The following is a 113,376-nucleotide window of genomic DNA, read 5'->3' on the forward strand; positions in this document are numbered from 1 at the left end:
TCAATCGAGCACAACTTCAGATCGGTTAGAGCTGGTTAGGCGACAGGCTTGGAACGAAGGCCTTAAGCAGCTCATCCAAGGCTGGGATGGGATCATTTTGATCCTGACAGAGCGCATGGCGTCACTTCAACTAGGACGCGATATTGAGTTAATCTCCGCCCTCGCGCCGGCAAGTATAATCGTGCTGCAGCATGGCTTGCTGTCAGGAGCGAGTGCAGACGGGCTAACTAATCTCGTGACTTGGCAGGGCCCTTTGCTCGATTTTGTCAGAGAGGCCCTAAGCGTATGCTCTGAGCAAGAGAAAGTAGACGTACTTGACCTGAAACACGCATCAGGTGTGCGAATCGAAGGAGCCGATTTTGACGTTATTGCGGGCTCATGGACCCTACTCCGTCGAGGGCACTTGGCCCCGGCCTCTCGTGTTTCCCAGAAAGACTTTGACCACTTCCTTTCAGGTACAATCGGGACCTGGGAGGTTGGTTATTGGCAATTGATGAGTGCAGGAATCTCACACGACCGAGGTGGAATTGCTAACGAGGGAACAACTGCAGGCGACGCGAACTCTGTTGACCCTGTCGCCCTTGCGGTTGATGCGATTAAGGCCCTCGATTTCGCTGATCGCGATCCGTCCCAACAGGTGGACGTTCTCACGTTGGCAGCGGAGTCGGGCAGCGGCTGCACAACACTGCTCCGGCAACTCGCACTAGCTGTTGCCCGCGCTGGCTATCCTACTTTCATATCCCAACCAAACGTTCGCGATCTTTCGACCGATTCGCTGGCTGATGCGGTTGTTGCGGTGCAGTCTGCATGGGCTGCTGCACGCGATCGCAGCGCCAAGGGTAGCGGGCACGGCACCCTACCAGTCTGTATCATTGTTGACGCTGACGCAGAGCTTCAATCGGACCGCTCCCGGTTGATGTCGAAGCTTCAGTCACTCGGGCGCAAGGTGTATGTTGTCCGCGCTTTAACTCGAAGTCGCTCCGAAATGGCGGAGTTGCCGACGGCGCTTCATCTAAAATCGGAAGCAACTGAAAATCAAATTTTAGCCCTAGGTCGACACCTTTCGGCATTTGGTTCTCGCTACGGTCTTGTTCCTCTTCCGTCCGACGACGAGTGGCATTCTTACTATCGGAGTTTCAAAGGTGTTCAGGCGGGGTTCCACGGAGAAATTGTCACGCCACCGCTGTTTTTGGTGGGGCTCCATATCTTCGTTAAGGATCGTGTGCGGGATGAACGGAGCTTGGAGCAATACCTATATCGAAAATGGCTGGAAATTGATGCTCCATCTGGGAAGGAGCTAGTCCGCGTCCTCGCTGCGGCTGGGAGTTATGGCTTGGCAGTGCCCTTCGAGACCGCCGCCAGAGTCGCCGAATTGAGACCAGCGCTGTTTGGGCAGCTTCAGGAGAATGAGGACCGAGCGCTAGACGTCTTTTGTCAATGGACGCGTCCACCAACGAATCAATCTGACTGGGCCGTTGCGATACGCCATCAAGCGCTGGGGGTATTGCTTGGTAGGGTACTATTCCCTGATCAAGCGACGGCTCCATACAGCGCGTTGCTGCCGGTCCTGAGCACATTGACTTCGAAGGAAGAGGATCGGTGGTTCGCTGACAACCTTGCATATCGGCTCGGTCAGCGTTTTGGTAGCTATTCGGCTCCATTCTCGCTTGATGTGGATACCGCAAATCAAAAGGCCGCGCGCGCGATTTTTGCGTCGTTTCCAAAAGAGCTTCGAAGTAGCAGTCGGACTATTCTGCATCACCATGCGCGTTACTACATCAAAGTCCTAAAAGCATGCATTGAGGCGATAGCTGAGCCAGAGCACACGATCGAGCCAAGATCCGCCACTATTCGCTTGGCCGAAGCTGCGGCCGACGAGGCTCAGGCGATTCTCGATGTGGCACTTGATTTGCCAGAGCAGAACGATCGACGGAGCAGTCTGCTAACAACGCTCTCCGCGGCGCTCGGGACGCTCTCACGAGCGTTGTTGTCTGTCGGGTCAAAGTCATACGCGAACCGATCCCTAAAATACTTTTGGGATTCGATAGATGCTGCGCAAGAAGCCGTCAATTTTGATGGGGGCAATGGGCATGCGAACTTCAATTTAATTGATACGATTCAAAAGGCCCTCCAGAATTCTTTGCCTTTGGCCGTGTCCCAGGAGTTGGAGCTCTTCGAGGTTGCCGATAATTGTCTTGTCACTCTCCAGCAGTTGCACAGCACAAAGCGATGGAGCAATGTCGATGATCTCGGCGGACAGGAGTCCGTCGGAGGGCTGATAGTTGAGCAATTGGCGCTGGCAAAACGCCTTTCGGCGCGTACGAAGTCGTCAATTGGCCCGGCGTTTTTCGATAGTCCGGCGGGATTGATGATCAGAATTCGGGAGGTGGTTGGCCCAGATGACCTATCTCAAGCGTTTCGAGACCCAAAGCGCGCGCTAACTTTGAGAAAGTTGCGGGGATCGTTTGAAGATCATGAACTAAGGGCCGGACGTGCTCTCCAATACCTCTACAAGCTCTATCTCCACGATCCAATTGGACGTCTAAATTTTGCCCATCGTCGCGAGTTGTTGCGATTACTCAAAGCATGTTCGGTCGAGGAATATGAACCATATCGACATGATGAGGCGACTTTGTCATGTCAGCTTGGGGAGTTCGAACCAGCTGAAACCTTGTTTAACCAATTGCGCGAGGCGCGACAGGCGGAGCCATCAAGGTGGTACTGGCACAATGAGAGAGTGCTCATTGAGGTCGTAGAGGGCGCGGCTCGGCCAAGGGAGTTCGCTATTGAGGTTGTTGATGCGGCTAACGGCTGGGGCCGTATCAAAGGGCTCGACAGAATACGCATCAAAATTCAGCCGAATCAGTTCTCTGGCCTCTCTAAGGGAAGTTTTCATAGAGCTTGCGTTCGCTTCCGAACGGGTGGCTTGCAAGCAGTGCGCGATCGCTTCGCGAGAGACGATCTTTTGGAAATGGGGCTTGCCTGATGGTCACAGTGGCCGAAGCAGCTCTCCATTTTTATCAACGGTTGAGCGAACAGCTTCTTCAGGAACCAGCACTTGCCACTCAAGGCGTTTTGATGCTGTGCGACAAGGATTGGGCTTTGCCGGACCAAGACATTCGCGGTGTGGCGAAGGCGTTGGTACGACGAATTCATCCAAGCGCAATCGAGCCAGGTTTCTTGTTGGGTTGGAAGGAGCTTGGCGGGCCGAGCCGCGATGGCCTGGTCTTGGATGTGCGTAGCGATACTCATGCTCCCCCGGAAAGGGATGCTCGCCGAGCGATTGAGGCTGCAGGTCCTGGGGTCGTTCTCATTTCCAACGATAGACTGACTGGCATCGGATTGCTGATCCTACCATTTCAGCGCAACGAAGCAGTATACGATGCGGTTCCGCTGGCTCTGAAGTCACTTGAGGAGTTCTGCGGAGGTCGACTTGATGTCGTTGCTTCCCGTCGGTTCATGAGAGGAGGGGTGTTGGCTGCCTTTGAGGTGGGGTTATTTCCGCCGGCGCAGCGACAAATAGCGGCGGCGTTTGATGAAGATCAGGTTTTGTCTCTTTGCAGGACGCTGTGTGGCACCTGGGTTTACCGAGGGCGTCAAGTTACGCCCGAGCACGCAGCGAAATGGGCTGAGCAGTTCAGGGGAGCGAGACTAATCGGTGAGGCAATGGATGTCCTGAAGTATTTGAACTCTGACGGCTTTCTCACCAGAAACTACATCGTCGATTGCATTAGAGAACAGTACCAGTCCGTCCTGCGAAAATACGAGACTGTGCAGGCGATATCTGTTCAGAGAATTCAGAAGAGTGAGCATCACCTAGTGTACGATCTTCGCTTCTTGCCAAGGGAAATTGTTAGCTTCGCCGAAGCGATTGAAATCCATAAACGGGATGTGACGCTTGTTTGCTTCGATGACGTTGTTGGCAGCGGAGGTACATTCATTGATGCGCTATTCGGTGGTCTTGCGGGCGTGCCGGTAGAAAGGGTCAGTGAGTGGCTGCTAGACGGAAATAATCAAATAGTCGTGGTGTGTGCGATTGCAGGCGAGGAGGGAAAGCGTCGAGTCGAGGAGCATGAGCATGCTCATGGTCGCGTAGAGATATTTGCTCATAGGACAATAAGGAATGGAGAGGCCACGTTTCACGAAAGGTCTCGAATATTCTCGAAGAACTCGAGTGGAGAGAAATTTATGGAATTCTGCCGAAAGGTAGGAGACGACTTATATCCGAAGGCACCTCTAGGGTATGGCGACTCTCGATGGTGCATAGCAACAGAATACAATGCGCCAAACAATTCATTACCGGTTATATTCGCAAGAGGCAATGCGACCAGGAAGTGGACGCCACTCTTTGAACGAATCGAGCCGACTTAAGCGGTCTTACTTCCGGAGCCGGAGAAGAGCACTTTGAAATTGAATCGTGCAGCCCTCACCCCCTCAAATACCCCCGGATCATCGGTAGCAGGAAGATCGCGATGTTGATCGCAAAACCGATGCTCCAGAGGATCGAGCGCAAGGTCGGGCGGTTGCCGATATAGGTGAAGACGTAGGCGATGCGCACGATCAGGAACAGCACGGCCAGCTCGTCGATCAGCCGCAGCGGGCCGATGCGGAATTCGGCGAGCAGCACCGCGAAGGCGAAGAACGGGAACGCCTCGATCCCGTTCTGATGGGCGCCGAGTGCCCGCGAGCGGATCGGGTCGTCGTAGAAATCGGGATCGCGCGGGCGGGAATTGTCGAAGCGGCGGAAGCCGATCCATTTCACCGATGCGATCGTCAGGAGCGACAGCATCAGCGTCCCGAAGACGCACCATTCGGCGACCGTCATGGTTCCTCCACAGAGCGTTTTCGAGCGAAGTGGTCCCGGTTCGCGTCAAGAAAACGCGTCAAGACAAAGCTTGATCGAGAACGTAGCCAACCGGCACTCGCCTTGACAAGCCAGCGGCAACGCGCGAAGCCCACCCCAGAGAACACCAGCATGAGCACGGTCATTCCCTTCGAGAGCGCGAAGCCGGCAGCAAGCGCCAAGCCGGAGCGCGTCGGCGTGCTGCTGGTCAATCTCGGCACGCCGGATACCGCGGATGCCAAGGGCGTGCGGGTCTACCTGAAGGAATTCCTGTCCGATCCGCGGGTGATCGAGAACCAGGGGCTGCTCTGGAAGCTGATCCTCACCGGCATTCTGTGCATCCGGCCCGCCCGCAAAGCACGCGACTACCAGAAGATCTGGAACGTCGAGAAGAACGAGTCGCCGCTGAAGACGATCACGCGCGCGCAGGCCGAGAAGCTGGCGGCCGCTATTGCCGATCACGACCACGTGGTGGTCGACTGGGCGATGCGCTATGGCAACCCGTCGATCGCCTCCCGGGTGGCGGCGCTTGCCGCGCAGGGCTGCGGCCGCCTGCTGGTGGTGCCGCTCTATCCGCAATATTCCGCAGCGACCTCGGCGACCGTCTGCGACGAGGTATTTCGCGCGCTGGCCGGCATGCGCGACCAGCCGATCCTGCGGGTGACGCCGCCTTATTATGATGACCCCGATTACATCGCGGCGCTGGCAGACTCGATCGACGCGCATCTTGCGACGCTGCCGTTCCAGCCCGAGATCATCCTCGCCTCGTTCCACGGCATGCCGAAGGCCTACGTCGACAAGGGCGATCCCTATCAGGCGCAGTGCATCGCGACCACGGACGCGCTGCGCAAGCGGCTCGGGCTCGAAGCGTCTAAGCTGGTCCTCACGTTCCAGTCGCGCTTCGGCAACGCCGAGTGGCTGCAGCCCTATACCGACAAGACCGTGGAGCGGCTGGCGAAAGAGGGCGTGAAACGGATCGCCGTGGTCACGCCGGGCTTCTCCGCCGATTGCCTGGAGACGCTGGAAGAGATCGCGCAGGAGAACGCCGAAATCTTCCGGCACAATGGCGGCGAAGCATTCGCCGCGATCCCCTGCCTCAACGACAGCGATGGCGGCATGGACGTGATCCGCCAGCTCGTGCTGCGCGAGCTGCAAGGCTGGATCTAAGAAGGTTGGATCTAAGAAGGCTGGATTTAAGAAGGCTGGATCTGATTGTTAACGATCCGTGACACCAGACACGGATGGCGCGTTCAGTCTTGGACCGTCTGGTATCCCGCAAGACGGCCTCCTACGTATCAGGTAGAACAACGGCCGGCTGAACCGGCGTCGCGGTCCTGCCGACCAACCCACGACCGCGCCCCTGCGACGGTCGGGCCCTGGAGGACTCCATGACTGGTTTCGATATTTTCGCGATCGCGCTTGTTCTTCTCGTCATCATTACGCTGTTCGCGGGCGTCAAGACCGTCCCGCAGGGCTATGACTGGACCATCGAGCGGTTCGGCAAATACACCCGCACGCTGTCGCCCGGCCTCAATATCATCGTGCCCTATTTCGATCGCATCGGGCGCAAGATCAACATGATGGAGCAGGTGATCAACATCCCCGAGCAGGAGGTGATCTCCAAGGACAACGCCACCGTGACGGTGGACGGCGTCGCCTTCTTCCAGGTGTTCGACGCCGCCAAGGCGAGCTACGAGGTCGCCAATCTGACGCAGGCGATCACCGTGCTGACCATGACCAACATCCGCTCGGTGATGGGTTCGATGGATCTCGACCAGGTGCTGTCGCATCGCGACGAGATCAACGAGCGGCTGTTGCGCGTGGTCGACGCCGCGGTGTCGCCGTGGGGCGTCAAGGTCAACCGCATCGAGATCAAGGACATCGTGCCGCCGGCCGACCTGGTCGAGGCGATGGGCCGGCAGATGAAGGCCGAGCGGGTCAAGCGCGCCGACATCCTGCAGGCGGAAGGCCAGCGGCAATCCGAGATCCTGCGCGCCGAGGGCGCCAAGCAGGGCCAGATCCTGCAGGCCGAGGGCCGCAAGGAAGCCGCCTTCCGCGATGCCGAGGCGCGCGAACGCTCCGCCGAGGCCGAGGCCAAGGCGACGCAGATGGTCTCCGAGGCCATTTCCAAGGGCGACGTCGCCGCGCTGAACTATTTTATCGCCGACAAATACATCAAGGCGTTCGGGCAACTGGCCGACTCGCCGAACCAGAAAGTCCTGATGCTGCCGATCGAGGCGACCAGCATCCTCGGTTCGCTCGCCGGCATCGGCGAGATCGCCAAGGCAACCTTTGGCGAGAGCGCCGCGTCTGCCCAGGCAGCCGCACGGCGCGGCTCGGTGCCATCAGCCGGTCCCGCGGCGCCGCCGCCTGTGCCGCCGAGGACCTGAGGCGTGGTAGCGTCACGCCCGCAATCATAGGGGTCCTGTCATGGCCGAGATGTTTTCGACGTTGGGCACCTGGAACTGGCTGATCTTCGGCTTCATCCTGATGGCGCTGGAGCTCGCCGCGCCCGGCGTGTTTTTGTTCTGGCTCGGGCTTGCGGCGCTGCTGGTCGGGCTGCTGTCGTTCGCCTTCACGCCGGCCTGGCAAACCCAGCTCCTGATGTTTGCGGTGTTCGCCGCAGCGGCAGTGCCGGCGTGGCGGCATTTCGCCCGAAGCGCGACCGAGGTGAGCAAGACCAACCCGTTCCTCAATCGCCGCAACCAGGCCCTGATCGGCCGCGAGTTCACGCTGGAGAAGCCGATCATCGATGGCGCCGGCACGGTGCGGATCGACGACACGGTCTGGCGGGTCGCCGGCCCCGACGCGCCTGCCGGCAGCCGCGTCAAGGTCGTCAGCGCCGACGGCGCCAACCTGACGGTGGCGGTGGCCTAACTTGCTCTATCCTTCAGCGCCTGCTCCAGCGTTCGGCGAAACGATTGAGCGGCATGAACGACTCGCTAAGCTCCCTGCCCAGCGCGGTCAGCCGATAGCCGTCCTCCGTCAATTCGACGAACCCTGCCTCGCGCAGCTCGGTCAGCCGCGTCTGCAGGATCGTCGGTGAGGCCTCGTCGCAGGCACTGCGCAGCGCGCGCGAGGTCAGCGCGCTCTCGCGCAATTCCCAGGTGATCCGCAGCGTCCAGCGGCGCCCGAGCAGGTCGAGCAGCGCCATGATCGGACGTCCCGTGCGCGAACCGCGGACGCTGTGCTTTGCGGTCGGAACCGGCTTCGGCATGCGGAATTCTCCTTGCGCAACGCTACAGATATTGTAGCGTGTTGCTACGGTAATTGTAGCAGTGAGGACAAGCCATGTCACGCATCGCGCCGCTGGCGCCGCCCTATGCGGCGGACGTTCAACAGCATTTCGACCGCATCATGCGCGGCAAGCCGCCGCTGCTGCTGTTTCGCGTGATGGCCGGCCATGCGCGCGCCTGGGAGAAGTTTCGCGGCGGCGGCCTGCTCGATCGCGGGCCGCTCTCCCTGCGCCAGCGCGAGATCGTGATCGACCGCACCTGTGCGCTCAATGCCTGCGAATATGAATGGGGCGTGCATGTCACAGCGTTCGGCGCGGCTGCGACTTTTTCAGAGGCGCAGGTCCATGCCACCGTGCACAGCAGCGCGGACGCAGCGTGCTGGTCGCCGGCCGAGCAGGCGATGTTGGCTGCGGTCGATGGGCTGCATGCGCGCGCGACGCTCGACGACGCCGAGTTCGCGGCGCTGTCGGCGCATTACGACGAGGATCAGATCCTGGAGATCATTTTGCTGTGCGGCTTCTACCGCACGGTGTCGTATCTCGCCAACGCGCTGGCGTTGCCGCTGGAGGCGGATGCGGCAAGGTTTCCGAAGTGAGATTGTAGGGTGGGCAAAGCGCAGCGTGCCCACCACTCTTGCACTGCTCGTGATGGTGGGCACGCTTCGCTTTGCCCACCCTACGGATCGTGATCGTTACGCCACGCCGGCGCGCAGCAGATCGTGCAGATGGATGATCCCGACTGGCTTCTTCGCGTCTGTTACGATCAGCGTCGTGATCTTCGATGCGTTGAGCAGTTCCAGTGCTTCGCCGGCGAGCATGTCGCGGCTGATCGTCTTCGGCGTCTTGGTCATGACCTCGTCGACCGAGAGCGTGAGCAGCTCGGGGCGCATCTGCCGGCGCAGATCGCCGTCGGTGACGATGCCCACGATATGGCCGCGGTCATCGACGATGCCGACACAGCCAAATCCCTTCGAAGTCATCTCGACCAGCGCATCCGACATTTTGGTGCCGAGCGGCTTCAAGGGCACCGCGTCACCGGAATGCATGAGGTCGCCGGTGGTTTTCAGCAGCGCGCCGAGCTTGCCGCCCGGATGCAGCACGCTGAAATCGGTCGAGGTGAAGCCGCGGCCCTCGAGCAGCGCGATCGCCAGCGCATCGCCGAGCGCCAGCATCATCAGCGTCGAGGTGGTCGGCGCGAGATTATGCGGGCAGGCCTCGCGCGCCTTCGGCAAGGTCAGCTGCACGTCGGCGGCCTTGCTCAGCGTCGAATCCTTGTCGGCGGTCATCGCGATCAGGGGAATGCTGAAGCGTGCCGCATAGGCGATCAGGTTGCGCATCTCCGCCTGCTCGCCGGACCACGACAGCGCGAAGATCGCATCATCTGACGTGATCATGCCGAGATCGCCATGGCTGGCTTCGGCGGAGTGCACGAAGAACGCCGGCGTCCCGGTCGAGGCGAAGGTCGCGGCGATCTTGCGGCCGATATGGCCCGACTTGCCGAGCCCGGTGACGATCACGCGCCCTTTCAGCTTGCGGATCAGCTCGGCGGCCGCCGCAAACGAGGTCGCAAGGTCGGATTTGAGCGCAGCGGACAGCGCGGCGATGCCGCTGGCTTCGGCATCGAGGGTGCGGAGCGCCGATTGAACAGCGCCGTCGTCGCGGCCGGATGATTTGGTCATCAGCGGTTTCGGTTTGGCCATACTGGATTCCAGGGGAGGGTTTTGCACCCGGGCGTCTCCCTTAGCACGGTCGCTTCAACGAAGCGACGCAGGGCGGCCAATCCTCAACGGCCCATTAACCATAATTGTTTTAACTCCATTAACGACGATTTCCGCCGCAGTGCGCGGCGGGTCGTCAAGCGTATGAATTCGTTGGGGTATTTTCCATCGTGGTGCGGAGGCCAACAAAGGGCCGGGATGGGCGCGGACGCCTCGTTCGCGTTGCCTTGCCATGCCTTTTGTTGATCGCGGCCTCGGATACCGCCGGCGCCCAGACCGTGACGCCGGATCTGTTCAGCCCGAACCGGCAGAGCCAGATCATCAATCCCGATTCGCCGCTGCGCCGGACCACTGCCGACGCGCTCGATCCGTTGACCGGAACGAGGCTGCCGGACCCGGATCGCGACCGGCGCGGCTCGTCATCCACTTCGACGTCCACGACGCAGATCGGGCAGATCCCGACCTATGGGCTGCCGGCCGCCAACGGCGCCTCCACCTCCGGCTACGACTCGCTCAACCGCAAGCGCCTGAAGCTGAAATATTATCCCGGCCAGGCCAAGCCGAAGCCGCCGCCGGGGCCCGGCTCGCCGGTGCCCGCACCGCCGCCGCTGAACGCGGCCGGCCAGCTGCGGCTGTCGATCCCGCCCTCGGAGACCGCGAGCAAGCCGCCGGTGCCGCCGGCGATGGCCGGCAACATCACGGGCCAGCCGCCGCGCAGGCGGTTGAAGATCGACGACGATCCGTTCGGCGCGGTCGGCGATTACGCGGGCTCGTTCATGGTCAAGACCGCTGTCGAGGTGATGGCCGGTTACGACACCAATCCGGGGCGGCTGAACCAGCCGCAGGGCCGGGCCTTCTACATGGTCGCGCCGGAATTCCTCGCCGTGTCGGACTGGGAACGTCACTCGGTCGTCGCCGATCTGCGCGGCTCCTTCACCGGCTACAATTCCCCCCTGACGCCGAACGCCGACGGCACGCCGCTGTCGGCGCCGCTCGACGTCGACCGGCCGAGCTTCAACGGCCATATCGACGGCCGGCTCGACGTCTCAAGGGACACCCACCTCACCGGCGAGGTGCGCCTGCTGGTCGCGACCGACAATCCCGGCAGCCCGAACATCCAGACCGGCCTCGACAAATATCCGATCTACACCACGGTCGGCGGCACCTTCGGCTTCGACCAGAATTTCAACCGCCTGCAAGTCTCCGGCGGCGCCACCATCGACCGCACCGACTATCAATGGTCGAAGCTCACCGACGGCACCATGTCGTCGAACGACGACCGCAACTTCACCCAGTATGGCGGCGTCGCCCGCGTCAGCTACGAGCTGACACCGGCGGTGAAGCCGTTCGTCGAGGTGCAGGGCGACAGCCGCGTCCACGATCTCACTCTCGACCGCAACGGCTATGCGCGCGATTCGGCCGGCGGCTACGCCAAGGCCGGCAGCTCCTTCGAGTTCACGCGGCTGTTGTTCGGCGAGGTCTCGGTCGGCTACGCCATGCGCGACTATGCCGACACGCGGCTCGGCCGCCTCGAGGGCCTGCTCACCACGGCCTCGCTGACCTGGACCGCGACGCCGCTGACGACGGCGAAATTCTATTCCGACACCCAGCTCGGCGAAACCACGCTGCCCGGCACCTCGGGCGTGCTGTCGCGCACCTATACCGTCGAGGTCGATCACGACTTCCGCCGCTGGCTGAGCGCGGTCGGCAAGTTCACCTACGGCACCCTCGAATACAAGGGCGACAGCCGCAACGACACCATCTACTCGGTGTCGACAGACATCATCTACAAGATGACCCGCAGCCTCTGGATCAAGGGCACCATCCGCCGCGACTGGCTGGACTCCAACCAGCCGCTGAACAACTCGGCGTCGACGGTGGTGATGCTGGGGGTGAGGGTGCAGAATTGATGTTCGGAGACGCGTAGGGCGCGCCACACCGAAGGTGTCATGCCCCGCGAAGGCGGGGCATCCAGTACGCCGCGGCTTCTCCGTATCTCACTGGCGTCTCTGGAATACTGGGGCGCCCGCTTTCGCGGGCGACGACAGTTGAGTTGGTAATTGCAAGTTGGGCGTACCCGCAGCCGCTTTACCGCGGCAAATCCGTCTTCCCCATCAAAAACGTATCGATCGCGCGGGCGCAGAGCCGGCCTTCGCGGATCGCCCACACCACCAGCGACTGGCCGCGGCGCATGTCGCCGGCGGCGAAGACCTTGGCCTTTGAGGTCTGGTAGTCCTGCAAATTGGCGCGGACGTTGCCGCGCTGGTCGAGATCGACGCCCAGGGTCTTGAGCAGGCCGTCGTGCACGGGGTGCACAAAGCCCATCGCCAGCAGCACGAGCTCGGCGTCGAGTGTGAACTCGGTGCCGGGCAGAGGCTTGAACTTGTCGTCGACCTTGATGCAATGCAGCTTGGTGACCTTGCCGTCGACGCCCTCGAATTTCTGGGTCAGCACGGCGAATTCGCGCGCCGCGCCTTCGGCCTGGCTCGACGAGGTCCGCATCTTCAGCGGCCAGTTCGGCCAGGTCAGGGCCTTGTTCTCGCGCTCGGGCGGCGCCGTCATGATCTCGAGCTGGGTCACGGACTTGGCGCCCTGGCGGAACGAGGTGCCGATGCAGTCCGAGCCGGTGTCGCCGCCACCGATCACGACGACATGTTTGCCGCCGGCGAGGATGTCGGTCACGCCGTTCAGCGGCTCGCCGGAGACGCGGCGGTTCTGCTGCGGCAGGAAGTCCATCGCGAAATGGATGCCCTGGAGATCGCGGCCGGGGATCGGCAGGTCGCGCGGGGCTTCCGCGCCGCCGGTCAGCGCCACGGCGTCGTACTGTTTTGCCAGTTCCTGCGGGTCGATCGCACCCGTCGTGTTGCCGCCGATCGCCTTGCCGTAGTGGAAGGTGACGCCCTCGGCTTCCATCTGCGTCACGCGGCGGTCGATGACGCCCTTCTCCATCTTGAAGTCGGGAATGCCGTAGCGCAGCAGGCCGCCGGCCTTGGCGTACTTCTCAAACAGATGCACGTCATGGCCGGCACGCGCGAGCTGCTGCGCGCATGCCATGCCGGCCGGGCCGGAGCCGACAACGGCGACCTTCTTGCCGGTTTTCTGGAGCGCGATCTCCGGCTTCAGCCAGCCTTCGTCCCAGGCGCGGTCGACGATCGCGCATTCGATGGTCTTGATGGTGACCGGGTTGTCGTCGATGTTGAGCGTACAGGACGCCTCGCACGGCGCCGGGCAGATCCGCCCGGTGAACTCCGGGAAGTTGTTGGTCGAGTGCAGGTTGCGCGCGGCCTCTTCCCAATTGTTCTGGTAGACGAGGTCGTTGAAGTCGGGGATCTGGTTGTTGACCGGGCAGCCCGGCGTGCCCGGCTCGGCCGAGCCGGTGCCGTGGCAATAGGGGATGCCGCAATTCATGCAGCGCGCTGCCTGGTCGCGGGTATCTTTCTCGCTCAGCGGAATCACGAACTCGTCGAAGTTCTTCAGCCGGTCGGCAACCGGCTCGTACTTGCGGTCGTGCCGCTCGATCTCGAGAAAACCTGTGATCTTGCCCATTAAACCCGATGCCCCTGCATCTCAGTTGTTCCGGTCATTCCGGGATGCGCGAAGCGCAGACCCGGAATCTCGAAGTTGTTTCGTCTCGTGATGCTACGCGCCGATCGCGATCTTCGGCTCGGCGTCGGCGTTGGCCTTCATTTCCTTCAGTGCGCGGCGGTACTCGACCGGCATCACCTTGCGGAATTTCGGCGCCCACGCTTTCCAGTCCGCCAGGATGTCGGCGGCCTTTTTGGAGCCGGTCAGCTTGGCGTGACGCGTGATCAGGACGTGCAGCCGCTCGACGTCCGAGTCGAGCAGGTTCTGGAACACGTCGACCCGGCCATGCGACTCGAGATCGCCGGAGTGATGATAGGTGCCTTCGTTGATCATCTCCTCCGACAGTACCGGCTCGAGCTCGACCATCGCGAGGTTGCAGAGCTTGGCGAAGTCGCCGGCCTCGTCGAGCACATAGGCGATGCCGCCGGACATGCCGGCCGCGAAGTTGCGCCCGGTCTTGCCCAGCACGACCACGATGCCGCCGGTCATGTATTCGCAACAATGGTCGCCGGCGCCCTCGACCACCGCGACGGCTCCGGAGTTGCGCACGGCGAAGCGCTCGCCGGCGATGCCGCGGAAGTAGCACTCGCCCTCGATCGCGCCGTACATCACGGTGTTGCCGACGATGATCGATTCCTCCGGCACGATGCCGGAGATTCTCGGTGGCTTGACGATGATGCGGCCGCCGGAGAGGCCCTTGCCGACATAATCGTTGCCTTCACCCTCGAGCTCGAAGGTGACGCCCTTGGCGAGCCAGGCGCCGAACGCCTGTCCCGCGGTACCCTTCAGGCTGACATGGATGGTGTCGAGCGGCAGGCCCTCATGGCCGTAGATCTTGGCCACCGTGCCCGACAGCATGGCGCCGGCGGAACGGTCGGTGTTGTTGATCTCCTCCTCGATCTTGACCGGCGCGCCGCGGTCGAGCGCGGACTGCGCCTTCTCGATCAGGCGGCGATCGAGCACGGCTTCGAGATAATGGTTCTGCCTCTGGGAGTGGAAGATGGTCTGGCCCTTCTCCTCCTTCTGCTTCACGAACAATTTCGAGAAGTCGAGCCCCTTGGCCTTCCAGTGCGAGACCAGCGCGGTCTGGTCCAGCATCTGGACCTGGCCGACCATCTCGTTGAACGTCTTGTAGCCGAGCTGCGCCATGATCTCGCGGACTTCCTCGGCGACGAAGAAGAAGTAGTTGATGACGTGCTCGGGCTGGCCGGTGAAGCGCTTGCGCAGCACCGGATCCTGGGTGGCGACGCCGACCGGGCAGGTGTTGAGGTGGCACTTGCGCATCATGATGCAGCCCGCCGCGATCAGCGGCGCGGTGGCGAAGCCGAACTCGTCGGCGCCGAGCAGCGCGCCGATCACGACGTCACGGCCGGTGCGGAAGCCGCCGTCGACCTGCACCGCGATGCGGCTGCGCAACTGCTGGCGCACCAGCGTCTGGTGGGTTTCGGCAAGCCCGATCTCCCATGGCGAGCCGGCATGCTTGATCGAGGTCAGCGGCGAGGCGCCGGTGCCGCCCTCGAAGCCCGCGATCGTCACATGGTCGGCACGCGCCTTGGCGACGCCGGCGGCAACCGTGCCGACGCCCACTTCGGACACCAGCTTGACCGAGACCTGGCCGTCCGGATTGACGTTCTTGAGGTCGTAGATCAGCTGCGCGAGGTCTTCGATCGAGTAGATGTCGTGATGCGGCGGCGGCGAGATCAGGCCGACGCCCGGGGTCGAGTGCCGGACCTTGGCAATGGTGGCGTCGACCTTGTGGCCGGGCAACTGGCCGCCTTCGCCGGGCTTGGCACCCTGCGCCATCTTGATCTGCATCATGTCGGAGTTGACGAGATACTCCGTGGTGACGCCGAAGCGGCCCGAGGCGACCTGCTTGATCGCCGAGCGCATGTTGTCGCCGTTCGGCAGCGGCTTGAAGCGGTCGGCTTCCTCGCCGCCTTCGCCGGTGTTGGACTTGCCGCCGATCCGGTTCATCGCGATCGCAAGCGTGGTGTGGGCCTCGCGCGAGATCGAGCCGAACGACATCGCGCCGGTCGCGAAGCGCTTGACGATGTCCTTGGCCGGCTCGACCTGCTCGAGCTTGACCGGCTTGCGCTTGTCGTCCTCGGCGCTCTTGATCCGGAACAGGCCGCGCAGCGTCAACAGCCGCTCCGACTGCTCGTTAAGGATCTTGGCGAAGGCCCGATAACGCTCCAGCGAATTGCCACGTGCGGCATGCTGCAGCATCGAGACCGATTCCGCGGTCCAGGCATGGTCCTCGCCGCGGGTACGGTAGGCATATTCGCCGCCGACATCGAGCGCGCTCTTGAAGATCTGCACGTCGCCGAAGGCGTCGTTGTGGCGCCGCACCGTCTCCTCGGCGATCTCGGCGAGGCCGACGCCTTCGATCCGGGTGTGGGTGCCGGCGAAATACTTGGCGACGAAGTCCGCCTTGAGGCCGACCGCGTCGAAGATCTGCGCGCCGCAATAGGACTGGTAGGTCGAGATGCCCATCTTGGACATCACCTTGAGCAGGCCCTTGCCGATCGACTTGATGTAGCGCTTGACGATCTCGTAGTCGCTGAGCCCGCCCGGCAGCCTGTCCTTCATCGACAGGATGGTCTCGAAGGCGAGATAGGGGTTGATCGCTTCGGCGCCGTAGCCGGCGAGGCAGGCGAAGTGATGCACTTCGCGCGGCTCGCCGGATTCGACGACCAGGCCGACCGAGGTGCGCAGGCCGGTACGGATCAAATGGTGATGCACGGCAGCGCAGGCGAGCAGCGACGGGATCGGGATCCGGTCGGTGCCGGTCATCCGGTCGGACAGGATGATGATGTTGATGCCCTCGCGCACCGCGCCCTCGGCGCGCGCGCAGAGCTCGTCGAGCACCTGCTCCATGCCCGCCGCGCCAAAGCCGGCGTGGAAGGTGGTGTCGAGCGTGCGCGACTTGAAATGGGTCTCGGCGACGTCGGAGATCGAGCGGATCTTCTCCAGATCCGCATCGGTCAGGATCGGCTGCCGCACCTCCAGGCGCTTGGTCGAGGCGACGCCTTGCAGATCGAACAGGTTCGGCCGCGGCCCGATGATCGAGACCAGGCTCATGACGATTTCTTCGCGGATCGGGTCGATCGGCGGGTTCGTCACCTGCGCAAAGTTCTGCTTGAAGTATGTGAAGAGCTGCTTCGGCTTGTCCGACAGCGCCGAGATCGGCGTGTCGTTGCCCATCGAGCCGGCAGCTTCCTCGCCGGTGGCCGCCATCGGCGTCATCAGGATGGTGACGTCTTCCTGGCTGTAGCCGAATGCCTGCTGGCGATCGAGCAGCGGGAGGTTGGAGCGCACGCCCTTGGCCGGCGCATCCGGCAGCTCCTCGAGCTGGATCTGGGTGCGATGCAGCCAGTCGCTGTAGGGATGGCTCTTGGCGAGGTCGGCCTTGATCTCGTCGTCGGGAATGAGGCGGCCCTGCTCGAGGTCGACCAGCAGCATCTTGCCGGGCTGCAGCCGCCACTTGGTGACGATCTGCTCTTCCGGAATCTTCAGCACCCCCATCTCGGACGCCATCACGATGCGGTCGTCGCTGGTGACGAGGTAGCGCGCCGGGCGCAGGCCGTTGCGGTCGAGCGTGGCGCCGATCTTGCGGCCGTCGGTGAAGGCGATCGCGGCCGGGCCGTCCCACGGCTCCATCAGCGCGGCGTGATATTCGTAGAAGGCGCGGCGCTGCTCATCCATCAGCGGATTGCCGGCCCACGCTTCCGGAATCATCATCATCACGGCATGAGGAAGGGAATATCCGCCCTGCACCAGGAATTCGAGCGCGTTGTCGAAGCAGGCGGTATCGCTCTGGCCTTCGTAGGAGATCGGCCAGAGACGGTTGATGTCCTTGCCGTAAGCTTCCGAATGCACCGACGCCTGCCGCGCCGCCATCCAGTTGACGTTGCCGCGCAGCGTGTTGATCTCGCCGTTGTGCGCGATCATCCGGTAGGGATGCGCCAGCGACCAGGTCGGGAAGGTGTTGGTCGAGAAGCGCTGATGCACCAACGCCAGTGCGCTGTCGAAATCCGCTTCGTGCAGGTCGGGATAGTACTTGCCGAGCTGGTCGGCGAGGAACATGCCCTTGTAGATCACGGTGCGGCACGACAGCGAGCACGGATAGTAGCCCGCCATGCCGCGGTCGCGGCGCTGGTAGATCGCCTGCGAGATCGACTTGCGCAGGATGTAGAGCCGGCGCTCGAAATCGTCCTCGGTCTTGGCGGCGCCGTTGCGGCCGATGAAGACCTGCATGTGGTAGGGCTCGGTCGGCTTCACCGTGACGCCGAGCGAAGAGTTGTCGGAAGGCACATCGCGCCAGCCGAGCAGCTTGAAGCCCTCGTTCTTGATCTCCTCGGCGATGATGCTCTTGATCACGTTCCGCCAGGCGGCATCGCGCGGCATGAACAGCGCGCCGATGGCGTATTCGCCGGGAGCCGGCAGCTTGAAGCCGAGCTCGGCGGTCTTGCGCGCGAAGAAGGCGTGCGGGATCTGCACCAGGATGCCGGCGCCGTCACCGGCGCGCGGGTCGGCGCCGACGGCGCCGCGATGCTCGAGGTTGCAGAGGATGTTCAGCGCGTCGGAGACGATCTGATGCGACTTCTTGCCCTTGATGTTGGCGATGAAGCCGACGCCGCAGGAGTCCTTCTCCAGGCTCGGATCGTACAGGCCTTCGGCTTTGGGACGCCAAGTGTGCAATTCAAGGGCGTGCGGCCCATAGGCGGAATCGGCGGCTTTCGAGTCCGCGGTCGCCGACAGCGTTTCTGTCACGATGGTTTCGCGCTCGAATTCCGACCCGCTCATGTGTCCTCTCCCTCTGTTAAGGGGCCTCACCGTCTTTGGCGCACCTTGGACGTTGCGGCACCCACCGGGCCACCGCTCGTCCGCCGCGAGCCGCATTTTCCTTAATTCAGACGACGGGCGTTCAACGTCCCTGTGGAACAGCCCTGCCTGCAGCATTCTCAGAGCCCGGGGCACCGAGTTTCGTTGCAATCCCTGTGCCGGGATGGCCCCGAAATTGAGACAGCCTTGCTGTCCTAACTCCGACCTTGCCAAATTTTTGTCTATCACACAAGCGCGTGCAAGTCCTCGTCCGCATGCTCGGATCGAGCGGCTCGCCCGGGCCGCGCCGCCCCTGATTTGAAGCAAGCGCGCCGCGATCTGGCCCAAGGAGCGACCAAGGACCGCCGGAATTAGAAATGAAATTTCGCGTCAAGGCAAAGCCGGAAAGAGAGCGGGAAGCTCCCCGGGGAGGGGCAGTCAGGAGTAACGGCGATGAAGTTGTTCACAGGAGGATGGGTTGCAGTGGCCGGTCTGGCGCTCGGCGCAGCCTCGGCGCAGGCCCAGCTCTTGGCGCCGGCGCGGATCGGCAGCCCGGCGGTCGTCAGGGTCTCCGACTTCGAGCAGCCCTATGCGGCGATGCCCGAGGTGCCGCCGCCACCGCGCTACGGCCGACTGCCGAGCCTGCTGCCGCCGGTGGAGGTCTACACCGTGCTGCGCGACAACGGCTATCTGCCGCTCGGCGCGCCACGGCAGCGCGGCTTCGTCTACACCATCTCGGTGATCGACCATGGCGGCGATGACGGCCGGCTGGTGATCGACGCCCGCGACGGCCACATCATCCGCTTCATCCCGGCCTACGCCATGGGCGACGATTTCGATGGCGAACTGACCGCGACCTACGGACCGGTTGGCGCGATGCCACAGCCGATCCAGGCCCGCGTGCCGCGTCCGCCGGCCTCCATTCCGCATGTCGCGCGGCGCTCCGTGCCGGTGCCGAAACGTAGCCCGCTCGCCGTGGCCAAGCCCGCGGAGCCGCCGGCTGCCGCCCAGGCCGCCGCGCCGGAGCCTGCTCCGACCCAGGCGGCCGCGCCCGTGCCCGAGCCGGCTCCGCAGGCGGTCGCCGCCGCGCCGAAGCCGGCCGAGGCCGCGACGCAGCCGCCGGCAGCTCAGGCCACCCCACAGGCCGACACGACGACCGTCGGCAAAGCCGCCACGCCAGCCGCGCCCGCGATCCTGCCGACCCAGGAAATGCCGAAGGTGCAGGGATTGCAGTGACAGCTGCGAAGCCAAAATAAAAACGCCCCGGTTTCCCGGGGCGTTTCGCGTCGAGCCAATATCTGCTGACGACGCTGGACTTGTTTAGGCCGCGACCTTGCTGGCGTCGACGACCTGCGGAGCCTTCTCGCCGCCGGAGATCGGAATGCTGCGAGGCTTCTTGGCCTCGGGAATCTCGCGGACGAGATCGACATGGAGCAGGCCGTTCTCGAGCGAGGCGTTCTTCACCTGCACGAAGTCGGCAAGCTGGAAGACGCGCTCGAAGGCGCGCGAGGCGATGCCGCGATAGAGCACCTCGGCCTTGTCGCCGGAGTTCTCGTTGGCACCCTTCTCGCCCTTGATCGTCAGCGTGTTCTCCTTCGCGACGATCGAAAGCTCGGCCTGCGAGAAGCCGGAGACCGCAACGCTGATCCGGTACGCGTTCTCGCCGGTGCGCTCGATGTTGTAGGGGGGATAGCCGGGGCTGCCGTCCGAGGTCACCTGGTCGAGCAGGTTGAAGAGGCGGTCGAAGCCGACGGTGGAACGATAGAACGGAGTGAGGTCGTAGCTACGCATAGGGTAGTCCTCCAATGAGCGACTGTTGCAGTTACCCGCCCGCCATCGGGCCGGGCTTAGATGTGTGCAGCCTGATGTTCCGGTTCCGAAACACACTGGTAGCGGCCTGCACTGAGGTGATATGGGAGGGGTAACGTTGCGTTCAAGAGGCGGAATCCGCGTCGCTTTTCGGCGCCCGTGCCCTTGATTTCCACCTCGTTCCACCAGCCGGTTCCCTGCATGACGCTCGTCTCGATTCCCGCCAATCCGGTTCCGGAGGACGTCGTCAGCGGCACGATCAAGACTCCCGACGGCGCCGAGCTGCGCTTCGCGCGCTGGGCGCCGCCGCCCGGCCGCAAGGGCACGGTCTGCGTGTTCGCCGGGCGCGGCGAGATGATCGAGAAGTATTTCGAGACGGTGCGCGATCTGCGCGACCGCGGCTTTGCGGTGGCGATGATCGACTGGCGCGGGCAGGGCCACTCGTCGCGGCGGCTGCGCGATCCGCGCAAGGGCTATGTGCGCAGCTTCGCCGACTACGAGATCGACGTCGAGACCTTCGTGCAGCAGGTGGTGCTGCCCGATTGTCCGCCGCCCTATTTCGCGCTGGCGCATTCGATGGGCGGCGCGGTGCTGTTGCGCGTCGCGCATGCCGGCAAGCGCTGGTTCGACCGCATGGTGCTGTCGGCGCCGATGATCGACCTGCCGCGCCGCCGCGTATCGTTCTTTCCGAGCGCGCTGCTGCGGATCATGCGGCTGACCGGGCAGGGCGGCAACTACGTCCCCGGCGGCAGTGACGAGCTGGTCGGCACGGCGCCCTTCATCGGCAATCCAGTCACCAGCGATCCGGTGCGCCACGCCCGCAATGCCGCGATCCTCGAGGAAGATTCCACGCTCGGCATCGCCGCGCCGACGATTGCCTGGGCCGACACTGCGTTCGCGGCGATGCGCACCTTCCGCGGCATGTCGTACCCGTCCGACATCCGCCAGCCGATCCTGATGCTGGCGGCGAGCAATGACGAGGTGGTGTCGACCGCGGCGATCGAAGAATTCGCCTATCATCTACGCGCCGGCTCGCATCTCGTGATCGCCGGCGCCAAGCACGAGATCCTGCAGGAGCAGGACCGCTATCGCGCGCAGTTTTGGGCGGCGTTCGACGCCTTCGTGCCGGGCACGCCGCTGTTCAAGTAGGCATAGCGTTTTCGAGCGAAGTGGATCCCGGTTCGCGTGAAGAAAACGCGTCGAACAAGAATCTACGTGTTCAGCAGCGCGACGATGCGTTCCGGAAAGCGCCGCTCGACGAACAGCGTCCTGACCTCGGCGACGGCAAGATAGCGGTCGCTGCCCTCGCCCTTGCCCATGATGTCGAGCAGCACCGGCCACTCGCCCAGCATCAGCATCGGATAATAGAAGTGCGTGATCGCCCAGGACGGTTCGTGCTCGTCCTTGGCGCGCTGGAAGTTGGCGGCCATGTAGGTCTTGACGTCGGATGCCGACAGTCCGCGCTCGGTGCCGCCATCCGGATTCGGATAGTCCTTGCCGAAGGTGGCGAGCCGCGCGATCTCGTCCTCATGCACCACGGCGTGTTCGTCGAGGATGCGCGAGCCGGCGCCGTGCTTGTCGAGCGGGCCGTTGCGTAGCTCGTCGAGGATCGCCCCTTGGGTCAGGCTGCGCAACTGGCTCAACGGGCCGATGCCGTTGGCCATCTCCGCCACCATGAAGATCTGGGCGCCGGCGACCGCCGCCGGCAGGCCGTGCTTGCCGGTGGCGCGCTCGATGGTCGCGGTCAGCTCCGGCAGCGGCACGATGTGGCCGCCGACATAGCTGCCGGCGACCAGCGCGCGCAGGAACGGGCAGGGATTGTTGGGCGAAACCTGCGGGGCGGGCGCCCCGCTTGCGACCGGATCGGGCATGAATTCACATCCTGAAAATCGCCAGTCTAAAAATCACGCGTGACCGAGCGATGACCTCGCCTCAGGAGTCCACGGCGAATTTCGACGTCGATGCAACCAGGGCGAGTTTGCCGAAGGGGACGCCGGCTTTCAAGAGGCCATCGCGGTAATGGGCGATGTCGGCCGGGTTCTTCCAGTGGAAATTGCGCAGATGACGCTCGACCGTCAGCCCCGGATGGTTGGCGAGCAGCGCCTCGGCGGCCTGCGCGGCCTCCTCGGCGCGTCCGAGCTGAGCCAGCGCCGCAGTGCGCGCCGCCAGGCACTGCAAATGGTTCGGGTTGAGATACAGCCCCTCGCGCGACCAGGACAGCGATGCGTCATACTGGCCGAGCAGATAATGGCTGAAGGCGTTCAGCGCCGCCCATTGATAGCGCGGATCGCTGTTGCCGCGCTGGACCGCGGCGGAGAACAGCTCGACCGCCTTGCGATGATCACCGATCACCATGTGGCAGATGCCGAGCACGCCGCGCGCGCCCATGTCGTAGGGGTTGAGCTCGATGGCGCGCTTGATGGCGTCCATCGCCGCTTCGTAGTGGCCCTGCATCGCGTGCAGATAGGCGAGCAGCGAGAACGCGAAGGAGGAGCGCGGGTCGAGCCGGACGCTGCTCTCGGCAAGCGCAACCGACGCCGCCCAGGTCTCGCGCGTGCCGGGAACCCAGCCGAACTGGATGGCCTGGATCTGGATCAGCGCGAGATAGGCGCGCGCGATCGAGAGCGCGGGGTCGAGCTCGATCGCCTCCTTGAACAGCGCGATCGCGGTTTCGAAGTCGTTCTTGGTCTGGTGATAGTAGTGCGACAGGCCCTTCAGGAAGCGGTCCCACGCCGTCAGCTCGGAATTCGGCGAGCGGGCCGGCGCGGACGCCTCGGCGCGATAGATCTCCTGGGCGACCGCGGCGGAGAGATTGGCGGTGATCTCGTCCTGCATCGCGAACAGGTCGCCCATGTCGCGGTCATAGCGGCCGGTCCACAGCTGCTCGCCTTTTTCCGGGGCGATCAACTCCGCCGTGACGCGGATCTTGTTGCCGGCGCGGCGCACCGAGCCCTGGATCAGATAGCTGGCGTCGATCTCGCGCGCGATCAGGCGGGTGCCGACGTTCTTGCCCTTGTAGGCGAAGGTCGAGTTGCGGCTCAGCACGCGGTAGAAGGATTGCAGCGACAGCGCGTGGATCAGGTCCTCGGTCAGGCCGTCGGAGAAATATTCGTCGTCGCGGCCCGAGTGATTGTCGAACGGCAGCACGCCGACGATCGCGGTGCGGTATTGCCCCGGCAGATGCGGGCCGTCCTGCGGGAGCTTCTCCTGGAGGTCGGATCCCTCCGGCGCCCAGGTCCAGACGTTGAGCGGCTCGGCGATGTTCTTGAAACGGTGCGGGCCGGCATCGACCAGGGTGATGGCAAGGCGCCGCCCCGCCTCGGTGCGCGCCTTCTCCGAGACCGCGATGCCGCCGGGGGCGGCGACCGTCTCGAGACGGACCGCGATGTTGACGTCGTCGCCGAACACCTCGTCCTCGTCGGCCATGACGTCGCCCATGTGGACGCCCATCCGGAAATGCATGGCGCGCTCGGCCGGCAGATGCTCGTTGCGCTCGGCCATCACGGTCTGCATCGCGACCGCAGCCTCGATCGCGCCGATGATGCTCGGAAACTCCAGCAGGAAGCCGTCGCCGGTGTTTTTGACGATCCGGCCGCCATGGTTGAGGATAATGGGGTAGATCGCGCTGCGATGTGCCTTGAACGAGGCATGCGTGCCCGCCTCGTCGGCACCCATCATGCGGGAATAGCCGGCGATGTCAGCGCAAAGAATGGCAGCGAGCCGTCTTTCCATGTCCCCTGCTTCTATGCCTCCTGTGCCTCGGACGGCCACTCAGCCGACGTGACCGAATCACATACTTACAGGACAGGCTGGGTCCGGCGGAAGCTCGGTTTGCGGGCAGCCATGGCATCTATAATGCATCGTAGCAGGAATTGGCATGCGACCAACCGACCTTACATTCCGTTTCTCTACAGAATTCATGTGTCGTAGGGATGGCGTGCTACCCTGGCGCATCGTCCTTTCCGCCTGGTTACTTACAATTCCTCACATGGGTTAGTTTCGCTGACATGCTCGGAATCCACGAACTCTGGCTCTTCGTCCTGTCGGGCCTCCTGCTCAATATCACCCCGGGGCCGGATACCGCTTATATCATTGGGCGCACGATTCAGCTCGGATGGCGCGGCGGAACGGCTGCGGCGCTCGGCATCAGCGCCGGCTGCGTCGTTCACGTGCTGGGCGCGGCCATCGGGCTGTCGGCGCTGTTGATGGCATCGTCCGCCGCGTTCCTCGTCGTCAAGCTGGTCGGCGCGGCCTATCTGGTGCTGACCGGCCTGCAGATGCTGCTGACGCGCGCCAAGCCGGTCGCGGAGATGGCGGCGCAGGGCGGCGAGACCGCAATTTGGCGGGTGTTCTGGCAGGGCGCGCTGACCAACGTCCTGAACCCGAAGGTGGCGCTGTTCTTCCTCGCCTTCCTGCCGCAATTCGTGGCGGCCGATGCCCCGCACAAGACGCTGGCCTTCCTGGTGCTCGGGCTGATCTTCATCACCACGGGGACGCTGTGGTGTCTCGCGATCGCGGCCTTTGCGGCGCGGGCCGCCGGCCGCATCCGCCAATCCGCCGGAATGATCGCCTGGATCAACCGCTCACTCGGCGCGCTCTTCATCTATCTCGGCGTCCGCGTCGCGCTGCTGGAGGCGCGTTAGGCGGCGGAGTTGGACGTCTGACACGACGAGGTCGCCGTATACTCAATTGTCGTCCCACCTTAGGCCGCGCTATATCCGCCGTCGACCACGTGCGAGGCGCCGGTCATGAAGGACGCCTTGTCCGAGCACATCCAGACCACGGCTTCCGCGATTTCCTCGGGCACGCCCAGGCGACGGACCGGCACCTTGGCGATGATCTCGTCGTAACGTTCGTCCATGGTCTCCTTGGTCATCGGCGTCTTGATGTATCCGGGGTTGACGCAATTCACGCGGATGCCGTCCTGGGCATATTCGATCGCGGCGGACTTGGTCAGTCCGACGACGCCGTGCTTGGTCGCGACATAGTGGCCCGACGTGGCGAGGCCGATCAGCCCGGCGATCGACGCCGTGTTGACGATCGCGCCGCCGCCGCCCTGCTTGAGCATCTCGGCGACCTCGTATTTCAGGCACAGGAACACGCCCATCAGATTCACCGAGAACATCTTCGCCACGCTGGCCTGCGTGAGCTCATGGATGCGCTGGCCAGGCGGGCCGACGGAGCGCCCGGCCACGCCGGCATTGTTGAATGCGCAATCGAGGCGCCCGAATGCGGAAACGGTGCGGGCCACCATGTTCGCGACGCTGGCCTCGTCGGTGACATCGCCCTGGATCGCGATCGACTGGCCGCCGGCGGCATTGATCAGCGCGACCGTCTGGTCGATCCCCTCCTTCGACAGATCGGACACCGCCACGCGCGCGCCTTCGCGCGCCATGGCGACCGCCGTTGCCCGGCCGATGCCGGAGCCGCCGCCCGTCACCAATGCAGCCTTGCCGTCCAGAATGCCCGCCATGACAAACTCCTCGCTAGCTTTTTTTTGAGCATGATCTCTTCGGAAAACCGCTTCACACTTTTCCAGATCACGCTTTAGCGCTTTCCTTCGATTGCGATCTCGACGAGATACGGCCGCTGCGCCGCGACCGCCTTTGCGACGGTGCCGGCGATGTCGTCGGCGGTCTCGACCCTGACGGCCTCGACGCCCATGCCGGCTGCCAGATGCACGAAGTCGAGCGTGGGGCCGGTGATGTCCATGTTCTGGTAGGGATGCTGGGTGCCGGCTTCGAAATTCTGGCGCCAGACGTCCACATTGTGCTTGAGGATGCGGTACTCGCGGTTGGCGAGCACCACGAACACGATCGCAAGCTTGTGGTGCGCGGCCGTCCACAGCGCCTGGATCGCATACATCGCCGAGCCGTCGCCGGAGATGGCGACCACCGGACGATCCGGCATCGCGACCTTGACGCCGATCGCGCCGGCGAGGCCCTGGCCGATGCCGCCGCCGCGACCGCCGAAATAATCGCCGAAGCCGCGGTAGTCGAAGGCGCGCGCGAGATCGAGGCTGGCCGTGATGCTTTCGTCGACGATGACGACATTATCAGGGAGACCGCGGCGAAGTTCCGCGGTGACGCGCGGCATCGCGCTCGGCTGCCGGTTCCAGCCTTTCTCGACGCGCGCGCGATAAGCCTCCTTCTCTTTCGCCTGCAACTCGGCGAGCGAAGCATTGCGGTTCTGCGCGGCCTGCTTGAAATCCGTGCTGGCCTTTGCGCGCAACGCGTCCGTCAATGTACTGATGCTGACGGCGATGTCGCCGACGACCCCGGCATCGAGCCGGTTGTTGAGCGCGAGGCGCTCGCTAGCGGCTTCGATCTGGAGCAAGGACGCGCCGTCGGGAATGTGGCCGCCGGGCGCAAACCAGATGTCCTCGAAGAAAGGGCCGCCGATCAGCAGCACGAGATCGGTCTTGCCGAGCGCCTTGCGCACCTGCCGGGCGTCGCCGGGGAGCGACTGGCGGTAGCTCGGATGTCCGGTAGGGAACGGCGCGTGATGCCGCAGTCCCTCGAACCACACGGTGGCGCCGATTGCTTCCGCCAGGGCCACCAGCGCCTGCTCGCCGCCCGATCTCGCCACGTCGTCGCCGGCGATGACGGCCGGATTTCTCGACCTCAGAAGCAGCGCGACCAGCGCGTCGATGCCTGCCGGATCGGGGCGCGTCGATCGCCACAGATGATCCGGTGTCGACGCCTCGACGGCCGTCTCCTGTTCCAGGACGTCGATCGGCAGCGACACGAACACGGGCCCCTGCGGCGCGTCGGTCGCCACCTTGAACGCCCGTCGCAAGATCGGCACGATCTCGTCGGCGCGCTCGATCTGCACGCTCCACTTGGTCACCGGGGCAGCCATTGCAACGAGGTCGTGGCCGAGCAGCGGATTGTTGAGCCGCATCCGGGTGTCCTGCTGGCCGGCAGTCACGACCACGGGCGAACTCGCCTTCAGCGCGCCGTAGAGCGATCCGATACCGTTGCCGAGGCCGGGCGCGACGTGCAAATTGGCGACGGTGACGCGTCCCGACGCCTGCGCGTAGAAGCTCGCGGCGCTGACGGCGACGCCTTCATGCAGCGCCATGATGTATGCGAGTTGCGGGAAGGCCGGCAGGCTGTCGAGCAGCGGCGTCTCCGTCGTGCCGGGGTTGCCGAAGATGTGACGCACACCGTGCGTGACGAACGATTCCATCAGCACACGCCGTCCACGCATTCGCTTCCTCTCGCTCGGCCTTGATCCGTTTCGCGCATCATCGGCTGGGGAGCGGCCCATGGCAACCGCGCGAGACGGCTCGCGCCCGCGCGGCCGGCTGCGTCTTCCGCATGGCTTGCCAAGTTTAGCCCGCGTTCTAGCCGTGAATCTTCAGCACCGCGCTGCCGGCGAGATAGATCCCGAGCAGGATCATCGCGATCAGGAACCAGCGGCGGAACACCTCCGGCTGCATCCGTGTTCGCACGGCCTGGCCAACGAACATGCCGGCGAATGACGCCACCATCGCGACCGCGCCCGGCAGCGCGGTGGCGGCCGTGAGCAGCCCGGATGCCGTGAGGTTGAAAGCCAGCGCCACGGTCGCGGTGGTGAAGAAGACGCCGAGCGCCTGGACCAATTCGTCACGCTCCATGCCGATCGCCTGCATGAACGGCATCGAGGGGATCACCTGGACGCCGGTCGCCGCCGAGATCATCCCGGTGATGATTCCGACGATGCCGCCGACCCATTTCTCGTGGCGCCGCGGAACCTTGAAGTTGAATTTGCTGAGGCCGACGATCGCGTAGATCACCAGCAGCAGGCCGAGCACGACGGTGCCGTAGGCCGCGTAGGGCCCGGTCAGCAGCCCCGCATTGATCCAGATTCCGACCACGGTGCCTGTCATGAGCGGCCACAGCCGCCGCAGGATGTCGCGCAGATAGGGGCCGACGAAGGTCTGCCAGATGTTGGTGACGATCGCCGGCACGATCACGATCGCGATCGCCTGGCCCGGCGACATCGTGGTCGCCAATAGTCCCATCGCCACGGTCGGCAGGCCGAGGCCGAGCGTGCCTTTGACGAAGCCGGCGAGCAGGAATGCAACAGCGATGAAAATCAGCAGATGGTCGACCATGATGTGAGCACATTGACCGATCGCGGCAATCGGCACAATCTGGAGGTTACGGAGATAGCCTTCGGATCACGCGAAGGTCGAGGGCCGAAACGTCATGCGGTTTGATCTGGTCGACTTGCAGCTGTTCATCGCGGTGGCCGATGCGCGCAGCATCACCCACGGCGCGGCGCGCGCCAATCTCGCGCTGGCCTCGGCCAGCGAGCGGATCAAGGGGCTCGAGGATTCGCTCGGCGTGGCGCTGCTCAAGCGCGGCCGCCGCGGCGTCGAGCTGACGGCGGCGGGCGAGAGCCTGCTCGGCCATGCTCGCATCGTGCTGCACAATGTCGAGGCGCTGCAGGGCGATCTCGCGGCCTATGCCTCCGGCGTCCGCGCCAATGTGCTGCTGCTCGCCAACACCTCGGGGCTGTCGGAGCATCTGCCGCGGGCGCTGGCCAATTTCCTGCACGAGCATCCCGATATCAGCGTCGACGTCGAGGAGCGCGAGAGCACCGATATCGCGGATGCGATTGCCGGCGGCTCGGCCGATCTCGGCTTCTGCGCGGAGCACGCACTGCCCGACAGCGTCGAGCGCTTCCTGTTCAGCGAGGACCGGCTGATGCTGGTGGCGGCGCGGCGCAGCGATCTCGGCGGCCGCCGCCAGATCGACTTCCAGGAGGTGGTCGGCCGCGACTTCGTCGGGCTGACGGCGACCTCCGCGCTGCAGGTGCATGTTTCCCGGCACGCCGCCAAGCTTGGTGCGCGCTTGCGCTTCCGCGCCCGGCTGCGCGGCTTCGACGCGATCTGCCAGATGGTCGCCGCCGACGTCGGCATCGCGGTGATCCCGGAAACCGCGGCGCGGCGCTGTGCGGCCTCGATGCCGATCACGACGATCCGGATCCGCGACGCCTGGGCCAACCGCCGCCTGACGATCTGCGCCCGCAGCTTCAAGGCGCTGCCGCGCGCGGCCAAGCAGCTCGTCGAACATCTGCGCGCCGAGGCACAGCGCTGATACGTCTTACGAGGGATTAGATTGGGCTGGAGCAGCGTCTGAGGTTCACCTCTCCCTTGGGAGAGGTCGGCGCGCAGCGACGGGTGAGGGGTTATTGTCCCTCGTTAGAGCTGCGGCCCCTCACCCGATTTGCTACGCAAATCGACCTCTCCCCGTCGGGAAGAGGTGACGAACCCGCGGCCATACCGATTTAACCTCACATCATCGCGCTCTAGGCTTCCTGCGCGATACGGCGCTCGTCGCGGTTCTGCCGCACCGTGTTGGCCTTCAGGATCACGCTGCTCGGATGCGGATCGCCATAATGGAGCAGCATCGTCGCCCGGACCGCGTCGCTCGCGACCGGGAAATTGGCGTGATAGGTGCGGTAGCCCCAGAACAGATAGAGATTGCCGGGCTTCAGATATTTGATGTTCGGCAGGTCGCCCGCCGCCAGCTTGCGGGTGACGCGGTTGCGGTACCAACTGCTCTGGACGATCGCCTTCTCGACGATGTTGAACAGCGTGAACCGGCGATAGTCGCGGCGGTTCGGGAAGACGACCAGCTCGCCGGCGCGCCGCTTCGGCCCTTCCGGGATCAGGATCGGCGCCAGCGCCGTGATGACATGCTTGTCGTAATGGTAGAGCAGCGATTTCTCGTCGCCGGTGCGGCCCGCGACGACGCGCAGGCCGGTATAGATTTCCTCGTCCAGCTTCGCCTTCGGGCAGCCGATTTGCGCGAGCCGCGTGAGGAGCCGGCGCATCTGCGGATCGTCGGTCAATTCCTGCGGCGGCGTGCCCTGGTTGCGCGACAGCCAGTTCAGCGCGAAATAGCGCTTGCCCTTCTGCTCGACCAGGCGATGGACGTAGGCCTGCGCGCGCGCGATCCAGGCCGGTTCGATCGCATTCTCGATGCAGACGAAGCCCGTTTCGTCCAGCTCCGCGGCGAGCGCGGCGGCATCCAGCCGATCGGTCAGCAGCGCCATCATGCTCTCCAATGGGAAATGCTGTTGGCGGCCACCCGGCCGCGCGCGCGACCGTAGGCGCCAATCCTGATACATCGGTTAAATCGATCTGCGGTATTCGCGGGAGAGTTGTGCCAAAGCGGTAGCTATTTCGCCGTCTCCACGCAGGCATCCTTGATCACCTTGGCCCACTTCTCGATGTCGGCGGCGATGAAGTCGCGGAATTGGTCCGGCGTGTCGGCCGCAAGGGTCAGCCCCTGCTCGGCGAGCTTGTCCTTCACCACTGGGTCGGCCATCGCCGCGGTCGCGAGCCTGTTGAGCTTGGCGACGATCTCGGGCGGCGTCCTGGCGGGGGCGACCATGCCGTACCAGTTCTCGATGATGAGGTCGGGCAGGCCGGCTTCCGCCGTGGTCGGCACGTCGGGCGCGGTCGGTGCGCGCGCGCGGGCGCCGAGCGCGATGGGTCGTAGCGTGCCGGCCTTGATCTGCGGCAGGATCACCGGCAGGTCGAGGAAGGTCATCTGCACCTGCTGGCCGATCAGATCGTTCACGGCCGGCGCCGCGCCGCGATAGGGAATGTGCACGATATCGATTTTCGCGGTCAGCTTGAACAATTCGCAGGCGAGATGCGGCAGGCTGCCGGGGCCTGAGGAGGCGAAGTTGAGCTTGCCCGGCTGCGCCTTGGCCAGCGCGACCAGCTCGCTCATGTTCTTGGCCGGCACGCTGGTGGCGACGACCAGCATCTCCGGCACGGTGGCGACCAGCGTCACCGGCGCGAGGTCGCTCAGCGTGTCGTAGGCGACCTTCTCCATGCTCGGGCTGATCGCAAGCGCCCCGGCGCTGGCGATCGCGACGGTGTAGCCGTCGGGCGCGGCCTTTGCGACCGCGTCGGTGCCGAGCACGCCGCCCTGGCCGGCGCGGTTGTCGACGATGACCGGCTGCTTTGCGAGTTCCGACATCTTCTGGCCGACCACGCGCGCGATGATGTCGTTCGGCCCGCCCGCCGGGAACGGCACGATCAGTCGGATCGGCTTGGCCGGGAAGTCCTGCGCGGAGGCGGCAATCGGTGCGAGGAGCAGGAGCAATCCTGCCAGCAGTCTGCCGCAAATCGTCATGTGCGTCCGTCCCGGCTTTTTCTGGTTGCGGTCAGGACGGACGCAGATCAATCGTGCGGCAACTCAAGAGATCAGGCGTTGAGCAGCCTCATCGCCGCTTCATGCACCCGCGGGTCGCCGGCGGCGATGATGCGGCCGCCGGTCTGCGCCGGCTTGCCGTCCCAGGTGGTGACGATGCCGCCGGCGCCGGTGACGATCGGGATCAGGCCTGCAATGTCGTACGGCTTCAGCTCGGTCTCGACCACGAGATCGAGATGGCCGGCGGCGAGCATGCAATAGGAATAGCAGTCGCCGCCGTAGCGCGAGAGTCGCACGGCGTGCTCGATGCGGCCAAAGCGGGCGCGGTCGGCCTCGTTCATCAAGAGTGGGCTTGTGGTGTAGGCTGTCGCCTCCTTCAGCGAGGCGCAGCGCCGCACCTGGAGCCGTCGCGTGGCGGAGGGGCCGGAGTAATGCGCCGAGCCGTTGTCGCCGGAGAAGCGCTCGCCGATATAGGGCTGGTGCATCATCCCGAACACCGGCGTGCCCTTGTGCAGCAGCGCGATCAGCGTGCCCCAGATCGGGAAGCCGGCGATGAAGGACTTGGTGCCGTCGATCGGATCGAGCACCCAGACGTACTCGGCGTCCTCGCGCTCATTGCCGAATTCCTCGCCGACGATGCCGTGCTGCGGGAAGCTCGCCTTGATCAGCCGTCGCATCACTGCTTCCGCGGCGCGGTCGGCCTCGGTGACCGGATCGAAATCACTCGCGCTCTTGTTGTCGATCGACAGCGAAGTGCGGAAGAACGGCAGGATGGTTTCGCCTGACACGGTGGCGAGGCGGCCGATGAAGGCGGTGAAGTCGATGACCGTCACGGCATGTCCCTGATACGCAACGAATGAAGGTGGACGTCTTGCCTAGCTCAATCCGGTGCGTTGCGCACGGTTAACGGAGTGTTATCCCATCCTGATGACGCGGTTCCGGACTTTCGCATTGGGTTCGATTTCGAAAGCCGGTCCGGTCCTGAAGTGGATCACGAACCCGCGAGTTCTGGTATACAAGCTATGCGCGGAGCGACTGCCGATCCGGACTTCGAAGCAAGCTTTTGATATACTTCAAGAAAATTTAAGGTGTCGGGCCTGTTGCAGTTTGGCCAGTCCGATCGAGATTGCGCGGGAAATGTTTCGAAAGTCCTTGCGTTTTGTGCAGCGCGGCCGCATATTGTTGCGGTGCGGTAGCGCCTCGCGCTATCGCTGCCCTCCTTGGGCGTTTCCTCCCTAGACTTGGGCCGCTTGTTCATTCAAGCGGCCCTTTTTTCTTTTGGGCATTCCGTCTGTTCGCTTGATCATGTGCGCGATGATCGAAGCAGATTCATTTTTGTCGGCGGCGCCATCGACAAATGGATTCAGGTTCACGGCTTGATGGCGCGCCGTCACGCACGCGCCGAACCACTACTCGGCTGCCGCCTGGAACGGGCCGAGATCGCCGAATGGAATCTTCGCCAAAGCGGTGGCCAGCGTCGCGAAGTCGGCGGCGACCTGGGCGAAGCGCGGGCCGCGCTCGCGCTTCCGCTCATCCATATAGACCGCGCGGTTGAGCTCGATCTGCACGGTGTGCAGGCCGCTCGCCGGATTGCCGTAATGCTCGGTGATGAAGCCGCCGGCATAGGGCTTGTTGCGGCCGATCGAATAGCCGAGCGAACCCATCACCTCCTCGACCAGATCAGGCAGCATCGCCGCACAACTCGTGCCGTAGCGGTCGCCGATCACGATGTCGGGCCGCCGCGGCTCGTCGCGCGACACGCCGATCGACGGCATCGAGTGGCAGTCGACCACGACCACGCTGCCGAACGCCTGATGCGCCTTGTTGATCAGCCGGCGCAACGCGCGGTGATAGGGCTTGTAGAGCACCTCGATCCGCCGCAGCGCCTCGTCGACCTCGAGCCGCTCGCGATAGATCTCCTGGCCGTCGCCGACCACGCGCGGGATGGTGCCGAGCCCGCCGGCGACCCGCATCGAGCGCGTGTTGGCGAAGCTCGGCAGCCGCCCGGTGAACATGCGCGGATCGAGCTCGTAGGGCTCGCGGTTCACGTCGACATAGGAGCGCGGGAAATTGACCCGCACGGTCGGAAAGCCGCGATCGCTCAGGTCGGCGATCAATTCGTCCATGAAGGAATCTTCGGAGCGGCGCAGCGCTGCGAGATCGATCCGCGACGCGTCGAGGAACTCGGCCGGATAGACCGATCCCGAATGCGGGGAATTGAAGATGACGGGCGCACGCCAAGCCTGCGGCTCGAATATCTCGAACGGAGGCGACAACTCGCCAGCAAACTCGGTCATTCCCTTGGCGCCGTCCCTTGCGTCCGCTGTCCGGAAGACAATCGATTCCTGCCGGAAAAGCGGAGATTTATGGGGACGCATTGTCGGTAATCGCAGCCGTTCTGCCAAGTGAAAAGAGTGTGGCAGCCATTGGAACGGGTCTTAAGAACAGGAAATCCCGTAGCCGGTTGATTCGATGCGTGGTTCGGTCCACAAAGAGCACTGGCTCCGCGCCGCCGGCCCGGCGCAAATTTCACCCGAAATTTACTGTCTACGGGCTTACTGCTTCTGACAGATCCTCCAGCCGGGTTCGAACTGCTCCAGCCATGCCGAAAATCCTTCTCGCCGAAGACGACAACGATATGCGCCGCTTCCTGGTCAAGGCGCTGGAAAATGCGGGCTTCAAGGTCTCGCCGCACGACAACGGCATGTCGGCCTATCAACGGCTGCGCGAAGAGCCGTTCGAGATGCTGCTGACCGACATCGTGATGCCCGAGATGGACGGCATCGAGCTTGCGCGGCGCGCCTCGGAACTCGACCCCGACATCAAGATCATGTTCATCACCGGCTTCGCCGCGGTGGCGCTGAATTCCGATTCGGAGGCGCCGAAGAACGCCAAGGTTTTGGCCAAGCCCGTGCACTTGCGGGAATTGGTCAGCGAAGTGAACAAGTTGCTGGCGGCCTGATTCGCCAAAAAAGCTTCACTTTGCGTCCTTGCCTGCCCCGCCCGGGTCCGTTATAGGGTCCCGATCCAAACATCGCTTTGGGTGCGTAGCTCAGCGGGAGAGCACTACCTTGACATGGTAGGGGTCACAGGTTCGATCCCTGTCGCACCCACCACGCTTTACCCTGACGGGCTTCGCGTGGCGCAGCCACGCCGGAGGCCGTCAGGGCGAAGCGTGTCCGGCGTAGCTTGAACGAAGTGAAAGCGAAGACGGACCGTCGCCGTGCTTCGTCACGTCAGCCGCTCGATAATCCCAAACAGTCGTTCGCACGCAGCCTCGATCCTCTTCTGCGGCGCTGTGGCGATGCCGAGCAGCAAGCCGGATCGCACTGAGCCCTTCGACGCAGACCAGAGCGACAGCGGCGTCGGCGCCAATCCGAATGCGGCGGTTTCCCTGGCGATCGACAGGTCGCAGGTCCCGTCCGGCAATCGCAGGATCGCCGCCAGGCCGCCGATCGCCACGTCCGTCGCCCGGGCACGCAGCGATTTCAGCAAAGCGTCGCCTTGCGCGGCATAGACCCGCTTGGTGCGGCGAAGGTGGCGGAGGTAGTGGCCGTCGCGCAGGAATTCGGCGGTCGCAAGCTGCACCGGGGGCGCCGGCGCCGGCGCGAGGCATGCAGCAACGTCGGCGAACCGGGGCATTAGCGATGGCGGTGCAACGACAAAGCCCAGCCGCAGGGCAGGGGTCAGTGTCTTGCTGAACGACCCGATGTGAATCACGCGCCCGGCACGATCGAGCGAGGCGAGCGCCGGCGTGGCGCGGCCCTTCAACTGAAGTTCGCTCAGATAATCATCTTCGATCACCCACGCGCGTTGCTGCGCGGCCCAGTCGAGCAGCCGCGCGCGTCTTGCCAGTGACAACGTGAATCCGAGCGGTGCCTGCTGTCCGGGCGTGACGACGGCGAGCGCGGCATCGGGCGCGTGGTCAAGGCCGTAACCGACGTCGATGCCGTCACTATCGACCGGGATCGCTGCGATCGACAAGCCTGCAAGCGCAAGACCGTGCCGGGTGAAGGGAAAGCCTGGATCCTCGACCCAGACCTTCTTCCCTTCGAGGTTGAGAACGCGAAGCGCCAGGCCGAGGCCGCTGCTGAAACCGCCGGTGATGACGATCTGCGCGGCCGTGCATGCGATCCCGCGCGCCAGCGCAAGATAGCCTGCAATTTCGCGCCGCAATTCCAGCTCGCCACGCGGATCCGGATACAAGGCCGGCGCGCTCATTTCGGCGCGAACGGCCTGGGTGTGCAGCCTCGAGAACAGTTTTGCGGGAAACGTCTCCTGCGCGGGCACGCCCATCTGGAAAATGGCGGGCCCCGCAGTGAGCTCCCGATACGTCTCCAGGAACGAGCCCGGGTCGGGAGCTGCTTCCTGCACGGCGGCCGCGAATGGCCGATTCGCGACATGCGTTCCGGTGGCGCGCGAAGCCACGATCAGTTGCGCGGAGGAAAGTCTTTCATACGCCGCGCGCACGGTGCCTCGCGCGACGCCGAGCTGCGCTGCCAAATCCTGCCAGGATGGCAGACGCGCTCCCGGGGCGAGCACGCCGCTTTCGATGGCGGCCCCGATTCCCTTCCGGATCTGCTCCGCCAGCGGCGTCTTCGCGGATCGGTCGAGCTCCAGTCGCAGCGGGTTGGTCATGTCTCGTGGTACACGGTTTTTATGCATTCTTGGTGCTTTTTTGTGAACCATGGCAAGCGCACTTAAGCGGGCAAAGGAGAGCCCTCGCCATGCAAACACCACCTTCCGTCCTTGCCGTCTGCGCCGCCCTCGTCATTGCCGCCGCCATGCCGGTCTCCGCGCGTGAAGCCGGCCAGACGGTCACACCGACTTTCCAGCAGCCGATCACCAACATTCCCGGCAAGTCGCTGATCGCCGTCGTGGTCGACTACGCGCCGGGCGGTGCGTCGCCGTCGCATGTCCACGCCAAGTCGGCTTTCATCTTCGGCTACGTCCTGTCCGGAGAAATCGAATCGCAGGTCAATGACGGACCCACCCGGGTCTATCGCACCGGCGAAAGCTTCTACGAGACGCCGGGTTCACGCCATACCGTCAGTCGCAACGCCAGCACGTCGAAGCCCGCGAAGTTGCTCGCCGTGTTCGTCGTCGATACCGACGACAAGGAGCTGACCACCCCCGTCAAAGCGGATAACCATTAGGAACGGCATATGAGCAAGCGCCTCGACTACACCCACATCGCACCGGCGGGCGTGAAAGCCCTCGGCGGCGTCTATGGCTACATCTTGCAGAGCAGGCTGCCGGCGTCGCTGATCAACCTCGTCTTCCTGCGCATCTCGCAGATCAACAACTGCGCCTATTGCCTCGACACGCATACGCGTGAGCTGCTCAAGGGCGGCGAGAGGATCGAAAAGCTCGCGCTGCTGCAGGCCTGGGAGGAAGCGGGCGATATGTTCGACACGCGTGAGCGCGCGGCCCTCGCATGGGCCGAAACGGTGACCCGCGTCGCCGAGACCGGCGTGCCGGATCAAGCCTACCAGGCCGCCCGCGCGGTGTTCGATGAACGCGACCTGGTCGACCTCACCATCGCGATCGGCCTGATGAACGCGTACAACCGCATGGCCATCAGCTTCCGCAACACGCCGCAAGCGGCCGTCGGGATGGCGGCTTGATGCGGTCGAAGATGTCGAGAGGAGCCCGCAAATGACCGACACGATTTCCGGTGTCAGGATTCCCGACAGCAGGCTGACGCGGGAGGCGACTGAACTGGTGCGCCAGTACGAAACCGAGATGCTGTTCAACCATTCGGTTCGCGTCTACCTGTTCGGTGCGATGAAGGGAATCCGCCAAAACCTGAAATTCGATGCCGAACTGCTCTATATCGCCGCGCTGTTCCACGATCTCGGCCTCGTCGATCACTACCACACCGAGACCAAGCGATTTGAAGTCGATGGCGCCGACGCCGCGCGCGAATTCCTTCGGGCCCACGGCATTGCCGAGCCGCAGGCCGATCTGGTCTGGGAAGCGATCGCGCTCCACACCACGCCCGGGATTCCGCAATACATGCGGCCGGAGATCGCTCTCACCAACGCAGGTGTCCTCGTCGACGTCGTGGGCGTCGGCTACGACGACTACACGCCGGAGCAGCGCGGCCGGGTGATCGCCGCATTTCCGCGCGGCGACTTCAAGAATGAATTTCTGGAGGTGCAGACCTGCTCGGCCCTGAAGAAGCCGCAGACCACGTTCGGCACGGTGAACTTCGATTACATTGAACATCGCGATCCGACATTCCGCAAACCGAACGCCTGCGTCCGGATTCGCAACACGCCGTGGCAGAGCTGAGCGATTGGGTCGTCCGGAGCACGGTGCGATTCCGCTAAAGGCTTACGCCGGCATCGTCCAAATTCCCGCGTGCTCGGGCTCATCCGGCTCTATTTTCCGAATCTGCCAATTGCAGCTCTTCGGTCGCGTTCCGGGCCGCAGCTTCGTCCAGCGGCACGAAATCGACGGGGCCAGGGTTGTCGCTTCCAGATGAGGCTTCGGCGGCTGAATCCGTCGGCTAAAATCTCCGCGATCAACGAACAAGGGGCTGGATTTCCGGGCCGGGATAGTCAATTCTGATTTGGAACTGACAATCCGTGCCAGACACGGAGGAGATCCCCATGGAGGAAGCGTGCGCGGGGCGGTATGTCCGCCAGGTCGGCGGTGAGCTTGTGTCCTCCGTCATCGCGCGCTCGAAACCGATCCGGGTCGAGCTGCTGCGGCGGACCTCGCGTCCCCGCATGAACTGGCATTTCCGCCAGCCGGAGCTGAGTCTGTTCTGGTTCGGCAGCGCCTGTTCGCGCTTGCGGGCCAGGGTCGACGGCCGCCCGGTCGACTATGAATTCTCCGAGGCCGCGAGCCTGGCGCTGTTTCCAGCCAATACCGAGATCGAAGGCGAGTGGTCGGTCGGGCCGGCGTTCGACTATATGGTCGTGTTCCTCGATCCGCGGTTCGTGCAGTCGCGCCTCAATGGCAATATCGAGCGGCCGACGATCGCGTTCGGACATGACCGGCTTGCCCGCGGCCTCGTCGAGCTGAGCCGGGAGGCGGCCTCGCCCGACAATTTGTTCGATCTGTTCGCCGAGGGCTGGGCCAGCCAGGCGCTGGCGCATATGGCGCGGCTGTCGCGGAGCGTGGAACCGTCGAAGCCGCTCAGCCACGGCGGCTTGCCGGCGCTCAAGCTGCGCAGGATCGAGGCGTTCGTTCGGGATAATCTCGGCGAGCAGATTTCGCTTGCGGCGCTGTCCGATCTCGCCGGCCTGAGCAAGCGGCATTTCCTGCGCGCCTTTCAGGAGAGCACGGGGACCAGCCCGCATCGCTACGTGCTCGGTCTGCGCATCGAGGCGGCCAAGCATCGGCTCAGCGCGACCGATGAGAGCGTGACGAGCATCGCGCTGGCGTCGGGCTTCAGTCACGCGCAGCATTTCTCGTCGGCGTTCCGCCAGGCGACCGGCATGAGCCCGTCGGTGTTCCGGCAGCACTGCCAAGCCTGAGTTCATGCCTGAGTTTCGGCGCCTTTTCGTAAGTCGAGGCGCTTTCTCGCAAGCGGCCCGCGCCCCTCCATCGTAAGCCGACGGTCGCGTCACTGATTTGAGGAGACACAGCATGGCAGGGCCATTGGCAGGAGTGCGCGTTCTCGATTTGACCGGCGTCGTCTCGGGCCCGTTCGCGACGATGTTCTTGGCGGACCAGGGCGCCGATGTCCTCAAGGTCGAGCCGATCGGCGGCGACATCACCCGCCGCAGCCGGGCGCCGCTCGACAAGACGGGCGAATTCTCGGCGCTCTTCATCTCCTCGAACCGCGGCAAGCGTTCGCTCTCGATCGACATGAAGACCGATGTCGGCAGGGAAGTGCTGGGCAAGCTGGTCCAGCAGGCCGACGTGCTGGTGCAGAATTTCCGGCCCGGGACGATGCAACGCCTCGGGCTCGGTCCAAACCAGGTGCGCAAACAAAATCCGCGGCTGATCTATGTCTCGATCAGCGGAGTCGGCGAAACCGGACCCTATGCGAAGAAGCGCGTCTACGATCCGATCGTGCAGGCGCTGTCCGGCTTCTGCGATATCCAGGCCCAGCCGGTGACAAACCGTCCGCAGATGATCCGGACCATCGTCGCCGACAAGACCACGGCCGTCTACACCGCGCAGGCGATCACGGCGGCGCTGTATGCCCGCGAGAAGTCCGGCCTTGGCCAGCACATCCAGGTCGCGATGCTGGATGCGATGATCTCCTATCTCTGGCCGGAAGGCATGATGCAATACACCGCCGTCGGCCGCGAGCAGACCGCGGCGGATCCGAACGATCGCCCCGATCTCGTGTTTCAGACCTCGGACGGCTACCTCACCTGCGGCACCATTTCCGATTCCGAGTGGCAGGGCTTTTGCCGGGCCACCGGCGATCCCGAGCTGGCCAATGATGCGCGGTTCGCGACGCCGGCCGCGCGCTCCGTCAATGCCACGGCGCGGATCAACAAGATGCAGGACTATATCCGCCAGCACACCACGGCCGAATGGCTGGCGCGGCTCGATGAAGCGGATGTGCCATGTGCCCCGATCCTGCGGCGCGGCGAGATCATCCACAACGAGCAGGTGGTGGCGCGGGAAATCATCACCGAGCTGGATCAGCCCGGGGTCGGCGCCGTCAGGCAGCCGAAGCCGGCGGCGCGCTTCGACGTCGATGCCGCCGTGATCGGCGGTCCGGCGCCGCGCGTCGGTCAGCACAGCCGCGAAGTGCTGCGCGACCTCGGCTATGGCGATGCCGCGATCGACGAGATGATCGAGCAGAAGGCCGTGCGGGCCGTCTGAGCGAATGCGCCGCGCGAAGTGGCCGCGTTGAACCAAATAATTCAGTCGGTGGGAGATGTCCGATGGTCGAGACCAACAAGGCCGCACTTCTGGTCGGCGCCGGTGATGCGATCGGAGCCGCGGTCGCGCGTCGCTTCGCCGCGGGCGGCTATTCGGTTTGCATCGCGCGCCGCGATCCGGCGAAGTCGAGCGAACTGGTCGCCGAGTTGACGCGCGCCGGCAACCGCGTGCAGGCATTCGCCGTCGATGCGCGACGCGAGACGGAAGTGCAGGAGCTTTGCGAGAAAGTCGAGCGGGAGGTCGGGCCGATCGAGGTCTGCCTGTTCAATGCCGGCTCGAACGTCAAGAAGGAGTTGCACGAGACCAGCGACAAGCTGTTCTTCAAGGCCTGGGAGCTCGCCTGCTTCGCCGGCTTCCTGGTCGGGCGCGAGGCGACGCGGCATATGTTGAAGCATGGACGCGGCACCATGCTGTTCACCGGCGCGACCGCGAGCGTGCGCGGCTCCAGCGGCTTTGCGGCGTTCTCCTCCGCCAAGTTCGGCCTGCGGGCGGTTGCGCAGGCGATGGCGCGCGAGCTCGGACCCAAGAATATCCATGTCGCGCATTTGCTGATCGATGCCGGCGTCGACAGCCCGGCGATCCACCAGCGGATGAAGGCCGCCAGCGGCATCGATGCGTCGGAGATCCCGCCGGATTCGCTGACGCGCACCGCCTCGATCGCGGACGCTTATTGGTTCGTGCACCAGCAGAGCCGCGACGGCTGGAGCTTTGAACTGGACCTGCGTCCGTCGGTCGAGAAATGGTGAGGCCATGCCGGATACGCTGACGTTATGGGGCGTCGGGACATCGCGGACGATCCGGGCGCATTGGGCATTGCGTGAACTCGGCCTCGAGTATCGCTGCAAGCCGATCCTGCCGCGCTCGGGCGAGACCAAGACGCCGGAATACACCTTGCTCAATCCTCGGCAGAAGATTCCGCTGCTGCAGGACGGCGACTTCACGATCGGTGAGAGCGCCGCCATCGTGGCCTATCTGGCGCGACACTATTCCAACCCGGATGTTTCGCTCGTCCCTTTCGAGGAGCGCGATTTCGCGCGCTGGCTGGAATGGTGCTTCTTCATCGTGGCCGAACTGGACTCGACCAGCCTCTATGTCATGCGCCGCCACGGGTTGAAGGGCCTTGCACATATCTATGGCCATGCGCCCGATGTGGTCGGACAGGCCGCGGAATATTTCCGCCAGCAGCTCCGGCATGTCGAAGTCGCGCTGTCGGATGGCCGCCAATATCTGATGGGCGACCAGTTCACCAGCGCGGATATCCTGCTGACGACCTGCCTCGTCTGGGCGATCGATTACGGTGTCGGGGTCTGCGATATCGCGAACCCCTATCTGGAGCGTCTCACGGCCCGGCCGGCCTACAAGGAAAGCGTCGCGATCAATTCGGCGCCGAGCCGCCCCGCGCAATGACGGAGCCGGCGTGCGTCGCATGTTCCAGCCATTCCTCGCGAATGGCGGGATGCGGCGATATCACGTGGTTGCAACTGCGTTTTCAGTTCTCGGTTGTTCCTTCCACACGATCAGGAGAACAACGAACAGAACTCCGGTGGCAAGCGTGCTCAGGGGCAAACCAAGCATGCCTCGAGCCGAAAGGTAGTCGCCGACGGCCGTGCCCGCGGCCCTGATGGCGACCACCGTCGTCCAGTAAACCGGCAGCAGGAGAAGCCACCCCTCTCGTCCGGCGATGAACAGGACGGCTACCACCGGGCACAGCAGGACTGCCGCGCCGCCGTCGTCCAATTTCAGGTTATGCGAGCAATAGTCGCCGATCTCGGTACCCAGCGTGCCCGCGAGGAACATGCAGATCCAGTAGCCGAGGTCGGCACACAACACCTCGTCCGACTTGTCGGCACGTTGCCGCCAGACGAATTGCCAACTGAGCCCGATGGCGCCGGCCAGCAGGATTGCCAAGGCGACCATGACCCAGAGGCGCGGCAGCTTCAGATCGCCCGCGGCGAAGTCCGCGAAATTCGTGGCCGCGGTGCGCACGATGATGATGGCGCACCAGTAATAGACCTGGTGCCGCATGCCGTCGAAGCGTTCGGCCGCCAGCACGAGGACGAGCGCAAGCGCCAGGAACGGCAGGCCGGCGACGTGGCCGAGGCCGAGATTATGGGCAAAGAAGTCGCCCATATTGGCGCCGAAGATGCTCGCGATGCAAAGCGCTGTCCAATAGCGTGGTCCCAGTGCGGGGAGATGGATCGTCTTCACGGGATCGTCCTTTCCGTCGGCTCGGTTCTGATCCCATCAGAACCGAACTCCAGATGCTTGCTTTGACGCGTTTTCTTGACGCGAACCGGTGTCCACTTCGCTCGAAAACGCTCTAGGTGCGGGTCGTTTCGGGCTTGCCAGAATGAGTGCCGGCCCGCTGCGGCAGCAGCGCCACGCACGCGATGATGAGCGCTGCCAGGATCGCCGATGCGTAATAGCGGCTGAAGGCGAGACCGCCATTGGCGTGGGGCTTGTCGAGCAGGTCGCCGAGGGTTGCGCCCAGCGGCCGGGTCAGAATGAAGGCGGCCCAGAATAGCAGGGTCCGCGACAGCGACGTGAAGAAATAGGCTGCGGCGATCACGACGAGCCCGCTCCCGAACACCAGCGCGCCGCCCTCATAGCCGAGGCCGTTGGTGTCGGCCATCCAGTCGCCGAGCGCGGTGCCAAGGGTCTGGGAAAACAGGATTGCGACCCAATAGAACGTCTCGACCCGCGGCGTCGACACCGTGTTGACGGAGACCGATCCCTCGGACCGGTACCAGAGCCCGAGCGAGACCATCAGCAACGCGAACAGCAGCGACGATCCGCCTGGATAGCCGATGCCAAGCGACCGGTCGGCGAAGTCGGCCATGGTGGTGCCGGCCGTGGTGGTGGCGACGACGACGAACCAGTACAGGGATGGATGGAACTTGCGGACCATGATCTGGGCGACGACAGCGGCGACGAAGATGCCGATGAAGATCGCGCTGCCGACCGCGTAGCCGAGATTCATGGACATCGACACGGCGTCGCCGCCGGTCTCGCCAAGTGTCGTGGCGAGGATCTTGATGATCCAAAAGATCAGCGTGACTTCCGGAACCTTGCTTGTTTCGATGTCCTGGTCCATGCGGGATTCCTTCGCTTTCGTCCAGCCTGCCCCTGAAAGGTCTTCTCGCTCTTGACCTGCGTCTCGGTCGCACGCCTCAGACGGTTGAGGTTATCGAGCGAAGCCAGCGCCGCATCCGGATTGGCGGCGGCGAGCGAGAGCACGAAAGCTTCGAGGCCGACGAGCGTTGCGCCGTGCAGTGCGATCCGGCCGGGACGGCCGCGGGGAATCGCCACGGAGATGTCCGCGAGCTTCGCCAGCGGCGTGTCGTCTGCCTCGGTAATCAGGACGCTCGGAAGGCCGAGCGCTTTCGCCTCCGCGAACACCGCCTTCACTTCGCGATAGAGGCGGCCATAGGCGAGGATCAACAGCGCGTCGCCCGCGCGCAGGTCGAGCAGTTGATCGGCCAGCATCGACCCGGTTGCGCTGATCGTGCGGCTGCGCCGGCCGCTGCGTGACAGCAGCATCGCGACATAGGCCGCGAGCGCCGACGAGGGGCCGATGCCGAACACCACGATGCGCGCGGCGCCGTCGAGCAGCCGCACCGCAGCGGTCATCTGCGCACGGCACTTTGCCGATTGCAGGACGGCGAGACCTTCGGCATGCGCCTGCAGGATGCCGTTGAGCGCCTTGCCGGTGCTCTTTTCGATATCGACCAGCGTCCGCCGCATGTCGTCGGCCGGCGTCGAACTCGCGCCGGATGTGAGGATGGCCGCCTTGAGATGGGCGAGGCTGGTGAAGCCGAGGCTCTGGACCGTCCGGAGCACCGTGGCGTCGGAGGTTCCGATCCGCGCGCCGAGCGCGGCGGCGGAACTCGCCAGCACGACCTGCCGGTTCTCGTCGATGAATTTGGCGACGCGCAACCCGGTCGCGGCAAGCTGCGGCTTCGCCTGCGCAAGCCTGCGGTCGAACTCGCCCGAGGCTGCGCCGGTTCCGGCTTTCACGACCATCATTCCGCCTTGTAGTAGAATAAACTCGGTGTCGATTGATGTAGTATATGCTACATCAATGCAAGTCAGAATGTTGCGAGTGGCATGCCCGGACGATGCGCAGTGCTGGTTGGTTCGGTATCGGCGGCGATCGTCTTGCTTGCGCTGCTCGTGCGGCCGGCGGCGGCGGGACCGCCCTTCGTCGCGGACGACCCCGAACCGACCGATACCGGCCATTTCGAGATCTATACGTTCGCGAACGGCACCAACACGCGCGCGGGTACGGCGGGTGAGGCCGGGATTGACTTCAATTATGGCGCAGCGCCTGACCTCCAGCTCACCGCGACGTTGCCGGCAGGCTATGCCGACGCAATGCAAGGCGGCACGCATGTCGGCCTCGGCAATGTCGAGCTCGCCGCGAAATACCGCTTCCTGCATCAGGACACGTTCGGACTGGATGTCAGTGTGTTCCCGCGCGTGTTCCTGCCGAGCGGATCGGAGATTGTCGGAGACAATCACGCGTCATTGTTGCTGCCGATCTGGGTCCAGAAGGATTTCGGCAAGGGCTGGTCCGCTTTCGGCGGCGGCGGCTGCACCTTCAACGAGATCCGCGCCGCGAATTTCTGTCAGGCCGGCGCGGTGGTGGCGTATCAGCTCCTGCCCAAGCTTCAGATCGGCGCCGAACTGTTCCATCAAACCGCCGACTCCCAGGGGACGCCCGCTTCGACCAGCCTCGGCGTCGGATGGCGTTACGACCTGACCGACAACTATCATCTGCTGGGCTATGTCAGGCGCGGGATTGAGAACGCCGACGAAACCGATCGATATTCCTGGTACGCGTCCGTGCTCTTTACCTTCTGACGCAAGGGCCGGAGCATTTCGAGCGAAGTGATAACCGGTCTACGCTGAGAAAACGCGCGGCTCACACCTCGAGCCATTCCTCGCGAACGGCCGCGTTGGACTTGAGCTGCTCGGGCGTGCCTTCGAACACGACGCGGCCGTGGCCCATGATGTAGAGGCGGTTCGAGATCTTCATCGCGATCGAGAGCTTCTGCTCGACCAGCAGGATGGCAACGCCGGCCTTGGCGATTGTCGCGATCAGTTCGCCGACCTGCTGCACGATCAGCGGCGCGAGGCCTTCGGTCGGCTCGTCGATCATCATCAATTCGGGGTCGCCGAGCAGGGTGCGGCAGGTCGTCAGCATCTGCTTCTCGCCGCCGGAGAGAACGCCGGCCGGCGTGTCGGCGCGCGCGGCGAGATTGGGAAACATGTCGAGCATGTCCTGCAGCCGCCACTTGCCGGGGCGGCGCGGATCCTTGATGCCGAGGATCAGGTTCTGGCGAACCGTCAGGCCCGGGAAGATGTCGCGATGCTCGGGCACATATCCGAGGCCGAGGCGGGCGATCTTGTGGCTCGGGAGACCGGCGATATCCTGGCCCTTGAAGCGGATCGTGCCCTGCGGCGGCACTTCGCCCATGATCGCCTTGACCGTGGTGGAGCGGCCGACGCCGTTGCGGCCGAGCAGGCTCACGACCTCGCCGGCCGCGATGTCGAGATCGACGCCCTGCAGGATGTGGCTCTTGCCGTAATAGGCGTGAAGATTCCTGACCTCGAGCATCAGTCGACCTCCTCGCCGAGATAGGCTTCCTTGACCTTCGGATTGCCGCGGATTTCCTCGGGGGTGCCTGATGCGATGATGTGGCCGTAGACCAGGACCGAGATCCGGTCGGCGAGGCCGAACACCACGCTCATGTCGTGCTCGACGATGACGAGCGTGCGGCCCTCGGTGAGGCGGCGGATCAGCGCGACGGCGCGGTCGGTCTCGGCATGGCTCATGCCCGCGGTCGGCTCGTCCAGCATGATGACATTGGCGCCGCCGGCGATGGTGATGCCGATCTCGAGCTCGCGCTGCTCGGCATAGGTCAGAAGCCCCGCCGGCACGTCGCGGCGGTGGGTCAGATGGATGTCGTCGAGGATCTGCGCGGTGCGTTGCTTCACCTCGGGCAGATTGTCGACGTTCTTCCAGAATGCGTAGCGGTGGCCGGTCGCCCACAGCACGGCGCAGCGGACGTTCTCCCACACCGTCATGCGGGCGAACACGTTGGTGACCTGGAACGAGCGCGACAGGCCACGGCGGTTGATCTCGAACGGGCGCAGGCCGGAGATGACGTCGCCGTTGAGCCGGATCTCACCCGAGGTCGGCTTGATGTGGCCGCTGATCAGATTGAACGTCGTCGACTTGCCGGCGCCGTTCGGGCCGATGATGGCGTGGCGTTCGCCCTTGGCGACGCTCAGATTGAGGTCGCGGATGATGCCGACATTGCCGAAGCGCTTTTCGACGGCTTTGACTTCGATCGCGGATGTCATGCGAGATACCCCCGATCACGGGCTACCGTCGCGGCACGATCCCAGGCCTCCGCGACGCGTCGCCAGGTGATACGTGCGATCAGGAAGCCGCCGACGAGGAGAATCGCAGCGGCTGCCCAGGTGGTCGGCGCAGTTGCTGCGAAGGGGATGCCGACGAGATTGACGACGTTGCCGCCGCCTTCGCCGCCCGAAAAGCGCGCGACGGTTTCGATGGTCAGGATGATGCCGAGCACCAGCGCCAGCGTCGGGATCGCCGCGACCAGGTAGGACGGGATCACCGTGCCGAGTGTGCCGGCGCGGATCAGCGGTCGGTGCTTCATCAAGAGCCCCGCGATGCCGCCCGGTGCGAACATCACGATGCCGATGAAGATGATGCCGAAATAGAGCTGCCACACCGAGGTGACGTTGGTCAGCCCGAGTTGCAGATAGGTCACCAGGATGGCGCCTAAAATCGGCCCGAAGAAATAGGCGGTGCCGCCGATGAAGGCGGCGAACAGCACGAGGCCCGACTGCGTCGCGCCGAGATAGGCGGAGTTGGCGATCTCGAAATTGATCGCGGTGAGTCCGCCGGCGATGCCGGCGAAGAAGCCGGCGAACATGTAGGCGAGATAGCGCACCACGTGCGGATCGTAACCGATGAACTCGACGCGTTCCGGATTGTCGCGCACTGCGTTGCAGATGCGCCCGAGCGGCGTGCGGGTCAGCGCATACATCGCGATCGCCGACACCATCACCCAGAACGCGATCAGATAGTAGACCTGAAGCTGCGGCCCAAACGTCCAGCCGAACAGCGGTAACAGCGAGGTGCGGTCGGTGGTGATGCCGGATTCGCCGCCGAACACGCTGCGCAGGATCAGCGACGAGGAGGCGACCAGCTCGCCGATGCCGAGCGAGATCATCGCGAACACGGTGCCGGCGCGCTTGGTCATGACCCAGCCGACCAGCAACGCGAACGCCATGCCGCCGACGCCGCCGGCCAGCGGGATCAGCGGCAGCGGGATCGGCCAGTTGTGATTGGCGGCCGCATTCATCATGTGGACGGCGAGGAAGCCGCCGAGACCGTATTGCACGGCGTGCCCGAACGACAAAAGCCCGGTCTGGCCGAGCAGGATGTTGTAGGACAGCGCGAAGATGATCGAGATGCCGATCAGGCTGAACGAGGTCAGCGAGCCGCCGGAGGAGAACACCAGCGGCAGCACGACGAGCAAGGCCGCTGCAATCAGCCAGACGCCGTAGAAGCTCAGCGCGCCGCCGGATTGATCCTTCGTCACGGCGGGAGTGGCGGCGTTGCTCATGACTCGCGCGTCCCCAATAGGCCCATGGGGCGGAAGATCAGGACCAGCACCAGCAGCAGATAGGGCAGGATCGGCGCGATCTGCGCGATCGTGACGTTCCAGATGTCGGTGAGCGGCGAGGGGCCGAGGCTCGGATCGAGCGGACCGAACACGCTGGCCAGCGAACCATTGAGCGCGACCGCAAAGGTCTGGATCAGCCCGATCAGGAGCGAGGCGATGAAGGCGCCGGGCAGCGAGCCGAGGCCGCCGAACACGATGACGACGAACAGGATCGGCCCGAGCAGCGCCGCCATGTCGGACTGCGTCACCAGCGAGGGGCCGGCGATCACGCCGGCAAGGCCCGCGAGCGCGCTGCCGACGCCGAATACCAGCATGAAGACGCGTCCGACATTGTGGCCGAGATGGCCGACCATGCTCGGATGGGTCAGCGCGGCCTGCACGATGAGGCCGACGCGCGTCTTCTTCAGGGTGACCAGCAGCGTCACGAAGATCACGACCGAGATCACCAGCATGAAGATCTTGTAGGCCGGGTAATTGGTGGAGAACACCGTGAAGGCCGGAAAGTCGAGTGCCGCCGGAACCCGATAGTCGACCGGGCTCTTGCCCCAGATCATCGAGACGATCTCTTCGATCGCGAACGCGAGGCCGAAGGTCAGCAGCAATTCGGCGACGTGGCCGTGCTTGTGGGTGTTGCGCAGGCCGTAGCGCTCGACCGCCATGCCGACCGCGCCGACCAGCAGCGGCGCGATCACCAGCGCCGGCCAGAAGCCGATCCAGCGGGTCAGCTGAAAGCCGAAGAAGGCGCCGAGCATGTAGAAGCTGGCATGCGCGAAGTTGAGCACGCCCATCATGCTGAAGATGACGGTGAGGCCGCTCGACAGCAGGAACAGCAGCATGCCGAACAAGACGCCGTTGAGCGTCGAGATGACGATCAATTCAGCCACGGTGCACCCGTTTGAGACCCGAACGATTCACGCGCAAAGACCCGTTGAACGATATGATGCCGGCATCGCACGCGTTGCCGGCTGAACAGCGCCTCCGCAACCCCTGGGGTTGCGGAGGCGTGACGCAAGCGACCGATCAGGGCCGCTTCATGTTGCAGGTGGTCGGAAGCATCGTCTGCGCAGTGTCGATCTTGGAGACGATATGCCAGCCCCAGCCGGTGTTCTCCTCGTCGTAGGGCTCCTTGGTCTTGTCGGCCAGCGAGCCGAACGAGGAGATGACGATCGGCTGGAAGAACTGGTGGTCGTCCTTGCGCATCAACCCGTCACCGCCGTCGAACACGTCGAACTTCATGCCTTCGAGCGCGGCCGCGACCTTCAGCGGATCGATCGAGTTGGCCTTCTCGGCGGCCGCCTTGAACATCCGCATCTCGTTGACCGCGCGCGGATACCACACGGAGATGCCGGTCTTGGCGCGGAAGTCCTTCTCGAAATCCATCGCCGCCTTGTTGCCGGAGTTCGGAACGCCTTCGCTGATCTGGAACACCTGGCCATCGAGACCGGTCTGCTTGATCGCGGTCGGCCCACCGGCGCCGCCGGCATAATAGGTGTACCAGTTGACCTTGAGGCCGGCGTCGGCCGCCGCCTTCAACAGCAGCGCGAAGTCCTGGCCCCAATTGCCGGTCACGACGGTATCGGCGCCGGACGCCTTGATCTTGGCGATGTAGGGCGAGAAGTCGGTGACCTTGAGCATCGGGTGCAATTCGTCGCCGACGATCTGGATATCCGGCCGCTTTTCGCCCAGCATCTTGCGCGCCGTGGTACGCACCGACTGGCCGAAAGAATAGTCCATGTTGATCAGATAGATCTTCTTGATGGACGACTGGCCCTTCATGTAGTTGGTCAGCGCTTCCATCTTGATGTCCGAGTTCGCGTCCCAGCGGAAATGCCAGTAGCTGCACTTCTCGTTGGTCATGCTCGGATCGACCGCGGCGTAGTTGAAGTAGAGCAGTTCCTTGCCGGGGTTGCGCGAATTGTTCTTGGTGACGAAATCCTCGAGCGCAGCGCCGACCGACGAGCCGTTGCCCTGCGTGATGTAGCGGATGCCGGCGTCGACCGCCTTTTGGGCCTGGACGAGGCTTTCCTGCGGATTGGTCTTGTTGTCGAGCGGGACGATCTCGACCTTGTGGCCGAGGATGCCGCCCTTGGCATTCAATTCGTCGGCCAGATACTGGAAGGTCTTCAGGCCGCCTTCACCGACGCTGGCGCCGCCGCCGGAAAGCGGATCGATGTAACCGATCTTGAGCGAGTCCTGAGCGTATGCTGTTCCTCCCAGCATCGTCAGCGCGGCCGCGGCAGCGACGATCAGTTTATGCATCCTGTTTCCTCCTTTTGTTCATTTCCAATTGCGCTTCAATATTGAAGACGTCTCGTAAGCTCAACTGCCAAAGCGCCGCAACGCCGTCAGCGCCGCGCATTGCTCCGTTGCTTCCGCCTCGTGCCTGCGCTCGAGATGCGCGTCGGCATTTTCCGCGGTACGGTTCGGTCCGGCCTGGCAAAGCATATGCATGCGTATTCGCGGGCGCCGAGGTCCGGGAAAAATGCCCTCGGTCGAGATGATCTGAGTTTCAAAGGATCCACGCCGGCACGGGTTGATCGTCCGGTTCGCGTTCGCGCCGGCCACGGCCGCGATCGTCGAGGCTCGACATCCAGGATGTCTGGATGCGCTTCAGCCATAGCTGCCGGCTCAAATTCCTTCGCGGTCCTCCGTTTCGGCGGCGCCTTGCAGCGCTTCGTGTCAACGGGCAAATCGCCCGCGGCAGATCGTTGCTGCCTTTTCCACGGAATCAACAGAAATCGAATATGATGTCAAGTTTCAACGGAGGACTTGCGCCCGAAGGTCTCGCCCAACATCAGGCTACCAGCTCCGTTGTTGAATTTGACGTCAATGTTTGCGAGGTATCGGCGCGGGCGACGGCCTTAGACGGGACGATGGCGCGGCTTGATGCCGAGGAGAAACAGCCGCGCGTAATGATCGGCGATCTGCAGCGGCGTCCAATTGCGCTTGCCCTTGAACCAGATCGGATACCAGTGGCCCATTCCGGTGAGGATACGTTCGGCGAAATAGGTGTCGATGCGGCGGAAGCGACGCTGGTCGATCCAGCGCTGATAGCTGTTCTGGTCGAGCCGGATCGTCGCCAGCACCTGCGCAACATAGGCCTTCTGGTCGGCATCCCTGAGATAGTTGATGTTGTGATAGGTGGTCTTCGGGCCGCATGGCGTGTCGTGCAGCATCAGCAGCAGACGGATTCGCTGCACCATGTGATCGAAGGCTTCCAGGTTTTGCTGCTGCAGATGTTCGCGGATGCCGACCTCGTTGTTGAGCCCGCGCTGCAGGCAGGCGAGCAGCAGGCTCTCCTTTTCGCTGAAATGATAGTAGATGCCGGCCCGCGTCATGTCCGCGTCCGCCGCGATGCTCTCCAGCGACGTGCCCATCGCGCCGCGCCGGTTGAAGCTGTCGGAGGCGATTGAAAGCATCCTGTCGAACTTCGCCGCGCGCTTGCTCAGGGCGGCGCGGGCTTCGAGGAAGGGCGCAAGACTGGGCGGCTGCGGCATGTCGGGCACGGCGATGTCGCGCCGGTACACGCCGTGGGCGATGATGTCGTCGATGCCGTCGATCGCCTGCTGGCGCGTGTAATAGTCGCGCTCGGAGAACCAGAACGGCACCCAGTCGAGGATCGAGATCAGGGCCACCGCCGTGAGCTGCGGTTCGTCGCATGCGATCGAGCCGTCGGCCACGCCGCGCGCCAGGATATCGGCGAGCAGCGTGACATTCTGCCAGCGCTGTTCGTGCACCTCGTTGCGGTATGGCGCGGCAAGGGCGTCGATATCGGTGAACAGGATCATGCGCCGGCCCTCGGGCCTGAGCCGGCCGCGCACGAAGCGCCTGACGATCTCGAGCCCGTCGATGCCGGGCTCCGCCGCGGCTTCGATCTCGCGCCGGTAGGTCGCAAGGCCGCGCAGATAGCAATGGAAGATCAGGTCGTCCTTGTCGCGAAAGTGGTGATACAGCGCGCCCGGTACCGCCTGCACCGCCGCCGCGACCTGCTCCATCGTCACATTGGCGTAGGAGTGGCGAGCGAACAGCCGGGACGCAGCGACGAGGATCTCTTCAGCCCGATCTGTCAGCTCAGCGACTTGCAAGCCCCGGTGCCCTTCCCGAACCGCGGAACGAAATTCCCATCCGCGAGATAATCCAAGAGACGATCGACGAGATAATCCGGGAGATAATCCTCTTGGCACGCGCTTGTCGATCTGCGATAGACGCTGGTATACCATACACCACGGCAGGCTGCCATCCGGGCGGATGGCATTTCCAAGAGAGAGAGCATGGCGCGCAACATTCTGATCTTGGGGGCCTCCTACGGCTCCCTGCTGGGGACCAAGCTTTTGATGGCCGGTCACAACGTGACCCTGGTTTGCCGGAAGAACACCGCGGAGCTGATCAATCGCGACGGCACCGAGGTGCGGATCAAGCTGCGCGACGAGAAGACGCATCGTTCGATTGTCTCGCGCGAGCTGCCGGGCAAGCTCGACGCCGTGACGCCCGGCGATGTCGACGTGTCGCGCTACGACATGGTCGCGCTCGCGATGCAGGAGCCGCAATACACCAACCACACGGTTCGCGTGCTGATGATCAAGATCGCGGCGGCGAAGCTGCCCTGCCTGTCGATCATGAACATGCCGCCCTTGCCCTATCTGAAGCGGATTCCAGCGCTCGCCGGCATGGACCTCGAAGAGGCCTATACCAACGCCCAGGTGTGGGAGCGCTTCGAGCCGGGACTGGTGACGCTGTGCTCGCCCGATCCGCAGGCGTTCCGCCCGCCGGAGGAGAAGGCCAACGTGCTGCATGTCGGCCTGCCGACCAATTTCAAGGCCTCCGTCTTCGCCGACGACAGGCACAACAAGGTGCTGCGCGAGCTCGAGGCCGACATCGACGCGGTGACGCTGGACGGCCAGGACGTTCCGGTGAAGCTGAAAGTATTCGACTCACTGTTCGTGCCGCTGGCGAAATGGTCGATGCTGCTCACCGGCAACTACCGCTGCATCACGCCGACGGAGCCGCTGTCGATCCGCGACGCCGTGCATGGCGATCTCACCCGCTCGCAAGCGATCTACGACCACGTCGATGGCATTGCGCGGCAGCTCGGCGCCGACCCCGCCGACCAGGTGCCGTTCGCCAAATACGCCAAGGCGGCGGAGAGCCTGCTGAAGCCGTCATCGGCGGCCCGCGCGGTGGCGGCCGGCGCACCCTTCATCGAGCGCGTCGACCTGCTGGTAAAGCTGATCTCGCATCAGCTCGGCGCGCCCAGCGCCGAGATCGACCGCACGGTCGAGACCGTCGATCAGAAGCTCAACGAGAAGATCGTGCAAGGCGGCTCGGGCGCGGAGTGAGGAACGAGCATGTCTTGCGTGTGAGGTGAGCACGCGCGTCCGGGGGAAGGAATCTACCCGCCGGTGGGTTCCTCACATCAAGGCCGCCGCACGCCCTCACAGCCAAAGCACCTTCTTGCGGTAGTCGAGGTCGACCAGCAGCTGGCTGGCCGGCCCCTCGTGGAACACCGCGCCGCGCTCCAGCGCGAACACGCGGTCGGCGAGCGCCAGCACGAGATCGAGATTGTGCTCGACGATCACGATCGAGATTTTCTCGCGCAAGCGATCGAACACCTTGAACAGGTCGAGGATCACGGCCGGCGCCAGGCCCTCGAACGGCTCGTCGAGCAGCAGCAGCCGGACATTGCCCGACAGCGCGCGCGCGACCGCGACCATCTGCTGCTCGCCGCCGGAGAGATAATCGGCCGCGACGTCCATGCGCGCCTTCAGCCGCGGGAAATGCGCGAGGATCTCGGCCTCGCTCCAGACCACGCCGGTTCTGCCGTCGGTGGCGCGGGCGAGGCGCCCGAGCGCCAGATTCTCGCGCACCGTCATGCCGGCGAACAGGCCGCGCCCCTGCGGCACGTAGCCGATGCCGAGGCGGGCGATATCGGGCGCAGCAAGCCGCGAGATGTCGCGGCCGTCGAACACGACGCTGCCGGATGCCAGCGGCACCAGGCCGGAAAGCGTCTTGAGCAGCGTCGACTTGCCGGCGCCGTTGCGGCCGAGCAAGGCGACGATCTCATGCTCGCGCACGTCGAAGCTCGCATCATGCAGGATGTGGCTCTTGCCATAGAAGCTGTTGACGCGTTCGACGCGCAGCAACGGCGCAGCGTCGACGGCCACATCCGTGCTGCGGACATGCGCGACCGGCGGAATGCCCGAGCCGGTGTAGATCTCCTGCACCCGGCGGTCGGCGCGCACCGCGGCCGGCGACCCCGTCATCAGCACCTCGCCCTGGTTCATCACCGTGACATTGTGCGAGAAGCCGAGCACGCGGTCGATGTCGTGCTCGACGATCAGGACCGGGACCTTGGTTGCCACCGACCGGATCAGGTTCGAGACCCGCTCGCGCTCGGCGGCGGCAAGGCCCGCGAGCGGCTCGTCGAGCAAAAGCACTTTCGGCCTCGAGCCGAGCGCGATGCCGAGATCGACCAGCCGCTGCCCGCCATAGGAGAGCTCGCCGCCCTCGATGCTCTCGATGCCTTCGAGGCCTAAGAATTTCACCAGCGCTGCGGTCTCGGCGTGGATGTCCGCATAGCTGTCGATATCGCGCCAGAGATCGAGCCGCCTCGGATGCTGCGCCTGGCGCGACAACCGCAGATTCTCGTAGATCGACAGTCCCTTGAACAGATTGGTGATCTGGAACGAGCGCGCCAGGCCCCGGTGGCAGATCAGCTCCGAGGGCGTGCCCTGGATCTCGTGGCCGTTGAGGCTGATCGTGCCGCTGTCGGTCGGATAGAGGCCGGACACCAGGTTGAACAGCGTGGTCTTGCCGGCGCCGTTCGGGCCGATCAATGCGTGGATCTCGCCGGCGGCGATCTTCAGGCTCGCGTTCGAGACCGCGCGGATGCCGCCGAAGGATTTGGCGACGCCTGCGACCTCCAGTACGGTGCCGACGCGGGCGTCCGGGATCAGGAAACCGGGCAACGGCAGGCCGTCATAGGTCTTGCGCCGGCTCATCGCGGCAGCCTCCTCGGGCGCGGGCCACAGCCGGCGCGCAAGCTGCGACCAGACGCCGACCAGGCCGCCGGGCGAATACATCACGAAGCCGACGAAGATCAGCCCGAACCACAACAGCCAGTTCGGCGTCCAGATCGAGAACAGCTCGCGGAACAGGATGAAGAACAGCGCGCCGAGCGCCGGTCCCAGCAAATTGCGCATGCCGCCGATCACGACGATGGCAAGCAGCTCGCCGGAGAACGGCACCGAGACCGCCTCCGCCGACACCAGATAGTTCTGGAAGCCGACCAGGGCGCCCGCGAGCCCGGTGACCACCGCCGAGATCACGAACACCGCGAGCTTGTAGCGCTCGACCGGAAAGCCCTGGAAGCGCGCCCGCATCGCGTTCTCGCGGATCGCGACCAGCACATGGCCGAACGGCGAGCGCACCAGGCGGATCAGGAGATAGAGCACGCCGAGCGCGATCAGCGCGACGACGACGTAGTAGGTCAGCGCGTCGTCGAGATTGAGCGGGCCGAGCCGGCCGCGCTTCAATCCGCCGAGCCCGTCCTCGCCGCCGGTCAGGGCGCTCCAGCGGAATGCGGTGGTGTAGGTCAGTGCCGCCAGTGCCAGGGTCAGCAGCGAGAAATAGACGCCGCGCCGGCGCAGGATGATGACGCCGATCAGGCTCGCCGCCACCGCGACCACGGCCGTCGCCAGCAGCAGCGGCAGCCAGATCTCGCCGGGGAAGTAATGCAGCTGGATCAGCGCGGCGGCGTAGGCGCCGATGCCGAACCAGGTGCCGTGGCCGAACGAGACCAGGCCGGTGTAGCCGATACAGAGGTTGAGGCCCATCGCCGCGACCGCGAGCGCCACCACCATGGTGCCGCTGTTCAGCGACAGCCCGAGCGCACGCAGCACGAACGGCAGCGCGATCACCCCCAGCACGGCCAGCAGGAGCGGGCGATATTTCTCGGCTGCGGTGACCGTCATTCGAACTTCTCGATGCGCTCGCCGAGCAGGCCGCGCGGCCGCAGCATCAGCACCAGAAACATCAGGATGTAGATCGAGGCCTCGCCCGCGGCCGGCGCGAAATGGATGGTGATGCCCCTGGTGACGCCGACCAGCAATGCCGCGAGCACGACGCCCCAGAAGCTGCCGAGGCCGCCGATGACGACGACGACGAAGGCGACCGTGATGATCTCGGCGCCCATCGCCGGATGCACGATGCTGATCGGCGCGAAGAACGCGCCGCCGAGCGCGGCCATGCCGACACCGAGCATCACGATCCCCGTCATGTAGGGCTGCAGGCGGATGCCGAGCGCCGCCACCATGTCCGGCCGCTGGATGCCGGCGCGCACCACGCGGCCGAACGAGGTCTTGTGCAGCAGCAGCCAGACGCCGAGCAGCACGGCCGCGACGACGCCGAGGATCAGCAGGCGATAGCGCGAGAACAGGAAGTCGCCGACGATGATCGAGCCGCGGAACGCGGGCGGGATCGACGCCGACAACGGTGCCGCGCCCCAGATCATGCGGATCGCCTGCTCGGCAACCATGGCGAGGCCGAAGGTGACGAGCAGGCTCAGGATCGGGTCCTGAGCGTAGAAGCGGCGCAGGATGAAGCGCTCGAACAGGATGCCGAGCAGCGCGACCGCGACCGGCGACAGCACGATCGCCGCACCGAAGCCGAGCGCGCGGGTGATCTCGACCGAGACATAGGCGCCGAGCGCATAAAACGCACCATGCGCGAGATTGACGATGCCGCCGACGCTGAAGATCAGCGACAGCCCAAGCGCGATCAAGAGGTAGTAACCTCCGAGCACGAGGCCGTTGACCACCTGTTCCAGCAAGAACTCGAATTGCATCATCGATCCCAAGCCGCAGGTTCAGGTCAAGGTCGCGCGGCTGCTCACATCGCGCAGGGATTCTGTTCCTTGGTCAGCGCGATCGATTCCAGCGACTCGTTCGGTTCGGGGATCGCCGCGCCGAGTTCGAGCGTGTCCCATTGATCCTTTGCCTTGCCCTTCGGCTTGACCGTGAACGGATAGGCTTCCTGCATCAGTTGGTGATCCCAGGAGCGGAAGTAGGCCTTGCGGGCCTTCAGGATGTCGAACTCGGTCTGCTTCTCGAAATAGCCGATCAGCTTCTCGGTCTCGGTCGATTTGGCCTCGGTCATCGCCTGCGCCATCATCTTCAGCGAGACATATTCGATCCAGGCGTGGTTCTCCGGCGGCTTGCCGTACTTCTTGATGAAGTTGGCGACGAACGTCTTCGACGCCGGCACGTCCGAGGTGTGATACCAGACCGTCGGCCAGGTGCCGCTGAGATTGCCGTCGCCGGCGGCCCAGGCATCGGCGGTGTTGAGGTTGAAGCCGACGATCGGATAGGGCAGGCCGAATTCGGCGTACTGCTTAATCAGATTGGTGACCTGGTTGCCGGCGAGGTTGGAGCAGACGATGTCCGGCTTCGATTGGCGGATCTTGAGGAGATACGGGCTGAAGTCGGTGACGTCGGTGGCGACCAGTTCGTCGCCGATCAGTCTGCCGCCATTGCCGTCGAAGAACGCCTTGGCCGCGCGCGCCAGATCATGACCGAAGATGTAGTCGGCGGTCAGGGTGTAGAATTTCTTGTCCTTCATCATGTTGTCGCGCACCAGCGCCTTGCCGACCGCGTTCACCATCACGGTCGAGGGGATGTCGACGTGGAAGGTGTAGCGGTTGCAGTTCTTGCCGCGCAGCGCGTCGGAGCGCGCCCCGATCTGCATGAACAGCCGCTTGTTGCGGTCGGCGACCTGCATGATGGTCAGCGCCGAGGCCGAGTTGATCTCGCCCATCAGCACCGCGACGTTGTCCTGGTCCAGCATGCGCTGCGCCTTGGTCGCGGCGGTGGCGGGATTGACCGAGTCCTCCGAGAGCACGTCGAGCGGCCGGCCCATCACGCCGCCGGCGGCGTTGATCTCCTCGGCCGCCATGCGGATGCCGAGCTGCGCATAGGCGCCGAGCGCGCCGAGGAATCCGGTCAGCGGCGTCAGATGGCCGATCCTGATCTTGTCGGCCTCGGCGCGAACGATCGACGGAAAGCCGAGCGCCGATGCGCCGGCGAGCGCGGTGCCGTGTTGCAGGAATTTGCGTCGGCTGAAGCGGATCATGGTCTCCTCCCGGGCGCGCCTGTCTCTCGTCGCTTATGCGACATTGTGAGAGATGCTTTTTTATTATTGGAGGATATTTCCGGACGCGATGAGCACTGTCAACGCTTAAAGCGCCGTCGCGTCTTTGGTCTTATGCCGGCCTGACGACGCCCTTGGCGCCGAACTCGAGCGACAGGCGGTTGGCGGTGGCGCGCACCGCCTTGGCGTGGGTTTGCAGCGCCTGGTTGGTGAGCCGCCAGATCGGGCCGGAAATGCCGAGCGCACCGATGGTCTGCCCGGTGAAATCCATCACCGGCACGGCGATGCAGCGCACCTCCGCATTGTACTCGCCGTCGTCGAAGGCAATTCCCGAGCGCCTGACCTCGGCGATCTCGCGCAGCAGGACAGTACCTTCGGTGATCGACTTCTCGGTCGAGGGTTTCAATTCGACGCGATCGAGATAACGCGTCAGCTGGTCAGGGCGGAGCGAGGCCAGGATGATCTTGCCGAGCGCCGTGGAATGCGCCGGCCGTACCACGCCGACGCGGTCGGTGAGCTGGAATGCGCCGGGGGCTGCGGTGCGGGCGATCACCACCACGGTATCGCCCATGCGCACCGCGAAATGGCCGGTCTCGCCGGTCTCGCGCGACAGATCTTCGAGAATGGGCGTCGCCACGTTGACCATCTCGATCTCGTCGAGCGCGCTGGCGGCGAGCGCGAACAGCGGCCGGCCGATCCGGTAGCGCTTGGAATCCTTCTCCTGACGGAGGTAGCCGAGCGAGACCAGCGTCTTGGCGAGGTGGAAGGTGGTGGAATTATGCAAGCCGACCAGCTTGCTGAGGTCGGCAAGCCCGATGCCGTCGCGATGCCGGGCAACCTCTTCCATGATCGAGAAGGCGCGGCCGAGCGACTGCACGCCGCCGCGCGCGCGGTCCTCCGCCTCTTCGTCGATATCGCGATGCGGCGACTGCACGAGTTTTGCGATCGCGGCCTTGCGCAGGCTGGCGGGCTTCGCGGCTGTGTTGTCCTTGCTGCGTGCTTTCACGGGGCCCCTTGGGTCTGAACGGCGCGCGGCCGGGTTTCGCAGCGTATATCACAATAGCAATTGACGTACAGTATTATGAGACATACGGTCGGCCCCCGCCAAGCCGGATCAACCGGCAGCGCGATCGTGGGCCGCGGAAAAAAGGCGCCCATGAGCCGCGGAGACATAAAGCTTCGTTGAGCCTTCGAGGGAGAGTGCAGTCGATGTCGCGCAACATGCTCAACGGGGCCCAGGTGATCGTCGACTACCTGATCCAGGAGAAGGTGCCGCAGGTGTTCGGCCTCTGCGGCCACGGCAACATCCAGTTCATCGACGCGCTCTACGAGCGCTCGGCCGACATCAAGACCATCTCGGTGCATCACGAGAGCGTCGCCGGCTTCATGGCCGACGTGTACTACCGCGTCTCGGGGCGGCCGACCGCGACCTTCACCTCCTGTGGGCCGGGCTCGGCCAATCTGCCGATTTCGCTCGCCAATGCGTTCCTCGATTCCGTGCCGTTCATGGCGGTGACCGGCAACGTGCCGACCAGCCAGTTCAACCGCGGCGCGTTCCAGGAGATGTATCGGCACTACCAGGCCGACTTCCCTTCCACCGTACGCACGATGTGCAAGAAGGTGTTCCAGCCGACCCGCGGCGAAATGGTGCCGCTCGCGGTGCGGCAGGCGTGGAAGACGATGACGTCGGGCCGGCCGGGGCCCGTGGTGCTCGACGTGCCCTTCGATGTGTTCATGGAGTCGGCGGCCGAGGAGGCGCCGAACGCGCAAAGCTGGAACGCCAACATCTCGAGCCGCTGCGGCGCCGATCCGGAAGGCGTGGTGAAGGCCGTCGACATGCTGCTCGGCGCCGAGCGGCCGGTGATCCTGATCGGGCAGGGCGTCCGCTATGGCGGCGCGGCCGAGGCGTTGAAGCGGCTCGCCGAGCGGCTGCAGATTCCGGTGGCGGCCTCGGCCAGCGGTCTCGGCGGGCTGGACTGCCACCATCCGCTGGCACTCGGCCTCGTCGCCCGCGCCGGGCACTACCAGGCCAATCACGCCACGCGCCAGGCCGACGTGCTGCTGGCGCTCGGCGTCCGCTTCGACGACCGCACCTCGAGCTCGTGGATTCCCGGCTATTCCTTCACCATCCCGCCGACGCGGCTGATCCATGTCGACATCGATCCCGAGGAGATCGGCCGCAACTATCCGGTCGCGCTCGGCCTGATGGCCGATGTGCGGGTGTTCCTGCAACAGGTCCATGCCGAGCTCGACCGCCGCGCCAGCGTCACGGCGAAGGCCGATGCGCGCGCGAAATGGCTGGCGCAGATCGATACCTATCGCAAGGAATGGGATCGCTTCGTCGCGCCGGGCTTTTCCGACGACACCACGCCGATCAATCCGCAGCGCGCCGCCGCCGAGATCGACAAGGCGCTGCCTGAGGATGCGATCCTGGTGAGCGATATCGGCGTACATCACAACTGGCTGCTCGGTTTCTGCAAGCCGCGGCGGCCGGATTCGCTGATCGGCTCGATGGGATTCGGTCCGATGGGCTTCGGCGTTGCCGGCGTGATGGGCGCGAAATTCGCGGCACCCGACCGTCCCTGCGTCTCGGTGTGCGGCGACGGCGCCTTCTTCATGCACGCCAACGTGCTGGGCACCGCAGTCGAATATAATCTGCCGGTGGTCTGGGTGGTCTGGAACAACTACGCCTATGCCTCGATTCGCGGGTTGCAGCGCGGCTATCTCGGCGGCCGCGAGCTCGCGACCGATTTTCACGATCCGGCGTCGGGCGAGCGCTACAATCCGGATTTCGCCGCGATGGCGCGCGCCTGCGGTGTCGAAGGCGTTCGCGTCGACCGCGCCGCCGACCTCGGCGAGGCCGTGCGCAAGGGCATCGCCGCCAACAAGCCGTATCTGATCGACGTCGACATCGCCGCCGACGTCAATCCGTCCGGTGCCGGCGTGTGGGAATTGCCGGGCCTCGGCCAGAGCAAGCCCGGCATCGGCACGCGTTACCAGCCGGCATGATCGTAACGCGCTGACGCCAGGCTCACTCGGGAGGACACGGATGGCTCCGGACAGCATGATCGGCCGTATTGCAGCAGCGGCGGGTGTGCGGGGCGAACCCGGCACCGGCGACAAGGTCCGGATTGGCCTTCTCGGCGGCCTGATCGGCGGCGTGATCATCTGGATCTACGAGGCCGTCGTCTGGGTCGGCATCCAGCATTTGATGCCGCTCGGCGGCATCCCGCGCAACGCGACCGGGCTGGTGTTCGGCAAGGCGGTGCAGGATTCCCTCGGCGCGATCGCCTATCTGGTCGGCACCGGCATCCACTTCGTGTTCGCGCTGGGCTGGGGCATCGTCTTCGCGCTGGCGTGGCCCTGGTTCCAGCGCCGCGGCTACGAGGCGACGCTGGTCGCGCTGTTGTTCGCAATCCTGCTCTGGATCGTGATGCATGTCGCGATCGCGGTGGTTTCCGACAACCATCCGAACTATCTCGATCCCGCCGTGGTGATCGGCGGCTTCATGTCGCATTTCTTCTATGCGGTGCCGCTCGCGCTCTATGTCAAGCACCGCTTCGCACAGGGTTGAACCGGAACAGGGACGAAAGCCGATGCACAAGGATACCAACGGCGCCTTCATCCGCAACATCGCCGAAGTGCCGTGGCGCGAGTTTCCCAACCATTTCGGCGGCGCGCTGTCGAAGCCGCTGGTGATGCCGGAGACCGCAGGTGCGCGCCATCTCGACTACCGCATCTCGCTCTACCAGCCGATGGCCTATGTCGCGCGGCACAAGCATCAGGTCCAGGAGCAGATCTATCACGTGCTCGAGGGCGAAGGGCTGATGGAGATCGCAGGCGTTGCCCGCGTCGTGCGCAAGCATGACGTGATCTTCCTGCCGCCCGGCATCGAGCATGCGATCTCCAATTCCGGACTGGTCGACCTCGTGTTCCTGGTCATCACCTCGCCGGTGAGCGACGAAGCGCCGCCGGGGTGAACGAGGCCATGGCTGGACGGGGATGGCGTGGAATGTGGGGCCTTTGGCGAGGCCGTGGCGCGCGCCGCAGCTAGATAGCGTGCAGCGAAACACGGCCCAACCCGCGAAAGGCCCTTCCGATGGCACGTTTTCCCGTCCATACGTTCGACACCGCCCCCGACGCCTCAAGGCCGTCCCTGAACGACGTACAGGCGCGGTTCGGCATGATCCCCAATCTCGCCGCCGCGATGGCGACGTCGCCGGTGCTGATCCAGAGCTTCATCGGCATCTTCGACAAGGTTCACGGCGGCAACTTCACCGAGCCGCAGATCCAGACCGTGCTGCTCACCGACGCCGTGGCCAATCGTTGCACCTGGGCGGTCGCGCTGCACACCGCGCTCGGCCTGCAGGCCGGCCTCGATCCGGCGGACGTCGAGGCGATGCGTGCCGGCCGCTCGCCGGCACACAAGCAACTCGGCGCGCTCTCGACATTGGCGCGGACGCTGATCGAGACGCGCGGTCGCCTCGACGACGACGATATCGAGCGTTTTCTGGCCGCCGGCTTCAGCAAGGAGCTGCTGCTCGAGACGATCAACATCGTCGCCGCCTCGACCATCACCAACTTCACCGGCAACGTGACCCATCCGCCGCTCGAGGACATGTTGCAGGCGCATGCCTGGAACGGCTGACGTGCGTCCGGCACGGTTCCAAGCGCTACGCGGCGGTCGCAAGGCCGCCGCGCTTGCTGATCCTCGTCAGGTGAACCTGGCCCGGTAGTCCTGCGGCGTGGTGGCGAGCAGCCGCAGGAAGCTGCGGCGCATGGTCTCCTCCGAGCCGAAGCCGCAACGTTGCGAGATGCGTTTGATGGGCAGCCGCGTCTCCGACAGCAGATGCCGCGCGCCTTCGACCCTCAGGCGTTCGATCGCACGCGCAGGTGTCAGTCCGGTCGATTCCGCATAGTGCCGGCTGAAGCTGCGCTCGCTCATGCCGGCCTGCTTCGCCAGCGTCGGCAGCGAGAGATCGCCGGCCAGATGGGCACTGATCCAGTCATGCAAGGCGCTGAACCTGTCGTCGGTCGCCTGCAAGGAGAGGATCTCGCTGAACTGGGCCTGTCCACCCGGCCGCTTGAGAAACACGACCAGGTAGCGCGCGACGGCGAGCGCCATGGCGCGGCCGAGGTCTTCCTCCACCAGGGCCAGCGCGAGGTCGATGCCGGAGGTGACACCGGCCGAGGTCCAGATCGAACCGTCGCGGACGAAGATCGGATCGCTTTCGACCTTGACGAGCGGAAACCGCCGGGCGAGCTCGGCGCAGAAGCTCCAATGCGTTACCGCGCGCCGCCCGTCGAGCGCGCCTGATGCCGCGAGCAGGAAAGCCCCGGTGCAGACCGACGCGGTGCGCCGCGCCTGCCTGCTGCGCCGACGCACCCAGTCGACCAGTTCGGTGTCTTCGGTTGCGGCGTCGACGCCGTCGCCGCCGGCGATCACCAGCGTATCGAGCTCTGCATCGATGGACGAAAGCGGATGCACCGCAATCCCGACGCCGGCCGACGCCTCGACCGTCGGGCCGTGTCTCGCGACGATGCGAACGACATAGGGCTCGGCGTTGCCGGCCTTCGACATCATCGCGTTGGCGGAGGCGAACACCTGCAGCGGGCCGGTGACATCGAGCAACTGCACGGACGGAAAGGCGACGACTTCGACCAGCCGGCTGTCGCTTGGCCGAGAACGAGGGGGTTTTGGCGTCATGGTGCGAACGTCGCGCGATAGCCTGGTGTTGTCCAGAGTGGAACAGGAGACGGCGGATGATCCCCCATGACGTTCACTTGCAGATCGGCTCGCTGCTGTTCGAGGCGGTCGACCAGATCGATCTGACCGGCCCCTTCGAGGTGCTGTCGCGGATTCCCAACGCGACCTATCGCATCTACGGCAAGACGGCCGGCGCGGTTCGCGACGTCAAGGGATTGCGGCTGACGCCCGATGGCACGCTGGCCGAGGCGCCGCCGCTCGATGTCCTGCATGTGCCGGGTGGATTCGGCCAGGAAGCCCTGATGGACGACGAGGAGGTGCTCGGCTGGATCCGCCAGCAGGCGGCGGGGGCATGCAGCATCTTCTCGGTGTGCACCGGTGCTCTGCTGTGCGGCGCTGCCGGGCTGTTGAAGGGACGCAGGGCGACCACCCATTGGGCGTCGTTTCATCTGCTGCCGCTGTTCGGCGCGATCCCGGTCAACGAGCGCGTGGTGGTCGACGGCAGCTACATCTTTGCCGCCGGCGTCACCGCGGGCATCGACGGTGCGTTGCGGCTTGCGGCCGAATTGCGCGGCGACGATGCCGCGCGCGCGATCCAGCTCTACATGGCCTATGCGCCGGAGCCGCCGTTCGACAGCGGTACGCCGGAGACCGCGCCGCCCGCGATCCTCGCGCAATCGCGAGAGTCTGTGCGCGCCATTACCGCGCAGCGGGAAGGGACGGCACGGCGCGTCGGCGCACGGCTTGGTGTTGTTGTTCAGGAATAGCGCGCTGCGGCGCCGATTTTTGAACCAGTCGTCCTGGCGAAAGCCAGGACCCATAACCACCGAACATGGACTGTGGTGGGATGGCGGCCCCAGCGTCGCGCAACAAAACCCGAACAGGGTAATGGGTCCTGGCTTTCGCCAGGACGACGTTGAGTGCTTAGATGCTCGGTGTTCTAATTCCCGGGCTCGAACGTGCAGTCGGCGCCGCCGCCGGCCTTGTCCTTGATCGCGGCCGGATCGAGCGTGCAGGACAGTTTTGACAGCGCCTCGTAGATGGTGCCGGCGGCGCCGTCGCCGGGCACGCCGGCCAGTGCTACGGTGGCATAGATCGCGTTGGCCTCGGCGCCCTTCACGGTGCGGGTGTGGTGGCCGAAGGTCAATTCGCAGGAGCGCGAAGTGATGTCGACATTGCTGGCGCGGCAGACGACCTTGTCCGCCGTGACCACGATCTTCTTGGTGCAGGGGAAATTGCTGTTGCCGTTGAAAAACGCGGCGACCGCCTTCTTCGCCTTGGCAGGCATCGGCGAATAGGGCGCGACGACGCCGGCCAGCGCCAATCCGACCGAGCCGGAGGCGGTCGCGGGGGCGGCTGACGCACTGGAAGTCGCGGCCAGCGCGAGCGCGCCTGTGACAATCATCAATCCGGTGAATTTCATCCTGGCCTCCCGCATACTGCGCATTTTCGCGACGCGGAATCGCTACCACGGGCTGTGTCGGATCATGGTGAGGCGGTTCACAGCGCTCCCACAACTTCGCGTGAGGAATCCGCTCCGCGGATAGGGCAGGGCGGCCCCGCGCGGATCGGCTTGCACGATCGCGCCATCGGCGTCACAGTCCGGTTCGCGGCAGCGATGCCGCCAACAATGACGGCAAAGAACGCTTAAGTCCGAGGAACGCCGAGGAAAACGTCATGGCGGCCATGCGCATCGACTGCGACATCCATCCCGCGGTGGGGGGAACGCGCACCACGCTGCTGCCCTATCTCAGCGATCACTGGAAGGAGCAGGTGGTCAGCCGCGCCATCGATGGGCTCGATCTCAACTCCTATCCGCCATCGATGCCGCTCTCCGGCCGGGCCGACTGGCGGCCGGCCGACGGCAGCAAGCCGGGCGGCGATCTTGCGATGGTGCAGCGCGGCGCGTTCGACCAGCTCGGTGCCAGCCACGCCATCTGCAATGTCGTCTATGGCGCGCAGGCGGTGTTCGATTCCTACATGGCGGCGGACTTCTGCAAGGCGATCAACGACTGGATCGCGGCGGAATGGCTCGCCAAGGACAACCGGCTGCGCGCTTCGATCGTGGTGCCGATCCAGGCACCGGACCTTGCGGTCGAGGAGATCGAGCGTCGGGCCAAGGACAATCGCTTCGTCTCCATCTTGGTGCCGTCGCAGGGCGAGACGCTGCTCGGGCGGCGGCACTATTGGCCGATCTATCAGGCCGCTGAGAAATACAGACTGCCGCTCGCGATCCACGCCGGCAGCGCCTATCGGACGGCGCCGAGCTCGGTCGGCTGGCCGTCCTATCGCTACGAATATTATCTCGCCGAGGCGCAGGCTTTCCAGGCGCAGGCGTTGAGCCTGATCTATGAGGGCGTGTTCGGCAAATTCCCGGGCCTGACCGTCGTGCTGATGGAATCGGGCGTGAGCTGGCTGCCGACTTTCATGTGGCGGGCGAACAAGACCTGGCGCGGCGTCCGCGTCGAGGTGCCCTGGGTCGAGCGCGAGCCCGCCGCGATCATCCGCGACCATTTCCGCGTCACCATGCAGCCGTTCGACGCCCCGCCGGATGCGACCGGCGTGGCCGACGTGATCGATCAGATCGGCTCGGACAAGATGTTCCTGTTCGCCTCCGACTATCCGCACTGGCAGTTCAACGGCGACGACCCGATCCCGCCGCATCTGCCGAAGGCCCTCGTCAAGCGGATGTGCGAAGACAATCCGCTCGAAACCTTTCCGCGATTGAAGCTCGACTCTTAAGGGAGCAGCGCATGAGTGACGTCATCGACCGCCCGATGCTGGAAACAGAAAAGACCGCGGCGACGCGGCTGCGGATCATCGACTGCGACGTCCATCCGAGCATCCACTCGCATGACGACCTCAACGAGTTCCTGCCGAAGCGCTGGCAGCAGCATCTCAAGGAATACGGCAGTCATCTGCGCACGCCCTATATCGGCACCACGCCGTATCCGCGTTCCTCGCCGCTGATTGCGCGGCGCGACGCCTGGCCGCCGACCGGGGGGGTGCCCGGCTCCGATCTCGACTTCATGCGCAAGCAGCACCTCGATCCGTTCGACGTCGAGTTCGGCATCTTGCAGGTGCTCGACCTCTTCATCTTCTCGCAGCAGAACCTCGAATTCGGCGCCGCGATCCAGCGCGCTATCAATGACTGGCAGCTCGCGTTCTGGGCGCACCGCGATCCGCGCCTGAAGGCCTCGATCCTGGTCGGGCAGGACGGCAGCGATCTCGGCCTCGCCGAGATCGAGCGCTGCGCCAGGACCGGTGAATACATCCAGATCAACGTCTCGCCGCGCGCCAACGAGCCGCTCGGCCGTCGCCGCTACTGGCCGATCTACGAGCGCGCGCAGGCGCTCGATCTGCCGCTCGGCATCCATGTCGGCGGCTATGGCGGGCACGCGCCGACCGGCGGCGGCTGGCCGTCCTACTACTGCGAGGAGCATCAGTCGAATGCGCACACGATGGCCTCGATGCTCACCAGCCTGGTGCTCGAAGGCGTGCCGGAGCGCTTCCCGAAACTAAAGATCGTGTTCATCGAGGGCGGCTTCGGCTGGATCCCGTCGACGATATGGCGGATGGACCAGCATTTCGAGCGCTTCCGCAGCGAGGTGCCGCATCTCAAGCGCAAGCCGAGCGAATATGTGAAGAATCAGTTCTGGTTCACGACCCAGCCGATCGACGAGCCGGACGAGGCGAAACATCTGCGCCAGCTGATCGAATGGGTCGGCATCGATCGCCTGCTGTTCTCGTCGGACTATCCGCACTGGGACTATGACGACGCGCGCTACGCCTTCAAGACGCCGCTGACGGAGGCCGAGCGGCGCAAGATCTTCAACACCAATGCGCGCGCGGTTTACAAGTTCTAGGACTGAGGATGGCCCGTCACATCGTCGCGCGCACCAGCGAGATTCCTGCCGGCGGCAACAAGGTGTTCGGCATCGAGGGCCGCGACATCGTCGTGTTCCATGTCAACGGCGAGTTCTTTGCGCTGCTCAACCGCTGCCCGCATGAGGGGGCGCCGCTGGAGAAGGCGGCCTGCGTCGCGCGGCTGACCTCGCCGGAGCCCGGCATCTACCAGCGCGACCGCGTCGGCGAGATGCTGCGCTGTCCGTGGCATGGCTGGGAGTTCGACATGCGCAACGGCCAGTCCTGGTTCGATCCGAGCCGCCTCAAAATCCGCTCCTACCCGGTCGCGGTCGAGAGCGGCGCGGAATTGCAGAAGGGCCCTTACGTGGCCGAGACCTTTCCGGTGCACATCGAGGACAATTACGTGATCGTGGAGATGTAGGCGCAGCTCGAACCCGGCCGTTCCCAGTATTTATTGCAATTCATGCAATAATGAAGTGCCGGTGGCGCCAATTCTCTTGGTCGGCGCAATGAGCCATCTTGAAGTCGTGAACGGGACAGCCCCACCACGATTTCAGGAACCGGACCATGAAGCTCTACCATTTTCCACTGTCGGGCCACGCGCACCGCGCCCGCCTTTTCATCTCGCTGCTCGGCATTCCGCATGAACTGATCGAAGTCGATCTTCGATCGGGCGCGCAGAAGACGACGGAATACCTCGCCCTCAATCCGTTCGGCCAGGTGCCGGTGCTGGATGATGACGGCACCGTCGTTCCGGATTCCAACGCGATCCTGGTGTATCTCGCGACCAAGCTCGGCCGCACCGACTGGCTCCCCACCGACGCCAAGGGCGCTGCTGCCGTGCAGCGCTGGCTGTCGGTCGCCGCCGGCGATCTCGCGTTCGGCCCCGCGGCGGCGCGGCTCGTCACCGTGTTCGGCGCAAAATTCAATCCGGAAGACGTGATCGGCCGTGCGCATGTGCTGCTGAAGCGGCTCGAAGCCCATCTCGCCGGCCGCGACTGGCTGGTCGGCACGCAGCCGACGATCGCCGATATCGCGCTCTACAGCTATCTGTCGAGCGCGCCCGAAGGCAATGTCGATCTCTCGCCGTATCTGCGCGTCAACGCCTTCCTGCGCCGGATCGAGGCGCTGCCGGGCTTCGTGCCGTTTGCGAAGACGTCCGCCGGCCTGACGGCCGCCGCATAAGACGTTGACCGGGCGCGCCTTCGGGTGCGCCTCGTCCGGTCCCGACAAGGGGAGGGCAACGACATGAGCGACAGACGAACCAAGACCAAGCTCGCCACCTGGCACGCCGGCGAAAAGGCGATTCAGCAGAAGGTCGGCGTCGCCGAACGGATGGAAGCCGTCGGCCAGCGCGCGGTGCGCGACTTCATGCCAGACCAGCACCGCGAGTTCTACGGCCAGATTCCGTTCATTGTCGCGGGCAGCGTCGATCGGAACGGCGACGCATGGGTGACGCTGCTCGCCGGCAGGCCCGGCTTCATCTCCTCGCCGACATCGCGGAGCCTCGAGATCGATGCGCGGCCTGACCCGACCGATCCCGCAAGCGAGGGCATGCAGGCGGGCGACGCGATCGGCCTGTTGGGAATCGAACTGCACACACGGCGCCGCAACCGCGCCAACGGGGTGCTGCGTGCAGCGTCGGGCAAGGCACTCAGCTTCGAGCTCGATCAGAGTTTCGGCAACTGCCCGCAATATATCCAGCTGCGCGATTTCAGGCTCGTCCGCGAGCCGAGCGCGCCGTTCACCGGGGCGGTCGAACAGAGCACTGCGCTCGATGCGGCCGCGCGCGACATGATCAAGGCGGCGGACACGTTCTTCGTGGCATCCTATGCCGAGCGCGAGGATCGTCGCCAGGTCGATGTGTCGCATCGCGGCGGCAAGTCGGGTTTCGTTCGCGTCGGCGACGATGGCCGGCTCACGATTCCCGATTTCGCCGGCAATCTGTTCTTCAACACGCTCGGCAACATCCTGCTCAACGGCAAGGCCGGGCTGGTGTTCGTCGATTTCGAGACCGGCGACATGCTGCAGCTCACCGGCGATGCCGAGGTGATGCTGGATTCGCCGGAGATCGCGGCGTTCCAGGGCGCGGAGCGGCTCTGGCGCTTTCGAGCGCGACGGGTGGTGCGCAGGCGCGGCGCGCTGCCGCTGCGCTGGGCCTTCCGCAGCGACGGCTGGTCGCCCAACGCGCTGATGACCGGCGACTGGGCGCAGGCGGCTGACCGCATTCGGGCGGCCGAGCTGGCGACGCGCTGGCGTCCGTTCAGGGTCACTGACATTGTCGACGAGAGCGCGTCGATCCGCTCGTTTCATCTGCAGCCGGATGACGGGGCCGGGCTGCTGCCGCACCGCGCCGGACAGCATCTGCCGATCCGCCTGTCGTTGCCCGGCTCCGATAAGCCGGTCTTCCGGACTTACACACTGTCGGTCGCGCCGTCTGATGGGATGTACCGCATCAGCGTGAAGCGCGACGGCGTGGTGTCTCGGCATCTGCACGACAACATCCATGTCGGCGACATCATCGAGGCGCGGGCGCCTGATGGCGCATTCACGATCGATGCGCGCGAGAAGCGGCCTGCGGTGCTGCTTGCCGGCGGTGTCGGCATCACGCCGATGCTGGCGATGCTGCGCCACGTGGTCTACGAGGGGCTCCGCACCCGCGGCATCCGGCCGACGGTCTTGGTCCAGGCCGCGCACACGAAGCAGGACCGTGCGTTCGGTCGTGAGTTGCAGCAATTGGCCGAAGCTGCCGGTGGCGCCGTCAGGATCGTGCGTGTGCTGGGCAACGTCGAGGAAGCCGAGCAGGGTGCCGATTACGACGCCGCGGGTCGGATCGACATGGCGCTGCTGTCGCGCGTGCTGCCGTTCAACGATTACGACTTCTATCTGTGCGGGCCGCCGCAGTTCACGCAGTCGCTCTACGACGGCCTGCGAAGCCACAATATCGCGGACGACCGGATCCACGCCGAGGCATTCGGTCCGTCGTCGCTGCTGCGAAAGCCTGACCTTACCAAGGCCGTGCCGCAACGCCGCCCGCCCGCGACCACGGCGGTCGCAGTCGCCTTCACCGAGTCGTCGAAGGAGGCGCGCTGGACGCCGGAAGCGGGAACGCTGCTCGAGTTGGCCGAAGCGCGCGGCCTCAATCCGCCCTTCAGTTGCCGCGCCGGGAATTGCGGATCATGCCGCACCAGATTGCTGACCGGCGCGGTGACCTATCTGAAGGAGCCGACCGCAGAGGTGGCCGACGACGAGGTGCTGATCTGCTGCGCGGTGCCGGCGAAACCGGAGGCCGACGCTGACGGCCGGATCCAACTCGCGCTTTAGGTGCGCGGCGCGGCCTCGCCGGGCCGTGTAGCCCTGGGTTTGATGGCCAGCACCGTGCTGTAGGGGTTGCCGAACACGAATGTCTTCGACGTGCGCCAGATGATCCGCTCCAGCTCGACGAATGTGCGCATTTTCAGCCGGTACTTCCACAGCAGCAGGTGTTGAATGAAATTCCAGGTGAGGCCCCAGGCCCAGAAGGGCAGGCGCCGATACCGGATCGGGCCGAAGCCGAGCTGGCGCAGCTTGTAGACCAGCAGGTTGGCGCCGACGAAATTGTAGCGCCAGTTGTCGAAGAAGGCCGTGACGCTGCGAAAATCCTGCTCGCGGCGACAATGATCCAGCGCCCCCGGCGTGTGGATCAACAGCCGACCGCCCGGCTTCAGCATTCGCCAGCACCGGGCCAGCCAGGCATCGAGGTCCTTGGTGTAACCGATCGACTCGAACGAATAGATCGCATCGAAGCTTTCGCTGGGCAGGTCGAGGCTGTCGAAATCCGTGACGATCACCTCCCCGCGTCCGCCGAGCTTCGCGAATTTGCGCCGGCAGATCTCGGCCTGCACGGGTGAATTGGTCACGCAGACCATCTCGATGTTGCTCCGGCCGGCGAGGTATGCCGCCGCGGCGCCCGATCCGCAGCCGAGATCCAGGAACCGCATCCCGTCCTTCGGCCTCAGAAGAATGTATTCCGCCGCGTAGGGGGGCGAGAACGGCGTTCGGGGGAATACACAGGTGCTGTAGTTCGCCTGCTCGTCGCGATAGGTGCCGAACACGTCGTCATAGGTTCGCGTCTCGTCATCGTGCTTGAGGAAATCGTTCGGCTGCGGCGCCCACTCGACCAGTTGGCGCTGCTCGAACTGATTGAGCCCGTGGCCGATCTCGCTCGCATCTCTCGGACGGGTGACCAGAAGGAAAAGCACGTAGTGAAGCAGGACGTAGGCCGCGATCAGCGCGACGATGATCGCCGCGGCCAACTGAAGCACCAGAATGAGGTCCAAGGCCGCTCCTGACTGACGAAACGTTCTTAACGCAACGGGCCCGCGCCACGGCAATGTGCAGCCGTGTTCGGGAATATTACGCGTCGCAATTGTACGATTTTATGTCTGTTCCGGAGACGCGAACAGGGCCGCGCATGGCGCGTAGCCCTGCGTGCCGCGCGTGGGTGATCGTCTAGCTCATGCTTCCCGGCATGAAGCAGCGCGGCCTGGGATGGCCGTCCAGGTAATATGGCCACACCATGGTGCGGCCGGCGCGGTTGGGGCCGGACACCACGGCTTCATCGGGGACCTCGACCCACTCGCCCTCGAGGCGCACGCGATAATGGCCGTTCTTGGTGTCCCAATCGGCGTCGTCGACCCGTTGCGCGTCGCTGCCGTCGCAGCAGGGCCCCTTGCCGCTATGCAGGCTTTCGTACCAGGCGTTCAACTCGGGGTGCTGATGATCGTGGGCCCGAGCCGGACCGATGGCCGGCATCGCAAGCAGGGCCACGAGTGCAGTGAGTGTCGCACATGAAAGCCGGTCGTTCATCTCGTCCCCAATCGCCAAAACCATTTAACCCCGTCCGAAATGGTTATCGCGCGCGGGGCGTCAATTGAATGACGATCAACATGTAATCACGTTCGCGAGAGATCGGCGGATGGCTCTTGGACGAGGCGCCGTTCAGGCGACGAGGTGCATTACCTGGTCGATGACGGCCTTGACCCGCTTCGAGTCCGGTGTCTGATGCGCCAGCGCCAGCAGTCCCGCATGCACCACCATGATCGTGTGCGCGGTGGTGTCGGGATCGAAGCCCTTGCCGAACTGGGCGCGGTCGGCGCGCAGCCGCGTGCGCAACAGCTCTTCCAGGCGGCGATTGTAGCGCTCGATGCTCCGGCGCACCTCGACCCGGTCGAGCGAGCCGTCGGTCGCCGAGTTGATCGACAGGCAGCCGCGCTGTCCCTTTTCGCCCGAGCAGTAGGGAATGAAGCCGGTCAGCCACTGCCTGATCGCGTCGCGCGCCGAACCGGGCAGCGCCAGCACGCGCTCCGCCCAGCCCAATATGCCGTCGTGGTAGCGGTCCAGCACTTTCAGGAACAGCGCGTTCTTGTCGCCGAATGCCGCGTAAAGGCTGGGCTTCGCGATGCCGCTCGCCGCCGTGATCTCGTCGAGCGACGTCGCCTGAAAACCCCTCTGCCAGAATATCTGGCGGGCGATTTCCAGCACGTCGTTCGGGTCGAAGCTGCGTGGCCTGGCCATATCAGCCTTTTATGTACTTCCGCGTCGGCTGTGAAGCTTCAAGTCTGCGAGAGCGCCATTTCGGGCGTTGACGTTCGGCCAATTCTGTACTTATAAGTACATAACAAGCAGGAGCGATGCCATGAAAGCGGTTCAGGTCGTTACGTTCGGACGTCCGGCGGAGGTGGTGAAGCTGAACGAGGTGCCGGACGTCGGTCCTCCCGGCCCCGACGAGGTCGTCGTCGCGGTCGAAGCGGCGCCGATCAACAGCTCGGACTTCCTGATCGCCACCGGACGCTATGGCTATCTGCCGCCGCTGCCGGCGACGCTGGGCATCGAGGGCGTCGGGCGCGTCGTCGCCAGGGGATCGCAGGTGAAGAACCTGAAAGAGGGCGACCGGACGCTCGTTCCCGTCATGACGGCGACCTGGACCGAGCGCGTCAAGTTCACCGCGTCGTGGCAGCGCCCGCTGCCCGAAAATGCCGACGTCCGCCAGCTTTCCATGGTCGGCGTCAATCCGGCGACGGCCTATCTGCTGCTGACCGACTTCGTCAAAATCCCGCGCGATGGCTGGGTGATCCAGAACGGCGCCAATTCGGCGACGGCGCGCGCGTTGATCGCGATCGCCAAGTCGCTTGGGATCAAGACGGTCAATGTGGTGCGGCGCGAGGACGTCGTGGCCGAGGTCAGATCGCTCGGCGGCGACGTGGTGCTGGTCGATAGCCCGGATCTCGCCAAGCAGGTCGCGAGAGAAACCGGCGGGGCGCCCATTCTGTTGGGGCTCGACGTCGTCGGCGGCGCGTCCACGCTGAACCTGATGAACTGCCTGGCGCCGAAGGGCGTGATCGTGATCTACAGCGCGGTGAGCGGACAGCCGTTCTCCGGCTCGTCTCCGCGCGTGATCTTCGCCGAGCTGTCGGTTCGCGGCTTCTGGCTCGGCCATTGGAACAAGACCGCGACTGCCGAGACGACGGGTGCGATGTACGACCATCTGGTGCCGATGGTCGCATCCGGCGCGATCAGCGCGCCGGTGGTCGCGACCCATGGCCTGGAGGGATTTTCCGAGGCGATCGCGCAGGCGGCGGCGTTCAAGGGCAAGGTTATCTTTACGCCGAACTGATCGTAACGTTGGTCTTCGAAGCAGCGGTTATGGTCCAGCAAGTCAGTGACCGTGGAGGTCGGCGAACATTCTCAGGCGTTGGGGTCGTTTGCGTTGGGATAGAAAAGCTGCTGACCGTTGACCTTGTAGGCGGCGATGGCACTCTGTCCCTCCGGTGAGATCAGCCAATCGATGAAGCGCTGACCGGCGACCTTCTTCACCGTGGGGTGCTTGGCAGGGTTCACCAGCATCACCCCGTACTGGTTGAACAGCTGCTTGTCGCCTTCGACAAGGATGGCAAGGTCGCCGCGGTTTTGGAAAGCCAGCCAGGTGCCACGATCGGACAGCACGTAGGCGTTCGATGCCGAGGCCATGTTCAAGGCGGCGCCCATGCCTTGCCCGATTTCCTTGTACCAGGAACCATGGTCTTCAGCGATATCGATGCCCGCGGCCTTCCAGAGCTTGAGCTCCGCGATGTGGGTGCCGGACCGGTCGCCGCGGGAAATGAACGACGCGGCCTTGGACTTTATGGCTTGCAGCGCCGTCATGACGTTCTTGCCCTTGAGGCCGGCCGGATCGTCTTTCGGACCGACGATCACAAAATCGTTGTACATGACGGGATAGCGTTTCACGCCGTATCCTTCAGCGAGAAATTTTTCCTCGGCGGATCTGGCGTGCACGAACACCACATCGGCATCACCGCGACGTGCGGTGTCGAGCGCCTGGCCGGTGCCTTGGGCCAACACCTTCACCTCGATGCCCGTCTTCTGTTTCACGACCGGCAGCAGGTAGTCGAACAGGCCGGAGTCTTGTGTCGACGTGGTCGATGCAACAACGATTGATTGATCCTGTGCCCAGCACGGAAGGCCAGGCGACGCCAGTATGACGGCCGCCAGTACCCAACGTGAGACGAACCGGCGGTTCATGCGCTTTCTCCCTTGCCGTCCTCTCTGTTCAACGACCCGTCAGGACACGCCCAAGCAGAAAGCTCAGCGCGCTCACGGTCATCGACAGGAGCACAAGGATGATGCCGAGAGCAAGCGCGAAGCTCAATTCTCCTTTGCTGGTCTCCAGCGCGATCGCCGTCGTCATCGTGCGCGTGTAGCCTCTCACGTTGCCGCCGACGATGATGATCGCTCCCACCTCGGCAATCGCCCTGCCGAACGCTGCGAGGAACGCGGTAAGCAGCCCCTCACGTGCGATGCACATCAGCGGCCTCATGGCGCGCAGGCGCGAGGCGCCGTCGACGAGGAGCGCGTCGCCATAGCTGGCCCATACGTCGACCATTATTCGGTGAACGAGTGCAACGACGATGGGGATACCCAGGATTGCCTGCGCGATGACCATGGCCGTCGGCGTGAACAAAATCCCGAGCGATCCCAGCGGCCCCGACCGGGAAAGCAGGAGGTAAACGGCAAGCCCAACGACGACCGGAGGCAACCCAAGCAGTGCGTTGGCGATGACGACCAGGGCACCTTTGCCGCGGACGCGATAAATCGCCAGTGTTGCGCCGAGCGGAGCCCCGATCGCGAAGGCAAGAAGGCTTGCAGTCAGGCTCACGCCAAGCGATAAAGCCACAATCTTGCGCAGTTCGCCGTCGAAACTCCCGATGAGGCTGACGGCCGTATCAAGGGCCTCGGCAAAGTTGTTCATTCCGCCTTACTAAGCCATGTGGGGCGACGTGCAAGATCACCGGGGCCGCCTGTCCGGTCCGGCTCACGGGTCTGGCTCGATGCATTAGAGAAGGACGTTTCTCATGGCGAACACGACGGCGGAGCTCGAAGCGCTCCTGATGCAGCGGTCGCTGACCGATCCACAGCTGCTCGAGGCGACGGAAGCGGCTGCGGACTTCCGCATCCTCCCCGACGCCACCGTGGTCAAGATCGGCGGGCAGAGCGTGATCGATCGCGGCCGCGCCGCGGTGTATCCGCTGGTCGACGAGATCGTCGCCGCCCGCAAGGCGCACAAGATGCTGATCGGGACCGGAGCCGGTACCCGCGCCCGGCATCTATACTCGATCGCGGCCGGGCTGCGTTTGCCGGCCGGCGTGCTGTCGCAGCTCGGCGCCTCGGTGGCCGATCAGAACGCCGCGATGCTCGGCCAGCTGCTCGCCAAGCACGGCATCTCCGCGGTGAGCAGCGCCGGGCTCTCGGCCGTGCCGCTCTATCTCGCCGAGGTGAATGCCGTGATCTTCAGCGGCATGCCGCCCTATGGCTTGTGGATTCGTCCCGCGGCCGAGGGCGTGATCCCGCCCTATCGCACCGATGCCGGCTGCTTCCTGGTCGCCGAGCAGTTCGGCTGCAAGGCGATGATCTATGTCAAGGACGAGAACGGCCTCTATACTGCGAACCCGAAGACCGCCAAGGATGCCACCTTCATCCCGAAGATCTCGGTCGCCGAGATGAAGGCGAAGGGGTTGCAGGACTCGATCCTCGAATTCCCGGTGCTCGACCTGCTCGCCTCGGCGCGTCATGTGCGCGAGGTGCAAATCGTCAACGGCCTCGTCCCCGGCAATCTGACCCGCGCGCTCGCCGGCGAGCACGTCGGCACCATCATCACCGCGAGCTAGGATTTTTGTTTTGATGCGTCTTCGTCACGCGAACCGGTATCCACTTCGCTCGAAAACGCTTTAGAAGGGAGCGATCGTCATGAACGTCGTCAACCAGATCAAGCACGTCGCCTCGCCGCTCGCGCGCCAGACCCTGCTCGACAGCGATCTCACCCGCCCTGTCGCGGGTGAACGTCCGATCAAGCTTTTGCCCTGGGTGCAGGTGGTCAAGATCGGCGGCCGCGCTATCATGGATCGCGGCCATGAGGCGATCCTGCCGCTGGTGGCCGAGCTGCGCGCGCTGCTGCCCGAGCACCGCCTGTTGATCCTGACCGGCGCCGGCATCCGCGCCCGCCATCTCTACAGCGTCGGCCTCGATCTCGGGCTGCCGTCCGGCTCGCTGGCGCCGCTTGCCGCCACCGAGGCCGGGCAGAACGGCCACATCCTCGCCAGCCTGCTGGCACCGGAGGGCGTCTCCTATATCGAGCACGCCACGATCGCGAGCCAGCTCGCCATCCATCTCTCGGCCGCCCGCGCGGTGGTCGGCAGCGCCTTCCCGCCCTATCACCATCACGAGTTTCCGGTGTCGCGCATCCCGTATCACCGCGCCGACACCGGCGCGTTCCTGCTCGCCGATGCGCTGGGCGCCGCCGGCCTCACGATCGTGGAGGATGTCGACGGCGTCTACACCACGGATCCCAACGGCGCCGATGGCAAGCAGGCGCAGCTGCTGCGCGAAACCAGCGTCGCCGATCTCGCCAAGCTGAAAGGTACGCTGCCGTTCGATCCCGCGCTGCTCGAGGTGATGGCGAACGCGCGCCATATCGCGCGCGTGCAGGTGGTGAACGGGCTGGTTCCCGGCCGGCTCACCGCGGCGCTGCGCGGCCAGCACGTCGGCTCGATCATCCATACCGGCGCACGGCCGGCCTGAAGCGTCTGCAAATCGGCGCGCGATCGATTACTTGATCGTCGCGTGCACGGTGATGACCGATGTGCCTGAGGCGGTCGGCCCCTGGCCGGTCGCCTTGATGGCAAAGCTGTCGCTGCCCTTGTACTTGGCCTTTGCCCGGTATTCGAAGGTCAATGCATTGATCTTCTTCAGCTTGCCATAGGCCGGTTTCTGCGCGATGGCCGAGTCGGTCACCGTGCCGCGGATCCCGATCGGGATCTGGCAGCTTTCGCCTGACGCGACGTCGATGTCGGCCGTCGAATTCTCACCCCAATTCGCCAGAGATGCCGATATCGAGCATTCCGAAGCCGCCGGCGCAGAAACCGCCGGCCCGGCGCCTTGAGCCGTGGCGGCAAGGAGCAGCCCAACGATCATGCGCAACCGCGAGGCAAGAGTCTTCTCAATCATGGATCACGCACCGAGCTTGCTGGAAATTTCGTTTGCCATTGTCAGGATCACGTCGCCATCCAGAATCGGCTTCGCAACCTCGAAAAAACGCGCAACGGCGCGCGAGTCGTTGTGTCGGTCCATGGCGGCCTGATCCTGATATCGCTCGTACGTCGCGAATATGCGCGGGTCCGACACGTCCTGGGAAACGAAATAGCTCACTGTGGTCGGTTCGTGAGCGCGGACATGCTCGGCGACCTCCAGCAATGCCTGGCGCATGGTGCTCTCTTGGCCCTTCTTGGCTCTGATGATCGCGGTTATCGTCAACATGGAGCTTCTCCGGCTCGTTCGCCGTTGCCGGCGTTACATCGCATCTGAATCGGATTTCGCCAACTGTCGCGACGGCCGATGCCCGCGGAACTTGATGCCGCCTTGCGGCTCGTTGCTCATCACGATGACGAAGTCCGTTCCCTTGCTGGTTTCCGGGCTCAACTCCTCGTCGGTGACGATCACGGATGACCGCAGCGTCATCCCGGCGATGCGATCCAGTGCTTCCTGTGGAATGACGATCCGGTCGAGCGCGGCCTTTGCCGCGTCGGCTTCGGGTTGCAGTTCAGCATCGCGGGCGTTGCCCCGCGCGGCGGAGCTGCGGCGCTCAGTCTCGCCGCGCGGCGACCGGTTCGACAGCGAGACCACGTTCCACCGCGGGGGCGCCGCACGATCGGCTTGCTCGACCGCCGTGAAGACATGCGTGCCGATCGGCCGATCGGCGTCGGTGATCGTCACGGCGGCTTCATAGATCGGCTCGAACGCCTGCCGAATATAGAGCCGCTGGGTCTTGCGGCTGATCAAGACCGAGATCGGCGCCAGTTCGCGCTGGGCCTGGCGTGCGTCCTCGTCTGCGATGACGCGCGCGGCCAGCGCGTCCTTGGCCGCATCGCGCGCAACAGCGACGGCGTCGAGCTTCGGCTGCAGCGCGACCTTGCCATCGCTCAACTTCACCTCCCACTCGGCGAGCCTGGCGGCGGCCTTCGCCCTCGCGTCCTCGGCCTGTTGCGTTGCCTCCGGCGAGGTTGCCGCGCCAACCGCCGCTTCCAGCGAAGCCAATTGGGCCTGAACTCTTGCTTTTTGCGCTTCCGCAACCCGCACCGGCGTCATCGCCTGGATGGACTCGCGATAGGCCATGACGGCTGCGTGTCTGGTTGCCTCCTCTTTGCGGGCCGCTTGCTCGGCCGCCGCGATGCGTGCGGCCGCAGCGGCCCCATTATCCGGCTTGGTGCGAAGCAGCAGCGGGTGAACGACATCGACCGGCGCCGCGTCGCCTGGCGCCACGATCACCCGCAAACCCAGCTGGGTGAGGTCGAACAGCTGTTCGGCGAAATCGAAGGGCATGCGGACGCAGCCATGCGATGCCGGATATCCCGGCAGGCGGCCACCATGCAGCGCGATGCCGGACCATGTGAGCCGCTGCATGTGCGGCATGAAGGCGTCGTCATAGAGGTTCGAATAATGCTCGGCATCCTTCTGAATCACGCTGAAGATTCCGGCCGGTGTCTCACGTCCCGATTGGCCGCTCGACACCGGCGCGCGCAGGATCCAGCCATTGGCGTCGTAGATGGTGATCCGCTGTCGCTGCAGCGACACAATGGCCAGCAGCGGCTCGCCGGCCTGGCGCGGAGCGACGGTCTCGCTCTGGCGCTCGCCGGCGTCTCGGGCGTCGGCGTCTCCCGCCGCCATCAGTGCTGCCACGCATGCGAAGCCAAGACAGGCAGATCTCAGTCGCGTCAGCTTCCGGCCCGAAAACCCATAGGTCATGTGCGCCCCCATGATCCGACTGATGCCAGTCTACGCCATGGCGATGCGGGCGGCCAGTCCGCGGCGAGCCTTGCAGGAGGCTCCCGCAGACGCCTCACGACGAAGTCACAGAGATACCCGAATGTGGTACTACCGATCGAGCCGACTGGACGTTGAATGTGAGGGAGCCCCTTTGCTGCACGCCCATTCCCGAACCTTGGCCGTCGTCGCGCTCCTCGGCTTTTGCGCTTCCGCAGGCGCGCAGGAATCGTGTCCGGAGTTGGCGCGGTTGAATGCCGACGCCGAGGCAGCGCTGAAGAAAGCCTCTCGACTTGCCGCGCAAGATCGTTGCGACGCGTATGTGCACTATTCCGTCGCCTGGGCCGACTTGGCAAGGTACGCGCGCGATCACCGCGAACCTTGCGGCATTTCGGCCGCTTCGCTAAGCGACATTGATAAGGGCCATCGTAGGGCGGTCACGGAGCGCGAAGATGCCTGCGGAGGCCTGCGCCGCAATCCGGCGCTGCTTCAAGGCCGCACATTCCCTCCTGAAATTATTCGGCGCTGATAGGTTGGATATAGCGTCGACCCCAGTCGCCGCTTCGGGGCGGAAGCAGATCGGCGAGACGTCGGGCAATTACCGGTCCGCGCCTACGCCTTCTTCGCCGTCAGCCCGTCGATCATCGCGCGCGTCAACGTCGCGATCTCGATGCGCAACGCGCCGAGCGGCACTGCGATCAGCTTCTGCTCCAGCCCGAGCGCGACCATGCCGTGCACGGCGGAGAACAGGCTGCGCGCGGTGACGCCGAGCTGTGTCGCGGTACGCTGCGGGAACAGCGCGGCGAGCGGCTTGTAGATGTGACGGAACAATTCCATCTGCTCGGTGATGGCCCATTCCGGCACCGGCTTGCCGGGCTGCATGCGGTGCTCGAACAGCGCGCGCCACAGTTCGAGATTGTCGGCAGCGAAGTCGCAATAGGCGACCGCGACCCGCACCAGCATCTCGCGCGGCGCCGCCGCGCCGCCGATCTCGGCGAGCGACAGTGAGGCGTCGAGCCGCGCCAGCGTGCGCGAGCCGACGCGCAGGATCAGCTCGTCGACGTCCTCGACCAGATTGTAGACGCCGCCATTGGCGACGCCGATTTCCTGCGCCAGTTCGCGCGTTTTCAGGCCGCCGAGACCCTTTGTCGCAATGGCGCGTTCCGCCGCCTCGATCAGCGCTTCGCGCAGTTTCGCACGTCTCTCCAATGCTTTGGACATGATTTTCCCGTTGTTAACCAGCATCGTGAGCGATGCTCAAATAATTCTTGAGCGATGCTCATAATGTGGTACAAGTAATTCATGAGCGATGCTCATAGCAGGGAGAGACCAAATGTTCAAAACCGTTTTCACACTTTTCCGCGGCAGCATGGCGGCAGCGGGGGAGGAACTGGAAGACCGGACCGCGCTGGTCATCCTCGACCAGCAGATGCGCGACGCGGCCGCCGCCGTCGACCGCTCGAAGCGGACCCTGGCGCTGGCGATTGCCGGCGACCAGCAGGAAGGCCGCCGGCTTGAGGCGACCAATACCCGCATCGCCGATCTCGAGGTCCGTGCCACCGCGGCCATCGAGGGCGGCCGCGAGGATCTCGCCCGCGAGGCGGCGCAGGCGATCGCCAATCTCGAAGCCGAGCGCGATGCCGCGATGACCGCGCGCGCGCTGTTCGCCTCGGAGATCACGAGGCTGAAGCGCCAGGTCGCCAATGCCGAGGCGCGCATCGCCGAGCTCGATCGCGGCCGCCGGCTGGCCCGCGCCTCGGAAGCGGTGCGCTCGCTGCGCCGCAGCGGCATCGAGGCGGCGCGGCCCTATGAATCGACGCTGCCGGAAGCCGAAGCCACGCTGAAGCGGCTGCGCGAGCGGCAGATGGAGGCGCAGGCCGCCGACGAGGCGCTGATCGAGATCGACGCCGCGTCGGGTCCGCTCGCCACCGCCGAAAAACTCGCTGAGCAGGGCTTCGGTCCGCGCATGAAATCCACCGCCGACGACGTGCTGGCGCGGCTCAAAGCCAAGCGCCCGCCCGCTGCCTGAACCGCAAGCCTGAAACCGAAGCCTTGTCATCAAACCCCGTCTCATCAAGGAGAGTACCATGAACCAGACCATCCAACCCCACAGCGGCGCCTGGGTTACCTTCACCTACGCGTCCTTCGCAGGCTCCGCCTTCCTGGTCGGCATCGGCCTGTTCTTCCTGCCGATCGACCTCTGGATGAAGGGCTATCTCACCATGGGCATCGTGATGCTGATCCAGACCTGCGTCACCATGACCAAGACCGTCCGCGACAACCACGAAAGCAGCAAGTTCGTGAACCGCATCGAGGACGCCAAGGCCGAGCGCCTTCTGATGGAAGTCTCCAAGGCCGCGTGAGCGGGGTCAATGCGAAGCGGCGAGTGCCTGCACCCGCCGCTTTCGATCGGCGTCGTCCCGGCGAAGGCCGGGACCCATAACCACGAATGTTGATTGTTGCGAACCGCGCGGACGACGAGTCCCGTCCACCATGCTCGTCGCGGCGTATGGGTCCCGGCCTTCGCCGGGACGACGCTGGGCTGGAGCGCTGCCGCTTGGGGCCAAACTCGCTTGGTTTCCTGAAGGGCTCGTTTACCCTGCGGCAAACAGCGTCAGGTTGCGCTCACTGCTCCTTAACAGGGGGAGTGCAGAGATCGCGCGCAAGGGGCTTGAGACATGGCGTCCACGGATAACGGCAATCCCGCTTCGCGCGGCAGCAGGGGCCTTGCGAAGGCGCGTGCGGTCGTTGACGGGGTGCGCAGCCACACCGGCTTCTGGCTGAAGGCGCTGTCGCAGCCGACCATCGATCTCACCCTGCGTACCCAGGCCGGCCAGCGCACGCGCATCGTCGAATCGCCGGGCCTGTCGCTGCCGAGAGCCGAACTCGACGCGCTGGTGGCGCAACTGCGCATCGTTGCCGCCAAGACGCTGCCGGAGGAGAGCCTGACCTACGGTATTTTTTCCGGCGAGCCGGAGCGGCTGGCGCGCGCGGTCGTCACTTTGATCTCCGAGGAGGAGACCGGGCGGCCGATCGCGTTCAACGCATTGTCGGTGATGGACCTGCCGCTCGACGGCGAGCCGATCGCGGTCACTCATCTGGGCCTCGTGATGGTCGATCCCGAGGTGCGCGGGCAGGGGCTGTCCTGGGTGCTGTACGGCCTGACCGCGCTGGTGCTGTTCGCCCGCGACGGGTTGCGGCCGAAATGGATTTCCAACGTGACGCAGGTGCCGGCGGTGGTCGGCATGGTCGGCGACACGTTTTCCGACGTGTTCCCGTCGCCGCAGCCGGGCGCGCGGCAGAGCTTTGCGCATCTGCAGCTCGCCCGCGGCATCATGGCGAGGCACCGCGCGGTGTTCGGCGTCGGCGACGAGGCCGGCTTCGACGAGGCGCGCTCGGTGATCACCAATGCCTATACCGGCGGCTCGGACGCGCTGAAGAAGACCTTCGAGATCGCGCCAAAACATCGCGATGCGATCTACAACGAGTTTTGCGAACGCGAGTTGGATTACGCCCGCGGCGACGACGTGTTGCAGCTCGGCCGCATCGATCTCGCCGGTGCGCGCCGCTACATCATGAGCGAGGTGCCGCACGGATCGCTGCCGGCGCTGCTCGCGGCGTCCGCCATGCTGGCGCTGCAGCGGCTGGTGCTGCCGGTGGTCTACTGGCTCGACGACAGCCGCGCCTTCGGCTCGCTGCGGCCGCGCAGGCAGGACACCGAGGCTGCACGATGACCTTCGACTATTATTCCTTCACCGGCCGCAATATCGGCTTCATCGACGAGCGCGAGCAGCAATTGCTGCGGCAGGCGCGGGTGTTCGTCTGCGGCGTCGGCGGCATGGGCGGCGCGGCCTTCATGGCGCTGGCGCGCGCCGGCGTCGGCAAGTTCGTGATCGCCGACATCGACCGCTTCGAGGTCTCCAACCTCAACCGCCAGGTGTTCGCCTTCGCCGACGAGGTCGGCCGCGAGAAGGCGGAGGTCGCGGCCGAAGCGGCCAGGCGGATCAACCCGACCATCGAGATCGAGGTGTTGGCTGCGAACTGGACCGGCGAGCTCCCTGATATCGCGCAGCGCTGTCCGGTCATCGTCAACGGCATGGACGATATCGCCGCCGGCGTGCATTTGTACCGGACCGCGAAAGCCGCCGAAGCCACCGTGATCGACGCCTATATGTCGCCGCTGCCTTCGGTGATCGTGGTGCGGCCCGGCGATCCCAGGCCCGAGGAGCGGCTTGGTTTCCCGACCACAAACAAGGACTGGACCGCCATCACCGCGGACGATCGCCGCGCCGCGATGCGCGCCGAGATCGAGCACGTGATGCTGCATTCCTCCTCGCGCCACCATGTCGACCTCGCGATCGCCGGTGAAGTCGCTGCCGGCCGCCGCAGCCGGATGTCGTTCGCGCCGATGGTGATCTCGACCGGCATGCTGATGGCCTATGAGGCGGTCGCGCTGATCCTCGGCCGCAGCACCGGCACCGACTGCCGCGGCTGGTTCCTCAATCCGCACCGGCCCGCGGTCGAGCGGCCGCGCAACCCGCTGGTCGCCGCCCTGATGCGCCCGCTGGTACGCCGCGCCATCGACCAATTGACGGGCGGCCAATGACGGCAGGCGTGATCGCCGATTCCATCGTCAATCTCTGCGGCGCCATCGGGCTTGCCGTGGCGATGGCGACGTTCTACCGGCGCGACCCCAGGAGTCCGTTGACCCGCCGCCTGCTGTTCGCGCTCGGCGTGATCGCGCTGCTGTTTCTCGACCGCGGGCTGGCGTGGTGGAGCGGCAGCGGGCTGCTCGATCGCCTCTCGGTGATTCCGGCCTCGCTGATCCCGCTCGGCGCCCTTGTCGTCACCGAAGGCATCCTGCGGCGGCACGCGCCGCGCGCGGTGAAGCTCGCAGCGCTTGGCGGCGGCATCGTGCTCGGCCTCGGCGGCATGCTGGGGCTGCAAGGCTTTGCCAAGCCTTACGTGGTCGCACTGGCGCTGTTTCAGCTGCTGGGCTTTGCGACCTGCGCGCTGCTGCTGGCTGCACGCGACCGCACGGCGCTGATGGCCTCGGAAAACCGCAGCATCGCCCGCATGGCGGTCGGTGCGCTGGTGGTGATCCCGTTCATTCTCACCGATTTCCGCACCCTGTTCCCGGACATTCCGGTCCGGCTCGGCGCGCTGGGCGCGCTGCTCACCGTCACCGTGATGCTGATCGCCGGCGGCGGCGCCGAGACGCGCCGGCATGGCCTGGCGCTGATGGCGCTGCGGCTGATCTCATCGGGCCTGCTTGGGCTGGCCGCCGCGTTCATGGCGGCCGATGTCGATACGGCGCAGATCGTCCGCTTCGTCGCGGTTGCGATCGCGGGTGTGCTCACCATCGGCCTGATGACGGATGCGCTGCGGGCGCTGTTCGAATCCCAGGAGCCGGGCGTGCTCAATTCCATCGCCGCGTCGCCGGCGCAGACCCGTGAGCAACTGATCGCCGAGCTGGCGCGGCATCCGATCTTCGAAAGCGCGCGCCGCTTCCGCGAAAGCGAGCTTGCGCTCTACGATCCGCCGCTGCTGCGCGATTTCCTGTCCGAGCGGCGCGTGCTGCGCCGGCCCGACGCGCCGTGGGGCCTGTCAGCGGTCGCGCCTGCGGCCGAGCGCATGGTCTCGCTGATGACGGCCAACAGCGCCACCCATGTCATCGTGCTGGCGCATGATCCGCTCGACCTGATCGTGCTCGCGGTGCCCGTGACCGCGGCCGATCCCGCCACCGAGACCGCGCTGGCGCTGGTGCGGCGGCTGTTGGCACTGACCCCGGAGGCGACATGACGCTGGAGATCCGAGAAGGTGACCGCAGGGCCGCATTCGACGCAGCCCTCAACGCCTATGGCCCCGACAGTCCCTACGTGCCGCCGCTGTGGAGCGATTTCGACCGGATGTTCGACCCGGCGAAGAATCCCTTCATCACCGAAAGCCACGGCCGTTACGCGCTGTTCTCCGCGCATCGCGACGGCCGGCCGGTCGGCCGCATCGCCGCCTCGATCCACGATGCCTCCAACACCAAGCACGGCACCCGCCACGGCGCGTTCGGCTTCTTCGATTGCATCGACGACACAGAGGTGGCCGACGCGCTGCTACGTGCGGCCGAGCAATGGCTTGCCGCGCGCGGCATGAGCCGGATCACCGGCAATTTCAATCTCACGGCGATGCAGCAGGTCGGCGTCGTGACCGACGGTTTCGACAATGCGCCGTTCACCGACATGATGTGGTCGCCGCCGCACATTGCGCGGCATCTCGAACGCGCCGGCTATGCCGCGACGTTTCCGATGACGACCTTCGAGATCGCACTCGACGGCGGCAAGCCGGACCAGCTGCTCGGCGACAAGCAGCGCGCGGTGCTGAAGGATCCCGACTTCACCTGGCAGCCGATCAAGCGCTCCGCCTTCAAGGTGAGGCTGGAGGATGCGCGTCTGATCCTCAACGACGGCTTCGCCGACAACCCGATGTTCGTGCCGCCGACCGCGGCCGAATATCTGTTCCAGGCCGGCGACATGATGTGGATCATCGACAAGCGGATTTCCACCGTGGTCTATCATCGCGGCCGTCCCGCCGGCGCGATCATCGCGATCCCCGACCTCAATCCGTTGATCAAGGCGATCGGCGGCCGGATTGGCGTCACCGCGCCGTTCAGATTCATCCAGCACCGCATGATGAACACCCGCGCCGTGCTGATCTACCAGTCGGTCTGCCGCGATCTGCACAATCGCGGCCTCAACGGCGCGATGCTCTACCGCACCGCGGTCGCGCTGCAGCAAGCCGGCTACCGCACCCTCGGCGGCACCTGGATCGCGGACATCAACGGCCCGTCGCTGCGCCAGGCCGAGAAGGTCGGCGCGCAACCGCTGCACCGGCTGCATCTGTTCAGCAAGCGGCTCGCCGGCGCATGAGCGAGCTGACGGAGGATCTGCTGCGTGAGCTGGTCGCCGAGGCGCGGCTGGCGCCGAGCATCCACAACATCCAGCCGACGCGCTGGCGGCTGCTCGACGACGGCAGGCTGGCGCTGGTCGACGACACCGGCGTGCGCGCGCCGGTCGCCGATCCCGCAGGCCACGACGTCCGCGTCTCCCATGGCGCGGCGCTGGAAGGCATGAGCCTCGCGCTCAACCGCCGCGGCCTGTCGATCACGGCCATGACCACGATCGAGGAGCCGCTGTCGCCACGATTTGCGGCGCTTTGCAGCTTTGCGGTCAAGCAGGAGGCTACGCCCGATCCGCTGACGAGCCATGTGGCGCGCCGCATGTCGTGGCGCGGCAAGTTCATGTCGGCACCGGACGATGCGGCGGCGCTGGCGCAGCTTGCGACCGCGCGTGACGATGTGATCGTCATCGACGATCGAGAGGTGATCGCCGCCATCGCCGGCTGGGCCGACCAGGCCGAGTTCTGCTTTGTCCGCGACGACGATTACCGGCATGAGCTGCTCGACTGGATGCGGCTGTCGCCAAGCCATCCGCTCTATCGCTTGAACGGCCTGAACCGCGACGCGCTCGCCATGAACGCGATCGAGGCCACCGCCGCCCGCTTCGTGCTGGGCGGCCTGTTCAGGCCGCTGGATCGTCTCGGTCTCGCCGCATCGCTGCTCGCCGACCGCGCCAAGACAGAGTCCGCTTCCGCCGTCGTCCTGTTCTGCCGCCCGGTCGGTGAGGACCCGCTTGCGACGGGACGGTATTTCTACCGGACCTGGCTGGAGATCGATCGCGCCGGCTTTGCGGCCTGTCCGATCTCGGCGCTGGCCGATCACCCCGATTTCAACGAACGGCTGCGAAAGCTCGGCAAGATCGCCAGCGATCAGCGCCTCGTCAACGTGTTCCGCATCGGCCGCCCCGCAAAACTGCGGGAGCCGCAGCATTCCCGGTTGCCGGTCGATCGCCTCATCGTCTGATCGCGGCCGGTGTGCATACGCGCAAGACTCCTCTGTTAAAGCGTCACGCGGCCGTGCTATGAGCCCCCGCGAAGCAAAGACCGGTGGGGATCATGTCGAAGCAATCGCTGCGCGAGGAGGCCGAACGCCTGATCCGCGAAACCATGGAAAAGCGGAATCTGGTGGTCAAGCAGGGCATGACCCGGATCGAGGCGATCTGCGGCAAGTGCGGCGCGCCGAACCGGGTGCAGGCCGAAAAGGGCCAGCCCCGCGTCAAGTTCGCCTGCAAGCAATGCGGCCAAAAGCAGGAAACGTTGTAGGCGTTGCTGCTGTAGTTCCGTAGGGTGGGCAAAGGCGCCCTTGCGCCGTGCCCACCATTCTTGCTCCGTGCGTGTGATGGTGGGGACGCTTCGCTTTGTCCACCCTACGAAGTTGCGGCGTGGGTTAGCGCCGATCCGTAGGATGGGTGGAGCGCAGCGATACCCATCGTCTCACCTGGAGCATGATCCGGAAAAGTGTGAAGCGGTTTTCCGAAAAGATCATGCTCAAACAAAAGAGCTAAAGCGCGATAACGATTCAACCCAATCTCATCGCTCTTTAGTGGATGAAAAGTGATGGGTTTCGTTGCGCTCTACCCATCCTACGAATTCACTTCAACACCTCGCACACCGTGGTGTGATCCGGCGTGACGGACGCTGCGGCCCGCAGCGAGACGTTGCGCCACCAGCCTTCCAGCGCGTGGCGGTCGCAGGCGAGCTTCACGCTCATGCCGCCGGCGAATGTGATCCAGTCCGCAAAGCTCTGGCGTGAGACCGCGATGACGACGGGGATGTCGGCGTCGAGCGCGCGCTCGATCAGGAAACCGAGGCCCTTGCCGTTGCGCTCGCGCTTGCCGAAACGGTTGATGATGACGAGGTCGGCGCCGGCCGCGAGTGCGTCGGCGACGCGGGCGCCGGCGTGTTCGAGCCGCGACAGATCGAGCTTGCAGCCGGTCGCGCCCGGGCTCGGCGGCTGCGCCAGCAGCAGCGTCTCGCCGCTATGCACCAGCACTGCCGACAGGCTGGAATCCGCGCATGCGCCGGCCTGCACCAGGCCGACCGCGCGGAAGCCATGCGCGTTCAGATCGTCGGCGAATGCGCGCAGGATCGTGTCGGGATCGTCGTGATCGTCATAGACCAGGGCGGCGAGGTCGCATTGGGCGTCGAACATGAAGCGGCTCTGCTGGTAGGAGAAAGAGCGGCCGCGGCACGATTGCGCCGCGGCCGTAATCGTTGATCAGGCGGCCGGGGGGCCGTTGATGATCTGCAGCTGGGTGAACTCGGCGAGGCCTTCCTCGGCGAACTCGGTGCCGATGCCGGACTGCTTGGCGCCGCCGAACGGGATGTTCGGGGCCATGTCGAGGTGCTTGTTGATCCACACCGTGCCGGCCTCGATCTTGGTCGCGATCTCGTGCGCGCGGGCGATGTCGGACGACCACACCGATGCGCCGAGGCCGTAGTTCGTGGCGTTGGCGCGGCGGATCACGTCATCCTTGTCGGAGTACTTGATCAGCGGCAGCACCGGACCGAACTGCTCCTCGTCGACCAGCTTGGAACCTTCCTTGATATCGCGCACGATGGTCGGCTCGATGAAGTAGCCGGGACGGTCCATCGCGGAACCGCCCGCCACCACCTTGCCGTTCTTGTGCGCGTCGTCGAGGAACGCCTTCACCTTCTCATACTGCATCTTGTTCTGCAGCGGTCCGAGCTTGGTGCCCTGCTTGGAGCCGTCGTCGACCACGGTGTTCTTGGCGATCGCCACCAGCTCGTTGCAGAGCTCGTCATAGACGGACTCGTGCACATAGAGCCGCTTGATGGCGAGGCAGACCTGGCCGGAGTTCTGGAACGCGCCTTCGAAGATGCCGGGGGCGACCTTCTTCGGATCAACGTCGTCGAGCACGATGCCGGCGTCGTTGCCGCCGAGCTCCAGCGTGATCCGCTTCAACGTCTGTGACGCGCTCGCCATCACCTTCTGGCCTGTGGCGGTGGAACCGGTGAAGGAGATCTTGCGGATATCCGGATGCTTGGTCATGTGATCGCCGAGGTCGTTGGCGTCGGCGATGAAGTTCAACACGCCCTTCGGCAGGATGTCCTTGACCAGCTCGGCGAAGCGCAGCGAGGCCAGCGGCGTGGTCGGCGCGGGCTTCACCACCAGCGTGTTGCCGGCGAGCAGCGCCGACGGCAGCTTGAATGCCAGGATCAGCAGCGGATAGTTCCAGGGGATGATCGCGCCGACCACGCCGAGCGGGCGGCGATAGGCCTCGACCTTGCGATCGCCGGAATTCTCGATCACGCGCATCGGCAGTTCCAGCGAGCCGAGATAGCGGAAGAAGCCCGCCATGCCCATCACCTCGCCGGTGGCATCCGCCAGCGGCTTGCCCTGCTCGCTGGTCAGGATGTGGGCGAGGTCGCTGGCATTGGCCTCGATCACCTCGGCCATCCTGATCACGAGCTTGCGGCGCTCTTCCATTGGCGTGGCGGCCCAGGCCGGGTAGGCGGCCTTCGCGGCGGCGACGGCCTTGTCGAGCTGCTCCTTGGAGGCGCGCGGACACTGCGCCACGACCTCTTCGGTCGCCGGATTGAGCACCGGCATCGTCGAGTCGCCGGGTACCATCTTGCCGTCGATGAGAAGACTGTAATCATTCATAGGCTGTGCTCTCCCTGGGTCAAACGGGCCCTTCGCGGGCCTCGCTATATCCTGTCATATATCACGATTGCGGCGGGTGGGCCACGGCCAAAGAAGGGACCCCGCAATCGCGGCTGGACTGCGGCAGCCTGAGCGATATATTCTATCGGATATAACGATGAAATGATCCGGAGTCCAGGTATGCAGATCGAAACCCAGGAGCTCACCACCTGCGAGGTCGCGCCCGACGGCTGCGCCATTTCGCTCGGCTTCGTGGACGGCAAGGGCGAGCCGGCGACGATCCGGCTCTCGATCAACCAGGTCGGCGCGCTGGTGATGACCTTGCCCGGGCTGATCAGCAAGGCGCTGCAGACCCGGTTCGGCGACCAGTCGCTGCGCTACGCCTATCCGCTGGATTCATGGGTGATCGAGCAGTCGACCGATCCGAGCCAGGGCATGATGACCTTGAAGACCTCCGACGGCTTCAGCGTCTGCTTCTCGATCCCGCGCGCCCAGCAGAGCGAGCTCGGCGAGGCGCTGGTCTCGCAACCGGCGACGCCGGTACAGGTGCGGGCGAATTAGAAAATTCGTAGCTTCGTAGGGTGGGCAAAGCGCAGCGTGCCCACCATTTCCGGCGTGCTCGTGAAGGTGGGCACGCTGCGCTTTGCCCACCCTACGACCTCACTTCCCCTTCACGAATGCCGCGAACGCATCGCCGTAAGCCTTGTGCCAGCGCGACAGCGGCGGGCGGTTCTCGACGATGTCGCCTGCGGCCCACAGGATGCGGCGCTCGTCGAGCGTGCGCGGCACGTCGTTGTCGGGGCAGAGGATGTAGAAATCGCCGTCGTCCAACCGCTCGATCATGAAGTCGACGGTCTGCTCGGCGGTCCAGGCGGCAGCTGGCTTCTCGGTACGGCCGCGCGAGGTCAGCCCGGTGAAGACGAAGCCGGGGATCAAGAGATGCGCCGTGATCTTGCAGCCGTCGGTGTTGCGCAATTCGTGCTGCAGCGCCTCGGTGAACGCCTTCACGCCGGCCTTGGAGACATTGTAGGCGGGATCGCCCGGCGGCGTGGTGATGCCCTGCTTGGAGCCGGTGTTGATGATCAGCCCCGGCCGGCCACGCTTGATCATGTTGGGCGCAAAGGTCTGCGTGCCATTGATGACGCCCCACAGATTGACGCCGAGGATGCGCTGCCAATTGTCTGACGGCCCGAACATCGTGCTGCCGGGCTGGATGCCGGCATTGTTCATCAGGATGTCGGTGCCGCCGAATTGTTTCGTCACCGCGGCCTCGAACGCCGCCACCGCATCCGCACGGCTGACGTCGACCGCTGATGTCATGATATCGGCCGCACCGCCCGGCGCCGCAGATGATAATTTTGTCGCAGCCGCCTTTAGCCGGTCATCGCCGAGATCGGCGATGCAGACCTTCATGCCGGCCTGCGCGAACCGCAGCGCGGCGGCAAGTCCGATGCCGGAGGCGCCTCCGGTGATCACGGCAACATGATTGGGCGACATCGCGGGATGGGGCATCGCAGGTCTCCGGACACATATGTGGCTGAGGCATCGATCGTGTTTTCAAGCGAACTGGTTCCCGGTTCGCGTGAGGAAAACGCGTCACGGCAACGAGCCTATCATATCGCGCGTAGCATGCACGCGGGACGCATGGGAGGTCTTCATGTGTGCTGCCCATCTCAACGCCCGCGTGACTTTACGGTTTCGCGCCGGCGCTGTAGAATCCGCAATATAACGCTTCCAAAAGACCTCAGCCGACATTCAGGGAGTGCAAACATGGCTGTTTCACAGGCTATTCCGATCACGCGCCATCCGTATGCCGATGGCTCCTACAAGCAGATGCTGATCGACGGCAAATGGGTCGACGCCGCCTCCGGCAAGAAATTCGAGACGCATAACCCCGCGACCGGCGAGCTGCTCGCCACCGTCGCCGAGGGCGATGCCGAAGACATCAACCGCGCCGTGGTGGCCGCGCGCCGCGCCTTCGAGGGGCCGTGGAGCAAGGTCAGGCCGTTCGAGCGGCAGAACCTGCTGCTCAAGCTCGCCGAGCTGGTCGAAGCCAATTTCGAGGAGCTGTCCCAGCTCGACACGCTCGACATGGGCGCGCCGATCAGCCGCACCCGCGGCAACAGACTGCGTGCGCTCGGCATGCTGCGCTACTACGCCGGCCAGGCCACCGCGATCCATGGCGAGACCATCGAGAACTCGCTGCCCGGCGAGATCTTCTCCTACACGCTGAAGGAGCCGATCGGCGTGGTCGGCGCCATCATTCCCTGGAACGGGCCGCTGACCGCCTCGATCTGGAAGATCGGGCCGGCGATCGCGACCGGCTGCACCGTGGTGCTGAAGCCGGCGGAAGAATCGCCGCTGACGTCGCTGCGGCTCGCCGAGCTCTGCATGGAAGCCGGCGTTCCGGCGGGCGTGGTCAACGTCGTGCCCGGCTATGGCGAGACCGCGGGCGCCGCGCTCGCCTCGCATCCCGACGTCGACAAGGTCGCCTTCACCGGTTCGCACATCACGGGCCAGTCGATCATCCGCGCCTCGGCCGGCAACCTCAAGCGCGTCTCGCTCGAGCTCGGCGGCAAATCGCCGGACATCGTGTTCGCCGACGCCGATCTCGACGCGGCGGTGCCGGGCGCGGCAATGGCGGTGTTCGCCAACTCCGGCCAGATCTGCAGCGCCGGCACGCGACTGTTCGTCGAGCAGAAGGTCTATGACGAGTTCGTCGGCCGTGTCGCCGAGTTCGGCAAGAAGCTGCAGGTTGGCAACGGCCTCGATCCCAACACCCAGATCGGGCCGCTGGTGTCGAAGGATCAGATGGATCGCGTCTCCGGCTATCTCGACATCGGCGCGAAGGAAGGCGCCAAGGCCGTTACCGGCGGCGGCCGTCTCACCGAGGGCGCGCTGTCGAAGGGCTACTTCGTGCAGCCGACCGTGTTCGCCAATGTGCAGGACAACATGCGCATCGCGCAGGAGGAGATCTTCGGCCCGGTGATCTCGGCGATCTCCTTCAAGGATCCGGACGAACTTATCAAGCGCGCCAACGCCACCACCTTCGGCCTCGGCTCCGGCGTCTGGACCACCAATGTCAGCAAGGCGCACCAGGTCGCGAAAGCGTTGCGCGCCGGCTCGGTCTGGGTCAATTGCTACCAGGCGATGGACCCCGCGGTGCCGTTCGGCGGCTACAAGATGAGCGGCTACGGCCGCGAGTCCGGCAAGCAGCACGTCGAGGAGTACCTCAACGTCAAGGCGGTCTGGATCAAGACCGGCTAGCTGCCGCCTCGATCTCTCGGCTCCTGCGACAGCCGTCTCCACGTCGTCATGGCCGGGCTTGTCCCGGCCATCCACGTCCTTGCTTGCGAGAAGCTAGACGTGGACGCTCGGGACAAGCCCGGGCATGACGAGCTATGGGACGGAGCGGGATTTCGGAATATTGGAAGAATACCCCCGAGTTGCCCGATGTGTCAAGCTACCGTTGCCTGGTCGAACGCCGACCGCCGGCCCCTTTGCATGGGGTTGTTTTCGATGTTTTAGCGACGGGCCCCTGCGACCGGCGGGTGGGACTACCGTGCCGCCGCCTTCTTCGGCTTGCCGATATCGCTGCGCAGCGCCTCCAGATCCTTGCGCACGGCGCTGGCCGCGTCGCGCTCGATCTTGCGGTAGCGCGCCACGAGCGACAGGCCGAACGGGGTCAGCACCGCGCCGCCGCCGTTCTTGCCGCCGGTCTGGCGCTCCACCGCGGCCTGCCGGCAGATCCGGTTGATCTCGTCGACCAGGTCCCAGGCGCGCTTGTAGCTCATGTCCATGGCGCGGCCGGCGGCGGAGATCGAGCCGCATTCCTTGATGTGTTCGAGCAGCAGGATCTTGCCCGGCCCGATCCGGTCCTGGGCATCGAGGTCGATGCGGACGCTCAGGGAGGGGAGCAATGTGGCGCTCGGTTTCGACATGGCAAGCCTGCTAGAGCGTTTTCGAGCGAAGTGGAGACCGGTTCGCGTGAAGAAAACGCGTCAAAACTAGAATCCCTGTTCCATAGATTGCCACTACAGGCTTTTGCGAACAAGATGAACCCATTACATAGGCGCAAGTCACATAAGAATATTTGGGGCAGGCATGAATCCTCCGTCGCTGTTCTCTCCGCTCAAGATCGGTCCGTACCAGCTCCAGCACCGCGTCGTCATGGCGCCGCTGACCCGGCTCCGGGCGGCGCGGCCGAGCCTCGCGCCGCGGCCGCTCAACGCCGCATATTACGCGCAGCGCGCCACACAAGGCGGCCTGATCATCGCGGAGGCCTCGCCGGTGGTCGCGACCGGCTTCGGCAATCCCGGCGTCCCCGGCATCTACAGCGAGGCGCAGATCGCGGGCTGGCGCGAGGTGACGAGCGCCGTGCACGCCAAGGGCGGCTTGATCTTCCTGCAGCTCTGGCACGTCGGCCGCGTTTCGCATTCCTCGTTCCAGCCCGGTGGCGCGCTGCCGGTGGCACCTTCGGCGGTGGCGATCGCGCCCGAGTTCAGGGCGATGACGGCTGACGGCAAGGTGGTCGATTACGAGACGCCGCGCGCGCTCGAGACCCACGAAGTGCCGCTGATGGTCGAGGCCTACCGGCAGGGCGCCAGGAATGCGCTCGCCGCCGGCTTCGACGGCGTCGAGATCCACGGCGCCAATGGCTATCTGGTCGAGCAGTTCCTGCAATCGAAGAGCAACCTGCGCACCGACCAGTATGGCGGATCGATCGAGAATCGCACCCGCTTCCTGATCGAGGTGACGCAGGCCGCGATCGACGTCTGGGGCGCCAACCGCGTCGGCGTCCGGCTGTCGCCCTACGGCATCGCCAATGGCAGCGGCGAGGCCGACCCGATGCCGCTCTACGGGCACGCCATCAAACAGCTCGACAGGCTCGGGCTCGCCTATTTGCACTTCATCGAGCCGCGTGCCTCCGGCACCGGCCGTGCCGAGGTCGACTGGAAGAACGTGCCGTCGGCGATGGTGCTGTACCGCCCGATGTGGAGCGGCGTGCTGATCTCGGCCGGCAATTTCGGCGGCGACGGCGCGCAGCGTGCGATCGCCGAAGGCCACGCCGACGCGATCGCCTTCGGCCGCTTCTTCATCTCCAACCCGGACCTGCCGCGCCGCTTGCAGCGCGGCTATCCGTTGACGCCCTACAACCGCGCCACCTTCTACACCGGCGAGGAGAAGGGCTACACGGATTATCCCATGCACGACGAGCTGGCGCAGGCGTAGGCGGCGACGCCGGCTCGATCCGCGTCATTGCGAGGAGCGAAGCGACGAAGCAATCCATCGCTCCGCAGATGCGGATGGATTGCTTCGCTTCGCTTCGCTCGCAATGACGGTGGCACGATGTTTCCGGATGACGACGAACTCTCACCCGCCAAAAAGCCAAAACCCGTTGCGCTCGCTAAGCCCGCCGCGGGCCAATGCCTGTGCGGCAAAATCCGCTTCGAGATCGACGTGCCGGCACGCTGGGCCTGGCACGATCACACCGCCGCCAGCCGCCGCGCGCATGGCGCGGCCTATGCGACCTATGTCGGCAGCTGGCGCAAGCGCTTCCGCATCACGCAAGGCGCGAGCGCACTCTCGCGGTATGAAGACAAGGCGACCAGGACCGCGCGCAGCTTCTGCGCCAGTTGCGGCACGCCCATCATCTACGAACGCCCTCGCTCACCGCATATGGTCAACATCCCGCGCGCGCTGTTCTCGGGCCGCACCGGGCGGCAGCCGCTCTATCACATCGCGATCGAGGAGCTGCAGGAATGGGCCTACACCGGCGAGCCGCTGGTGCCGCTGAAGGGCTATCCCGGCGTGGTCTGGCAGCGCTCGAAAAAGAAGAAGCGCGCCGAGCGCGAGGGGATGTTCTGAGGCGCGCGCCTGCGGAATGCAGCCATGACCGGTCGCTCGATTGCTCCCGTCGCGCAAGTTTGGTCATCTCCGCCGGAGCTGGCCAATGTGCCGGCAGGCGTGGAGGAAACATGAAGAACCGCATTACCGGCCGCTCGGCATTTCTGGCGCTGCTGAAGGACGAGGGTGTCACCCATCTGTTCGGCAATCCCGGCACCACCGAATTGCCGATCATGCATGCGCTGAAGGACCATCCCGATCTCACCTATGTGATGGCGATGCAGGAGAGCCTCGTCGTGGCGATGGCCGACGGTTTCAGCCGCGCCTCCGGCAAGCTCGTTGCCTGCAACGTCCACGTCGCGCCCGGTCTCGGCAACGCGATGGGCTCGCTCTACAATGCAAGCTTCACCGGCACGCCGTTGATCCTCACCGCAGGTCAGCAGGAGCAGGGGCACGGCCTGACCGAGCCGGTGCTCTACGGCCCGCTGGTGCAGATGGCTACTCCCTTGGTGAAATGGGCCGTCGAGGTCACGCGGCTGGAGGACCTGCCGCGCATCGTGCGCCGCGCCGCCAAGATCGCGACCACGCCGCCGACCGGGCCGGTGTTCATTTCGCTGCCCGGCGACATCCTCAATGCCGAGGCCGGCATCGAGCTCGGCCGCTCTACCCGCATCGACACGCGGGTCCGGCCGTCGGAGGATTCGCTGAAGGCGCTCGCCGCACGTATCCTGAAGGCGGAGCGGCCGGTGATCATTGTCGGCGACGAGATCGTCAAGAGCGACGCGCTGCGCGAGGCGGCGGATCTCGCGGAGGCGCTGGGCTGCCCGGCCTGGCAGTCGTCGACGCCCTATGGCGCGCACTTCCTCTCCGAAAGCCCATGTTTCATGGGCGCGGTCGCGCGGCTGCAGAAGGTCGCGCGCGACGTGCTGGCGCCGCACGATCTGCTGATCGCGCTCGGCGGTGATCCATTGCGGATGTCTGTTTACAGCGAGATCGATCCGCTGCCCGAAGGCGTGTCGATCGTGCAGGTCGGCCTGGTCGACAATGACCTCGCCCGGAACTACGGCGCCGAGATTGCGGTGAAGGCGGACGTGAAGGAAACGTTGCGCACGCTGGTGCCGGCACTGAAGCAGGCCGGCGGCGCTGCACTGGAGTCGCGCGCGAAGCAGGGGCTCGCCGCACTCGCGCCGAAGAACTGGGCGGCGAAGCGCAAGGCGCTGGTCGAGCAGATTTCGAAGGCAAGCCGCACCTCGCCGATCGACCCGGACTGGCTCGCGCTGCAAGTCGTCGAGGCGATGCCCGAGAACGCGATCCTGGTCGATGAGGGCCTGACCTCGTCGCGCAATCTGATCGGCTTGCGGCCGCATCGCGACCGCTACGGCTATCACGCGCTCGCTTCCGGGGGCATCGGCTGGGGCCTGCCGGCGTCGGTCGGCGTCAGCCTCGCCAATCCGACCCGCCCGGTGGTGTGCTATTCCGGCGACGGCTCCTCGATGTATTCGATCCAGTCGCTGTGGACGGCGGCCAACCACAAGCTGCCGCTCAACTTTGTCATCGTCAACAATGGTGGCTACCGCATCATCAAGCAGCGCCTGCTCGCCTTCCATGGCGACGACAATTATGTCGGCATGGACTTCATCGATCCGCCGGTCGATTTCACCGGCGTGGCAAGGTCGCTCGGTCTCGAGGCGATCAAGGTGTCAGATCCGCAAGCATTGAAGAGCGTGATGAAGGATGCGTTCGGCAGGCCGGGAGCCAAGCTGATCGAGGTCGTGGTGAGCAATTCGGTGAACTAGTTTCTCCATCACCGTCATCTTGAGGCCCTCGCAAGCGTCGCCAAACATTCAGGGTCGTCCCGGCGAAGGCCGGGACCCATAACCACCGATAGTTATCATTTCGCGTCGGTGGAATGACGAGTCTCACTACCAACATCCGCTGCGGAGTATGGGTCCCGGCCTTCGCCGGGACGACAGCGGAGTATGTGGTGCGTCAGCATCCAGCTCACTTCATCCGATACCGGCTCCCCGGATGGGTGCCGTCGAGCCGCGCCCGTCCGGCGCCGAACAGCTTCTCCCGCAGCGTGCCCTTCGCATACTCGCTCTTGTACCGGCCGCGCCTGGTCAGCTCCGGCACCAGCATGTCGGCGATATCCTCGAAATCGCCGGGCGAGATCGCGAATGCGACGTTGAGGCCGTCGACGCCGGTCTCCTCGAACCATTGCTCGATCTTGTCGGCGACCTGCGTGGGCGAACCGACCACGACGGGGCCGGCGCCGCCGATGCCGACATGCTCGGCGACCTCGCGCACGGTCCAGACGCGGTCGGGATCGGCGCGGGTGACGTTGTCCATCGCGGAGCGGCCGGCGTCGTTCTGCACGTGACGCACTTCCTGGTCGAGCGAGTAGGTCGAGAAGTCGACGCCGGTCCAGCCGGACATCAGCGCCAGCGCACCCTCATGGCTGATATGGCTGCGATACTCCGCATATTTCGCTTGCGCCTCCGTCTCGGTCGGCGCCACCACGATGCACATCATGGAGAACATCAAAATCTCGGCCGGGTTGCGGCCCTTCGCGGCGGCGAGCTCGCGGATCGCCGAGACGCGTGGGCCGATCACCTTCGCCGACGGCCCCGACATGAAGACGCATTCGGCGTGCTCGGCGGCGAACTGCCGGCCGCGCGGTGAAGTGCCGGCCTGGTACAGCACCGGCGTCCGTTGCGGCGACGGCTCGGAGAGATGGATCGCGTTGAGCCGGTAGTTCGTGCCCTCGTGGCGCACGGGATGCACCTTCGATGGATCGGTGAAGATGCTGCGTGCGACGTCGCGGATCGCGGCGTCGTCTTCCCAGCTGCCTTCCCAGAGCTTGTAGACCAGCTCCATATATTCGTCGGCGAGCTCGTAGCGGTCGTCATGCGCGGTCTGCTTGTCCTTGCCGGCGCCGCGCGCGGCCGAGTCGAGATAGCCGGTGACCACGTTCCAGCCGACCCGGCCAGAGGTCAGATGGTCGAGCGTCGACATCCGTCGCGCGAACGGGTAGGGCGGTTCGAACGAGAGGTTGCTGGTGACGCCGAAGCCGAGGTTTTCGGTCACGGCGGCCATCGCCGGGATCAGCATCAGCGGCTCGTTGGCCGGGGTCTGCGCCGCATTGCGCAGCGCGGCATCCGGGGTGCCCGCATAGACGTCGTAGACGCCGAGCACGTCGGCGAGGAACAGGCCGTCGAACCGGCCGCGCTCCAGCGTCTTCGCCAGATCGGTCCAGTACGACAGCTTGTTATAATCCTTGGTGCGGTCGCGCGGATGGGTCCACAATCCCGGCGACTGATGCGCCACGCAGTTCATGGCAAAGGCGTTGAGCCGGATCTGTTTTGTCATTGTCGAAACCTGAGCGCCGCTTCATTGATGCCCGGTCGGATGCCGGGCTTCCCCGCACCAACTTGTTGCGACTTCCCACGTTTTGGCAAGGCCCATTCGCATTTCGTGCCCTTCCGGTCGCGCGATGATCCCGATAGGTTGGCCGACGGAACGACATCTTCAAAGGGACAATCATGGCGACACGGGCCGACGCGATCGCGATCGCGCGAGAGCATTTTCAATCGGGACAGTTTCTGAAGGAGCTGAACGCCAGGGTTGGCTACCAGACCGAGAGCCTGAACGCCGACAAGGCGGATGCCTTGCGCGCCTATCTGGTCGAGAATCTGCAGCCGGCCTTCGCCGAGCTCGATTTCAAGACCAGGCTGATCGAATCGCCGACCGGCCGCGGTCCCTATCTGATCGCCGATTATCGGGAAGACGCCGCACGGCCGACCGTGCTCACCTATGGTCATGGCGACGTCGTCGACGGCATGGTCGGCGAGTGGCGCGACGGACTCAATCCCTGGCAGACCACGGTCAAGGGCGAGCGCGTCTACGGCCGCGGCACCGCCGACAACAAGGGCCAGCACTCGATCAACATGGCCGCGCTCCGCGCGGTGAAGCAGGCGCGCGGCGGCAAGCTCGGATTCAACGCCAAATTCATCATCGAGACCGGCGAGGAGATCGGCTCGCCCGATCTGCGCGAGGTCTGTGAAGCCCATCGCGAGGAACTGAAGGCCGATCTGTTCGTGGCGTCCGACGGGCCGCGGCTGTCGGCCGAGCGGCCGACCATCTTCCTCGGCTGCCGCGGCGGCAACCGCATCCATCTCGACGTCGTCTTGCGCGAGGGCGGCAATCATTCCGGCAATTGGGGCGGCGTGCTGGCCAATCCCGCGACGATCCTGTGCAACGCGATCGCGAGCCTGGTCGACGGCAAGGGCCGCATGAAGCTCGACATCCTCAAGCCGCCGCCGATCTCCAACCGCGTCCGCGCCGCGCTCGCTGACGTCAAGATCGAACCTTCAGCGGACGAGCCTCAGCTTGCGGAGGATTGGGGCGAGGAGGGGCTGACGCCGGCCGAGCGGCTCTATGCCTGGAACACGCTCGAAGTGCTGGCGATGTCGACGGGCAATATCGACAAGCCGGCTAACGCTATTCCCGGCAAGGCCAGCGCCGTGCTGCAACTCCGCTTCGTCGTCGGCACGAAGTATCTCGAAGTGATCGACGGTGTGCGCGATTACCTGCACAAGAACGGCTTTCCGATGGTCGAGGTGTCGGGCGCGCAGCGCTTCGGCGCCTCGCGCACCGACATGGATAGTCCCTGGATCGACTGGGCGGCGCAGTCGATCCGCACCACCACCGGCAAGGCGCCCGCGGTGCTGCCCAATTTCGGCGGCTCGCTGCCGAACGACGTGTTCTCCGAAGGGCTCGACCTGCCGACGATCTGGGTACCGCACTCCTATCCGGGCTGCTCGCAGCACGCCCCCGACGAGCACATCCTGCTGCCGGTCACGGAGGAGGCGCTGACCATCATGGCCGGCCTGTTCTGGGATCTCGGCGAGACGCCGCGGAAGTGACGCCTTCGCGTTCTCGTCATGGCCGGGTCAAGCCCGGCCATGACGCGTGGAGAGATTGGCGCTCGACGCTGGCAAGGGACATCAAATGACACTATCGACGCCGGCCGTTGCGCAGGGCGCAGTGGTTGACAAGAAAAACATCATCCGCCTGATCGTCGCCACCTCGATCGGCAACGCGCTCGAATGGTACGACATCTCGGTCTATGCCTATTTCGCGGTTTACATCTCCAAGGCGTTCTTTCCGGCCAATGATCCGACCACCTCGCTGCTGCTGACCTTCGGCACGTTCGGCCTCTCGTTCCTGATCCGGCCGATCGGCGGCGTCATGCTCGGCGCCTATGCCGACCGCCACGGCCGCAAGGCCTCGCTGATGCTCTCGATCGTGCTGATGACGCTGGGGACGCTCGCGCTGGCGCTGATGCCGGCCTATGCGACGATCGGCATCGTGGCGCCGGTCGCCGTGATCCTGGCGCGGCTGGTGCAGGGATTCTCCGCTGGCGGAGAATTCGGCTCGTCGACTGCGTTCCTGGTCGAGCACATGCCGGAGCGGCGCGGCTTTGTCGCGAGCTGGCAGTTCGCGAGCCAGGGCGTCAGCGGCCTGCTCGGCGCGGGCTTCGGCGCGCTGTTGACCTCGTTGATGGCGCCGGGGGACCTGCAATCCTGGGGCTGGCGGCTGCCGTTCCTGTTCGGCGTCCTGATCGGCCCGGTCGGCCTCTACATCCGCAACAATGTCGAGGATGCAACGCCGCCGCCGGCGGAAAAGCTGCAGTCACCGGTGGTGGAGGTGTTCGCGCGGCAGAAGCTCGCCACGGTGCTTGCCATCGGCGCGCTCGCGGTCTCGACCGCGGTCAATTACCTCATCGTCTACATGCCGACCTATGTCGTGAAGACGCTGAACCTCGCGCCCTCGGTCGGCTTCATTGCCTCGTTCGCCGCGCAGACCGCGGTGGCGCTGCTGGCGCCGATCGCCGGCATCGTCTCCGACCGGATCGGACGCACCACGCATATGATCTTCTTCGCACTGGTGCTGCTGGTCTCGATCTTCCCGGCCTTCCTGCTGCTCACCGGCAAGCCGACGCCATCTATCATCCTGCTCGGCGTGCTCTGGCTCGGCGTCCTCAAGACGCTCTATTACGGACCGCTCGCCGCGCTGATGTCGGAGCTGTTCCCGCCGGCGACGCGCGCCACCGGGCTCGGCCTCAGCTACAATATCGGCGTCACCGTGTTCGGCGGCATGGGGCCTGTCATCATGACCTGGCTGGGCGGCTTTGCTGCGATCGGCGAACTCGCGCCGGGTTATTACCTCACCGCGGTCTGCATCCTCAGTCTCTGGGCGCTCGTCACCATCCGCAGGATGCGGCTGGCATAGCGGCCTGCCTTCCCCCTCGCCCCGCTCTTGCGGGGAGAGGGCTGGGGTGAGGGGGCTTCTCTCCGCGCATGAGTTGCCGGTGAGACCTGTACCCCCTCACCCGGATTGCATCTGGCGATGCAATCCGCCGCAAGCGGGGCGAGGTGAAGAGAAAAGTGGATTTCGTATCGCGAAATTCACTTATGTTATTTGCTGCACAGCAGCGCAAATAGCTGAAATCATAGTTTCATCTGACGAAAGTATAAGGTGTCGAGGCGTCGTCATCCCCTTTAGGATGGCGGCCGCGGAGACTTCATCCATCGCGGATGTCGGATTCGGTGGTGGGGCTGAGGGCAGGGCATGAACGCGTCGACGACTGCGACCGCACGGGCGAGCCGGAAGAGGCTGGCGCCGGACCCGGGACAGCCCGACAAGTTCAACGCAATCCAGAAGGTCTGCGCGATCCTGCGCGTGCTGGCGCAGCGCTCGCCGCTGCGGCTGACCGACATCGCCGACGCCACGTCGCTGAACAAGGCGACTGCGCTGCGCATCCTCAACTCGCTGATCCGGGAGGGCTTCGTCACCCGGGTCACCGGGGCCAAGACCTACGAGCTCGGGCAGGAGGCGCGGGTGATGGCGGTCGGCGCGCGCCGCTCGGTCGACATCGCGGAGCTGGCGCAGCCGAGCCTGTTGCGGTTGTGCGAGCGCTCGGCGGATACCGCGCTGCTCTCGGTGCGCTCCGGCGTCGAGGCGCTCTATCTGGCGCGCTCGGTCGGCAGCAATCCGCTGCAGCCGAATTATCTGCAGATCGGCAGCCGCCGTCCGCTCGGCGTCGGTGCCGGCGCACTCGCGCTTTTGGTCTGGCTGCCGGACGCCGAGATCGAGGCCGTGATCGAGGTGATCGTGCCGCGGCTGGAGAAGTCGCCGCGGATCACGCCGAAATTCCTGCGCGAGCGGATCGCAGTCGCGCGCAAGATCGGCCACACCGTGCTGATCGACGCCGCGTTTCCCGGCATGGGCGGCGTCGGCGTGCCGGTTCGCGACGATGCCGGCGAGGTGGTGGCCGCACTCTCGATCGGCGCAGCGTCCGACCGCATCCGACGCCGCGAGGCCGAACTCGCCGAGATGCTGAAGAAGGAAGCCCAGGTGCTGGCCCGCGCGCTGGCGCAGGCGCCGAAGAACGGCCGCGCGGGCAAGATCGGCTGAGCGCCACCAGCGCGGCGACATCGCCGGGTCAAGCGAATTATCTAGCGAACCCAAGAGCATCGGTGCCTTGCGGGAACAGGCGCTTGGCGGCATCATGCGCGCGGTCGCCGCCGGAACCCCGCCTCACCCATGACGCCATCGCCCGCCGCCACCGACGACGCCGTCATGAAAGCGTTTGCCGGCCTTCCCGCATTGCTCGACCGGGCGCCGGCGCTAGTCAGACGCGGCAAGCTGCTCGATTGCGATTGCCTGATCGGCCCGATCGACCGGCCGTTTCATCTCACCATCCGCGCCGGCCGCATCGTCGAGCTCGCGCCGCCGCGCCTGATGCGCTCCTGGCGCTTTGCCTATCGCGCGACGCCGCAGGCCTGGACGGCGTATTGGCAGGCGGAGCCAAAACCTGGCTGGCACGATCTGTTGGCGTTGACCAAGCGCGGCGAAGCCGAGCTGGAAGGCGATCTTTATCCCTTCATGACCCATCTGCAGTATTTCAAGGATCTGCTGGCGTTGCCGCGCCAGCACGTCGCAGCGGCGGCATCATGAACGGCTATATCGAGCCGGTGATCGGCCGTTACGTTCACGTCGAGATCGGCGGCGAATTGCACCGCATCTATTTCGAGGAGAACGGCAAGGGCATTCCGCTGGTCTGCCTGCACACCGCCGGCGCCGACGCGCGGCAATGGCGGCATCTGCTCGCCGACGAACAGTTTGCCGAAAATTTCCGCATCATTGCCTTCGATATGCCCTGGCATGGCAAGTCGAATCCGCCGATGAGCTGGAGCGGCGATGACTATCAACTCACGACGCAGAGATACACCGAGACGATCCGCGCTTTCTGCGGAGCGCTCCAGCTGGAGCAGCCGGTGGTGATGGGCTGCTCGATCGGCGGCCGCATCGTGCTCAACCTCGCGATCGAGCATGCGCGCGAATTCCGTGCGCTGATCGGGCTCGAGGCCGCCGATTTCCAGGCGCCGTGGTACGACACCGACTGGCTCAACCGTCCGGACGTTCACGGCGGCGAGGTCTGCGCTGCGCTGGTCTCCGGGCTGATTGCCCCGCAAAGTCCCGTAGCTTCCCGGATGGAAACGCTGTGGGCTTACAAGCAGGGCGGCCCCGGCGTGTTCAAGGGCGACCTCTATTTCTATCGTGTCGACGGCGACCTGCGCGGTCGGGTCGCGTCAATCGATACTAAAGTATGCAAGCTCTATCTGCTCACGGGCGAGTATGATTTCTCCTGCACGCCCGAGGACACGAGGCGGACCGCAGCTGCAATAGGGGGCGCCAGCGTCACGATCATGGAGAAGCTCGGTCATTTTCCGATGAGCGAGAATCCCGAGCAGTTTCGACGCTACATCGCACCCGTCCTCGCTGACATTCTCAGACACTGATCGATCGTTTCCACGAAGGAGTAGACGTATGACACGCAACTATCTGATCGGCTTCGCGCTCGCCACAGCGCTTTGCGCGGGCCAGGCGCAGGCCGAGGAATTGACCGGCACGCTGAAGAACATCAAGGACACCGGCGCGATCACGCTCGGCTATCGCGATTCCTCGATCCCGTTCTCATATCTCGACGACAACCAGAAGCCCGTCGGCTACGCCATGGACATCTGCTACAAGATCGTCGACGCGGTGAAGAAGGAGCTCAAGCTCGACAAGCTCGAGGTCAAGCTCAACCCGGTGACTTCGGCGACGCGCATTCCGCTGATGGCCAACGGCACCGTCGACCTCGAATGCGGCTCGACCACCAACAATGCCGAGCGCCAGAAGCAGGTCGCCTTCACCAATACCCACTTCCTGACCGCGAGCCGCTACGTGTTCAAGAAGTCGAGCGGCCTGAAGTCGATCGACGACCTCAAGGGCAAGACCGTGGTCTCGACCGCCGGAACCACCAACATCAAGCAGCTCACCGAGGCCAATGTCGCGCGCAACCTCGGCGCCAACATCATCCCGGCCAAGGATCACGCCGAAGCCTTCCTGATGGTCGAGACCGACCGCGCGGTTGCCTTCGTGATGGACGACATCCTGCTCTCGAGCCTGGTCGCCGGCTCGAAGTCGCCGGATGACTACGTCATCTCCAAGGACGCGTTCTCCAAGCCGGAGCCGTACGGCATCATGCTGCGCAAGGACGACGCGCCGTTCAAGAAGGTCGTCGATGCCGCCACCGCCGCGCTCTACACAAGCGGCGAGGGCGAGAAGATCTACAACAAGTGGTTCGAGCAGAAGGTCCCGCCGAAGGGCCTCAACCTCAAGGTCGAGATGGCGCCGGAGCTGAAGCACGAATTCGCGAAGCCGTCGGATTCGCCGGATCCGGACAGCTACAAGTAAATTGCTGCCTTCGTGTGAGCGCTCGTCGCGCTTCCACGAGGGCTCGAACTGAGAATGTCCGGCCATTTTTGGAGGAGAATGGCCGGACATTTGCATGGACGCCGGGCCTGATCTTGGCGTAATGCGTCAGCGCCGCTGCGCGGGGGACCTGTGAACTACAACTGGAACTGGCACATCTTCCTTGAGCCGAATCCGATGGGGACCGGCACCTATCTCGACCTGTTGCTGGCGGGACTGGTGGTCACCCTGAAAACGTCGGTGCTCGCCTGGATCATCGCACTGGTCGCGGGGACGGTGATCGGCGTGCTGCGCACGCTGCCGTCGAAGACGGCGTCGTGGATCGGCTTCTGCTGGGTCGAATTCTTCCGCAACATGCCGCTATTGGTGCAGCTCTTCCTGTGGTTCTTCGTGCTGCCGGAGTTGCTACCGAGATCCGCCGGGCTTTGGCTGAAGCAAATGCCGAACGCACCGTTCTGGACGGCTGCGGTCGGCATCGGCTTCTTCATGTCGGCGCGTGTCGCCGTGCAATTGCAGGCCGGCATTGGCTCGCTGCCGCGCGGCCAGAAGCAGGCTGCGACCGCGCTCGGGCTCACCACCGTGCAGACCTATCGCTACGTGCTGCTGCCGATGGCGTTCCGCATCATCCTGCCGCCGCTGACCTCCGAATTCCTCAACACCATCAAGAACAGCGCGGTCGCCATCACCATCGGCCTGATCGAGCTGACCGGCGAGGCGCGCTCGATGCAGGAATTCTCCTTCCAGGTGTTCGAGGCGTTCACCGCGGCGACCGTGCTCTATCTCCTTCTCAATTTCGTCGTGGTGACCGGCATGCGCTTCCTCGAGCGTTATGTCGCGATCCCCGGCTACATCACGGGCAAATGACGATGCTCGGCAATTTCGATTTCGACGTCATTCGCCGCGCGCTGCCCTATCTGTTCCTCGAGGGCATGCGCTTCACGCTGACCCTGACGGCGCTGGCTGCGTTCGGCGGCCTGGTGTTCGGCACGCTGATCGCGCTGATGCGATTGTCCAGTTACAAGGTGCTCGGGCGCATCGCGGGCCTCTATGTCGACTTCATACGTTCGCTGCCGCTGGTGCTGGTGATCTTCTGGTTCTACTTCCTGGTGCCCTATATCGGGCAGTGGCTGACCGGCGCGTCGCGGCCGATCAGCGTCGGCGCCTTCGCTTCCTCGCTGATCACCTTTATCGCATTCGAGGCGGCGTATTTCTCCGAGATCATGCGCGCCGGCATCCAGTCGATCTCGCGCGGCCAGCCGGCCGCGGCCAACGCGCTCGGCCTGACCTACGCGCAGACCATGCGCTACATCGTGCTGCCGCAGGCGTTCCGCAACATGCTGCCGGTGCTGCTGACGCAGACCATCGTGCTGTTCCAGGACACCTCGCTGGTCTACGTGCTGTCGATCCCGGATTTCCTCGGCGCCGCCAGCAAGGTTGCGCAGCGCGACGGCCGCCTGGTCGAGATGTACCTGTTCGCCGCGCTGGTCTACTTCGTCATTTCCTGTATCGCGTCCTTCGGCGTCCGCCGCCTGCAGGCGCGCATTGCCATTGTCAGATAGCGCCATGGCATCGATGGTTCGAGCGACGGACTTCTTCACCTCTCCCACAGGGAGAGGTCGGCGCGCAGCGCCGGGTGAGGGGTCCTGGTCCATCGATGGAGCAAAACCCCTCACCCGGATCGCTGACGCGATCCGACCTCTCCCGATGGGAGAGGTGACGCACCGTATTAGCTGCAACCGTTGAGCCATCATGATCGAGATCAACCACATCAACAAATGGTACGGGCCGAGCTTCCAGGTGCTGAAGGACTGCACCACCAGCGTCGCCAAGGGCGAGGTGGTGGTGGTCTGCGGTCCGTCAGGTTCGGGCAAGTCGACCCTGATCAAATGCGTCAACGCGCTGGAGCCGATCCAGGGCGGCGACATCACGCTCGACGGCATCAAGGTCAACGATCCCAAGACCAATTTGCCGAAGCTGCGCTCCCGCGTCGGCATGGTGTTTCAGCATTTCGAGCTGTTCCCGCATCTGCGCATCATCGACAATCTCTGCTTGGCGCAGGAAAAAGTGCTGGGCCGCAAGCATGACGACGCGCTCGCCAAGGGCATGAAGCTGCTGGACCGGGTGGGCTTGAACGATCACGCCAAGAAGTTTCCGGCGGAGTTGTCCGGCGGCCAGCAGCAGCGCGTCGCGATCGCGCGGGCGCTCGCCATGGACCCGATCGCGATGCTGTTCGACGAGCCGACCTCGGCGCTCGATCCCGAAATGATCAGCGAGGTGCTCGACGTGATGGTCGACCTCGCCCGCGAGGGCATGACCATGATGGTCGTCACCCACGAAATGGGCTTTGCCAACAAGGTCGCCGACCGCGTCATCTTCATGGACCGCGGCGAGATCGTCGAGGATGCCAAGAAGGCCGACTTCTTCGGCACCCCCCGCAGCGACCGCGCGCAGAAGTTCTTGTCGAAGATCTTGCAGCACTGAGGGGCCACATCGGCCAAATCCGTCATCCTGAGAGGATGTGGATGCACAATTCTCGATGACGCAACGTATGCGATGTCGTCCCGGCCTAGTGCGCAATTGCGCACGGGAGCCGGGACCCATAACCACTGAAGGTCATTGTTGTGCTACGCTGGAGCCGCAGCTTTCTTTAACAACTCAACCCTGTGGTAATGGGTCCCGGCCTTCGCCGGGACGACGAGGGGGATTCGTGCGGCTGGCGTTGCGCCGGAGGGTTTATCCGCATTAACAATTTGCGTATAGGAAAGGGCAGAACCAGCCCTTCGTCCGCAGGAGAACTCGCGTGGAAAAGATCGCTTACGTCAACGGCTCGTTCGTGCCGCACTCCGAGGCCAAGGTCTCGGTGTTCGACCGCGGCTTCCTGTTCGCCGACGGCATCTACGAAGTGGCGGCGGTGCTCGACGGCAAGTTGATCGACAACGCCTCGCATCTGGCACGGCTGAAGCGCTCGGTCGGCGAGATCGAGCTGGCGCTGCCGGAGACGCTGGAGCGGATCGAGGCGATCCAGAAGGAGCTCGTTGCGCGCAACAACCTCGTCAACGGCATGGTCTATCTCGAAGTCACCCGCGGCGCCGACAAGGGCCGCGACTTCCCGTTCCCCAAGGCCGACGTCACGCCGACGCTGGTGATGTTCACTTCCGAAAAGGACATCATCAACGCGCCGTCGGCCAAATCAGGCATCAACGTCATCACCGTGCCGGACATCCGCTGGGAACGTCGCGACATCAAGAGTGTGGCGCTGCTCGCGCAAGTGCTGGCCAAGCAGGCTGCCGCGGCGGCGGGCGCCGGCGAGGCCTGGATGATCGAGGACGGCAAGGTCACCGAAGGCGGGTCGTCGTCGGCCTTCATCGTCACCCAGGACGACGTCATCGTGACCCGACAGAACGGCAACGAGATCCTGCCCGGCTGCACCCGCAAGGCGGTGGTCAAGCTCGCCGAGGAGCGCCAGCTCCGCATCGAGGAACGCGCCTTCACGGTGGAAGAGGCGCTCGCCGCCAAGGAAGCCTTCATCACCAGCGCCTCGGTGTTCGTGCAGGGCGTGGTCAAGGTCGACGGCAAGCCGGTCGGCAACGGCAAGGTCGGCCCGATGACGGAGCGTTTGCGCGAGATCTATGTCGAGTTCGCCAAGGCGACGGCGGTCTAATTGTTCCGCATTCTCCAGTGTCGTCGCCCGGCTTGACCGGGTGACCCAGTATTCCAGAGACAGCAGTGCTTGAGCCGAAAGGCCCCGGCGTACTGGGTGCCCCGCTCAAGGCGGGGCATGACAGCGGAGTGTGGGCCGGGCAGCGATGCCCTCACGCCGCAACCTTCACCTTCACGGGATGCACTGCACGGAAGCCGATCGCGATCCGGTTCCAGGCGTTGATCGCTCCGATCAGCGTGGTGAGGTTGACCAGCTCGGTGTCCGAGAACTGGGCGTGCACCGCATCGTAGTCGGCGTCGGGCGCGTGGGTTTTCGCGACCAGCGTCAGTGCTTCGGTCCAGGCCAGCGCGGCGCGCTCGCGATCCGAATAAAGCGGCGATTCGCGCCAGGCGTTGAGGAGATAGAGCCGCTGTTCGGTCTCGCCGTGCTTGCGGGCGTCGTCGGTGTGCATGTTGATGCAATAGGCACAGCCATTGATCTGCGAGGCGCGGGTCTTGACCAGCTCGATCAGCGACTGCTCGAGGCCGCTGGCGCTGATCTGGTTTTCCACGGCGACCAGCGCCTTGATGGTCTCGGGGGCGGCTTGGTAGAAGTTCATGCGGGGCTTCATGGCGGTTCTCCTTTGCCTGATGACTGAAATTAGTGCGCGCCGCCGCCGGCGAGCGCGCCGGGCTTCTTCAAGAACAGTCCCGCGATCAGCGCCACGATCAGGGCGGCACCGAGCAGGTAGAAGGTGTCGCTGAAGGCGAGGATGAAGGACTGCTTCTGCACGATCTTGCCGATCGCGACGAAGGCGCGGCTGGTGGCATCGAGCTGGTTGGCGACGCCGTGGCTCATGAAATACTGGGTCAGCTGGTCGATCCGGGTGCGGGTCGCCTGATCGAACAGCGAGATCTGCTCGCTCAGCACGTTGGAGTGATACTGTTCGCGCTTGGTCAGCAGCGTTTGCAGGATGGCGATGCCGACGGCGCCGCCGAGATTGCGCATCATGTTGAACAGGCCGGAGGCGGAGCCCGCATTCTCCGGCTCGATGCCCGCCGTCGCGACCGCGGACAGCGGCGCCATCACCAGTGCTTGACCGATGGCGCGGACGATGTTGGGCCAGAACAGCTGGTCGGTGGCGTAGTCGTTGGTCATGAAGATGTTCATGAAGTTGGAGCCGGCGAACAGCGCAAAGCCTGCGCCAATCAGGATCCGGGCATCGAAGCGCTGCATCAGCCGCGGCACCAGCGGGATCAGCAACAGCTGCGGCAATCCGGTCCACGCCAGCACCATGCCGATCTGCTCGGCATTGTAGCCCTGGATGCGCGACAGATACTGCGGCAGGATGAACACCGAGCCGTACAGCGCGACGCCGAGCAGGAAATTCGCCAGCATGCCGAAGCCGAAATTGCGCCGCACCAGCAGGCGCAGATTGAGCAGCGGCTTCTCCGTGGTGAGCTCGATCACCAGGAAGGCGGTCAGCGCCACCGCCGCGATGACGGACAGGCGGACGATGAAGTCCGAGCCGAACCAGTCGTCCTTGTTGCCCTCTTCGAGCACGGTCTGCAGCGCGGCAAGCCCGATCGCCATGGTGACGATGCCGAACCAGTCGCCCTGGCGGAGCAGCGAGAGCTTCATCGGGCTCGACTCCAGCGAGAAGTACAGCATGCCGATCATGATCGCGCCGGGCACCAGGTTGACATAGAAGATGTACTGCCAGCCCCAGTTCTCGGTGAGATAGCCGCCGATGGTCGGGCCGATCGCCGGCGCGAACGTCGCCGAGATCGCAAACAGCGCCAGCCCGATCGGCTGCTTCGCCCGCGGCAGCAGCGTGATGATCAGCGTGAATGCCAGCGGGATCAGCACGCCGCCGCAGAACCCCTGCACGGCGCGCAACACAATCATCTGCGGCAGGTCCTGCGCCAGCGCGCAGGCCGCCGAGAACACCAGGAACAGGACGGCATTGACGAGCAGATATTTGCGCACCGAGAACACCTGGGCGAGCCAGCCGCTCAGTGGGATCACGATGATCTCGGCGATCAGATACGAGGTCGAGATCCAGCCGCCGTCATCGATGCCGGCCCCGATTGCGCCCTGCACGTCGGCAAGCGAGGCGTTGACGATCTGGATGTTGAGCACCGCCATGAACGCCCCGAGATTGGCGCCGATCACCGCGATCCAGGTCTTGGCGGAGACCGTGGGCGCGACTGGCGTTGCGGGCGCATTGAGGGCGGCAGGGTTGGCTGTAGGCTGTAGTGCGGTCATCGGAATTCTCTGCGTTGGTGCAGAGAGGATGCATTACGAAGCCGGCTTCGATAATCGGGGAAAGAGCGGAAGGATTGTTGGGCGATGATTGATAATCGTTGCCCGATGGTGAGGCTCGGGTACCTCGTCCCGCTCAGGCACACCGTATCCAAAGCGTCGTCCCGGCGAAGGCCGGGACCCATAATCACAAATCACGGTTGCTGCGCGCAGCTCGACCGACGAGGCGCGTTTCACAACTTCTGCCGCGGAGTATGGGTCCCGGCCTTCGCCGGGACGACGCTGGTTTAGGGAGCAGGCGCCGCAGCGCTATCCCCCATTCGCCCGCGCCGCCGACGCCACGCGTCGCTTCTCGTCGCCCTCCGCCATCACCGTCGCCTTGGTATTGACGGTCGGCAGCGCCGACATGCCCGGGCGCAGCAAGCCGGCAAGCTTGTGGTCGTCGAGCACGATCTTCACCGGCACGCGCTGCACGATCTTGGTGAAGTTGCCGGTGGCGTTGTCGGGCGGCAGCAGCGCGAATTCGAGGCCGCTGGCCGGTGACAGGCTGTCGACATGGCCTTTCAGCGTGGTGTTGCGGAAACTGTCGACGGTGAGCTCGACCGGCTGGCCGTTGCGTACATGGGTGAGCTGGGTTTCCTTGAAATTGGCGACCACATAGACCGCATCGAGCGGCACCACCGCCATCAGCTGGGTGCCGGCCTGCACATACTGGCCGACCCGCAGCGTGCGGGCGCCCACGGTGCCGTCCACAGGCGCGGTGATCTCGGTGTAGGACAGGTTCAGCTCGGCCTGCTGCGCGACTGCGCGGGCATGATCGAGCTGTGCTGTGGCCTGGGCGCGCTGCGTGCTCAGCACATCGAGCTTGCGTTCGGCCGCTACAGCTGCGGATTTCGCGCCCTCCAGCTGCGCGGTGTTGGCGCGCAACGCCGCATCGGTCTGCTGCGCGCGCTGGATGGTGCCGGAGCCGGACTTCATCAGCCCGTCGTAGCGGGCCTGTTCCTCCTGCGCGAATTTCAGATTGGCCTCGGCGGCGTCGACGTCGGCCTTGCTCTGCGCGATCACCGGCTGCTGCAGTGCGAGCTGCGCATCGAGGTTGCGCACCGAGGCTGTTGCGGCATCGACATCCGCCTTGGCCTGGCTGAGCGCGGTGCGGTAATCGCGGTCGTCGATCTGCGCCAGCACCTGCCCGGCCTTCACCGGCTGGTTGTCGGTCACCAGCACCCGCGCGATATAGCCCGATACTTTCGGGGCGATGATCGTGGAGTCCGCCTTCACATAGGCGTCGTCGGTCGATTCCAGGTAGCGGCCGGTGGTGAAATAGTCGTAGCCGAAGTCGCCGGCGACGGCGATACCGAGCGCCACGGCAAGGGCGAGGGCCGCCCGCTTGATCGCC

At 64.8% G+C, this 113,376-nt stretch carries 108 protein-coding genes and 1 tRNA gene (2 of these 109 running past the window's edge); 59 read left to right on the top strand and 50 right to left on the bottom strand.

Features of this window, described 5'->3' with window-relative positions; all coding sequences use genetic code 11:
• Together IC762_RS05545 and IC762_RS05550 are read left to right on the top strand one after the other, a co-directional pair.
• Positions 1-2,986, top strand: partial view of a hypothetical protein gene (locus IC762_RS05545; protein WP_195787617.1) — the 3' portion only. It extends 257 nt beyond the left edge of the window; only the last 2,986 of its 3,243 coding nucleotides appear in the window; its start codon lies beyond the left edge, outside the window; its stop codon occupies positions 2,984-2,986.
• Complete coding sequence (locus IC762_RS05550) at positions 2,986-4,371, top strand: phosphoribosyltransferase-like protein (protein WP_195787618.1); 1,386 nt, start codon at positions 2,986-2,988, stop codon at positions 4,369-4,371. Before IC762_RS05545 ends, IC762_RS05550 begins: the two co-directional genes overlap by 1 nt.
• A 55-nt stretch (positions 4,372-4,426) precedes the next feature.
• Here IC762_RS05550 and IC762_RS05555 read toward each other — a convergent pair whose 3' ends face one another.
• Positions 4,427-4,825, bottom strand: a complete 399-nt coding sequence (locus IC762_RS05555; protein ID WP_195787619.1) for an MAPEG family protein — start codon at positions 4,823-4,825, stop codon at positions 4,427-4,429.
• Positions 4,826-4,975: 150 nt separating this feature from the next.
• On the opposite strand from IC762_RS05555, the gene hemH reads away from it, so the two are divergent.
• The 3 genes from hemH (at position 4,976) to IC762_RS05570 (ending at position 7,720) form a co-directional block, all read left to right on the top strand.
• Positions 4,976-6,010: a ferrochelatase gene (gene hemH / locus IC762_RS05560; protein ID WP_195787620.1), complete on the top strand. Its 1,035-nt coding sequence runs from the start codon at positions 4,976-4,978 to the stop codon at positions 6,008-6,010.
• Between the two features lie 221 nt (positions 6,011-6,231).
• A complete protein-coding gene (locus tag IC762_RS05565) occupies positions 6,232-7,233 on the top strand; it encodes an SPFH domain-containing protein (protein WP_195787621.1) in 1,002 nt (333 codons plus the stop codon).
• A 40-nt stretch (positions 7,234-7,273) separates the two neighbouring features.
• The gene (locus IC762_RS05570) at positions 7,274-7,720 is read left to right on the top strand and encodes an NfeD family protein (protein ID WP_195787622.1); all 447 of its coding nucleotides are present in this window, start codon (positions 7,274-7,276) and stop codon (positions 7,718-7,720) included.
• Positions 7,721-7,733: 13 nt separating this feature from the next.
• On the opposite strand, the gene IC762_RS05575 is transcribed toward IC762_RS05570, so the two are convergent.
• Positions 7,734-8,060, bottom strand: a complete 327-nt coding sequence (locus IC762_RS05575; protein ID WP_195787623.1) for a winged helix-turn-helix transcriptional regulator — start codon at positions 8,058-8,060, stop codon at positions 7,734-7,736.
• A gap of 74 nt (positions 8,061-8,134) precedes the next feature.
• On the opposite strand from IC762_RS05575, the gene IC762_RS05580 reads away from it, so the two are divergent.
• Positions 8,135-8,674 carry a carboxymuconolactone decarboxylase family protein gene (locus IC762_RS05580; RefSeq protein WP_195787624.1) on the top strand — a complete coding sequence of 180 codons (540 nt, stop codon included), beginning with the start codon at positions 8,135-8,137 and terminating at the stop codon, positions 8,672-8,674.
• 96 nt (positions 8,675-8,770) lie between these two features.
• On the opposite strand, the gene IC762_RS05585 is transcribed toward IC762_RS05580, so the two are convergent.
• The gene (locus IC762_RS05585) at positions 8,771-9,778 is read right to left on the bottom strand and encodes a KpsF/GutQ family sugar-phosphate isomerase (protein WP_195787625.1); all 1,008 of its coding nucleotides are present in this window, start codon (positions 9,776-9,778) and stop codon (positions 8,771-8,773) included.
• A 257-nt stretch (positions 9,779-10,035) separates the two neighbouring features.
• Here IC762_RS05585 and IC762_RS05590 point away from each other — a divergent pair, with 257 nt between their 5' ends.
• Complete coding sequence (locus IC762_RS05590) at positions 10,036-11,706, top strand: outer membrane beta-barrel protein (protein ID WP_433995896.1); 1,671 nt, start codon at positions 10,036-10,038, stop codon at positions 11,704-11,706.
• A 178-nt stretch (positions 11,707-11,884) separates the two neighbouring features.
• Here the strand turns inward: IC762_RS05590 and IC762_RS05595 are convergent, their stop codons facing one another.
• Together IC762_RS05595 and gltB are read right to left on the bottom strand one after the other, a co-directional pair.
• A complete protein-coding gene (locus tag IC762_RS05595) occupies positions 11,885-13,342 on the bottom strand; it encodes a glutamate synthase subunit beta (RefSeq protein ID WP_195787627.1) in 1,458 nt (485 codons plus the stop codon).
• A gap of 93 nt (positions 13,343-13,435) precedes the next feature.
• Positions 13,436-18,187, bottom strand: a complete 4,752-nt coding sequence (gene gltB, locus IC762_RS05600) for a glutamate synthase large subunit (RefSeq protein WP_195787628.1) — start codon at positions 18,185-18,187, stop codon at positions 13,436-13,438.
• Positions 18,188-18,658: 471 nt separating this feature from the next.
• Here gltB and IC762_RS05605 point away from each other — a divergent pair, with 471 nt between their 5' ends.
• Positions 18,659-19,441 carry a hypothetical protein gene (locus IC762_RS05605; RefSeq protein WP_195787629.1) on the top strand — a complete coding sequence of 261 codons (783 nt, stop codon included), beginning with the start codon at positions 18,659-18,661 and terminating at the stop codon, positions 19,439-19,441.
• Between the two features lie 84 nt (positions 19,442-19,525).
• Here IC762_RS05605 and IC762_RS05610 read toward each other — a convergent pair whose 3' ends face one another.
• The gene (locus IC762_RS05610; protein ID WP_195787630.1) at positions 19,526-19,996 is read right to left on the bottom strand and encodes an Hsp20 family protein; all 471 of its coding nucleotides are present in this window, start codon (positions 19,994-19,996) and stop codon (positions 19,526-19,528) included.
• A 219-nt stretch (positions 19,997-20,215) separates the two neighbouring features.
• Between IC762_RS05610 and IC762_RS05615 the strand changes: the two genes are divergently transcribed.
• Complete coding sequence (locus IC762_RS05615; RefSeq protein ID WP_195787631.1) at positions 20,216-21,163, top strand: alpha/beta hydrolase; 948 nt, start codon at positions 20,216-20,218, stop codon at positions 21,161-21,163.
• A 62-nt stretch (positions 21,164-21,225) separates the two neighbouring features.
• Here the strand turns inward: IC762_RS05615 and IC762_RS05620 are convergent, their stop codons facing one another.
• Positions 21,226-21,885 carry a hypothetical protein gene (locus tag IC762_RS05620; RefSeq protein ID WP_195787632.1) on the bottom strand — a complete coding sequence of 220 codons (660 nt, stop codon included), beginning with the start codon at positions 21,883-21,885 and terminating at the stop codon, positions 21,226-21,228.
• 61 nt (positions 21,886-21,946) lie between these two features.
• Positions 21,947-23,746 carry an adenylate/guanylate cyclase domain-containing protein gene (locus IC762_RS05625; RefSeq protein WP_195787633.1) on the bottom strand — a complete coding sequence of 600 codons (1,800 nt, stop codon included), beginning with the start codon at positions 23,744-23,746 and terminating at the stop codon, positions 21,947-21,949.
• Positions 23,747-24,021: 275 nt separating this feature from the next.
• Between IC762_RS05625 and IC762_RS05630 the strand changes: the two genes are divergently transcribed.
• Positions 24,022-24,657 carry a LysE family translocator gene (locus IC762_RS05630; protein ID WP_195787634.1) on the top strand — a complete coding sequence of 212 codons (636 nt, stop codon included), beginning with the start codon at positions 24,022-24,024 and terminating at the stop codon, positions 24,655-24,657.
• Between the two features lie 59 nt (positions 24,658-24,716).
• Here the strand turns inward: IC762_RS05630 and IC762_RS05635 are convergent, their stop codons facing one another.
• The 3 genes from IC762_RS05635 to IC762_RS05645 all read right to left on the bottom strand — a co-directional run bounded on the left by IC762_RS05635 (position 24,717) and on the right by IC762_RS05645 (position 28,115).
• The gene (locus IC762_RS05635) at positions 24,717-25,487 is read right to left on the bottom strand and encodes an SDR family NAD(P)-dependent oxidoreductase (protein WP_195787635.1); all 771 of its coding nucleotides are present in this window, start codon (positions 25,485-25,487) and stop codon (positions 24,717-24,719) included.
• 74 nt (positions 25,488-25,561) lie between these two features.
• On the bottom strand, positions 25,562-27,226 hold the full coding sequence (locus tag IC762_RS05640; protein ID WP_195787636.1) for a thiamine pyrophosphate-binding protein: 1,665 nt from the start codon (positions 27,224-27,226) through the stop codon (positions 25,562-25,564).
• Positions 27,227-27,362: 136 nt separating this feature from the next.
• On the bottom strand, positions 27,363-28,115 hold the full coding sequence (locus IC762_RS05645) for a sulfite exporter TauE/SafE family protein (RefSeq protein WP_195787637.1): 753 nt from the start codon (positions 28,113-28,115) through the stop codon (positions 27,363-27,365).
• A 94-nt stretch (positions 28,116-28,209) separates the two neighbouring features.
• Here IC762_RS05645 and IC762_RS05650 point away from each other — a divergent pair, with 94 nt between their 5' ends.
• Entirely contained in the window at positions 28,210-29,103 is an 894-nt protein-coding gene (locus tag IC762_RS05650; protein WP_195787638.1) for a LysR substrate-binding domain-containing protein, read from the top strand.
• 211 nt (positions 29,104-29,314) lie between these two features.
• Here the strand turns inward: IC762_RS05650 and IC762_RS05655 are convergent, their stop codons facing one another.
• From IC762_RS05655 to IC762_RS05675, 5 genes are all read right to left on the bottom strand, one after another.
• Complete coding sequence (locus IC762_RS05655; RefSeq protein WP_195787639.1) at positions 29,315-30,064, bottom strand: hypothetical protein; 750 nt, start codon at positions 30,062-30,064, stop codon at positions 29,315-29,317.
• 125 nt (positions 30,065-30,189) lie between these two features.
• Positions 30,190-31,158: a tripartite tricarboxylate transporter substrate binding protein gene (locus IC762_RS05660; RefSeq protein ID WP_195787640.1), complete on the bottom strand. Its 969-nt coding sequence runs from the start codon at positions 31,156-31,158 to the stop codon at positions 30,190-30,192.
• Between the two features lie 71 nt (positions 31,159-31,229).
• The gene (gene hisN, locus IC762_RS05665; RefSeq protein WP_195787641.1) at positions 31,230-32,009 is read right to left on the bottom strand and encodes a histidinol-phosphatase; all 780 of its coding nucleotides are present in this window, start codon (positions 32,007-32,009) and stop codon (positions 31,230-31,232) included.
• A gap of 402 nt (positions 32,010-32,411) precedes the next feature.
• Complete coding sequence (locus tag IC762_RS05670; protein WP_195787642.1) at positions 32,412-32,570, bottom strand: hypothetical protein; 159 nt, start codon at positions 32,568-32,570, stop codon at positions 32,412-32,414.
• A gap of 15 nt (positions 32,571-32,585) precedes the next feature.
• A complete protein-coding gene (locus tag IC762_RS05675; protein WP_195787643.1) occupies positions 32,586-33,473 on the bottom strand; it encodes an N-formylglutamate amidohydrolase in 888 nt (295 codons plus the stop codon).
• A gap of 305 nt (positions 33,474-33,778) precedes the next feature.
• On the opposite strand from IC762_RS05675, the gene cpdR reads away from it, so the two are divergent.
• Complete coding sequence (gene cpdR, locus IC762_RS05680; RefSeq protein ID WP_066502958.1) at positions 33,779-34,138, top strand: cell cycle two-component system response regulator CpdR; 360 nt, start codon at positions 33,779-33,781, stop codon at positions 34,136-34,138.
• A 79-nt stretch (positions 34,139-34,217) separates the two neighbouring features.
• Positions 34,218-34,292 (top strand) — tRNA-Val (locus IC762_RS05685).
• 115 nt (positions 34,293-34,407) lie between these two features.
• Here IC762_RS05685 and IC762_RS05690 read toward each other — a convergent pair.
• Positions 34,408-35,814 carry a PLP-dependent aminotransferase family protein gene (locus IC762_RS05690; protein WP_195787644.1) on the bottom strand — a complete coding sequence of 469 codons (1,407 nt, stop codon included), beginning with the start codon at positions 35,812-35,814 and terminating at the stop codon, positions 34,408-34,410.
• A gap of 89 nt (positions 35,815-35,903) precedes the next feature.
• Between IC762_RS05690 and IC762_RS05695 the strand changes: the two genes are divergently transcribed.
• The 7 genes from IC762_RS05695 to IC762_RS05725 all read left to right on the top strand — a co-directional run bounded on the left by IC762_RS05695 (position 35,904) and on the right by IC762_RS05725 (position 41,442).
• Entirely contained in the window at positions 35,904-36,332 is a 429-nt protein-coding gene (locus IC762_RS05695; RefSeq protein ID WP_195787645.1) for a cupin domain-containing protein, read from the top strand.
• 9 nt (positions 36,333-36,341) lie between these two features.
• Entirely contained in the window at positions 36,342-36,803 is a 462-nt protein-coding gene (locus IC762_RS05700) for a carboxymuconolactone decarboxylase family protein (protein WP_195787646.1), read from the top strand.
• A 31-nt stretch (positions 36,804-36,834) separates the two neighbouring features.
• A complete protein-coding gene (locus IC762_RS05705; RefSeq protein WP_195787647.1) occupies positions 36,835-37,473 on the top strand; it encodes an HD domain-containing protein in 639 nt (212 codons plus the stop codon).
• A gap of 320 nt (positions 37,474-37,793) precedes the next feature.
• The gene (locus IC762_RS05710; RefSeq protein WP_195787648.1) at positions 37,794-38,666 is read left to right on the top strand and encodes an AraC family transcriptional regulator; all 873 of its coding nucleotides are present in this window, start codon (positions 37,794-37,796) and stop codon (positions 38,664-38,666) included.
• A 112-nt stretch (positions 38,667-38,778) separates the two neighbouring features.
• Complete coding sequence (locus IC762_RS05715; RefSeq protein WP_195787649.1) at positions 38,779-39,975, top strand: CaiB/BaiF CoA transferase family protein; 1,197 nt, start codon at positions 38,779-38,781, stop codon at positions 39,973-39,975.
• A gap of 62 nt (positions 39,976-40,037) precedes the next feature.
• Positions 40,038-40,781, top strand: coding sequence for an SDR family NAD(P)-dependent oxidoreductase (locus IC762_RS05720; protein ID WP_195787650.1), 744 nt, complete (start codon positions 40,038-40,040; stop codon positions 40,779-40,781).
• Between the two features lie 4 nt (positions 40,782-40,785).
• Entirely contained in the window at positions 40,786-41,442 is a 657-nt protein-coding gene (locus tag IC762_RS05725) for a glutathione S-transferase family protein (protein ID WP_195787651.1), read from the top strand.
• 60 nt (positions 41,443-41,502) lie between these two features.
• Here the strand turns inward: IC762_RS05725 and IC762_RS05730 are convergent, their stop codons facing one another.
• From IC762_RS05730 to IC762_RS05740, 3 genes are all read right to left on the bottom strand, one after another.
• Entirely contained in the window at positions 41,503-42,243 is a 741-nt protein-coding gene (locus tag IC762_RS05730; RefSeq protein WP_195787652.1) for a hypothetical protein, read from the bottom strand.
• Positions 42,244-42,355: 112 nt separating this feature from the next.
• Positions 42,356-43,129 (bottom strand): COG4705 family protein, encoded by a 774-nt coding sequence (locus tag IC762_RS05735; protein ID WP_195787653.1) that lies wholly within the window; start codon positions 43,127-43,129, stop codon positions 42,356-42,358.
• Positions 43,084-44,052: a MurR/RpiR family transcriptional regulator gene (locus tag IC762_RS05740; RefSeq protein ID WP_195787654.1), complete on the bottom strand. Its 969-nt coding sequence runs from the start codon at positions 44,050-44,052 to the stop codon at positions 43,084-43,086. The genes IC762_RS05735 and IC762_RS05740 overlap by 46 nt, the downstream gene beginning before the upstream one ends.
• 90 nt (positions 44,053-44,142) lie before the next feature.
• Here IC762_RS05740 and IC762_RS05745 point away from each other — a divergent pair, with 90 nt between their 5' ends.
• Complete coding sequence (locus IC762_RS05745) at positions 44,143-44,898, top strand: transporter (RefSeq protein ID WP_195787655.1); 756 nt, start codon at positions 44,143-44,145, stop codon at positions 44,896-44,898.
• A 61-nt stretch (positions 44,899-44,959) separates the two neighbouring features.
• Here IC762_RS05745 and IC762_RS05750 read toward each other — a convergent pair whose 3' ends face one another.
• From IC762_RS05750 to IC762_RS05780, 7 genes are all read right to left on the bottom strand, one after another.
• Positions 44,960-45,655 carry an ABC transporter ATP-binding protein gene (locus tag IC762_RS05750; RefSeq protein ID WP_195787656.1) on the bottom strand — a complete coding sequence of 232 codons (696 nt, stop codon included), beginning with the start codon at positions 45,653-45,655 and terminating at the stop codon, positions 44,960-44,962.
• A complete protein-coding gene (locus IC762_RS05755; RefSeq protein ID WP_195787657.1) occupies positions 45,655-46,404 on the bottom strand; it encodes an ABC transporter ATP-binding protein in 750 nt (249 codons plus the stop codon). The genes IC762_RS05750 and IC762_RS05755 overlap by 1 nt, the downstream gene beginning before the upstream one ends.
• Positions 46,401-47,699, bottom strand: a complete 1,299-nt coding sequence (locus IC762_RS05760; protein WP_195787658.1) for a branched-chain amino acid ABC transporter permease — start codon at positions 47,697-47,699, stop codon at positions 46,401-46,403. The genes IC762_RS05755 and IC762_RS05760 overlap by 4 nt, the downstream gene beginning before the upstream one ends.
• A complete protein-coding gene (locus tag IC762_RS05765; protein WP_195787659.1) occupies positions 47,696-48,643 on the bottom strand; it encodes a branched-chain amino acid ABC transporter permease in 948 nt (315 codons plus the stop codon). The genes IC762_RS05760 and IC762_RS05765 overlap by 4 nt, the downstream gene beginning before the upstream one ends.
• 136 nt (positions 48,644-48,779) lie before the next feature.
• Complete coding sequence (locus tag IC762_RS05770; protein WP_195787660.1) at positions 48,780-50,018, bottom strand: branched-chain amino acid ABC transporter substrate-binding protein; 1,239 nt, start codon at positions 50,016-50,018, stop codon at positions 48,780-48,782.
• Between the two features lie 60 nt (positions 50,019-50,078).
• Entirely contained in the window at positions 50,079-50,324 is a 246-nt protein-coding gene (locus tag IC762_RS05775; RefSeq protein WP_195787661.1) for a hypothetical protein, read from the bottom strand.
• Between the two features lie 296 nt (positions 50,325-50,620).
• The gene (locus IC762_RS05780) at positions 50,621-51,844 is read right to left on the bottom strand and encodes a TetR/AcrR family transcriptional regulator (protein ID WP_246801440.1); all 1,224 of its coding nucleotides are present in this window, start codon (positions 51,842-51,844) and stop codon (positions 50,621-50,623) included.
• Positions 51,845-52,030: 186 nt separating this feature from the next.
• On the opposite strand from IC762_RS05780, the gene IC762_RS05785 reads away from it, so the two are divergent.
• Positions 52,031-53,095, top strand: coding sequence for a ketopantoate reductase family protein (locus IC762_RS05785; protein WP_195787662.1), 1,065 nt, complete (start codon positions 52,031-52,033; stop codon positions 53,093-53,095).
• 96 nt (positions 53,096-53,191) lie between these two features.
• On the opposite strand, the gene IC762_RS05790 is transcribed toward IC762_RS05785, so the two are convergent.
• From IC762_RS05790 to IC762_RS05805, 4 genes are all read right to left on the bottom strand, one after another.
• Positions 53,192-55,729 carry a branched-chain amino acid ABC transporter ATP-binding protein/permease gene (locus tag IC762_RS05790; protein ID WP_195787663.1) on the bottom strand — a complete coding sequence of 846 codons (2,538 nt, stop codon included), beginning with the start codon at positions 55,727-55,729 and terminating at the stop codon, positions 53,192-53,194.
• Positions 55,726-56,601 carry a branched-chain amino acid ABC transporter permease gene (locus IC762_RS05795; RefSeq protein ID WP_195787664.1) on the bottom strand — a complete coding sequence of 292 codons (876 nt, stop codon included), beginning with the start codon at positions 56,599-56,601 and terminating at the stop codon, positions 55,726-55,728. Before IC762_RS05795 ends, IC762_RS05790 begins: the two co-directional genes overlap by 4 nt.
• Before the next feature lie 44 nt (positions 56,602-56,645).
• Positions 56,646-57,884 (bottom strand): ABC transporter substrate-binding protein, encoded by a 1,239-nt coding sequence (locus tag IC762_RS05800; protein WP_195787665.1) that lies wholly within the window; start codon positions 57,882-57,884, stop codon positions 56,646-56,648.
• Positions 57,885-58,014: 130 nt separating this feature from the next.
• On the bottom strand, positions 58,015-58,908 hold the full coding sequence (locus IC762_RS05805) for an IclR family transcriptional regulator (protein ID WP_195787666.1): 894 nt from the start codon (positions 58,906-58,908) through the stop codon (positions 58,015-58,017).
• A gap of 203 nt (positions 58,909-59,111) precedes the next feature.
• On the opposite strand from IC762_RS05805, the gene IC762_RS05810 reads away from it, so the two are divergent.
• From IC762_RS05810 to IC762_RS05825, 4 genes are all read left to right on the top strand, one after another.
• Entirely contained in the window at positions 59,112-60,911 is a 1,800-nt protein-coding gene (locus IC762_RS05810; RefSeq protein WP_195787667.1) for a thiamine pyrophosphate-binding protein, read from the top strand.
• Between the two features lie 40 nt (positions 60,912-60,951).
• Positions 60,952-61,476, top strand: a complete 525-nt coding sequence (locus tag IC762_RS05815; protein WP_246801441.1) for a hypothetical protein — start codon at positions 60,952-60,954, stop codon at positions 61,474-61,476.
• Positions 61,477-61,498: 22 nt separating this feature from the next.
• Entirely contained in the window at positions 61,499-61,882 is a 384-nt protein-coding gene (locus tag IC762_RS05820; protein ID WP_195787668.1) for a cupin domain-containing protein, read from the top strand.
• Positions 61,883-62,001: 119 nt separating this feature from the next.
• Positions 62,002-62,550 (top strand): carboxymuconolactone decarboxylase family protein, encoded by a 549-nt coding sequence (locus IC762_RS05825; protein ID WP_195787669.1) that lies wholly within the window; start codon positions 62,002-62,004, stop codon positions 62,548-62,550.
• Between the two features lie 66 nt (positions 62,551-62,616).
• Here the strand turns inward: IC762_RS05825 and IC762_RS05830 are convergent, their stop codons facing one another.
• Complete coding sequence (locus IC762_RS05830; protein ID WP_195787670.1) at positions 62,617-63,609, bottom strand: GlxA family transcriptional regulator; 993 nt, start codon at positions 63,607-63,609, stop codon at positions 62,617-62,619.
• Positions 63,610-63,665: 56 nt separating this feature from the next.
• On the opposite strand from IC762_RS05830, the gene IC762_RS05835 reads away from it, so the two are divergent.
• Positions 63,666-64,376: a DJ-1/PfpI family protein gene (locus tag IC762_RS05835; RefSeq protein WP_195787671.1), complete on the top strand. Its 711-nt coding sequence runs from the start codon at positions 63,666-63,668 to the stop codon at positions 64,374-64,376.
• A gap of 173 nt (positions 64,377-64,549) precedes the next feature.
• Here IC762_RS05835 and IC762_RS05840 read toward each other — a convergent pair whose 3' ends face one another.
• A complete protein-coding gene (locus IC762_RS05840) occupies positions 64,550-65,032 on the bottom strand; it encodes a hypothetical protein (RefSeq protein ID WP_246801442.1) in 483 nt (160 codons plus the stop codon).
• A gap of 254 nt (positions 65,033-65,286) precedes the next feature.
• Between IC762_RS05840 and IC762_RS05845 the strand changes: the two genes are divergently transcribed.
• The 5 genes from IC762_RS05845 to IC762_RS05865 all read left to right on the top strand — a co-directional run bounded on the left by IC762_RS05845 (position 65,287) and on the right by IC762_RS05865 (position 70,800).
• Entirely contained in the window at positions 65,287-66,351 is a 1,065-nt protein-coding gene (locus tag IC762_RS05845) for an amidohydrolase family protein (RefSeq protein WP_195787672.1), read from the top strand.
• Between the two features lie 11 nt (positions 66,352-66,362).
• A complete protein-coding gene (locus IC762_RS05850; RefSeq protein WP_195787673.1) occupies positions 66,363-67,475 on the top strand; it encodes an amidohydrolase family protein in 1,113 nt (370 codons plus the stop codon).
• 8 nt (positions 67,476-67,483) lie between these two features.
• Positions 67,484-67,897: a Rieske (2Fe-2S) protein gene (locus IC762_RS05855; protein WP_195787674.1), complete on the top strand. Its 414-nt coding sequence runs from the start codon at positions 67,484-67,486 to the stop codon at positions 67,895-67,897.
• A gap of 146 nt (positions 67,898-68,043) precedes the next feature.
• The gene (locus IC762_RS05860) at positions 68,044-68,661 is read left to right on the top strand and encodes a glutathione S-transferase family protein (protein ID WP_195787675.1); all 618 of its coding nucleotides are present in this window, start codon (positions 68,044-68,046) and stop codon (positions 68,659-68,661) included.
• Positions 68,662-68,724: 63 nt separating this feature from the next.
• Entirely contained in the window at positions 68,725-70,800 is a 2,076-nt protein-coding gene (locus IC762_RS05865) for a pyridoxamine 5'-phosphate oxidase family protein (protein WP_195787676.1), read from the top strand.
• Here the strand turns inward: IC762_RS05865 and IC762_RS05870 are convergent.
• From IC762_RS05870 to IC762_RS05880, 3 genes are all read right to left on the bottom strand, one after another.
• The gene (locus IC762_RS05870; RefSeq protein WP_195787677.1) at positions 70,797-71,795 is read right to left on the bottom strand and encodes an SAM-dependent methyltransferase; all 999 of its coding nucleotides are present in this window, start codon (positions 71,793-71,795) and stop codon (positions 70,797-70,799) included. The two genes, IC762_RS05865 and IC762_RS05870, sit on opposite strands and share 4 nt — an antisense overlap.
• A 172-nt stretch (positions 71,796-71,967) precedes the next feature.
• Positions 71,968-72,324, bottom strand: coding sequence for a hypothetical protein (locus tag IC762_RS05875; protein ID WP_246801443.1), 357 nt, complete (start codon positions 72,322-72,324; stop codon positions 71,968-71,970).
• 132 nt (positions 72,325-72,456) lie between these two features.
• On the bottom strand, positions 72,457-73,032 hold the full coding sequence (locus tag IC762_RS05880) for a TetR/AcrR family transcriptional regulator (protein ID WP_195787678.1): 576 nt from the start codon (positions 73,030-73,032) through the stop codon (positions 72,457-72,459).
• 121 nt (positions 73,033-73,153) lie between these two features.
• On the opposite strand from IC762_RS05880, the gene IC762_RS05885 reads away from it, so the two are divergent.
• A complete protein-coding gene (locus IC762_RS05885; RefSeq protein WP_195787679.1) occupies positions 73,154-74,131 on the top strand; it encodes a zinc-dependent alcohol dehydrogenase family protein in 978 nt (325 codons plus the stop codon).
• 71 nt (positions 74,132-74,202) lie between these two features.
• Here IC762_RS05885 and IC762_RS05890 read toward each other — a convergent pair whose 3' ends face one another.
• Positions 74,203-75,036 (bottom strand): substrate-binding domain-containing protein, encoded by an 834-nt coding sequence (locus IC762_RS05890; protein WP_195787680.1) that lies wholly within the window; start codon positions 75,034-75,036, stop codon positions 74,203-74,205.
• Positions 75,037-75,064: 28 nt separating this feature from the next.
• The gene (locus IC762_RS05895) at positions 75,065-75,763 is read right to left on the bottom strand and encodes an ABC transporter permease (protein WP_195787681.1); all 699 of its coding nucleotides are present in this window, start codon (positions 75,761-75,763) and stop codon (positions 75,065-75,067) included.
• Between the two features lie 103 nt (positions 75,764-75,866).
• On the opposite strand from IC762_RS05895, the gene IC762_RS05900 reads away from it, so the two are divergent.
• Together IC762_RS05900 and IC762_RS05905 are read left to right on the top strand one after the other, a co-directional pair.
• Positions 75,867-76,679, top strand: a complete 813-nt coding sequence (locus IC762_RS05900; RefSeq protein WP_195787682.1) for a uridine kinase — start codon at positions 75,867-75,869, stop codon at positions 76,677-76,679.
• A 79-nt stretch (positions 76,680-76,758) separates the two neighbouring features.
• Positions 76,759-77,589, top strand: a complete 831-nt coding sequence (locus IC762_RS05905) for a molybdenum storage protein subunit alpha (protein WP_195787683.1) — start codon at positions 76,759-76,761, stop codon at positions 77,587-77,589.
• A 27-nt stretch (positions 77,590-77,616) separates the two neighbouring features.
• Here IC762_RS05905 and IC762_RS05910 read toward each other — a convergent pair whose 3' ends face one another.
• The 3 genes from IC762_RS05910 to IC762_RS05920 are packed head-to-tail and all read right to left on the bottom strand — an operon-like array spanning position 77,617 to position 79,731.
• Positions 77,617-78,015, bottom strand: coding sequence for a hypothetical protein (locus tag IC762_RS05910; protein ID WP_246801444.1), 399 nt, complete (start codon positions 78,013-78,015; stop codon positions 77,617-77,619).
• 3 nt (positions 78,016-78,018) lie between these two features.
• Positions 78,019-78,324, bottom strand: coding sequence for a putative quinol monooxygenase (locus IC762_RS05915; RefSeq protein WP_195787684.1), 306 nt, complete (start codon positions 78,322-78,324; stop codon positions 78,019-78,021).
• A gap of 33 nt (positions 78,325-78,357) precedes the next feature.
• Positions 78,358-79,731 carry a L,D-transpeptidase family protein gene (locus IC762_RS05920; RefSeq protein WP_195787685.1) on the bottom strand — a complete coding sequence of 458 codons (1,374 nt, stop codon included), beginning with the start codon at positions 79,729-79,731 and terminating at the stop codon, positions 78,358-78,360.
• 250 nt (positions 79,732-79,981) lie between these two features.
• Here IC762_RS05920 and IC762_RS05925 point away from each other — a divergent pair, with 250 nt between their 5' ends.
• On the top strand, positions 79,982-80,356 hold the full coding sequence (locus IC762_RS05925) for a hypothetical protein (RefSeq protein ID WP_195787686.1): 375 nt from the start codon (positions 79,982-79,984) through the stop codon (positions 80,354-80,356).
• Positions 80,357-80,439: 83 nt separating this feature from the next.
• On the opposite strand, the gene IC762_RS05930 is transcribed toward IC762_RS05925, so the two are convergent.
• A complete protein-coding gene (locus IC762_RS05930) occupies positions 80,440-81,048 on the bottom strand; it encodes a TetR/AcrR family transcriptional regulator (protein ID WP_195787687.1) in 609 nt (202 codons plus the stop codon).
• A 112-nt stretch (positions 81,049-81,160) separates the two neighbouring features.
• On the opposite strand from IC762_RS05930, the gene IC762_RS05935 reads away from it, so the two are divergent.
• The 8 genes from IC762_RS05935 to IC762_RS05970 all read left to right on the top strand — a co-directional run bounded on the left by IC762_RS05935 (position 81,161) and on the right by IC762_RS05970 (position 88,038).
• A complete protein-coding gene (locus tag IC762_RS05935; protein WP_195787688.1) occupies positions 81,161-81,856 on the top strand; it encodes a PspA/IM30 family protein in 696 nt (231 codons plus the stop codon).
• 58 nt (positions 81,857-81,914) lie between these two features.
• Positions 81,915-82,190 carry a YiaA/YiaB family inner membrane protein gene (locus IC762_RS05940; protein WP_195787689.1) on the top strand — a complete coding sequence of 92 codons (276 nt, stop codon included), beginning with the start codon at positions 81,915-81,917 and terminating at the stop codon, positions 82,188-82,190.
• A 315-nt stretch (positions 82,191-82,505) separates the two neighbouring features.
• Complete coding sequence (locus tag IC762_RS05945) at positions 82,506-83,561, top strand: hypothetical protein (RefSeq protein WP_246801445.1); 1,056 nt, start codon at positions 82,506-82,508, stop codon at positions 83,559-83,561.
• On the top strand, positions 83,558-84,433 hold the full coding sequence (locus IC762_RS05950) for a HesA/MoeB/ThiF family protein (protein ID WP_195787690.1): 876 nt from the start codon (positions 83,558-83,560) through the stop codon (positions 84,431-84,433). The genes IC762_RS05945 and IC762_RS05950 overlap by 4 nt, the downstream gene beginning before the upstream one ends.
• A complete protein-coding gene (locus tag IC762_RS05955; protein WP_195787691.1) occupies positions 84,430-85,629 on the top strand; it encodes a hypothetical protein in 1,200 nt (399 codons plus the stop codon). The genes IC762_RS05950 and IC762_RS05955 overlap by 4 nt, the downstream gene beginning before the upstream one ends.
• Complete coding sequence (locus IC762_RS05960; protein ID WP_195787692.1) at positions 85,626-86,747, top strand: GNAT family N-acetyltransferase; 1,122 nt, start codon at positions 85,626-85,628, stop codon at positions 86,745-86,747. The genes IC762_RS05955 and IC762_RS05960 overlap by 4 nt, the downstream gene beginning before the upstream one ends.
• Positions 86,744-87,739 (top strand): hypothetical protein, encoded by a 996-nt coding sequence (locus tag IC762_RS05965; RefSeq protein ID WP_195787693.1) that lies wholly within the window; start codon positions 86,744-86,746, stop codon positions 87,737-87,739. Before IC762_RS05960 ends, IC762_RS05965 begins: the two co-directional genes overlap by 4 nt.
• A 92-nt stretch (positions 87,740-87,831) precedes the next feature.
• Entirely contained in the window at positions 87,832-88,038 is a 207-nt protein-coding gene (locus tag IC762_RS05970) for a hypothetical protein (protein ID WP_195787694.1), read from the top strand.
• 328 nt (positions 88,039-88,366) lie between these two features.
• Here IC762_RS05970 and IC762_RS05975 read toward each other — a convergent pair whose 3' ends face one another.
• Positions 88,367-88,927, bottom strand: coding sequence for a DUF2478 domain-containing protein (locus IC762_RS05975; protein WP_195787695.1), 561 nt, complete (start codon positions 88,925-88,927; stop codon positions 88,367-88,369).
• Positions 88,928-88,993: 66 nt separating this feature from the next.
• A complete protein-coding gene (locus tag IC762_RS05980) occupies positions 88,994-90,403 on the bottom strand; it encodes an aldehyde dehydrogenase family protein (protein WP_195787696.1) in 1,410 nt (469 codons plus the stop codon).
• A gap of 180 nt (positions 90,404-90,583) precedes the next feature.
• On the opposite strand from IC762_RS05980, the gene IC762_RS05985 reads away from it, so the two are divergent.
• Complete coding sequence (locus tag IC762_RS05985; protein ID WP_195787697.1) at positions 90,584-90,964, top strand: hypothetical protein; 381 nt, start codon at positions 90,584-90,586, stop codon at positions 90,962-90,964.
• Positions 90,965-91,063: 99 nt separating this feature from the next.
• On the opposite strand, the gene IC762_RS05990 is transcribed toward IC762_RS05985, so the two are convergent.
• Entirely contained in the window at positions 91,064-91,915 is an 852-nt protein-coding gene (locus IC762_RS05990; protein ID WP_195787698.1) for an SDR family NAD(P)-dependent oxidoreductase, read from the bottom strand.
• Positions 91,916-92,173: 258 nt separating this feature from the next.
• On the opposite strand from IC762_RS05990, the gene IC762_RS05995 reads away from it, so the two are divergent.
• Positions 92,174-93,670: an aldehyde dehydrogenase family protein gene (locus tag IC762_RS05995; protein ID WP_195787699.1), complete on the top strand. Its 1,497-nt coding sequence runs from the start codon at positions 92,174-92,176 to the stop codon at positions 93,668-93,670.
• Positions 93,671-93,960: 290 nt separating this feature from the next.
• Here the strand turns inward: IC762_RS05995 and IC762_RS06000 are convergent, their stop codons facing one another.
• The gene (locus IC762_RS06000; protein ID WP_195787700.1) at positions 93,961-94,344 is read right to left on the bottom strand and encodes a winged helix-turn-helix domain-containing protein; all 384 of its coding nucleotides are present in this window, start codon (positions 94,342-94,344) and stop codon (positions 93,961-93,963) included.
• 163 nt (positions 94,345-94,507) lie between these two features.
• Here IC762_RS06000 and IC762_RS06005 point away from each other — a divergent pair, with 163 nt between their 5' ends.
• The 3 genes from IC762_RS06005 to IC762_RS06015 all read left to right on the top strand — a co-directional run bounded on the left by IC762_RS06005 (position 94,508) and on the right by IC762_RS06015 (position 98,046).
• Positions 94,508-95,635, top strand: a complete 1,128-nt coding sequence (locus IC762_RS06005) for an alkene reductase (protein ID WP_195787701.1) — start codon at positions 94,508-94,510, stop codon at positions 95,633-95,635.
• A 117-nt stretch (positions 95,636-95,752) separates the two neighbouring features.
• Positions 95,753-96,271: a GFA family protein gene (locus IC762_RS06010; RefSeq protein WP_195787702.1), complete on the top strand. Its 519-nt coding sequence runs from the start codon at positions 95,753-95,755 to the stop codon at positions 96,269-96,271.
• Between the two features lie 110 nt (positions 96,272-96,381).
• Positions 96,382-98,046, top strand: coding sequence for a thiamine pyrophosphate-binding protein (locus IC762_RS06015; RefSeq protein ID WP_195787703.1), 1,665 nt, complete (start codon positions 96,382-96,384; stop codon positions 98,044-98,046).
• A 205-nt stretch (positions 98,047-98,251) separates the two neighbouring features.
• Here the strand turns inward: IC762_RS06015 and IC762_RS06020 are convergent, their stop codons facing one another.
• Positions 98,252-99,619: an LLM class flavin-dependent oxidoreductase gene (locus IC762_RS06020; protein WP_195787704.1), complete on the bottom strand. Its 1,368-nt coding sequence runs from the start codon at positions 99,617-99,619 to the stop codon at positions 98,252-98,254.
• 173 nt (positions 99,620-99,792) lie between these two features.
• Here IC762_RS06020 and IC762_RS06025 point away from each other — a divergent pair, with 173 nt between their 5' ends.
• From IC762_RS06025 to IC762_RS06070, 10 genes are all read left to right on the top strand, one after another.
• Positions 99,793-101,175, top strand: coding sequence for a M20 family metallopeptidase (locus IC762_RS06025; RefSeq protein WP_195787705.1), 1,383 nt, complete (start codon positions 99,793-99,795; stop codon positions 101,173-101,175).
• A 121-nt stretch (positions 101,176-101,296) separates the two neighbouring features.
• Complete coding sequence (locus tag IC762_RS06030; RefSeq protein ID WP_246801447.1) at positions 101,297-102,544, top strand: MFS transporter; 1,248 nt, start codon at positions 101,297-101,299, stop codon at positions 102,542-102,544.
• Positions 102,545-102,883: 339 nt separating this feature from the next.
• Complete coding sequence (locus IC762_RS06035) at positions 102,884-103,729, top strand: IclR family transcriptional regulator (RefSeq protein ID WP_195787707.1); 846 nt, start codon at positions 102,884-102,886, stop codon at positions 103,727-103,729.
• Positions 103,730-103,858: 129 nt separating this feature from the next.
• Positions 103,859-104,272: a hypothetical protein gene (locus IC762_RS06040; protein WP_195787708.1), complete on the top strand. Its 414-nt coding sequence runs from the start codon at positions 103,859-103,861 to the stop codon at positions 104,270-104,272.
• Positions 104,269-105,117: an alpha/beta fold hydrolase gene (locus tag IC762_RS06045; RefSeq protein ID WP_195787709.1), complete on the top strand. Its 849-nt coding sequence runs from the start codon at positions 104,269-104,271 to the stop codon at positions 105,115-105,117. Before IC762_RS06040 ends, IC762_RS06045 begins: the two co-directional genes overlap by 4 nt.
• Before the next feature lie 28 nt (positions 105,118-105,145).
• On the top strand, positions 105,146-106,057 hold the full coding sequence (locus IC762_RS06050) for an amino acid ABC transporter substrate-binding protein (protein ID WP_195787710.1): 912 nt from the start codon (positions 105,146-105,148) through the stop codon (positions 106,055-106,057).
• A gap of 150 nt (positions 106,058-106,207) precedes the next feature.
• Positions 106,208-106,939 carry an amino acid ABC transporter permease gene (locus IC762_RS06055; protein WP_195787711.1) on the top strand — a complete coding sequence of 244 codons (732 nt, stop codon included), beginning with the start codon at positions 106,208-106,210 and terminating at the stop codon, positions 106,937-106,939.
• 2 nt (positions 106,940-106,941) lie between these two features.
• On the top strand, positions 106,942-107,634 hold the full coding sequence (locus tag IC762_RS06060; RefSeq protein ID WP_195787712.1) for an amino acid ABC transporter permease: 693 nt from the start codon (positions 106,942-106,944) through the stop codon (positions 107,632-107,634).
• A 190-nt stretch (positions 107,635-107,824) separates the two neighbouring features.
• Positions 107,825-108,556, top strand: coding sequence for an amino acid ABC transporter ATP-binding protein (locus tag IC762_RS06065; protein ID WP_195787713.1), 732 nt, complete (start codon positions 107,825-107,827; stop codon positions 108,554-108,556).
• Between the two features lie 319 nt (positions 108,557-108,875).
• Positions 108,876-109,736 (top strand): D-amino-acid transaminase, encoded by an 861-nt coding sequence (locus IC762_RS06070; protein WP_195787714.1) that lies wholly within the window; start codon positions 108,876-108,878, stop codon positions 109,734-109,736.
• Positions 109,737-109,887: 151 nt separating this feature from the next.
• Here the strand turns inward: IC762_RS06070 and IC762_RS06075 are convergent, their stop codons facing one another.
• The 3 genes from IC762_RS06075 to IC762_RS06085 form a co-directional block, all read right to left on the bottom strand.
• The gene (locus IC762_RS06075) at positions 109,888-110,346 is read right to left on the bottom strand and encodes a carboxymuconolactone decarboxylase family protein (protein ID WP_195787715.1); all 459 of its coding nucleotides are present in this window, start codon (positions 110,344-110,346) and stop codon (positions 109,888-109,890) included.
• A 29-nt stretch (positions 110,347-110,375) separates the two neighbouring features.
• Positions 110,376-111,983: an MDR family MFS transporter gene (locus tag IC762_RS06080; protein ID WP_195787716.1), complete on the bottom strand. Its 1,608-nt coding sequence runs from the start codon at positions 111,981-111,983 to the stop codon at positions 110,376-110,378.
• 306 nt (positions 111,984-112,289) lie between these two features.
• A protein-coding gene (locus tag IC762_RS06085) for an HlyD family secretion protein (protein WP_195787717.1) crosses the window boundary here: on the bottom strand, positions 112,290-113,376 show its 3' portion. 62 nt of this gene lie beyond the right edge of the window; only the last 1,087 of its 1,149 coding nucleotides appear in the window; its start codon lies beyond the right edge, outside the window; the stop codon is at positions 112,290-112,292.

Source organism: Bradyrhizobium genosp. L, assembly GCF_015624485.1.
Classification (GTDB): domain Bacteria; phylum Pseudomonadota; class Alphaproteobacteria; order Rhizobiales; family Xanthobacteraceae; genus Bradyrhizobium.

Coding starts and splice junctions, on each gene's coding strand:
- IC762_RS05550 (WP_195787618.1), top strand. CDS start 2,986: ATGGTCACAGTGGCCGAAGCAGCTCTCCATTTTTATCAACGGTTGAGC.
- IC762_RS05555 (WP_195787619.1), bottom strand. CDS start 4,825: ATGACGGTCGCCGAATGGTGCGTCTTCGGGACGCTGATGCTGTCGCTC.
- hemH (WP_195787620.1), top strand. CDS start 4,976: ATGAGCACGGTCATTCCCTTCGAGAGCGCGAAGCCGGCAGCAAGCGCC.
- IC762_RS05565 (WP_195787621.1), top strand. CDS start 6,232: ATGACTGGTTTCGATATTTTCGCGATCGCGCTTGTTCTTCTCGTCATC.
- IC762_RS05570 (WP_195787622.1), top strand. CDS start 7,274: ATGGCCGAGATGTTTTCGACGTTGGGCACCTGGAACTGGCTGATCTTC.
- IC762_RS05575 (WP_195787623.1), bottom strand. CDS start 8,060: ATGCCGAAGCCGGTTCCGACCGCAAAGCACAGCGTCCGCGGTTCGCGC.
- IC762_RS05580 (WP_195787624.1), top strand. CDS start 8,135: ATGTCACGCATCGCGCCGCTGGCGCCGCCCTATGCGGCGGACGTTCAA.
- IC762_RS05585 (WP_195787625.1), bottom strand. CDS start 9,778: ATGGCCAAACCGAAACCGCTGATGACCAAATCATCCGGCCGCGACGAC.
- IC762_RS05595 (WP_195787627.1), bottom strand. CDS start 13,342: ATGGGCAAGATCACAGGTTTTCTCGAGATCGAGCGGCACGACCGCAAG.
- gltB (WP_195787628.1), bottom strand. CDS start 18,187: ATGAGCGGGTCGGAATTCGAGCGCGAAACCATCGTGACAGAAACGCTG.
- IC762_RS05605 (WP_195787629.1), top strand. CDS start 18,659: ATGAAGTTGTTCACAGGAGGATGGGTTGCAGTGGCCGGTCTGGCGCTC.
- IC762_RS05610 (WP_195787630.1), bottom strand. CDS start 19,996: ATGCGTAGCTACGACCTCACTCCGTTCTATCGTTCCACCGTCGGCTTC.
- IC762_RS05615 (WP_195787631.1), top strand. CDS start 20,216: ATGACGCTCGTCTCGATTCCCGCCAATCCGGTTCCGGAGGACGTCGTC.
- IC762_RS05620 (WP_195787632.1), bottom strand. CDS start 21,885: ATGCCCGATCCGGTCGCAAGCGGGGCGCCCGCCCCGCAGGTTTCGCCC.
- IC762_RS05625 (WP_195787633.1), bottom strand. CDS start 23,746: ATGGAAAGACGGCTCGCTGCCATTCTTTGCGCTGACATCGCCGGCTAT.
- IC762_RS05630 (WP_195787634.1), top strand. CDS start 24,022: ATGCTCGGAATCCACGAACTCTGGCTCTTCGTCCTGTCGGGCCTCCTG.
- IC762_RS05635 (WP_195787635.1), bottom strand. CDS start 25,487: ATGGCGGGCATTCTGGACGGCAAGGCTGCATTGGTGACGGGCGGCGGC.
- IC762_RS05640 (WP_195787636.1), bottom strand. CDS start 27,226: ATGCGTGGACGGCGTGTGCTGATGGAATCGTTCGTCACGCACGGTGTG.
- IC762_RS05645 (WP_195787637.1), bottom strand. CDS start 28,115: ATGGTCGACCATCTGCTGATTTTCATCGCTGTTGCATTCCTGCTCGCC.
- IC762_RS05650 (WP_195787638.1), top strand. CDS start 28,210: ATGCGGTTTGATCTGGTCGACTTGCAGCTGTTCATCGCGGTGGCCGAT.
- IC762_RS05655 (WP_195787639.1), bottom strand. CDS start 30,064: ATGGCGCTGCTGACCGATCGGCTGGATGCCGCCGCGCTCGCCGCGGAG.
- IC762_RS05660 (WP_195787640.1), bottom strand. CDS start 31,158: ATGACGATTTGCGGCAGACTGCTGGCAGGATTGCTCCTGCTCCTCGCA.
- IC762_RS05675 (WP_195787643.1), bottom strand. CDS start 33,473: ATGACCGAGTTTGCTGGCGAGTTGTCGCCTCCGTTCGAGATATTCGAG.
- cpdR (WP_066502958.1), top strand. CDS start 33,779: ATGCCGAAAATCCTTCTCGCCGAAGACGACAACGATATGCGCCGCTTC.
- IC762_RS05690 (WP_195787644.1), bottom strand. CDS start 35,814: ATGACCAACCCGCTGCGACTGGAGCTCGACCGATCCGCGAAGACGCCG.
- IC762_RS05695 (WP_195787645.1), top strand. CDS start 35,904: ATGCAAACACCACCTTCCGTCCTTGCCGTCTGCGCCGCCCTCGTCATT.
- IC762_RS05700 (WP_195787646.1), top strand. CDS start 36,342: ATGAGCAAGCGCCTCGACTACACCCACATCGCACCGGCGGGCGTGAAA.
- IC762_RS05705 (WP_195787647.1), top strand. CDS start 36,835: ATGACCGACACGATTTCCGGTGTCAGGATTCCCGACAGCAGGCTGACG.
- IC762_RS05710 (WP_195787648.1), top strand. CDS start 37,794: ATGGAGGAAGCGTGCGCGGGGCGGTATGTCCGCCAGGTCGGCGGTGAG.
- IC762_RS05715 (WP_195787649.1), top strand. CDS start 38,779: ATGGCAGGGCCATTGGCAGGAGTGCGCGTTCTCGATTTGACCGGCGTC.
- IC762_RS05720 (WP_195787650.1), top strand. CDS start 40,038: ATGGTCGAGACCAACAAGGCCGCACTTCTGGTCGGCGCCGGTGATGCG.
- IC762_RS05725 (WP_195787651.1), top strand. CDS start 40,786: ATGCCGGATACGCTGACGTTATGGGGCGTCGGGACATCGCGGACGATC.
- IC762_RS05735 (WP_195787653.1), bottom strand. CDS start 43,129: ATGGACCAGGACATCGAAACAAGCAAGGTTCCGGAAGTCACGCTGATC.
- IC762_RS05745 (WP_195787655.1), top strand. CDS start 44,143: ATGCCCGGACGATGCGCAGTGCTGGTTGGTTCGGTATCGGCGGCGATC.
- IC762_RS05750 (WP_195787656.1), bottom strand. CDS start 45,655: ATGCTCGAGGTCAGGAATCTTCACGCCTATTACGGCAAGAGCCACATC.
- IC762_RS05755 (WP_195787657.1), bottom strand. CDS start 46,404: ATGACATCCGCGATCGAAGTCAAAGCCGTCGAAAAGCGCTTCGGCAAT.
- IC762_RS05760 (WP_195787658.1), bottom strand. CDS start 47,699: ATGAGCAACGCCGCCACTCCCGCCGTGACGAAGGATCAATCCGGCGGC.
- IC762_RS05770 (WP_195787660.1), bottom strand. CDS start 50,018: ATGCATAAACTGATCGTCGCTGCCGCGGCCGCGCTGACGATGCTGGGA.
- IC762_RS05785 (WP_195787662.1), top strand. CDS start 52,031: ATGGCGCGCAACATTCTGATCTTGGGGGCCTCCTACGGCTCCCTGCTG.
- IC762_RS05790 (WP_195787663.1), bottom strand. CDS start 55,729: ATGACGGTCACCGCAGCCGAGAAATATCGCCCGCTCCTGCTGGCCGTG.
- IC762_RS05795 (WP_195787664.1), bottom strand. CDS start 56,601: ATGCAATTCGAGTTCTTGCTGGAACAGGTGGTCAACGGCCTCGTGCTC.
- IC762_RS05800 (WP_195787665.1), bottom strand. CDS start 57,884: ATGATCCGCTTCAGCCGACGCAAATTCCTGCAACACGGCACCGCGCTC.
- IC762_RS05810 (WP_195787667.1), top strand. CDS start 59,112: ATGTCGCGCAACATGCTCAACGGGGCCCAGGTGATCGTCGACTACCTG.
- IC762_RS05815 (WP_246801441.1), top strand. CDS start 60,952: ATGGCTCCGGACAGCATGATCGGCCGTATTGCAGCAGCGGCGGGTGTG.
- IC762_RS05820 (WP_195787668.1), top strand. CDS start 61,499: ATGCACAAGGATACCAACGGCGCCTTCATCCGCAACATCGCCGAAGTG.
- IC762_RS05825 (WP_195787669.1), top strand. CDS start 62,002: ATGGCACGTTTTCCCGTCCATACGTTCGACACCGCCCCCGACGCCTCA.
- IC762_RS05830 (WP_195787670.1), bottom strand. CDS start 63,609: ATGACGCCAAAACCCCCTCGTTCTCGGCCAAGCGACAGCCGGCTGGTC.
- IC762_RS05835 (WP_195787671.1), top strand. CDS start 63,666: ATGATCCCCCATGACGTTCACTTGCAGATCGGCTCGCTGCTGTTCGAG.
- IC762_RS05840 (WP_246801442.1), bottom strand. CDS start 65,032: ATGAAATTCACCGGATTGATGATTGTCACAGGCGCGCTCGCGCTGGCC.
- IC762_RS05845 (WP_195787672.1), top strand. CDS start 65,287: ATGGCGGCCATGCGCATCGACTGCGACATCCATCCCGCGGTGGGGGGA.
- IC762_RS05850 (WP_195787673.1), top strand. CDS start 66,363: ATGAGTGACGTCATCGACCGCCCGATGCTGGAAACAGAAAAGACCGCG.
- IC762_RS05855 (WP_195787674.1), top strand. CDS start 67,484: ATGGCCCGTCACATCGTCGCGCGCACCAGCGAGATTCCTGCCGGCGGC.
- IC762_RS05860 (WP_195787675.1), top strand. CDS start 68,044: ATGAAGCTCTACCATTTTCCACTGTCGGGCCACGCGCACCGCGCCCGC.
- IC762_RS05865 (WP_195787676.1), top strand. CDS start 68,725: ATGAGCGACAGACGAACCAAGACCAAGCTCGCCACCTGGCACGCCGGC.
- IC762_RS05875 (WP_246801443.1), bottom strand. CDS start 72,324: ATGAACGACCGGCTTTCATGTGCGACACTCACTGCACTCGTGGCCCTG.
- IC762_RS05880 (WP_195787678.1), bottom strand. CDS start 73,032: ATGGCCAGGCCACGCAGCTTCGACCCGAACGACGTGCTGGAAATCGCC.
- IC762_RS05885 (WP_195787679.1), top strand. CDS start 73,154: ATGAAAGCGGTTCAGGTCGTTACGTTCGGACGTCCGGCGGAGGTGGTG.
- IC762_RS05890 (WP_195787680.1), bottom strand. CDS start 75,036: ATGAACCGCCGGTTCGTCTCACGTTGGGTACTGGCGGCCGTCATACTG.
- IC762_RS05895 (WP_195787681.1), bottom strand. CDS start 75,763: ATGAACAACTTTGCCGAGGCCCTTGATACGGCCGTCAGCCTCATCGGG.
- IC762_RS05900 (WP_195787682.1), top strand. CDS start 75,867: ATGGCGAACACGACGGCGGAGCTCGAAGCGCTCCTGATGCAGCGGTCG.
- IC762_RS05905 (WP_195787683.1), top strand. CDS start 76,759: ATGAACGTCGTCAACCAGATCAAGCACGTCGCCTCGCCGCTCGCGCGC.
- IC762_RS05910 (WP_246801444.1), bottom strand. CDS start 78,015: ATGATTGAGAAGACTCTTGCCTCGCGGTTGCGCATGATCGTTGGGCTG.
- IC762_RS05915 (WP_195787684.1), bottom strand. CDS start 78,324: ATGTTGACGATAACCGCGATCATCAGAGCCAAGAAGGGCCAAGAGAGC.
- IC762_RS05920 (WP_195787685.1), bottom strand. CDS start 79,731: ATGGCGGCGGGAGACGCCGACGCCCGAGACGCCGGCGAGCGCCAGAGC.
- IC762_RS05930 (WP_195787687.1), bottom strand. CDS start 81,048: ATGTCCAAAGCATTGGAGAGACGTGCGAAACTGCGCGAAGCGCTGATC.
- IC762_RS05935 (WP_195787688.1), top strand. CDS start 81,161: ATGTTCAAAACCGTTTTCACACTTTTCCGCGGCAGCATGGCGGCAGCG.
- IC762_RS05940 (WP_195787689.1), top strand. CDS start 81,915: ATGAACCAGACCATCCAACCCCACAGCGGCGCCTGGGTTACCTTCACC.
- IC762_RS05945 (WP_246801445.1), top strand. CDS start 82,506: ATGGCGTCCACGGATAACGGCAATCCCGCTTCGCGCGGCAGCAGGGGC.
- IC762_RS05950 (WP_195787690.1), top strand. CDS start 83,558: ATGACCTTCGACTATTATTCCTTCACCGGCCGCAATATCGGCTTCATC.
- IC762_RS05955 (WP_195787691.1), top strand. CDS start 84,430: ATGACGGCAGGCGTGATCGCCGATTCCATCGTCAATCTCTGCGGCGCC.
- IC762_RS05960 (WP_195787692.1), top strand. CDS start 85,626: ATGACGCTGGAGATCCGAGAAGGTGACCGCAGGGCCGCATTCGACGCA.
- IC762_RS05965 (WP_195787693.1), top strand. CDS start 86,744: ATGAGCGAGCTGACGGAGGATCTGCTGCGTGAGCTGGTCGCCGAGGCG.
- IC762_RS05970 (WP_195787694.1), top strand. CDS start 87,832: ATGTCGAAGCAATCGCTGCGCGAGGAGGCCGAACGCCTGATCCGCGAA.
- IC762_RS05975 (WP_195787695.1), bottom strand. CDS start 88,927: ATGTTCGACGCCCAATGCGACCTCGCCGCCCTGGTCTATGACGATCAC.
- IC762_RS05980 (WP_195787696.1), bottom strand. CDS start 90,403: ATGAATGATTACAGTCTTCTCATCGACGGCAAGATGGTACCCGGCGAC.
- IC762_RS05985 (WP_195787697.1), top strand. CDS start 90,584: ATGCAGATCGAAACCCAGGAGCTCACCACCTGCGAGGTCGCGCCCGAC.
- IC762_RS05990 (WP_195787698.1), bottom strand. CDS start 91,915: ATGCCCCATCCCGCGATGTCGCCCAATCATGTTGCCGTGATCACCGGA.
- IC762_RS05995 (WP_195787699.1), top strand. CDS start 92,174: ATGGCTGTTTCACAGGCTATTCCGATCACGCGCCATCCGTATGCCGAT.
- IC762_RS06000 (WP_195787700.1), bottom strand. CDS start 94,344: ATGTCGAAACCGAGCGCCACATTGCTCCCCTCCCTGAGCGTCCGCATC.
- IC762_RS06005 (WP_195787701.1), top strand. CDS start 94,508: ATGAATCCTCCGTCGCTGTTCTCTCCGCTCAAGATCGGTCCGTACCAG.
- IC762_RS06010 (WP_195787702.1), top strand. CDS start 95,753: ATGTTTCCGGATGACGACGAACTCTCACCCGCCAAAAAGCCAAAACCC.
- IC762_RS06015 (WP_195787703.1), top strand. CDS start 96,382: ATGAAGAACCGCATTACCGGCCGCTCGGCATTTCTGGCGCTGCTGAAG.
- IC762_RS06020 (WP_195787704.1), bottom strand. CDS start 99,619: ATGACAAAACAGATCCGGCTCAACGCCTTTGCCATGAACTGCGTGGCG.
- IC762_RS06025 (WP_195787705.1), top strand. CDS start 99,793: ATGGCGACACGGGCCGACGCGATCGCGATCGCGCGAGAGCATTTTCAA.
- IC762_RS06035 (WP_195787707.1), top strand. CDS start 102,884: ATGAACGCGTCGACGACTGCGACCGCACGGGCGAGCCGGAAGAGGCTG.
- IC762_RS06040 (WP_195787708.1), top strand. CDS start 103,859: ATGACGCCATCGCCCGCCGCCACCGACGACGCCGTCATGAAAGCGTTT.
- IC762_RS06045 (WP_195787709.1), top strand. CDS start 104,269: ATGAACGGCTATATCGAGCCGGTGATCGGCCGTTACGTTCACGTCGAG.
- IC762_RS06050 (WP_195787710.1), top strand. CDS start 105,146: ATGACACGCAACTATCTGATCGGCTTCGCGCTCGCCACAGCGCTTTGC.
- IC762_RS06060 (WP_195787712.1), top strand. CDS start 106,942: ATGCTCGGCAATTTCGATTTCGACGTCATTCGCCGCGCGCTGCCCTAT.
- IC762_RS06065 (WP_195787713.1), top strand. CDS start 107,825: ATGATCGAGATCAACCACATCAACAAATGGTACGGGCCGAGCTTCCAG.
- IC762_RS06075 (WP_195787715.1), bottom strand. CDS start 110,346: ATGAAGCCCCGCATGAACTTCTACCAAGCCGCCCCCGAGACCATCAAG.
- IC762_RS06080 (WP_195787716.1), bottom strand. CDS start 111,983: ATGACCGCACTACAGCCTACAGCCAACCCTGCCGCCCTCAATGCGCCC.